The sequence below is a fragment of the Nakamurella sp. UYEF19 genome (assembly GCF_040546275.1).
In the GTDB taxonomy this organism is placed as follows: Bacteria; Actinomycetota; Actinomycetes; order Mycobacteriales; family Nakamurellaceae; genus Nakamurella.
Genome location: NZ_JBEPNO010000003.1, coordinates 115,343 through 230,685, shown reverse-complemented (window position 1 = coordinate 230,685; position 115,343 = coordinate 115,343). Strand labels below are relative to the sequence as shown.

The following is a 115,343-nucleotide window of genomic DNA, read 5'->3' as shown; positions in this document are numbered from 1 at the left end:
GCGGGTGCTGCGCCCTCGGTTGGTTCGGTGCCGGCCGCTGGTCCCTCGGGGGCTGCAGATCCTGCGCAGTCGGTAGGTTCGGCATCGTCGGTGGAGCACGGTCAGGAGCCGGGTCCGCTGCGGAAAGCTGGTGCACACCAACAGGCGTCGTATGTCGAGCAGAGCCCGATCGGCACTCTGGACCCGCCCCAGTACTTCCAGCCGCCGCAGTACTTCCAGCCGCCGCAGTACGCGCCGAATCCGCAGTTCACCAAACCTCAGTTCGAGAAGGCGCCTGTGCCGCAATACGGCCAGCAGGGTCGGCAACCGATGCCGCCACAGCACATGCCGATTGGGTCCGACCTCCCGCTCCTGCTCGGCCCTACCGGGATCGCCCCCATCGGGGATCTGGTCACCTGCCCCGAGTGTGGGGAGATGGCCACCGTGGACGCGGCGCGACGGAAGTCCGAGGACTTCTGCCGGCACTGTGACTTCCCGCTGTTCTGGGCCCGCACCACGGTGATCCTGCCCTCCGGTGAGGAAACGGGTGCGTCGCTCCGCCGGCTTCCCGGTACCGTCGGCCGGGCCGCCACCGCAGCTCTGATGTGCCCGCACTGCGGGGAGCCCAACTCCCCGGTGGCGCAGAACTGCGTCCGCTGTCTACTGTCCCTGCATCCGGAGCCGGAGATGATTCCCGAGCCGGTCTACCTCCCGCCCGAGCCGGAGCCCATGCCGGTCGCGATCGGCCGCGAGTACCCGCTCTGGTGGATCATCCTCGTGACCGCCTGCATTCTGGTCATCGGCCTGCTCGTCGTCTGGGGCTTTGCCAACTGACCGTCGTGGTCGTGGTCCTGCTCGTGGTTGGTCAAGTTCGTGGTCGGTCATGCGCTGCCGCGCTGATCAACTTCGCCCGCTGCCGCGCTGATCAACTTCGCCCGCTGCCGCGCTTGTCAACTTCGCCCGCTGCCGCGCTTATCAACTTCGCAGGCGCTCATCAACTTGCCGATTTTGGGAATGGTGAGACAGAAGTAGACGACTTCGTACGCGCCGTCACAGATGATCAGCGCAATTAACCGGCAATTGCGTCGCAGAGTCTTTGTCGGCCACCGCCGGATTCCCGCGGAAAAGGGGAACTGTCGGTGCCCGGGTATAACGTCTTGTTCATGAAGGACACCGCATTCCCCGACACCCAGCAGACCCAGGACCTGCTGCACCTCGCGCTGCGGGTCGTCGGGCAACTGCGGGAAACGCAGTGGTGGCGAATCCAACACGCCGACATGCTCACCCTCGGCAAGCAACTACAGCAACTGGCCAACGAGGTCTACACCGCCAACGTCCACCTCGCCGGCGAACTGGACAGCGAGAACATCGCCACCAAATACGGGTGCACCTGCACCGCGGCGCTGCTGCGGCAAAAGTTCAACATCTCCCCCGCCGAAGCCTACGGCCGGGTCAACGCCGCCCGGCAGGTCCTCCCCCGCGAGACCGACACCGGCGCCGTCCTACCACCGGCAATGCCCGCCCTGGCGGCCGCGATGGCCGCCGGCACCCTCACTGGCGAACACATCAAACTGATCACCGCCACCATGACCAAACTCCCCACCCTGCTGCCGGTCCAGGACCTGGAATTCTGGGAGGACTTCCTCGTCGACCACGCCACCCGGCTGGACCCCAACCCCTTCGAGAAGGTCTGCCGCAGCGTCCTGGACAAAGCCGACCCCGACGGGGACCTGGACGAGGAAACCGCCGCCGCCAAGATGGAATTCAGCTTCGGACGCCGCAACCTGCGCACCGGGTTGACCCCGATCAAAGGGCAACTGGACGACTACAGCGTCGAAGTGGTCAAAAAAGCCATCGACGGACTGTCCGCACCCCACCCCAGCGCCCCCACCCCCGGTAGCACCACCACCCCCACCACCGGCAGCGGCAGCACCGGCGGCAGCGGCACCAGCAGCGGCGAGACCGACAGCACCGACAGCACGGACAGCACCGCCAGCACGGACAGCACGGACAGCACGGACAGCACGGACAGTGAGAACTGCGCTGCGACGGATCCTTCCGCCCGCGTCGACGTCGAGGACGATGCCGACGTCGAGGACGACCACGATCATGCCGACGGGTTCACGCGCGACAGCGGCAACGCCGACAGCGACGCGGACCCGATCGTCCCGAACACCGACACCGACACCGACACCGAGACCGACGGAGGTTCGGGTACCGACGGGGGTTCGGGTACCGACGGGGGTTCGGGTGCCGAGGCTTCCGGTGCCAGCGACGCCCACCCCGCCGGAACCGGAACCGGAACCGGAACCGGTCCCGGTGGCGGTCCCGGTGGTAAACCCGGCGCCCGGACCCACTGCGGGACGAAGGTGCGGGACCCGCGGTCGCCGGCGAACCGCCGCGCCCACGCCCTCATCGCGGCGCTCCGCGGGTTCCTGGACGCGGGCCTGGGACCGACCCAGGGCGGCGAACGGCCCCACATCACGATGGTGATGAACTGGGACGTCGTGAAAGGCGCGCTGACCTCCGCCGGGTACGACTCCGGCGGGGCGATCACCGCCGCCCAAGCCCGAAAGTTCCTGTGCGACGCGCAGATCATCCCGGCCATCCTGGACAGCAAAAGTGAAGTGCTGGACATCGGGCGGGAACGCCGCACCTTCCCACTCGCCATACGCCGCGCCATCACCTTGCGCGATCTCGGATGCATCTGGCCCGGATGTGACAGACCACCCGGCTGGTGCGACTGCCACCACGTTGATTGGTGGCACCGAGACGGCGGCAACACCAGCTACAAAGGCGGTGTTCTGTTCTGCCCCTGTCATCACACCGAAATTCACAAAGGCGAGTGGGTGGTGCAGATGGGCGAGGACGGAATACCGGAGCTGATTCCGCCGAAATGGATGGACTCGGAGCAAAAACCCCTCCGCAACAACATGCACCGACCAATGGGAGTCTGAGAATGGAGGGTACTTCACGAGCCACGAGCCACGAGCCACGAGCCACGAGCCACGAGCCACGAGCCACGAGCCACGACGTACGGTCAGAGTTCGCCGACTACAACCCCCGGATATGCGTCCTCCAAATGGACGACGGTGGCCGTCGGGGCGGAATCGCCGTCCTCGGCCTCCCACTTCTGGTGGAGGCTCAGGCTGAAAGCCTGAGCCAGATCGAAGGTTTCGAACGGACCAACCGCGCGGGGAGCTGCGAACGCATGCTCCTGGCTCTCACCGATGATGACGACGACGAACATGGGACATCCTTCCTGGTGGCTTCTACGCTGCGGACCTCAGTGGATCATCTCTCAAGGCATCGTCCGACCGCTGCAGGCCAAATGAGCTAGTCGCGCGAATTGCCAGGCCGTCTGGTCACCGGGCTCCGGAACCACGCTGTTCGAAACTGCGGAACCACGCTATCCGACACTCTGGACCCGGCCGCGGGCGATTGACCTACCATCGGGTGCATGCCCCCCACCCGTCCTGTTGTTGAACTCCTCGCCGGGTACCGGCCGGTCGACGCCGCAGAGAAGGCCGACGTGGACCGCATACTGGAGGTGGCGGATGGGGCGGAAGATCCTTGGTCCCAATCGATCCCACTGCATCTCACGGCGTCGGCGGTGGTCGTGCACCCACCGACCGGACGGGTCCTACTGCGGTGGCATGCGCGTCAGCAGGCCTGGTTGCAGATCGGTGGTCATGGCGATCCGGGGGAGTCCTCGCCGATGGAGATCGCGCTGCGGGAGGGCTTGGAGGAAACAGGCCTGCCGGACCTCGCACCGTGGCCGAGCTCGGAGCTGGTGCATGCCGTGATCGTCGGCGTGGTCGCCAAGGGGGACAGCCCAGCGCACGAGCATGCAGACCTCCGGTTCGTGCTGTCGACCGACCTTCCCGACACCGTGCGGCCCGAGAAGCCGGACGCATTACTGCGCTGGCTGACGGTCGACGAGGCGATGGGTGCCACCAGCGAGGCGAACCTGCAGGAAACCCTGCGCAGGGTAGGCGATCTCATCGCCCGCTGACCGTCCTGGCGTGGCTGTGTCGCCGGATGGGGTAGTTGGTTGCTGCCTGCGGTGATGGATGGAGGCGGTAGAGCCGTACTGGGGGGCCGCTACGCCGCGCGCAGATGCTTCTCGAAGCACAGCGAGAACGGCATGGTCTCGAGGTAGGGCTCGTAGATCGGAATGGGCGTGTACCCCAGGCCCGCGTAGAGCGCGACGGCGTCGGGTTGACGATCGCCGGTCTGCAGGATCAGCCGGGAGACGTCGGCAGCAAGAGCGATCGTCTCGAGTTCGAGCATCAAGGCTCGGCCTATGCCCCGACCGCGGCAATCAGGATCGACGATGACCCGCTTGACCTCCCAGTCGCCCCGCAACTCGCGCAGGGCCGCATGAGCGATTGCCTGGCCACCATCCAGCACCAGCACGGTGGCCCGGATGTCCGCCGGATCCACCCGGAGGGCGTCTCGACGCCGCTGGGTGAGCTCGGCCGGTTCCGGGTCGTCGTCGGGCCTTTCGTACCGGGCGAAGATCTCGGTGTCCATCCGGCGCCGCAACTCGACCGCGCGCGGATCAGCCCAGTCCACCAGGACGAAGCGGTGCTCCCGGCCCGAGGTCTCCGGATGTTGCGTCACTGCTGAGCTCCCGTACGTGAACAGCCTGTGGCCCTTGATGATCGATCTTGAAACCGTCACGCTACTACGCACCGGCTCGCGATCGGCCGGCGTCGGCGACCGCGTCGGGTTGAAGTCGACCGCGTTTGATTGTGCGCGAGAACCCGGTGCGGACCGTCAGTTCAGGTCATCGGGACGGTGACGGTGTTGGCACCGGCCACCAAGACCTTGTTCGCAGTGCCGCTGTAGTTCTTCGGGGTGGCCGGCGCGGTGTCGGTCCAGGTCGCGGTCAACGTACGGGCAGTCGCGATGACCGGCACGTCCTGGATCAGACTCTTCCCGTTGAGGTCGGTGTCGGGTGCAGTGATCCCGGCGACGTTGATGGTGACAGCAGCTCCGGGGGTCGCGACGGCAGGACTGCCGTGGGTCACGGTGACCGTCACCATGGCCGCGATGTACGGCAGGGTCACCGGTACGGACAGCCCGGCCGAAGGGGTGAACGTCTGTGCGGTGCTGGCGCCGAAGGGTCCGGTCGGTGGGGTGGCCTTGATCGAGTAGAGGCACACGGAGCACTGACCCAGAATCACCGCCGGGGAAGTGGCAGGGGCAGCTGGAGCTACACCCGGTGCCGTCTTGCTGTACACCTGGGTGCCGTCACGGGTGATGGTTACCACGACATCGCTGGCAGCAGTGCTGGTCCGTCCGGTGACGGTCGCCAGCGACACCTGCGGGGTCACCGTGAAGGCCGTGAAGGCGACCGCGTTGTCCCGGGCGGGATCCGTGGCGATAGGGGCCGCCTGCACGTTGACCGTCTGTGTCGGCGCGGAGAGGTTGACCGTCGTCGAGGAGAGCGAGAACACCCACCCGGAGCCAGGAGCCAGGCAGAGGCTCGCCTGGCCATTGCTGTCGAGCACGGCCGTTGGGCTCGAGGTGCCCTTGGTGGCCGTGACGGTCAGGCCGTTCGCGCCGGCACCGACGCCGTCGACGAGCATCGAGACCGCCACCGGTACCTTCGCCGGGGCCAGTGCGACGGTCGGCGCGGCCGGGTTGGACGTCGCATTGCCGGCCGACGGGTTCGCGACGGTGAAGGTGGTCGAGGTAGCCGTCCACATGGTCGGTTCGACTGTCGGTTTGAACGAGTAGGACCCCTGCGGTAGGTAGACGGCAGCCGTCGCGGTTGCCGTCGACGTGCCGACAACCACCTGTGCCGCAATCGTTTTGGTGGTGTTGGCCACGGTATCGGTCAGCACCAGGGCCAGCGTGGCCGGCGCGCTGGCGGGTGCGGTCAGACAGGTGGGCATGTTCGGATCGATGATGTCGGTGTCCCAGGTGACGGTCAGGGTGGTCAGGGCCTGCTGGACCGCCAGCGCAGCCGCCACCACGGGCGGCGACGCGCTGACCGGCCCCTGCGGGACGACTACGGTCTGCCCGGTGAAGTTGCCCTGGTACGGCGAGTTCTTCTCACCGGTGATCGCCGCGGTCCAGGTACCGGTAGGCATCTGGGGCACGTTGACCGTGAACGGTCCGGTGGCCGGCAGCGTGAGAACCACTGCGGCATCGGTGAATCCGGTCACCGCTGTCCCGGTGCGGGTGAGTGTCACGGTCGCCCCGCTCAGATCCGCAGCGGTGCCGCCGGCGGCAGAGGTCACCGTGACGTCGACTGATCTGGTCGCCCGCGCCGTCAGGCTGAAACCGGCCAGTGCCGGCGGTGATTTGTTCAGGCCGGAGTCCTCCGTCACGGACGACGGGTACGTCGCGAAGGTGTAGCCCGGGAACTCTGCGACGACCGTGTAGACGCCGTCCGGCACGTTCGTGAAGGTGTAGAGACCGGAGGAATTCGGCTGGACCGACAGCGGGTCACCTTTGAGGTCGTTCTGGATGGCCGTGATGTCCTGAGCGGCCCGCATCGTCACGGTGATCCCGGTGTTCGGGGTGTTGCCGAGGAAGACCGTCCCGCTCTGGGTGCTGGCCCTCTGGTCCAGCGGGATGTAGACGTACTGGAGCGGCGTACCCGCCGCGATCTGCGTCTGCTGGCTGTACGTCCGGTACGCGGACGTCGGTGAGGACACCGTGATCGTGTAGACACCCGGTGGCACGGAGGGGAAGTCCACGTACTTGACGGTGGTGCCGCTGGACACGGTGCCGGTGGCCGTGGTCTCGCTGCACGCGTAGGTCTCCGGGGTGACGCCGGTGGCCGACGTCCGGACGATGGTGCAGTTGAACGTTGCAGGGCCGGCGATGCTGACCTTCACGGCCGGGAGCGACTCGACGTCGTTCAGGGTGAGATGGACCTGCAGTTCGACCGGCTTGACGGTCAGCTGGACCTGCAGCACCCCGCTGGCCAGGGTGAGGCCGCCGGTCGGATTCGCCATGGCGAAGTTGGCGGTGGCGTCGATGTCGATGGTGCCGACCTTGTTCGTGTATCCGGTCTGCGTCGCCGTGACCCGCCACGTGCCGGCCGTGAGCCCGTCGTTCGTGGTGTCACCGGTCAGGCTCAGGTCGCCGTTGATCGACGTGCTGCCGGCGAAGCTGGGACCGGACGGCGAACCACCGACCAACTTGACGACGGTGACGGTGGTCGACGGCAGGACCGAGCTGGTCCCGGCGCTCAGGCCAACCGTGTGGACGGTGATGGTGCCCAGCGGCGAGAGGAGGACCGTGCAGACGGTGGTCCCGCCGGGCAGGACGCTGAAGCCGGTCTTCGTGACCGTGCCGTTGGTGCAGCTGGACGTCGACAGGGTGGACTTGGTGAAGGTGTCGTTGGCAAACCCGGCAGCGTGCACGTTGAGCGTGTAGTCACCGAGCGGGGACTGGCCGGGGAAGGAGACGGTGTTCGAGGTGGCGGCAGCGCTGACCGTACTACCGGTGATCAGGGTGCCGGTGAGATTGAACAGACCCCCGTTGACGGGTGCGGCCCCGGATGTGCTGACCAGATTTACCTGCAACGTGCTGGTCCTGGTCAGCAGGAGGGTGGGGGGCGCACAGGTCGTCGTCGAACACGTGAAGGCCGCCGTGGTCGGCAGGTAGTTGCTGTTGCTGACCGAGATCTGGTACGTGCCATAGGAAACCAGTCCAGGGGGTGCACCGCCGGCCTCCTGCCAGAGGATCGTGCCGTTGGTCGGATCATCCGTCGAGGCGGCCACCGTCGCAGTGACGGCATTCACCCCGGCCGGTGACGTCACCGACACCACCGTCCCCAGCAGCGATCCGCCGGCGGGATTGGTGGTGACGATGCCGGTGAAGGTGGGCTGCTGGGTGAGAAGCAGTGTGGGACCGCAGGTTCGGTCTCCGGCGTTGCAGGTTAAGAGGCCGCTGGTTGCGCTGCCGTAGCCGGGGAGGGTGACGCGGATGCGGTAGTCGCCCGGCTGGGTGATCCCGGGGAACGGCAGTGCGCTGTCGGCCCAGCTGAAGTTCGCCGTCAGGCTGGCAGGCGTCCCGTCCGGGATCAAAGAGATCGTCAGCGTCGAGGATCCCGGAGCCTGGTTGACCAGGGTGAGCGTTGCCTTCGTCCAGTCGATCGCCGCTCCGTTCGGCGGCGGCACCGTGACCGATACCGAGCCGGTCCCGTGTGGATCCATGAGCAGCGCGACAGTGCCGATGTTGCAACCGGTCCCATCGGTCGCGCAGGTGAACTGCACCGCCTTGGGGGCATACCCGGCCTTGGTGAAGGTGAGGCTGTACGAGCCGGCCACGATGACGCCGGCGGGCTGGCTCGGGTCGGCCCAGTTGATCTGGCCGGTGGTCGGGTCGACAGTGACGCTGACGGGGCTCGTGTTCGGATTGGGCTGGGCGTTCACCGCGACATTGACCCCGCTGGTGGTGTCGGCCGCCCCGGTGATCGTCGAAGTGGCGATGACGGTGCCGGAGAACACCGGCAGCAGCCCGAGCTCGATCGCAGGGGGCGCGCAAGCGGACCCGGCCACGCACGAGAACGACCGTTCACTGATGTAGGTTGCGTACCCCGGCATCGACACGGTGATGGTGTAGTTGCCCGGGACTGTCAAACCTGGATAGGGAAGCCCGGGATCGGACCAGATCAGGCTTGTGAGGAGTCCGGTCGACGTGGTGTCGACCTTGACCGTCGAGGTGGTGCCGCCGGGAACATCGCTGGCCACCGTGACGATGGCCTTGTTCCAGTTGACCGTCGTGGTCCCGGGCAGGAAGCCGGCCACCGAGACGGTGCCGCCGCCGAGCGGGAACTCCAGGAGATTCACGCTGCCCGGACCGCAGGTACCACTGGAACAGGCGAACGTCGTACTAATGGAGGCGTACCCGGATTTGGCGAACACCACGGTGTAGCTGCCACTGGCAACGATCCCGGCCGGCTGGGCCGGATCGTTCCAGCTCAGCGTGCCGTCGGCCGCGATGTCCACGGTGATGCCGGAGCCCGGCGCCGACGGGATCGGCTGTGCTGTCACCGTTGCCGTGACCCCGGCGATTCCGCTGGTGTCGGCCGCGACGGTCGGAGTGGTCGTGACAGTTCCGGCGAAGACCGCCAGCCGAGCTAGGTTTCCGGCAGTCGGCGCGCAGACATCACCTACGGCGCAGGCGACTGGGGGACTGGTGGCGCTCCCGTAGCCGGGCACGGCAACCGTCAAGGCATAGGTGCCAGGTTGGATCACCCCTGCCAGATTTGCCGGCAGACCGGTGTCGACCCAGACGAAGTGGCCGATCTTGGGATCGTTGCCATCCCTTTCCACCGTCACCTTGAGGCCGGCGGTACCGGGTGGCGCCTTGGTGAGCGTGACGACAGCTGAGGGCCAGATGTCCGCACCACCAGGGAGCAACTCGGTGACCTTCACAGTGCCGGCTCCCGTCGGGAACATGGTGAGGGTGGCCGGGGCGCCGTTGTTGAATGCACACGTCAAGGACCCGGTGGGACACGCAAAGGGCACCGTGACAGGTTGATACCCGGTCTTGGCGAACGTGAGCGAGTAGTTCCCGAAGGAGATGACGCCTGCTGGTTGATTTGGGTCCTGCCAGGTCAGTGACGAGGTCAGGCCGGCCGTGTCGGCAATCCCAACGGCGACAGGCGTACCAGGCGGAGCGGGCTGCGGACTAACCGAAATGGTGACGCCGGCCAATGTCTCCCCGCTGATGGCTGGAGCTGGGACCAGCTTGATCGTCCCGCTGAAGCGAGGCAGCGGGACAAGGGTCGCGTCGAAGGCTGTGCAGCCGTTGAAATAGGTTGCACTGCAGGTGATCGCGACCTGCAGTGGGACATAACCCCGCAGTGAGACGGTAAATCGGTAGGGCGCACCGGCGGCCGTCGGCTGGGCGAGACCGCCCGCCAGTCCGGACGATTGCGCGCCCAGCAGGGTCGCGTCCCGGAAGATGACGCCGCCGTCCGCCGCCACCTTGACCGAGATGGAACCGGCGGCCGACGGCGCCGCATTGACCGTGATGTCGGCGTCGACCAGGGCGACCCCGGGCGGCAGCGACGGCGCCACGATGGAGCCGCTGATGGTCGGCAGCTGGGACATCGTCCACGCCGCGGCGGCGGCGGCCCTGGTGCCGAACCGGCAGTTCCGGCCGAGATCGCACCAGAGAGTGGCGTAGCCCGAGGCCATTCCGGCGCCGTTCGCGGCGGTGGCCGCCGCGCTGGAGAAACCGAGTTTGGTGGCACTGAGCGTGTAGAGGCCCGGCACTGCCTTGCCCGCGACGAGCAGGGAGTCGCTGAAGGAAAGGGTGCCGTCGGCATCGGCTTTGACCGTGATGTTGCCCGCCCCGGCCGGCTTACGGGTCACCACGATACTGGTGTTGGATGCATCGAGGGCGACTCCCGCAGGGGCCTTGAGATCGAGGCTCAGGTTTGGGAAGTCGGACGGCTGCGCCAGCAGCGAGATCGGCGGGATGACGCTGACCTGGCCGGTGAACCCGATGAGAACCCCGCTGGCGGAGTAGTTCTGGGTACTCGGGTTGTGGGTGACCGGGTCGTCGTTGGCGGCGACGCTGACCCCGATCGGCAGGGCGACGAGGGACGCGGCGCTCCCGTCGGTGTTCCGCATGACGGAGGCGGACTTCCCGGTGATCGCCACCGGACAGTCACTGGACTTCAGTGGGTACTGATTTTTCCAGCCGACGGGAACGATGGCATAGCAACCGTTCGCGTCCGTCGGAACCGTGACGGAACCCGACACCGGCGTCCGACCCGAGAAGCCGACCACCCCGGACACCTGGACGGGGGTGTTGGCGACGTCGCGGACCTCGCCGTCGACCGAGACGGTGACGTGCCCGACGACGGCGCCGATCGGCCCGGTGAGCACCTCGGTGATCGCCACCGTCTGGTTGAGGCCGATCGAACCCGTTGCCACAGAGGCGGTCCCGGGCACAGTGGTGGTGCCTGTCGTCAAGCCGGTCGGGATGTCGCCGCTGGCCCGCGCCGAGTAGGAGCCGAGCAGATTGGTGATCGTCAGGATGCCGTCGTTGGCGGTGGAATCGCCGGCGAGCGGCGAGCCGCGGCCGATCCCGCCGGCGTCGACCATGCCGACGACCGCGCCCTTGGCCGCCCCGAGGGCCAGGCTGGACAGGTTCGGCGCCAGCACTGTGACGGTGGCGCGGCCGAGTCGGTCGAGCGCGGTGTCGAACCGGTAGTCACCGCCCAGTTCCAGTTGCACCGCAAGCGGTGTCGTCGCCAGGTACTCACGGTCGGTAGGCAGCACCACGACCTGGTAGCCGCCGTGCAGCAGCCCGCGGATCTCGTAGGTTCCACCGAGACCGGTGACCGAGCACCTGGCCGTCGGTGACGCGGTGGCGACGCACGTGGTCGGGGTCGTCCGGGTGCAGGCCGTCGGCACCGCGGTCCCGGCCGGCACCGATACGACGCAGCTCGGCGTCACCGGGGTGCCGGCGTGCGAGGTGATGGTTCCCGAGATCAGGCCCAGCGGTGGCAGACTCACCTGCGGCGCAGGCGTCACCTGTCCCTGGGAGACCTGGATCTGCACCGTCGTCGGTTCGTAGCCCGGTGCGGACAGGGTCACGGCGTAGAGGCCGGCGACCAGCCCGGTGTCCTGCTTGCTGTCCAGGCTGGGCAGCGTGTAGTCCTCGGCGGGACCGGCGACCGAGGTGATGGTCCTGGTCGACACGCTGCGTCCGGACTTGTCGCGCACCGGCACGGGGACCGAGGCGGTCACCTCGCACACCGCATTGGCGATGGCCGCGCGGTCACAGGTCAGCGGACCCTGGGTGCGGGAATCGACGGCCCTGCCCTTGATCCGGGCGGTGGCCGGGAGTTCGGTGTCCGGCGCCCCGATCAGGTGCAGATTGGCGATGGCCGTTCCGGCCGCCGTCACGACCACGGTGGCCGAGGAGGCGACACGTCCGTACTGGGAGCCCTGCAGCACATAGGTTCCCGGTGGCACACCGGTGAAGCGGTAGGCGCCGGCCGGGACGGAGGTCGTCATGGTCTTGTACGACGCGGCCGATCCGGTCAGGATGAGACCGGCGCCGATCAGGCCACCCTCGGCGCCGTCCCCGACGACGGTTCCACTGACGGTTCCGTCCGCCCTGGTGAGCGAGACATTCACAGTAGCAAGAGAACTGCCCGCCGCGAGCGAGACCTGTTGGGTCTGCGCGGCATAGCCGCTACCGCTGACGGTCACGGTGTAGTCACCGGGGACCGGCAGGTCCGGGAGCGAGAAGGTGCCCACCGGACCGGATGTCACGGTGGTGGCGGTCCGGCTCGCCTTCACGCCCTGACTGGTGCCGGTGGCCGTGACGGTCACCCCGCCGATGCCGCCGAGATGGCCGAGTTCGTCGACCCCGCTGACGGTGCCGCCGATCGCCGCCACCCCCGGGGTCAGCGCGAGGTCGGCCTTGCCCGTGCCGCCGGCGGCCAGGGTGACCAATTTCGAGGATGCGCCGTACCCGGGGGAGCTGACCGTGACCAGGTAGGTGCCCGGGGTGGACAGACCTTTGACGGTCCAGATCCCGGTCTTGGACGACGAGCTGGTCTGCAGCGAGACGGTGCCGTCGGTGATGGTCACCGAGGCGGCGCCGACCTTGCCGCCGACGGCCGAGCTGGTGACCTTGCCCGACATCGACCCGTTACCGGGGACCAGCGCCACCTTCAGCGGGGTCGCGCCGACCAGGGTGGCCGCGTTCACCATGAAACGCTGGGTGGCGAATCCGGCCTTGGCCATCGTCAGGAGGTAGTAGCCGGGCGCACTGATGCCGGAGAACGAGAAGCTGCCGTCGGCCGCTGATGTCGTGGTCCGGATCCCGGTGTCGGTCGCTGCGGTGGCGATCCGCACCGCGTCCGCCGGGACCTTGCCCAGTGCCGTCGACACGGAGCGGAGGGCGGTGGCGGTACTCGGATCGGTGACCCCTGCCGCCGGTGCCGCACCCGCTGCCGCGGCCTCGACCAGGCTGGTTGGCTCGAGGGTGACCTGCACGCCCTTGGGGGTGATGCCGGTGATGGTGCCCGACAACCTGCCGGCCGCGGCATCGCCGGCACCACCGGCCCCGCCGGCACCACCGGCCCCGCCGGCTCCGCCTGCACCACCGGCCCCGCCTGCCCCGCCGCTCCCACCCGCAGCCGCGCTGCCGGTTCCGCCGGCACCCGAGCTCGGAGCCCCGGAGGACCCACCACCGGACGGAGCGCCACCGGACGAAGCAGCCCCCGAGGCCGCGGCGCCGCCCGACGGGGACGATGCCGCGGTGGCCGGCGCGTCGTTCTTGCCCGCGAAGTAGTTCGAGAGCTTCGGGATGCCGACCACGGCGGCGCCGGCCCACAGTGCGATCACCAGCACCGCGATCAGCAACCCGGTGATCCGCCCGCCGATCATCGGCTTGGATCTCAGCGTGCCCTCGGCGAACTCCGGTGCGCCCTGACCGCGCGCGGCGACGACGAACGTGTGGGTGTTCGGGTGGCCGATGAGCCGGGGGTGGGTGACCCGCACCCGACCCGGTACCGTCACCGTGCGCCCGGCCGGGACGACGATCATGGTGGAGCTCAACGACAGGGCCGCCCCCCGGGCCGCCGAACCGGACAGCCGCAGTTCACGGTCGACGTGACCGGGGTTGGTGATCTGCACCTTGACCCGCCGCGAGAACGCGGCCACCGGCGTCTGGGGCGACACCGTCATGGTGATCGGATCGCGGCCGTCCACTGCCAGGGTCGACTCGGCGACCCCCATCACCGGGCTGCCCTTGCCACTGACCGGGCTGGCTTCTGCGGCCACCACGAACGGGTACTGGGCGCCGAGGGTGCCGCGTTCGGGAACCAGCGACAACGTGATCCGGGTGGTCTCGCCCGGTTCGATCGGTCCGACCGGCAACGGCGGTGGCACCCAGCGTCCGTCCAGGCCCAGCACGGTGACGCGTAGGTGCGCCGGCTCGAGACCGCGGTGCGTCACGAACACCTCGAACGTCGCCGAATCACCTGCGCCGCAACGGATCAACGGTGCAAGTTCGACCAGCGGGCTGACGTCGCCGGCGGCTGGGCCGACCGGCGGGCGCGATGGCGGGAAGTCGGTCATGGTGTGCTCGCCGTCGCAGGTGGGATGCCGGTGGCAGGTGCGACTGCCGGGCTCGAGGTGGAGGAGGACGTGGTGGATCCGCCCGCCGGCGCCACCCCGGGGACCGTGGAGGTCGTCGAAGGAGTCGTCGAAGCAGTCGTCGGAGTGGTGGCCGTCGTGGTGACCGGGGTGATGGGTGTGGTGGCGACGGGGGTGCTCGACGTCGTAGGAGTGCTGGACGGGATCGTGGTCGTCGCCGGTGTGGTCGTCGCCGGTGTGGTCGCCGGGATCTCGCCGATCAGCAGATCCAGCACGGCGGCCTGACTGGCGGCCAGCACCAGGGTGGCCGAGCCGAGTGCGCCGGCGGTGGTGCTGCGCACCTCCACCACGTAGGCCTGCGGTGCGTCGACGTCGGGGAAGGAGTAGGCCCCGTTCACGTCGGTGCTGGTCGAGCGGTAGATCGTGGCCGGGTAGCGGGACGCCTGGTAGAGGTCGACCTCGAGCCCGAATACCGAGGTTCCGCTACGGCTGGTGATCACCCCGGTGATCGCGGCGGGCGGGATCATCACCGGGTCGTAGTGGAGGACCTGCCCGGCGGTGACGGTGACGATGACGGTCGTCGGGCTGGTGCCCGGTCGGTTCGCCGACAGCGTGTAGGTACCGGGGCTGATCCCGGTGATCTCGTAGCGACCCAACGAGTTCGACGGCAGGGAGGCGCTGCTGACGGAGTAGGTGTTGGTGCCGGAGGACAGGGTGATGACGGCTTCGCCGACTTTCTGGGTGCTACCGCTCGCCGCTCGTTGGGTGACGGTGCCGGTGATGAGCGCGGAGGCCGACGTCATCCCGACGGCGATGCCGCCACCGGTGGTGCCGGCGCCGCCGGACAGCGTTCCGTTGGCGTCGAGCGACACCGCCACGGTCTGCGACTGCAGATCGGACCGGGAGAACGTGACGGTGTAGGCCCCTGGGACCGGAAGGCCCGCCACGTTCCACGCGCCGACGCTGCCGGTGGACTGGGTCACCGTGGTCACGGTGGTGGCGCCGGTCGTGACGGTGACGGTGACGCCGGGGGCCGGCGTGCCAGCCGGCAGCAGGGTCACCGAGCCGGTCAGCGACCCCGACGACTTGGCCATCGCGAGCTGCACGCCGACCAGTTTCTGCCCGGCGGACAGGGTGAGGGTCGAGCTCTGGGTGGTGAAGTTGTCCTTCGTGACGGTCACCGTGTACGTGCCGGGGGTGACCAACCCCCGCAACGTGAAGGTGCCGACCGCGCCCTCGGTGAGCGACACGGTCTTGACCACCGTGGTGCCCGTGGTGGCGGTGACGATGGCCCCGGGGAGCGGGCCGTCCGGGCCGGTCACGGTGCCGGAGATGAGACCGTCGCCGGTGCGCAGCCGCAACTGCACGCCGGCCCGGTCCTCGCCACCGGCCAGGTCGATGCGTTGGGTGGCGGTCGCGAACCCTGGTTTGGAGACGGTCAGGTCGTAGACGGCCGGTGACGGCAGATCCGCGACCGAGAAGGTCCCGTCGGACCCGATCGGCAGCGTCTGCACGACGGCGCCGCCATTGGCCGAGTCTGCGGGGGCTGCCGAGGTCACAGCAGCTGCGGACGTCGGGGCGGCCGACGTCGGCGGTGCGGTTCTCGGTGCGGTGAGCGCGGGTACGACTCCGGGTGTGGTGACCGGTGCCGGGGTGGGCGGCGCACCACCGCGCGGCAGGTCGGACGCGGGCACCGACACGGTCAGCACAGCCGCGGCGACGTCGTCGCCCAGCACGCTGCCCGACACCGTGGCCGGCAACCCGCCGAGGGTGATCGCCAGGTTGGAGAGCTTCTGGCCGGTCTGCAGTTCGATGGGTTTGGCGTCGGCGCCGGTGAGCGCTCCGGGGTACCAGATCTCGGCGAAGCCGGCGCCACGGAAGCGGAGTTTGTAGGTGCCCTGCGGCAGCGAGGGGATGGTCCAGGCGCCCTTGTCGTTGGTGGCCGTGCTGGTCAGCGGTGACGCCAGCGCAGCGGCATCGAACAGCTCCACCGCCACCCCCGCGGCCGGCGATCCGTCGGTCAGCAGTTTGACCGTCCCGCCGAGAGTCGAGGAGCCGGAGGAGGAATCGGCCTGACGGGCCGCCGCGACCTGGATGGCCAGGTCCCGGTCGGCGGCCGAGACCCCGACCAGGCGGGACAGAGCGATCGTGATGACGACGGCGAAGACGCTGACCGCCAGCAGCAGGCTGAGCAACGAGATCGCCCCGCGGGCGATCCGGGCCTTCTGCAGCATCGAACCGGTCGCCAGTGGCTCGATCTTGGGGACCGCCGGAGCGACCGCCCCCGGCCTGACCCTCGTTCGGCGCGGGACGGTGGGCGGGTCGAGCAGGTCGGCGGGCCCGACCACGTCGACAGGTTCGTCCGGCGCGGTGCCGAGAGTGAAGGTGCGAACGACGGGGGTGCCGAACCAGCGGCGTCTGGCCTTGGTCCGCAGGTCGGTGATCGCGTGTTCGCCGGGTGCCAGGGTGATCACCTCCGGCACGAAGGTGAACTCGATCTTCTCCTCCGGGTCGAGGCCGACCGGGCGGGTGGTGAGCACGGTGTTGCCGGTGTTCTCCAGCACCAGCCCGAACCGGCCGGTGCTGCCACAGATCACCGTCATCGGGCTGAGGGCGAACTTGAGAGCCTGTCGCGCCGGTACCCGCACGTCGATCTCGGAGACCGAGATGGCCTGTGGCGGAGTGAGTTCTCGAACCTGGACGGCGATCCGGCGATCACCGGCGCCGACGCCCTTGGGGATGGTGACCACGGCGCGGACGGTCTCGGTGGTGTCCGGGAACAACGAGAGGTTCTCGGTCTCCAGCCGGACCCAACCCGGATCGGCGCCGAGCACCCGTAGGTGGTAGCCACCGATCAGGTCACCGGTGTTGGTGACCGTGATCGAGATGCTGAACGGGGTGTCCTGTTCGAGATCGATGCGCTTCGGAGTGACGTCGACCCTCACCTGCTCACCCGCTCTCGGAAAGCGGGAAGTTCTGCGTGACAACGCCTCCGGCGGAAATCGTGACCAGGGCGGTCCGGCTCACCCCGGTCGGGGAGGTGGCGGTGATGGTGTACATCCCGGCCGGCAGCTGGTCGATGACGTAGCCGCCGCTCGGCACCGTGCCGGAGGCTGCGGTCGAGGTGACCGGCCAGGTCCGCTTGCCGTCCGTCGCGGTGACGGCCGCGCCCGGCAGCGGGACTCCGCCGGGACCGGTGACCTGCCCGCTGATCCGGCCGAGCGCACCGCTCATCACCACTCGCAGCGGCGCCACCGGGGCAGTGCCGGTGAGGTTGACCGGCACAGTTGCCTGCGCGTAGCCGGGCACCGTGAAGCTCAAGGTGTACGCGCCGGGGGAGGGGAGACCGTCGAGGGTGAAACTCCCGATGGCACCGTCGGTCAGTGTGGTGGTGGTGGGTGGGTCCGCCGCGCCGCCGACGGTCACCACCGCGCCGCCGATGCCCTTGCCGGTGGCGTCCACCAGCAACCCGCTGACCTGGCCGGTGCCCTTGGTCAGCACCACCTTCAGGGCGTTGTCCGCCTTGCCGGGGCCGAGGTCGACGACGACCGTGGCTTGCCCGAAACCCGGACCGGTGACGGTGATGACGTAGGTGGCAGGAGTCGGCAGCTGCCCGAGGACGAAGCGGCCGACCTGACCGGTGGTGGGCGTTCCGGTGGTGACAGCCGTGCCGTTGACGGTGGTGCTCACGGTGATGCCACCGAGCGGGTTGGCACCGTCGGTGACGGTGCCGATGATCTGGCCGAGGCCCGACGACAGGAGCACCGACGGCTCGAAACGCTTTGCGCCACCGTTGACGTCGGTCTGCAGCGTGGTCGGCTGGTAGCCGGTTGCGGTGAAAGTCAACTGGTAGCTGGCGGGCGCCGGCAGGTTGGGGATCGTGTAGGCGCCGGTCGCCGTGGTCTTGACCGTGGCGACGGTCTTCCCCTGCGACTTGCCGCCCAGCGGGCGGACGGTGACGGTGGCGACGACCTTGTCGAGGGTGTCGCCGGGGTCGATCGAGCCGGTGACGGTAGCCGGTTTGCCGATGATCACCGCGTCGGCAGCGGTGGTGACGGCCCCGCTGGCCACGGTGACGGGTGCTGCGCCGGCCGGGGCTGCAGCCGCCGGGTGATAGACGGTGGTGAAGCCGACCGCCGAGAACCGCAGCTTGTAGGCGCCGGGGAAGAGCCCGGCCACCTGGTAGGTCCCGTCCGCCTGGGTGGCGGCCGAACTGACCACCACCGTGCTGCCGTCGGCCCTGGTGCGCAGCGCCTCGACCAGGATCCGGCCGACCGGAGCGCCGTCCGTCGCGGCCGTCACCGTTCCCGAGACGGTGCCGCCGAGGCCGGCCGGCATGGCGCCCGTCTTCGGCAGCGCTCCGGCCGGTGGCTCGCCGCCGGACGCGCCTGCCGCACTGCCGGACGCGCCTGCCGAGCCCGCCGCGCTGCCGCCCGCGCCTGCCGCGCTGGCGCCCGCGCCTGCCGCCGAACCGCCCGCCGCGCCTCCGGTTCCGCTGCTGCCGCTGGTCCCCGCGGCGCCCGGGCTGCCGGAAGCACCGGGGGTACCGACTGTGCCGGAAGGGCCGGCAGCGCCGGGGTTCCGCCCGTTGCTGGCCGCCTCCGACACCGCCACCTGCGTCCCGGCCGGTGGCAGCGCGGTGGCGAAGTACGACGCGGGCGCGGACTTCGTCATCGGGTCGCCGGCGAAGACCTGGCCGAGGCCGAAGAGGAAGACAGCGGCCCACAGCGCGATGATCGAGAGCAGGATGACGGCGGTCAGCATGCCCCGGGTGAACCACGGCCGCTGCCGCAGGGTGATCGGCGCGGTCGCCGTCAGCGGCTCCTCGCCGGCTTCGGGCAGATCCGCATCCGGGTCGTCGGGGTCGGTGATCGGCGTCCCGGCGGGGTTGCGGAACGGATCGGTACCCGGTCGTGGGGCAGGCAGCAGCGCCGTGCCCGGACCGATCGACGCGAGCGCGGTCGGCACGAGTTTCGGCACCGGTGTACTGCCCACCGGTCGGGCCAGCCCGGTCAGGGTGATCTGCCGGTCGGTGTCGGTCCCCAGGATCAGCCGGGGGCCGCGGACGGTGACCACCACGTCGCCGGCCTGGCCCGCCGGCACCGTCAGGCGGCTCGGCAGCAGGACGACTGACATCGCCTTCTCCGGATCGTTCGAGGCCAGGGCCACGTCGAGCGCCACGTTGCCGCGATTGGAGACGGTGAGGATGAACCTGGCCGAGCGGTGCGCCCTGATCACCTGCGGGCTGCACGCCATGGTGACGGCGGGAGCGCGCGGGACGACCAGATCGACGTCGACGTACGCGGCCTCGGTGTCGGGCTGCCGGGACAGCACCTCGACCGTCATCGGATGTCGCCCGGCCGGGAAGGTCGCCGGGAGGGCGAGGGTGAGCGTCAACTGCCCGGACGAATCGGGGAACAGCGGAAGGACGGGCGGCCGACTGCTGACGTGCTGCTCGGGCAGTCCGAGGACCCGCGCGGTGACGCCGTCGATGACATCACCGGTGTTGATGACGTCAACGGTGATGTCGGCCCGCTGGCCAGGGGCCAGATCGAGCAGGTCGGTGTCGGCTCGCACGCGCACGCGGTCAGCTCCTCCCGAAGGGAGACATGCTCGCGGCCCGTGCGGGTGCTGCGTAGGGGGCCAGCAGGCGTTCGACCCGTGCGACGCTCGTTGCCGTATCCACGAACGGCAACGCATCGCTGGCCGTGGTGACCACCAGCTCGAAGGAAGGCTTGATGGTGCCGCCGACCGTCGACCAGACGTCCTTGGCCCGGTTGTTGTCGTGCGGTGCGACGGCGATCTGGATGCCGGCGGTCATGTCGGCGGGCAGATGCTCCGGAGGAAGCACCTGGGTGAGCAGGAACGTGGTCATCACGTCGCCGATCAGTTGGTGCTCGTCGCGCACCGAACCGGCCCAGGCGGAGACCAGGTAGTGCAACTGCAGCATCGGGATGGGGCCGCGGCGCTGCCGGCGGCCGTTGACCTCCTGCTCCACCGCCGGACGTGGCGGTTGCGGCGACCGGCCGATGCCGAACAGGAACATGTTGACGGTAATTCGGTTCAACTGGGCGGACCACGTCCCAGAAGGAGAATCGAACGACACGTCACCCAGTGCGGTCGGCAACGGAAGCGCTTGCCGCACGAGCGCTTCAAGACCGGTGTCGATCGTCGGGATGATCATTTTTCAGCGTGCTCCAGGGGCACCCGCCGAGGGCGCAAGGAGTGGTGGGGACAAAGGATTACCTGCTCGCGCAGGACAGATCAGCACTCAACGTCATCGGTCAACGTCATCGGTCATCGGGCTCGGTCGTCGGTCTTGACACACGACCCACGCGTCACACAGGACCCGTCGGCTCGTCCAGATTGCCGGGTCCGACCGTTTCCGTCCAGCGGGGAGGAAGCACTCTCCGAGAGTGCACGTCGTGCAGATTGCTGCGGAGAGTGAGCAACTGGTGCACAGAAAATCTCTGCGGGACCGAATGAGTGGCTCCGGGGACATTGCTACAGGGCGAACAGATGAAAGGGGGGCGCGATTCGACTCAGCGATCGGAGTGAATCGGACATGCGCCACTAAAGAGTGGAAATTCTCACGGAAGGTAAAGGTCCGGATACGACGGGTTCTCAGGACGACCAGGGTCCTGATCCGAGCTGTGCCGGTGAACCGCCGACCGGCTGTGCAACGCTACGCGCCGGGCGGGTCGAACAGTCGTCGCGGGCAGCAGGCAGTCGAAGGACAGCGGGACAGTCGTCGCGGACAGCGGGCATTGGTGGCAGGCAGTGGTAGCAGATGGTGCGAGGAGGAACACGGTGGTCAGCATGATCGGCCGGCAACTGGGCGACGTCCGCGCCGCCGTCGAGCAGGCTGTGCAGCGCCGCGGCGGGGCGCAGTCCGCCGGCTGGACGGCGGTCGTCGCCGTGCTCCGCCGGGACCATCCGGACCTGGATGACGAGTCTTTCGTCGAAGACCAAGACCACTTAGCGCCGGTGGGAGGCGACGCAGCGCCGGTGGGAGGCGACGCAGCGCCGGACGGCGATCCGGCCGTCGAGGCAGGGACGGCCGGGCCCGATGCCTTGGAGCGGATCGCCGCAGTCTTCCGGCTCACCCCCGCCGAAGCCGATCTGCTGCTGGCCGCCGCCGCGCCGGACCTCGATCCGAACTTCGCCCTGGCCTACGGGCAGTTGCTCGGCGGTTCCGGGCCGCAACCGGCGTCGGTCGCGCTGCTGCTGGAGCTGGCCGGGATTCCGTTGCTCTCCGGAGCCGGGCGCGCCCTGCTGGGTCGGACGGCGCCATTGCTCCGGTGGGGGCTGCTCCAGGTGGCACCGGGTCCGCTGAATCTCGCCCGGGCGGTGACCGTCGGCGAGGACGTCGTCGGCACGCTGGTCGGACACCCCGTGCCCGAGCCGATCTCCCAGGCGATGGAGATCGGTTCCGCCGACATCGACCACCTGCCGCCCAGTGAATCCGCCTGTCAGCTGGCCCAGGCGCTGCGGGCCGGCACCTCGCTCTGCTGGGTCGAGGATCCGGCGGGGGCGGCCGGCCTGGCCACCGCCGTGTCGGCGTTCGAGCAGGCGGACATCGCCTGCGCCGTCTTCGACCTCGCGCTCCGGCCGAGTGGGGTCACCCTGCTCGACGCGGCGCTGCACGTCGTCCGGCGGGCGGGCCTGCTGGCCAGTGCGCTCGTGCTGCGCAGTGCGGAGGTGCTGGTCGGTGACGACCACGCGATCGAGGTGATCTCGCTGCTCTCACGTTCGCCGGTGCCAGTGGTGCTGATCGGGCGCTGCCGGTGGAATCCGGCGTTCCGACCCGAACTGCCGGTGGTGATCAGGGCGGCGCCGCTGGCTCCGGAGGAGCGGATTACGCTGTGGCGCAGGCACTTCACGGCCGAGCAGGTGTCGGGTGATGTGCTCGCGCCGTATCGACTCACGCCGGAGCAGATCGGGGCGGCCGGCCGTCACGTCGCGGCCCAGGCTGCCCTGATGCGCCGTTCTCCCGACGGTCAACTGGTCGCCGAAACCGTCCGGCTGCTGGGCGGGGCGGGGCGGATCCGGCCCGGTTTCGCGGCCACCAGAACGAGTTTCGCGGACCTCCAGCTGCCGGCGGAAACCCATGCGTCGTTACGCCGGCTGGGCGACTGGGTGCGGCTCCGGGACAGCGTGATCTCCCGCGGGCAGGTGCACGGCACCGGCGGCAAGGGCAGCGGGATCGCCGCGCTCTTCACCGGTGGACCGGGCACCGGCAAGACCCTGGCCGCCCACGTCATCGCCGATACCGCGGGGCTGGATCTGATGCAGGTCGACCTGTCGGGGGTGATCGACAAATACATCGGCGAGACCGAGAAGAACCTGGAGAAGATCTTCGCCGAGGCGGAGAACCTGAATGTGGTGCTGTTCTTCGACGAGGCCGATGCGCTCTTCGGCAGTCGCAGCGAGGTCAAGGATGCCAAGGACCGGTACGCGAACCAGGAGGTCTCCTACCTGCTGCAGCGGATGGAGCACTTCAACGGGATCACCGTGCTCGCAACGAATCTGCGGGGGAACCTGGATGCTGCCTTTGCCCGCCGCATGCATTTCATCATCCATTTTCCCGATCCCGATCAGCCCACCCGAAAGTTGCTGCTGGAGCAGCTGCTCGGTCGGGTCGGCGAATTGGACGCCGCTGATCCGATCGATCTCGATCATCTGGCGGCGACGATCGAACTGGCCGGCGGCGACCTGCGCAACATCGTGCTGGCCGCCGCCTATGACGCGGCCATCGACGGGACGGGGGTCGGAGCGCGGCATCTGCGCGCCGCTGCCCTGAGAGAGTTTGCCAAGCTCGGCAGACGGGCACCTGTCGGCTTGCTCTGACCCCGCAGACTTTGCCTTTTGTCCGATTGGTTGCAGACAGTACGGATTTGACTCACCCATGCGGGTCAATGTGTCCCCCCACTGGTCGACGCGATGTGATCAGGCCCGGGGATACGATCAGGCCCTCCAATCAGATGACCGGCTTGGCTCGGGGAATGGGTGCGGTGCGTCTTGACCATGCTGTCGGACCGGACCAGAAAAGCTGCACGGCGCCAGGATGTCTTCGCCGAAGCCGTTGCCTCCGATCAGTCGATGTTGCCGGCGGTCGAACCGTCGGCGCCGTTGGCATCGCCGGCGGTCCGCCCGGTCAGTGGTGCGCTGCGGGAGCCGAATCCCCTGCGGCGCAGCCGTTCCGTGCCAGAGACGCCAAGGCCTGGCCCTTCTGCTCCGGAGACCCTGCGGCTTAGCCGTTCTGCTACCGCCGATCCGTTGGGCGGCAGTGACGTCGATCCTGGCATCGCCGACGCGCTGCGTCGCCGCGCGGGCGGCGGCCAGCAGCTGCCCACCACCCTGTCCGGCAGTCTGGGCGAACATTTCGAGCAGGACTTCTCCTCGGTGCGGGTGCACCAGGACGCCGAGGCCGGGAACATCGCCGGCGCGCTCGCCTCCCACGCTTTCACCCATGGCAACGATCTCTACTTCGCCCCCGGGAAATTCAAGCCCGACGCTCCGGACGGGCAACGCCTGATCGCCCACGAGCTCGGCCATGTGGTCGCCCAGCGCACCGGTGCCGACACCGGGTCCGGCGGTGGCCTGACGGTCGGCCGGGCCCAGGATCCGGCCGAGGCCGCCGCCGACCGCGCCGCCGACGGAGCCATGTCGGCGCTGCGCCGCAAGGCTTCCGGTGGTGAAACCCACCAGCACGGACAATGCCGCTGCCCACCGGCCGAGAGTGCTCTGCGTCGTTCGGCCGCGCCTGGTTCGGTAGTGCGTGGTTCGGCAGTGCGTGGTTCGGCAGTCCGTCGTTCGGTGGTTCGCCGCGAGGGTGACACCGCGGTGGCAGAGAAGGGCAATACTTTCGAAAAGGGCTCCGGCGCATTTGCCGGGAGCAAGAAGGAATCCGAGGACGGCGTCAACAAGAGCACGTCCAAGGCCGTCGCCGGCGCCTGGGGCGAGGCGTCCGCCGAACATGACTCGTTCAACGGCAAGGTGGCCAAGAAGGGCAAGGCCGAGGCGTCCGGGATGGCCGGCGCCGAGGCCTACCTCACGTTGATCAAGACAGCGACGCCGGAGGAGCTGTCGGTAGCCTTCGAATCCTGCGCCAGGGCCGGTGTTTTCGGCAAGGCCGAGGCAGTGGGGGAGATCTCGCGCGGCCCGCTCAAGGCCGGCGGAGAAGCCTCCGCCGAAGGTGGCATCGGGGCGTCCGCCGGAGCGAGTGGATCGGCCACGATCGACCGCAGTGGCAAGATCCCCAAGCTGGAAGCGGCTTTCGCCGCCTTCGCCCAGGCCGGTGTTGACTTCAAGGTCGCAGCTTCGGGTTTCGTCGGGATCGGGCCGGCGCAGATCATGGCCGCCGTGGAGGCCGCCGGGTTCGCCGGGGTCAGGGCCAGCGCCGAGGGTTCGGTGTCGATGAACGCCAAGGACGGGCTCACCGTCAAGGGCAAGGCCGAGGCGATGGCCGGCGCAGAGGTCTCCGGCAAGGCCTCCGTCACGGCGAAGCTGGGCAACCAGGAGGTGACCGCAGCCCTCGCGGGCGAGGCATTCGCGGGAGCGAAAGCCTCGGCCGAGGGCAAGGTATCGATCAGCCTGACCGGGATCGAGGTCAGCGGCAAGGCCGAGGCGTTCGCCGGGGTCTCCGCCGAGGCGTCCGGCTCCTTGGAGTGGACCAGCAAGGGCCGCACCATCTTCGCCGCGACCGGCACGGTCACCGTCGATGCGGGGATCGGCGGGAAGGCCGAGGGAACCTTCGTCTTCAAGAACGGCAAGCTGTCGATCAGCTTCGGCGCCAAGGCGGTTTTCGGGGTCGGCTTCGGGGCCGAGCTCGCCGCCGAACTGGACTTCGTCGCCCTGGGTGGGGCGATCTACGGCGAGGTCAACGACGCCATCAACCGGAGCAGTGTCTCGATCGGCGATTCCGCCGGCAAGATCGACCGGCAACCGGTCGTCGACCAGCTCGTGGCCATCGGGCTCGTCAAACGTGGGTACGAGGCCTACATCGCGGACTTCCGCGGGTACGCGGGCAAGAAGATGAGTGACGGCAAGAACGGCATCAAGAAGGAGCGCGTGCAGGAGATCCTCGACTTCCGCCGTGGACAGGTCGGCATGGACCTCGTCTACGGCGAGACCGACCAGGGCATCACGAAGGCCGCGGTCGAGGCCTTCGGGCCGTTGCTGAAATCGATTGTCATCAAGGGCGGCAAGATCGAGTCCTTCACGCCCGCAGCGTTCACCGAGGTCGCCGGCATCCGGAAGAAGAACACCCAGGACACCACACTGGCGGCGTTCCGGACGGCGCTGTCCACCGAGGTCGGGAAAGTCCGGACGGCGGGTGCGAACATGCCGGATCCGGAGATGATGAAGAAGGTCATCGGGAAGCACTACGGCAAGGTCAGCGCGGCCAGGACGCCGGACGAGGCCGATACCGAGATGGCAACCATCGTCGAGGATGTGTATGCCGGGCTGATCTCCGGGTTCACCATGAAGGCCGGGGTACCCGGGTCGTTCCGGTTCGACGCAAAGGCGATCGGTGACAAGGACAAGGCGGCCGCGGCAGGCAAGGTCGAGGGCCCGATCAAGGCGACGCTGGCCGAGATCACCGCCCTCTGCGCGGCTTACGCTGCAAAGAAGGCAGAGTCGGGCAAGAACGGCATCAAGGGTGAGGTCATCAACTCCAAGATGGCCGGCCAGGTGAAGAAGCTCAATACCGGCCTCGATGCGCCCGCCCAGAAGGAGATGGACGCCAGGATCGCACAGGCGATCAAGGACGGACTCGGCGGCGCGGCGAAATCGTTGACGGTCGACGGTGGCACCATCACGGTGCTCGACGCCGCCGACGCCAACGCGATCAAGAAGGGCAACGCCGACGACAAGCTGGCGGCCGTGCGACAGACCGCCTACGCCGCGGCAACCGAGCAGTTCGTCGAGTACGCGGCCAAGAAGGCGCGGAAGGGCGACAACGGCGTCAAGCCCGACAAGGTGCAGGCCATCGTCACGACGGCCTACAAGAAGGTCGGTACCGACCCGGCAGCGATGGCCGAGGCCGACGCGAAGCTGGCCGAGGAAGCCAAGAAGGCGTTCGGGGACATCATCAATCACCTCACCATCACCGGCGGGCAGGTGGTGATGGTGGTCTCGCAGACGAAGACCAAGACCGTGAAGGACAAGGTCACGTCCGACAGTGCAAGGGTCGGCGCCGATTTCGGCGAGGAGGACGGCAACAAGCGGCGGTACAACGTGCGAAATGCGCTGCACGAGAAGCTCACCACCTACTTCACCAGGATCAGGGCCAACCCCCGCGGCGTGCCGACCATCGGCGAGGTGCAGCAGATCGTCACTGCCGGCATCTCGAAGTTCCGCAGCGAGATGACCTTCGACGACGCGAAAGCCGAGCTGCAACGGGCGATCTCGGAAGCCTCGGACGGCTACTACCGGGTCAACCGGGTGGACGACTCCGGGACCCTCTACGGCGCCTCGGCCGACATGTCGGCGCTGCTTGCTCTTCGTGGCAAGGACGGCGAGGCGAAGAAGGACGAGGTCGTCCTCAAGGCGCTGGCCTCGCCGCTGGCCTCGCTCGCGAAGACCTTCTACAAGAAGCGGCCGACGCTCACCACGCTGCAGGCCGTCGTCGACAAGGCCGCCAAGGGCTGGGGCGCCGGGGCCGACACCGCGACACCGGTCGACGAACTGATCAGCAAGGCGATCACCCTTGCCTTCGATGACAAGATCAAGGAAGTCGTGGTGACCGGCGGCAGGGTCGTGGTGCTGAAGATCGCGAGCTGATGGTGCCTGTCGTTCCAGTCCTGTCCGGGGTCCGGCCGTCCGGCGGATTTTCGGTGCTGTTGAGAACATGGTGCTGTTGAGAAAGGTGCTGCCGCTCCCGTGGACGTTCCCACCCTGATCCATTTCTACAGTCCGGCGACCGGTGTCTCGCTGGAACTGCCGCCCGGGTTCGAGAACGGATTCTCCGACGAGCGCAGCGCGCAATACGAATGGCGTGACGACGAGGACGAGGAGGTCCTCGCCCGGCTGGTCGTACTGGTCTTCGCAGCCACCGACGCCGACGCCGGGGAGGCCGCCGTCCGCACCGTGGTGGAAGCCTTCGCGGATGCCGACGGCGACCTGATCGAGGAGCGCGTCGTCCGGATCGACGACTGCCCGACGGCCACCGTGGTCGTGCACCTGCCCTACGGCGTCAAGGGGTCGACCCCGATCACCGGACCGGGCAGCGCAGACGTGCTGGTGCACTTCACCGCCGCCGCTTTCGACGGGGCCATTCGCACGATCAGCGGGTTCGCGCCGTGGGTCGAGCGGGACAGGTGGACTGCGATCTACGACGAGGCGGTAGGGTCATGTCGGTTCCTGTGAGTGCCGGGTCGCCGGGCTCGGGCGCACTCAGTGGTGGCCAGGTGGGTTCGGGTAGCCGCCCGGCGGGGATGAACAGCATGGCCCGGTTGGACCTTGGCATCTCGCTGTTGGTGCCGGACGGTTGGAACATCGACGGTGACGAGAGCCGCATCCGATTGTTCGGCCCGCCAGAGGACGGGCGCCGCCCCACATTCACCCTGCTGCAGGGGGAGCCCGAGGCCGACGGCGAGCAGTGGTTCACCGGGTTCCGCGAGGCTGCCGTCGAGCGGATCGCCGCCACAGCAATGAGTTTCGAGCGGTTGTCGGTCGATCGGTTCGTGCTGTCCAGCTTCGTTGATGTGACCGCGCTGCACTACCGCCGTGACGAGGGCGGTGCACCGGTCAGTCAGCTGCAGGCCTACCTGTGGGCGAGCAGTTCCCGCATGCTGGTCGCCGACGCCGCCACCGCGCGCACCCACGAGGCTCGCGATCTCCCGATCTTCGACGCCATCCTCGCCTCGGTCCGCCTGCTGCCACTCTGACCTGCCGCGCTCCAACTTGCCTGTCACCAAGGGCTGGTGGCCGACCGGTATGACGCAGGCTGCACCGGGAGCCGGCCGGTATGACCCAGGCTGCACTGGTATGCCCACCCGCCGTCATACCGGTGACGTCTGGGTCATACCGGTGGCGACGCGGCGTGGGTTGGGTCATACCGCTCAGCCCGGCCCACCCCACCCCTCAGCCCGGCTAAAACCAAGCCTGGTAGTCGGAGCCCCAGGCTCAGGGGCGTTCGCGGTCGGCCAGGAAGGCCTCGAACTGAGCGCCGAGCTCGTCCGCGGTGGGCAACGGCGCGGATTCCGCCAGCAGACCTCGGCCGGTGGCCGAGACGAAGGCGTCGTACTGCTGCTCCAGGGCCTGCACCATCTCGGCGATCTCGGTGTTCTCGGAAAGTTGGTTGGCCAGCTGGACCTGAACAGCCGCGGCGGCGGCGTCGAGTCCAGAGGTTGGGAGCAACAGGCCGGTCGCGTCGGCGGTGGCCTGGATCAGCGTGCGGGCCGTCTCCGGGTAGTCCGAGCGGGCGACGTAGTGGGGGACGTGGGCGGCGAACCCGATCGCGTCCCGGCCGGCCTGGCCGAAGCGGTACTCCAGCAGCCCGCTGGCATGCCCCGGGACCTGCACGGTGCCGATCCAGTCCTGCGGGCCGTCGATCAGCTCGGGGCGGGTGGCGTGGGTCGACATGCCCGTCGGGCGGGTGTGCGGGACGCCCATCGGGATCGCCATCAGTCCGACCGTCAGGCGGACCGCGAAACGGTCGGCGATCTGGCCGACGGCGGCGGAGAATCGCTCCCACTGCACGTCGGGCTCGGGTCCGGTCAGGAGCAGGAAGGTGGCGCCGCCCTCGTCGACCATCGCGCGGATGACCAGCTGCGGGGCGTCGTAGTCGATGAAGGCGTTGCGGGCGAACGTCAGGGTGGGGCGGCGGGCGCGGTAGTCGATCAGCTGGTCGACGTCGAACGTCGCGATGACGGTGCCCTCGAGCTTCTCCAACAGCTGGGCGACGGCCAGGCTGACGCCGGAGCCGGCGTCGACGTACCCGTCGAGAGCGTGCACCAGCACCGGGCTGGCCAGATCCTCGATCTGGGGGACTTCGAGGTGCAACTCGTAGAGCTCACCCGGTTCGCCGGCCATGTGGTGGCCCTCCTGAACGTCTCGTCATGCAGCCCCTCGAATGCGGGCGTGCCTCTCCATTGTGCGTCGTCGGCGCACGTCATGAATGCCAACGGCCGGTTTGGTGGCCGCATTCCCGCGGTTGGGTCCGGGACGTCGGAACGATCAGCGGCACCGCCGATCTGGACCGAGCAGCACGCAGCCCTCTGGGCCAGTAGCAGGGCCGACGCGTCAGGAGGTGAGAGCCGTTGCGGTGTATTCGTTCTCCCGCACCAGAAGGGCGTCCACCTGCTCGACGACCACGGCCTCGATCTTCCCTCCGAACAACGGGATCGGCACGCTGGCCTGCCCGTCGACGGTGAAGGTCGAGCCGGCACCGGAGGCGACCAGCGCCATGGTGCCCTTCAGCGAGGCCGGTGCGCCCTTGATCACGACGGTGAAGTCGGCCTGGTAGCCCTCGCCGTCGGTTCGCCAGTTCTCGGTCCGCTCGGTGACCGGGTCGCCCGAGATCATCGATGCGACCATCGACGGGAGGGCGGAGGACGGGATCGACTGCCGGATGACGACGGTCGCGGTCTCCGCCTGCTTCTCCAGGCTGACCACCGAGGGGTCGGTGCCGCCGGTCGCTTCGAGCCGCGCATCCAGGAAGGCCCGGTCGGTGAAGAGCGAGAAGACGGCAGCCGGCGCGGCGGTGAATTCATGGGTGACGGACAAAGAGGTGGGCAAGGCACTCGCTCCAGAGGTGTGCGGGGACGGTCGTCGAGCTCTGAACAACAACCCTAGGCCAGCCGGCCCGCCGGCCATCGCCTGTGTCTCCTCCAGTACCCAACGCAGACGCGTCGTACCCGGTGGCAGTGCCCAGTGTGGACCCGTCGTACCCAGCGCCGACCCGCAGCAGCCAGCCGGTGCCGGGCGGACCCGGCCCGAACCGGTGCGCCACCGCCTACCCTTGGCCGGTGCCCCGTCCCGTGCTGCTCTCCGACCTGACCACCCTGCACCTGGGCGGCCCGGCTCCGGACCTGGTCACGGTCACCTCCGCCGGTGAACTCGCCGCCGCGATGCAGGACCACCAGCGGGAACAGGTGCTCGTCCTGGGCGGCGGGTCGAACCTGGTGATCGCCGACGCCGGCGTCAGCGGCCCGGTGGTGCGGATCAGGATCCCCGGCATCACGATCGCCGCAGATCGGCCCGACGGCTCGGTCGACGTGACGATCGGCGCCGGTGAGGACTGGGACGGCGTCGTCGCGCAACTGGTCGACGAGGGCCTGACCGGCCTGGCCACGCTGTCCGGGATCCCCGGCAGCTCGGGTGCCACGCCGGTGCAGAACGTCGGGGCCTATGGATCCGAGATCGCCGACACCTTGTTGCAGGTCACTCTTTTCGACCGGACGACGGGTGAGATCCGGGTCGTCCCCGCCGAGGATCTGCATCTGGGCTACCGCAGCTCCGACCTCCGGGGGACCGAGCGTGCCGTCATCACCGACATCACCCTGCGTCTGCACCGGCGACCGACGCCGATCCGCTACGCCGAGCTGGCCAGGACTCTCGACGTGCACCCTGGGGACACCGCCCCCGAACCCGTCATCCGGCAGACCGTCCTTGCGCTTCGCCGCAGCAAGGGCATGGTGATCGACGCCGGGGTCGACGATCCGGACACCCGCAGCGCCGGCTCCTTCTTCACCAACCCGATCCTGGACGACGCCGAAGCGCAGCGGGCCGATTCGGCGATCCGTGGGTGGCTCGGTCCCGACGTGACCTATCCGCGCTACCAGGCGGGTGAGGGCGAGACCAAGTTGTCGGCGGCCTGGCTCATCGAGCGGGCCGGATTCGGCAAGGGCTTCGACGGACCGGGCGGACGGGTCGGCGTCTCGAGCAAGCACACCCTGGCGTTGATCAACCGCAACGGCACCAGCGCCGACCTGATGGCCCTGGCACGGCAGATCCGCGACGGTGTCCGCGAGGCGTTCGGGGTGCAACTCCGCCCGGAACCGGTCCTCCTCGGCATCAGCCTGGACGACTGATGGCATGCGGACCGGCCGACTGAGGCAGCCCGGCCAGCCGACTGACGGCACGGCCCACGACCGGCCAGGATGCTACGAATCACATCTCCTACCAGTCGGTCAGACAGGGACTTCACCGCCAACCCTTACCGTTAGGGGATCGACCCGTCACGGTTGACGGTGGGCCGCGCGCGATTGTCGCCGGTGAGAGCGAAGTGGAGATCAAGGTGCGCATTCGTCCTGTCCGGCTGTTCAGCCGGCGTACGTCGGGCGTGGTCGCTGCGGTGGCCGTGCTCGGGCTGCTGGCCTCGGCCTGCTCGTCCGGCACCGAGATCGTCACGGTCACGGTCACGCCCGGTCAGGAGGCTCCGGCCTCCCAGGTGGTCGCGCCGGACCTCTCCTCAGGGGGCGCCACTCCCTCGGCCCCGCCAACCACGGCGGCCACGGCGGCCACCACCAAGGCTGCGACACTGCCGGCCAACACCGTGCGCGTCACCGCGAAGCCGGCCTTCGGCACCAAGAACGTGCCGCCGAACAACCCGTTGACCGTCACCGTCTTCGCGGCGAAGTTGGCCCAGATGACGCTCACCGGTGACGACGGGACCCAGATCACCGGGGCGATCTCGGCGGACAAGGGCACCTGGACCAACACCGAGCGACTCGACTACGACACCACCTACACCTATTCCGGCGTAGCCATGGACAACGGCAACAAGCCGACGAAGATCTCCGGCAAGATCTCGACGGTCAAGCCGGCCTCGACCGAGAAGGCCTACATCCAGATTCCCGACGGTGGCACCGTCGGCGTCGGGGCGCCGATCATCATCACGTTCGCCGGCGTGGTGAAGAACCGTGCCGCGGCGGAGAAGGCCCTGAAGGTGACCACCTCCGCTGGCGCTGCACTGCAGGGCAACTGGGGATGGCTGCAGGATGAAGACATCCTGGGCAAGGGAGTGGTCCAGTCGCAGGTGCACTGGCGACCGACGGTGAGCCCGGTCAGCGGCACCACGCCGTACTGGCCGGCGTTCACCAAGGTCCACGTCGAGGCCGACCTCAAGGGCGTCGACTACGGCAACGGCCAGTGGGGCCGTGAGGACTTCCAGTCCGACTTCACCATCGGCCGCTCGCAGATCGTCATCGCCGACGCGTCGACCTTCCACCTCGTGGTGACCGTCGACGACAAGGTGACCAAGAACTACCCGGTGTCCTACGGCAAGGAATCGGTGCCCGGTCGCGGAACTCTCAACGGCATTCACATCGTCACCGAGAAGCATCTGACCTTCGCCATGTGCAACCCGCAGTTCAACTACTGCAATGCACTCGAGAAGTGGGCCGTCCGGATCAACAACAACGGTGAGTTCATCCACGAGAACCTCAAGGCAGCAGCGGCTTTCGGTATCGCCAACGTCTCGCACGGCTGCATCAACATGGGGGCGCAGGCTGCCGAGGACTACTACAACTCGGCGATCTACGGCGACCCCGTCGTCCTGTCCAACACCGGTGGTCCCCAGATGAGCGAGAAGGATGCGGTCTACGACTGGATCTACTCACCTGACGAGTGGAAGGCCCTGTCCGCGCTGTAGCGCAGGCAGAGCGCCGGGCCGGCGTCGACCGGAGAGCACAATCGTCAACGTGACCACCCGTTCTTCAGACCGTCCCGCGCTGCGGCGGCTGGCGGCGATCTCGCTGCACACCTCGCCGTTGGCCCAACCAGGGACCGGTGACGCCGGTGGGATGAACGTCTACGTCGCGCAGACCGCAGTGCGACTGGCGCGGCGCGGAATCGAGGTCGAGATCTTCACCAGGGCCACCTCCTCTGATCACCCGCCGGCTCAGGAAATGGCCCCCGGCGTGCTGGTGCGACACGTGGTGGCCGGCCCGTTCGAGGGGCTGGACAAGGACGAACTCCCCGGCCAGCTGTGCTCGTTCGCCAACGGGGTGATGCGGGCCGAGGCCCGTCAGGAGCCGGGCTACTACGATTTGCTGCACTCGCACTACTGGCTGTCCGGCCAGGTCGGGTACCTGGCGAAGGATCGCTGGGGCGTCCCGCTGGTCCACTCGGCGCACACCCTGGCCAAGGTCAAGAATGCGGCGATGGCCGAGTCCGACGCGCCGGAGCCACGCGGCCGGCTGATCGGCGAGGAGCAGGTGGTCGCCGAGGCGGACCGGCTCATCGCCAACACCGAGACCGAGGCGCAGCAGCTGATCGATCTCTACGACGCCGCCCGGGACAAGATCGACGTGGTGCCGCCAGGGGTCGACACCGACGTCTTCCGGCCGGGGTCCAAGGCTGCGGCCCGTGCCGCGCTCCGGGTCGACCCGGACGAGCTGGTGCTGGCTTTCGCCGGCCGGATCCAGCCGCTGAAGGCGCCGGACGTCCTGCTCCGCGCGGTCGCCGTGCTGCGGGAACGGTTTCCGGAACGAAAGTTCCGGGTACTCATCGTCGGCGGTGCTTCCGGGACCGGACGGATCGCGCCGCACCGGCTCGCCGAGCTGGCCGCGGAACTGCGACTGGACACGGTGGTGGACTTCTTGGAACCGATGGCGCCCTCCGCGCTGTGCCAGGTCTTCCAGGCTGCCGATCTGGTCGCCGTGCCGAGTTACAACGAGTCGTTCGGACTGGTCGCGCTCGAGGCGCAGGCTTCCGGGACGCCGGTGGTGGCGGCTGCCGTCGGCGGGCTGAAGGTCGCCGTCGACGACGGTGTGAGCGGGCTGCTGGTCCCCGGACACGACCCGGTCCGGTGGGCCGGACGGCTGGCCGAGATCTTGATGGACCCCGCGCGGCAGGCCGACCTGGCCGCTCGCGCCTCGGGCCAGGCGGCCCGGTTCTCCTGGGACAGAACGGTGGACGGTTTGCTGGAATCGTATGAGCGGGCGCTCTTCTCGGCCGCGGCGGTGCGGGTGTGACGGCCCCGTCGGTCCGGGCGAGCCAGATCGCCGATGCGCTCACCGAACTCGGCGTCGATTTCACCGCCGAGCCTGATGACGCCTTCCTGCTCACCCTGCCCGGCGAGCGTCGTCATCGGACTTTGCTCTGGTTGTTGGTCGGTTCGCACGAGCTCTCGATCGAGTCGTTCGTGTGCCGGGCTCCCGACGAGAACCGGGAGGACGTCTACCGTTTCCTGCTGCAGCGCAACTCCCGGCTGCGCACGGTCGCCTATTCGCTGGACGGCGACGGCGACATCCACCTGGTCGGCCGGATCGGCCTGGACACGCTCGGCGATCACCCCGCGGAGGAGCTCAACACCGTCCTCGGCGTGGTGCTCAGCACGTCCGACGAGGACTTCAACCAGATCCTGGAACGCGGGTTCACCAGCGCCATCCGCCGTGAGTGGGCCTGGCGCACGTCGCGCGGGCACTCCTTGCAGAACCTGCAGGCCTTCCGGCACCTGATCGACCCTACCTGATGCGATTCCGTTGTCGTCCAACGACTTTCCCGTCGTACTGATCGCCTACCTGCTCTTCGCGGCCGGGTACGCCGGATTCCAGTGGACCGTGCAGGTGCTGGTCTACCGGCAGTTCGCCCTGGTACCGCCGGACGCCTTCCCGGCCTACGAACGCGCGCATCAGCGGCGGGTGAGCCTGGTGGTCGGCCCGCTGTTCGCCGGGCTGGTGCTGAGCACCGGTGGTCTGCTGCTGTTCAAACCGACCGGGATCCCGTGGTGGGAGCCGATCGCCGGTGGCGTGCTGGTGGCGCTGATCCTCGTCGTGACCGCGCTTCTCGCGGTCCCGCTGCACGGCCGACTTTCGGCCGGCTTCGACGAAGCGGCGTTCCGGTCGTTGCTCCGCGTCGATCTGGTCAGGGCGGTGGCCGCCTCGCTGAACGTCGTGGTGGCGGTTCTCCTCCTGTGGTGAATCGAGGGCCGTGGTGACTTTCGAGGGTGGTCGTGACTTTGGAGGGCGTGGTGACTTTCGAGGGTGATGTGACCCTGGTGCTCACCAGCCCCAGGAGCCGGGGATGCCCTTGAACGGTCCGACCACGTCGTCGGTGATCCAGCCCGCGTAGAAGCCGCCTTCCTGCGCACGAACCACCTCGCCGTCGACCTCGCACGTCAGGACGTTCGGGTCGAACGCGAGGTGGCCGGTGATGTCCCGAAAGGCCTTGGTGGGACGTTCGTAGCTCCAGGCGGCGGCCTCGAGCGGTCCGCTGCCGGCCAGGACGTCCCAATAGGTGGCAGCGCCCTTCCACTCGCAGGTGGTGGAGGGATGGCGGGAGAGCCGGAGCAGGTCCGGCCTGACGGACGCCAGCGGCAGGTACCAGGTCGGCGGATGGCTGGTCTCCAGCACCCGGAACGCCTCGCCGGTCCGCGCCAGGACCACGTCGCCGACCCGCACCACCACCGTCTTCCTCGACTGCTCGAGCCGCGGCGGTCGGGGGTACTCCCAGACCGACTCCTGGCCGGGCCCTGGGGTTTGCGGGACGACGCCTCTCGGCAGTGATGACCTCATGACGTCCATCGTGCGCTCTCGCGGCCCGGTCCACATGCTTGCCGACCACCGCCGATCGAAGGTGTGCGATGTGTTGGCACACCGGTCCGTATCCCAGCTGTGGCCCAACCGTGACCGACGGACGTGCAGCCCCGATGGCCGAAACCCCCGTCTACCTCCCGAGAAACCGTTCTGCAGGGAACTGGTTCGACCAACAGGGGAGACGACATGCTTCGCAAGGATTCCAAGTCCTGGAATGCCATCAGCACGGCCCTGGCCCGGAGGCGGGGGAGACGGGTGAAGCTGGCCGCTGGAGCAGCGGCGGCCGGTCTGCTGCTCGCTTTCGCGGTCGGGTGCACTTCCGGTTCCACGACCGCAGCCGCGGCCAGTTCGGTGTCGTCCGCGGCCGGTGTTCCGGCGGCCGGTTTCGCCGACGCCGCCGGTGGATCCGGCGCACCGTCCGCTGCTGCGTCCGCCGCACCGGCGCCCAGCCAGGCCGGCAGCGGGAAGTCGTCCTCGGCCGACGGAAAGCTCCCCGACGTGGGTGCCGGCGTGGAGGCAGCCGACCGTCAGGTGATCAGAACCGCCAACCTGACGCTGAACGTGACCGTCAAATCGGCCAACCAGGGGGCCGCGGAGGACCAGCTGCTGCTGCAGAAGGCCGTCGACGACGCGGCGATCAAGGTGCGGTCCATCCCGATCGGTGCGGGCTACGTCTCGGCGGCACAGGGCAAGGGCACCACCCAGTCGATCACCCTCCGGGTGCCCGCCGGTGGATACACCACCGCGATGGACGTGATCACCGGCATCGCCCCGGTCACGAGTCGGCAGGAGTCCACCGAGGACGTCACGTCGCAGATGATCGACATCAGCAGCCGGATGCAGACGATGAAGGCCAGCGTCGACCGGGTGCGGACGCTGCTGTCCAAGGCGGACAAGATCGGAGACGTCATCGCGATCGAGTCGGAGCTCAGTGCCCGTGAGGCTGATCTGGAGTCCCTGCAGCGTCAGCAGGCGGGGTTGGTCGGTCAGACCTCGCTGTCCACCATCACGGTGGTGCTGATCGGTTCGATCACCGGGGTCAAGGAGGCGCTGATCCCGCCGCCGGCGGTCGCGCGATCCGGGTTCCTGGGCGGGCTGGCCAACGGCTGGGATGCAGTGCGCAAGGTGGTGCACGCCGGCCTGACCGTCGTCGGCGTCCTGATCCCGTTCCTGCCCGTCGTCGCGGTGGTGATCCTCGGGGTGCTGATCTGGCGTCGCCGCGTCCGCCGCCCGGTCGCGACCCCGGCTGCTGTCGCCGGTGACCCGCGGCCGCTGGACTGACCGCTGTGGGCCGGGCGCTGTGCGCCTGCGGGGTGGCGCTTGCGACGCGTCGGGCCGGCGGCCTGCGAGGCCGGCTCGCCGGGGCTTGTCAGCTCAGCGGCGGCTGGACGCGGGACTGGCGGAGGGCGTGCCGCAGGATCTCCACGGCCGTGTCGTCCGGGACCCCCTGCGCCGTCACGAGGGTGGCGAGAACCTCGGCTGCCAGGGAGATCTCCGGACCGACGACGGCGGCGGGGCGGCCGGTGACGACGGTGCCGACCCGGCGCCCGGTGCTCACCAGACCGGCCGACTCCAATTCGGCATAGGCCCGGCCGACGGTGTTCACCGCGATGTCGAGTTCGGCGGCCAATCCGCGCACCGTCGGCAGCCGGTCCCCGGTCCGCAGTGAGCCGGCACCGATGTGACCGGCGATCTGCGCCCGCAGCTGCTCGTAGACCGGGGTCGCCGCTGTCACGTCGACCGCGAGCCGGACCGTCATCGGACCTGGTCCGTCACGCGTCGGTGGGAACGCGGCCGGGCAGCAGTGCGCGGCGCAGGGTGCGCTCGTTCGGGCCGACGATGTAGAGGACCAGAATGGCGAGACCGCAACCGATGCTCACGACGGTCAAGAAGTCCATCAGCGCCTGGGCCAAGCCCCCGGGAGCGACGTTGAAGTTCGCGAGATCGTTGGCATTGAGGGCGTCGCGCACCCCGCTGGTCAACGACGCGGTCATAGCGAGAAACCCTGCCGTCACCAGGCGAAACACCCGCTGCGCTGCGACGCGGCGGAGTGCCTGATCGGTCGACGGATCGATCCCGGCCAGCACCGGGCGCCGTAGCACCTGCCGGACGGCAAAAGCGGCGATCACCAGCATGACCAAGAGCGAGGCAAGGGCCACCAGGATGGCCCCAGCCGTGGGAGCAGCATCGCTGAAGGTCTGGGTGACTGAGTCGCCGGCGCCGTAGGACGTGCAGATCACACCGACCGGAGCCGGGCAGGCAGTTGCCGGATTGGTGCTCCTGTTCGCGGCGGGTCCGACGAACAGGGCAAAGATCACGGCCACGGTGATGCACACCCCGGCCGCCGCCGATCCGTACCGGTAACGGGCCAGCACCGTCTCCCGCAGGGTGGGACGCCCGAGCATGGCGACGCGGACAGCCCCCGACTGCCGCGGCCAGCGCGTCTCCGACAGCATCTGCAGTGCCAGCGCGACGATTCCCATGATGCCGACGATCGTCGCGGAAGCTCCGGTCCGGTCCTGCACCGGACGCGACAGCAACCACGCGACGACGATTCCCGCCAGCAGCATCGACCGGCCGGTGGCCAACGAAAAGGCTTGCACCGCTTGAGTTGACGGCGCCGGCCGGGAGAAGGCCTTGCGCACGGACCGCGCGATCATCAACACGAGCAGAGCCGCCAGGATCGCGAGCACCACGGTCCACGTGCCGGTCGCCACGCCGTTCGTGTTCATCTCGTCCCCTGATTTGCGTGCCGTTCTTTGTCGCAATGACTAGAATCATTAAGACATAGGGGCGGCGACCCGCGCAAGGCCTCCCGCCCGGTTTCCGGTGCTCCGCACGACTGCGGCAGACTGCTGGGCATGACTTCGACTCTGATCCTCCTTCGTCACGGCGAGAGCACCTGGAATGCCACGAACCAGTTCACCGGGTGGGTGGACGTGCCGCTGTCCGAGAAGGGCACCGGCGAGGCCCGTCGTGGTGGCGAGCTGCTGAAGAGCGTCGGTCTGCTGCCGGACGTGGTGCACACCTCCCTGCTGCGCCGGGCGATCATGACGGCCAACCTGGCGCTGGACGCTGCCGATCGGCACTGGGTGCCCGTACGCCGCACGTGGCGCCTGAACGAGCGTCACTACGGCGACCTCCAGGGCAAGGACAAGAAGCAGACGCTGCAGACCTACGGCGAGGAGCAGTTCATGCTGTGGCGTCGCTCGTACGACGTGCCGCCGCCTCCGATCAGCGACGACAACGAGTACTCCCAAGCCGGCGACCCGCGTTACGCGAACCTGGGTGATGACGCCCCGAAGACCGAATGCCTCGCCGACGTCGTGGTGCGTCTGGAGCCGTACCTGCGCGGACCGATCGCCGACGACCTCGCCGACGGCAAGGTGGTGCTGGTGGTGGCTCACGGCAACTCGCTGCGCGCGGTGGTCAAGCTGCTCGACGGCATCAGCAACGAGGACATCGCGGCGGTCAACATCCCGACCGGCGTCCCGCTGCGCTACGACCTGGACGCGAACCTCGAGCCGCTGACGGTCGGTGGCACCTACCTGGACCCCGACGCCGCTGCCGCTGCCATCACCGCCGTCGCCAACCAGGGCCGCTGACCCTCGCTCGTCTGCTGCCTACCCGCGCACCGTTCCCCGCGCACCGTTCCCGCGCACCGTTCCCGCGCACCGTTCCCGCGCACCGTTCCCGCGCATACAGAAGTGCCCGGCGCATATGGAAGTTGCCAATTTCGTGGTGATTTCGGGGAATTCGGCTCTTCCTGTATGCGCGGCTCCCGCTCCGGCTCCGGCGGAGCCGCTGCGAACTGGCCCCGCGAAATGACCTCGCGCGTCATGAACTCCCGGTGAACGGCGCGGGTGTCGCAGACGTCGAATCGAACAACCCATGTCGCCCGTGGCGTTCGAACGCCGGTCGGGGGCCGCGCTAGCACTTACCATTCGTCATGTGTCGTGGATCGGGTATCTGGCGGCCGCCATCGGCGGTGGGCTGATCGCATCGCTGGTCGCCGTGGCCGTGCTACATCGCCGCCCGCGCTCCTACGAACCTGTTGCCCAGGACACCGCGTTGCTCGCCGAGTTCGCCTTCACCGTGTCGACGACCGGCTACGCTGTGCTCGACAAAGAGGGTCATCTCCTGGTCTTCAACCCGCGTGCGGCCGAACTCGGCGTGGTCAGGGCCGGCCTGCTCGACCACCGGATCGCCGACGCCGTCGGGCGCGCCCGGGTGGCCGGTGAACCCATCGACGTCGAACTCGGCGCTGTCGAACCGGCCGCCGACCTCGTCGGGCCGCGCCGTAATCCGGCGTCCGTGCAGGCCGTCGTCCGGTCCACCGTCGAGGGCTACGTCGTCGTCTCCGCCGCCGACGAGACCGAGGCGCTGCGCCTCGAGGCGGTCCGCCGGGACTTCGTCGCCAACGTCTCGCACGAGCTGAAGACGCCGGTCGCGGCGATCGGACTGCTGGCCGAGGCGGTGCTCGACGGGTTCGACGAGCCGGAGCACGTCGAGAAGTACGCGGAGAAACTGCTCCGCGAGTCCGTCCGTCTCGGCGCACTGGTCAACGAACTCATCACACTGTCTCGTCTGCAGGGCGCCGATCCGCTGCCGGAACTCGCCGTGCTCGAGATCGACGCGGTGGTGGCAGAGGCCCACGCCAGGTCGGCGATCGTCGCCGAGAGTTCGGGGATGACGATCACCTTGGACGCGCCGTCCGGACTGCTGGTCAAAGGCGACCGCCCCATGCTGGTCACCGCGCTGGTCAACCTGCTGGCCAACGCGGTGCACTACTCGCCGCCGGGCAGCACGGTCTCGATCAGCCGCCGGATCCACGGTCAGTTCGTCGACATCGCAGTGACGGACCGGGGTATCGGCATCGCGCCCGAGCACCAGAGCCGGGTCTTCGAGCGCTTCTTCCGTATCGATCCGGCGCGATCCCGCGCGACCGGTGGTACCGGCCTCGGACTGGCGATCGTCAAACACGTCGCCGCCAACCACGGCGGGTCCGCGGTGCTGTGGTCCAAACCTGGCACCGGATCCACCTTCACCATGCGACTCCCGCAGTTCCTCCCGGAACCGGCGACCTCGGAGCAGCGCACCGGTGTTCCGCCGACCAACGGCGTCCTCCCGGGCACCGAGATCGCCACGACCGACAACACCCCGATCGGCTCCGCGCTGACCGGGCACAAAGGAGCACCGTGACCAGGGTTCTGATCGTCGAGGACGAGGAATCGATGGCCGATCCGCTGGCCTTCCTCCTGCGCAAGGAGGGGTTCACCACCAGCATCGCGGCCACCGGACCGGAAGCGCTGGTGGAGTTCGACCGGTCGGGCGCCGACATCGTGCTGCTGGACCTGATGCTCCCCGGCATGAGCGGCACCGAGGTCTGCAAGGCCCTGCGGGCAAGGGCGGCCGTCCCGGTCATCATGGTGACGGCCCGCGACTCGGAGATCGACAAGGTCGTCGGGTTGGAACTCGGTGCCGACGACTACATCACCAAGCCCTACTCGACCCGTGAGCTGATCGCCCGGATCCGCGCCGTGCTCCGGCGCGGTGTCGAGCCGGAGGACGGGGTGGAGTCGACATTGGCCGCCGGCCCGGTCCGGATGGACATCGAGCGCCACGTCGTCTCGGTCCACGGCGCGGAGGTGTCGCTGCCGCTCAAGGAGTTCGACCTGCTCGAATACCTGATGCGCAACACCGGCCGGGTGCTCACCAGAGGGCAACTGATCGATCGGGTCTGGGGTGCCGACTACGTCGGTGACACCAAGACTCTCGACGTCCACGTGAAGCGGTTGCGCTCCAAGATCGAGCCCGACCCGGCCGCGCCCCGTTACCTGATCACCGTCCGTGGGTTGGGTTACAAGCTGGAGACCTGAGCGGGCCGGTAGCGTGGGGTGGTGAGCTCAGCACCGTCGCACGACGAGGGAAGGGGACGGTCGCCGATCCTGGTGGGACTGTCGACGGCCGCCGTGTTCCCCGAGCCCACCGCGGCGGCGTTCGAGATGGCAGCGGAGACCGGGTACGACGGCATCGAAGTGATGGTCCAGACGGACCTGACCAGCCAGACTCCGGACGCGTTGGCACGGCTCATCGATCTCCACCAGATCCCGGTGCTGTCGGTGCATTCACCCTGCCTGCTGATCACCGCCGCGGTCTGGTCGTCCGACCCGGTCGTGAAGCTGGCCCGGTCCATCGACATGGCCGAGAAGATCGGCGCTCCCACCGTAGTGGTGCATCCGCCGTTCGTCTGGCAGCGTCATGCGGCCGCCAATTTCACCGATTCGGTTGCCGAACTCCAGCTCCGGACGGACGTCGTGATTGCCGTGGAGAACATGTTCCCCGTCAGGTTGGCCGGCCGGACGGTGAACAGCTTCCGTCCGCACTGGGACCCGGTCTCGGCCGGGCACCAGCACTTCACCCTGGATCTGTCGCACACCGCAACGTCCGGTTCGGATGCGCTGGACATGTTGCAGCGCATGGGGTCCCGGATGTCCCACCTCCATCTGGCGGACGGGTCCGGGTCGGCCAAGGACGAACACCTTGTCCCGGGTCGCGGTACCCAGCCCTGCGCCGAGGTGCTGCGGATTCTCGCGAACGAGGAGCTCGACGGAGAACGGTTCTCGGGTGCGGTGGTGCTGGAGATCTCCACCAGGGCGGCCAAGCCGGATCAGCGGAGAGTCGACGTCGCCGAGGCACTCGCCTTCGCGCGGGAGCACCTGGCCGTTGCCGATGCTGCCTCATGACGACCGCTCATGACGACCACTCATGACGACCCGCGGGTGACGGACCGCCCATGACGGACCGCTCTTGACGACCGCTCATGACGACGGCACATGACGGACCCGCGGGCTGCGTTCCTGGCGCTGCGGCCGGGCACCAGGGTGGTGGTGCGGTACCGGGTTGCGGGCCTCGATGAGGACCCGCCTGGCAGCCGGCCGACCGTGACCGATGCGCTGGGCGTGCTACTCGGGTTTGCCGACGGCTGTTGCGAGATCCGCACCCGCGGTGGCGTTGTCACCGTGCCGCTGGCCGGGATCGTCGCGGCCAAACAAGTCCCGCCGCCCCCGGCTCGTCGGCCTCGCGACGTCGGAGCCCAAGCGCCGGGGCCAGCCGGAGGGTCGGGACCAGCCGAAGAGTCGGAACCAGACCCAGCCGACTGACGGGGGAGGGCTCGTCAGGTCAGGACGATCGACCGGGTGAGGTTGCGCGGGCTGTCCGGGTCGAGACCACGGTGGAGCGCAAGCGTGATGGCCAAGCGTTGGATGTGCACCAGCGTTGCCAACGGATCCCCGGGGCTCACCTGCAGGGAGGCTCCGGTGGCGGTGATCTGGTCGGCCAGGCCCGGCGGCGGTGTGCCGATCGACCAGACCAGCGTGTGCGGCTCCGCGAGCGAGATCGGTCCGTGACGGTAGTCGTAGGCGGGGTAGGACTCCGCCCAGGCCAGCGCGGCCTCGCGCATCTTGAGCGCGGCCTCGTTGGCCAGGCCGACCGCCGGGCCGGTGCCCAGGAAGGTGAACTGGACCTTGTCCTGCCAGCCGGCGGGAAGGTCGGCGGTCAGCGCGGTCTCCGCTTCGGCGATCACGCCGTCGAGGTTCTCGCCGAGTCCGGCCCGGAGCAGGGCCAGCACGGTGGTGGCGAAACGGGTCTGCACCACCGACTTCTCGTCGGCGAAGGGCAGAAGGATCGTGTGCGATGCAGCGGTGGCCCCCGGAGACTGCGGATCACCGACGATGCCGAGGCTCTTCTGGTCCGCCGGGAGGGCGGCGAGCAGGTCGAGGACCTCGGTGGTGGTACCGGATCTGGTGATCGCGACGATCAGGTCGTAACGCCGCCCGGCTGGGAACTCGGACGCCGCAAAGGCATCGGTGAGGCCGAGGCCCGCTTCCTCGCGGATGGCCGCGTACGCCTGGGCGACGAACCAGCTGGTGCCGCAGCCCACGACCGCGATCCGCATGCCGTCGGCCGGCAGGAATGTGGCGCTCTCGGCGGCGACTTCTACTGCGCGCCGCCACATCTGCGGCTGGGTGTCGATCTCGGCCAGTACGTGGGCAGCCGGCTGCGCGGCTGAGGTAGTCGTCATGCTGGTGGTGGATCCTTTGTTCGGGAGTTGTCGGAGAAAAGTGCTACTTCACAGCGCCGGCGGTCAATCCGCCGATCAGCCGCTTCTCGATGAAGGCGAACAGCACGACGACCGGCACGATCGCGACGATGGAGACGCCGAAGACGTATTGCCATTCAGCGGTGTAGAGCCCGAAGAATCGAGGGAGCGAGACGGTCAGCGGCTGCTTGGAGTTGGTGGTCATGATGACCGAGGCGGCCGCGTACTCGTTCCACGACGAGACGAAGACGAAGATGATGGCAGTGACGATGCCTGGCCAGACCAGTGGCAGCGACACCTTGAACAGCACCTGGAGTTTCGACGCACCGTCCAGGACGGCGGCCTCGTCCACCTCCTTCGGTACGGAGGCGAAGAAGGCCTGCATGATCCACACCGCGAAGGCCAGGTTGAAGGCGCCGTTGACCAGGATCATCGCGAACCAGGTGTCGTTCAGTCCGAGCTGCAGGAATTCCCGGAAGAGCCCCACCGCAAGGACTGTCGGCTGCAACATCTGCGTGATGAGCACCAGGAACATGAACGCGAGCTTGCCGGGGAACTTGAAGCGCGCCAGGTAGTACGCGGCGGGGGTGGCCGTCACGAGCACCAGCAAGGTCGCGAAGACCGAGATGACGATGGTCGACACCAGACCGGAGAACGGGTCGACGTCCGAGGACCACATCGTGACGTAGTTCTTGAACAGGAAATTGCTGCCGAAATAGACCGGCGGGATCTTGGTGATCTCCGGTTGCGACTTGAGCGAACCGAAGAACATGATCAGGTACGGCACGACGAAGACGACGACTATCAGGACCGAGCCGATGATCATGCCGATCCGGTTCGGCGGCTTGTTGACGCCGGTGCTGCGCACCTTCTTCGACTTCGGGGCGACGGTGGCCGGGGGCGGCGCGATGGTGGTGGTCAACTCACTGCTCCTTCGTGGGCTTCACGACGACGAGGTAGATCGCGATGATCACCAGGCAGACCAGGAAATTCACCACGGACAGCGCCGACGCGACGCCCGGGCCGAGATTGGTCTTGTACTTGAAGATCAGCGTGGTGGTGATGTCCGCCTTGTACCCCGGGAGCGGGCCGGTGAGCACTTTGAGGATCGGCAGCGAGTTGAAGACGTTGATGATGTTGATCAGCACCGCGACGGCCAGGGCCGGGCGGAGGATGGGCAGCACGATCCGGAAATAGCGGGCCGTCGAACCGGCGCCGTCGACGTGGGCGGCCTCGATGACGTCGCCCGGGACGGCCTGCAGGCCGGCCAAGATCGTGTAGGTGGTGAACGGGAGCGAGACGAAGACGGCCACCAGCATCGCGACGATGAACGCCGGGACGGGCTGCTGGGTGAAGCCGTAAGGGGCGTTCAGGATCCCGATGTCGACCAGGAACTTGTTGATGATCCCGTAGTCGATGTTGAGGCCGTACTGGAAGATCGAGGTGGTCATGATCACCGAGGCGGCCCACGGGATGATGACGGCCAGCCTGACGATCTTCCGGCCGCCGAACGCCTTGTTGAGGAATTGCGCGAGGCCGAGGGAGATGACGACGGTGAAGGACACGACGCCGATCACCCAGATGAAGGTGTTCAGGAAGATGTGGGCGATGTCGACGCCGGGAAAGGTGAGCGCCAGCTTGAAGTTCGACCAACCGGCCGCGCCGCTGTCGAAGCCGATCTTGTTCACCTTGCGGAACGACGTGTAGATCATGTATCCGGCCGGGTAGAGCACCACGCCGATGATCAGGATCAGGGACGGGCCGAGCCAGGGCAGCGCCGACAACATCTGGCGCCCCCGGCCGGGAGCCTTGGACGGTTTGATGGGGCCCGCCGGCGCTCGGTTGGTCGGTGGCGTCACCGTCGTGGTCATGGCTGGCCTTTCGAACGGGGCCACGTGGGCCGATTGAATCTGGATCTGTGTGGGACAGAAATCGACGAGTTCATCCGCGCGGGGCTACTTGATCTGCGCGGCCCGTGTGGCCCGGCTCACCGTGCTGCCGCGGGAGCAGGAGCGCTCCCGCGGCAGCAGGTGAGATCAGGGGGTGGATCAGCCGGTGGCGTCGACCTGGGCCTGGATGGCGTCCAGGGTGGTCTTGCCGTCGGAGGTGGCGATCCCGCCGCCGTTTGCCTGCAGGGCGTCCTGCAGAGCCGACCACTTCGGGTTGCCCTGGGGCAGGTAGCGAACGGTCGGCAGGGCGTCGTAGAAGGGCTTGTTCGCCGGGGTGGCGGCCTGCTGCAGGGCGATCGCGCCGGTGGTCACCGGGAGCAGACCGGTTGCTGCCGACCACTTGTTGTAGACGTCCGGGAGGTAGAAGTAGTCCAGGAACGTCTTGGTGGCGGCCTTACGAGTGGCGTCCTTGTTGTTGAAGGCCAGGATGAAGTCGGTGACGCCAAGCGCAACCGGCGTGGCACCGTCCTTCGACGGCACCGGCGCAAGAGCCCACTTGATGTTCGGGAACTTCTTGGTCATGTCGGCGACGAGACCCGGCTGGGTGACGTACATCCCGAGCTTGCCCTGGTTGAACAGGTCGGCGACGTCCTGACGGTTGGACGAGCCGGGGTTCGGCTGGGTGGCCTTGGCGTCGATGAAGGTCTTCATCTCGTCGAACGCCGCGATGTTCGCGTCGGAGTTCGCCTTGATGTTGGTGCCGGACAGCCAGTCACCCTTGTTGCCCCAGATCCAGAGGCTGGACTCGACCTGAGCCTCTTCCTTGCCCATCGGCATGCCGTATCCGGAGACGCCGTTGCCGAGAGCGGCGATCTTCTTGCTGTCCGCCAGCAACTCGTCCCACGTCTTGGGGGCAGCGCTGATCCCGGCCTGCTTGAAGAGGTCGGTGTTGTACAGCATGATGCGCGCCGAGGCGATGTCCGGTGCGGCCCACTGGGTTCCGTCGCTGCCCTTGCCGTTGCCGGCCAGGCTCGGGACGATGGTGGAGAAGGTGGCCGGCGACATGACGTCAGTGATCGGGTACAGCAGACCGGCCTTCGCCGAATCGGCGAAGTTGTTGTCGTTCAGGATGTCCGGGGTGTCGTTGCCCTGGATGCGGGTCTGCACCACGTCGGTGAACCCGGTCCAGGACGCGATCTGCAGCTTCACGGTGACGCCCGGGTAGAGCGCGTTGTAACCCTTGATGATCGCCTCCCAGTCGGACTTGGACGAGTCCGTGTAGGCGGGGGCCAGGATGCTGATGGTGGCCTTGAGGCTGGCGTCTCCGGCGGGAGTGCTGCCCGGAGCCGAGGAGACGGCCGGAGCCGACGACGACGCGGGCCCTGCCGAACTGGACGCAGACGATGCAGCCGACGACGACGCGACCGACGACGACCCGACCGACGAGGCCGGGGATGACGCGGACGGGGATGACGCGGACGGTGTCGAGGATCCTGGCGACGTTGCCGTCGTGGAACTCGAACCACAGGCCGCGAGGGCCAAGCTGCCGACCAATGTGACGGCGGCCAACTTGATGGACTTCTTCACGAGCACCTCCATGCTCTTCGACGCCCAGAACTTGCGTGGTTCCGGTCGAACTGCCTGTTTGAATCGATGGTCTGAATGGATGCAGAAGACTGATCGTAACGTGGTTGAAACACGCAATTTCAATCACGTCGTTGCAGCATGTTGCATAGCAGCGCGTCCGTCAAGACCCCTTCGGTCCGTTGTGACCGAAGTGTTGTCATCCTGACGGGTGGCGCGCCATCCGGCGGTTGGGCCTGATGGTGGAACCCCACCACGAGGGCGTGACCGTACAGCGAGCATGTCACCACTTCGGGGCGTCGGCAGGGCGGCTCGTGGGGTCGAACGACAGGACCCGCCCCGTACCATGCTCGGGTGAGCTTGCATCTGTACGACACGGCGACCCGCGCCGTGCGGCCGTTCGAGCCGCTGCGACCGGGCGTGGTGTCGCTGTACAACTGCGGCGCGACCGTGCAGTGGTATCCGCACATCGGCCACCTGCGTGGCGCGGGCGTCGTCTACGACGTCCTCCGGCGCTGGCTGGCGCACTCCGGGTACGAGGTCGTGCACGTCCGGAACGTCACCGACATCGACGACAAGATCTTGTCCAAGGCCGCCGGGGCCGGTCGCGACTGGTGGGAGTGGGCGACCACGCACGAGCGCGCCTTCTCGGATGCCTACGACACCCTCGGCTGCCTGCGGCCGTCGATAGAACCGCGTGCCACCGGCCACATCCCGCAGATCATCGGGATGATCGCGGAGCTGATCGAAGCCGGCAAGGCGTACGCCGCGGCCGGTGATGTCTACTTCGCGGTGCGCTCCGACTCCAACTACGGCTTCCTGTCCGGTCAGCGACTGGATGAGGTGCAGCAGGGCGAGAGCGAGGGCGCCGGGAAGGCTGATTTCGCCGACTTCACCATGTGGAAGGCCGCCAAGCCGGGCGAACCGTTCTGGGACTCCCCGTGGGGTCCCGGGCGCCCTGGCTGGCACATCGAGTGCTCGGCGATGGCCCGCAACTACCTCGGAGACGCCTTCGACATCCACGGCGGTGGTCTGGATCTGATCTTCCCGCACCACGAGAACGAGGCTGCGCAATCGCACGGTGTCGGCGACCCGTTCGCCCGGTTCTGGATGCATTCGCACTGGGTGACCATGGCCGGCGAGAAGATGTCCAAGTCGCTCGGCAACGTGCTCTCGCTGCCAGCGATCACCGAGCACACGCGGGCCATCGCACTGCGGTACTACCTCCTCAGCGTGCACTACCGGTCGTCGATCGAGTACTCCCGCGAGGCACTCGACGATGCGGCCAAGGCCTTCGAGCGCATCGAGGGGTTTCTGCAGCGGGTGGCCGATCGGGTCGGTCCGGTCGGCACTGCCGACCTGCCGCAGGCCTTCACCGATGCGATGGACGACGACCTCGGGGTGCCCAGAGCACTGGCCGTGGTGCACGACCGCGTCAGGGTGGGCAATGCCGCCCTCGCCGGCGGCGATCACCCGGCCGCGGCAGCAGAGGCAGCTGTCATCCGGAGCATGCTCGCGGTGCTCGGTGTCGATCCGTTCGTGGCGCCCTGGCTCGACGCCGGGAGCGATGATGCACTGCACGCGGCCACCGACCGTTTGATCGCCCGACTCCTCGCCGACCGGACCGCCGCGCGGGCAGCCAAGGACTTCGCCGCCGCGGATTCCATCCGGAACACCCTGGCGCAGGCCGGTTTTGCCATCGAGGACACGGTCGACGGCCCCGTCTGGTCGGTCAACACCCCGTCCTAGTGCCGACCGGCCCGACCGGGGTCGGTGTGCGCGCAGGCAACACCAAGCAGTTCGACAGAAGAAGAGAGGTGACGCCGACATGGCCGGGAACTCCCAGCGCCGCGGGGCGGTCCGCAAGTCAGGGACGAAGAAGGGGGCCGTCGTCGGCTCCGGAGGCCAGTCCCGCCGTGCGATCAAGCCCAAGGGGCCGACGCCGCCGGCGTCCGAGCGCACCGGGCATCCGGCTGCTCGCCGGGCCGCCGCAGCGGCCCGCCGCGAGGCGACCCCGCAGGGCCGCCCCCAGCGCAAGGACCGCGGTGACCTGCCGGAGACGGTGGTCGGCCGCAACCCGGTCGTCGAAGCGTTGCGCGCTGGTGTCCCCGCAATGGCTCTCTATGTGGCTCAGGGCATCTCGGTCGACGAGCGGACCGCAGAGGCGGTCGCGCTGGTCGGCAACAAAGGCATCTCGCTGCTGGAGATCTCCCGTCAGGAGATGGACCGCCTGACGGGCAACGCCATCCACCAGGGCCTTGCCCTGCAGGTGCCGCCGTACGACTACGCCCACCCTGACGACCTCCTGGCCAGGGCCAAGGACTCGGGGCGGCCGCCGCTGATCGTCGCCGTCGACGGGGTCACCGACCCTCGCAACCTGGGCGCCATCGTCCGGTCCGCGGCCGCATTCGGTGCGCACGGCGTGCTGATCCCGGAGCGGCGCTCCGCAGGGATGACGGCCTCGGCCTGGCGGACCTCGGCCGGCACCGCGGCGAGGATCAGGGTGGCCCGGTGCACGAACCTCGTACGGGCGCTCAAGGAGTATGCGGCAGCCGGATTGATGATCGCCGGGCTCGACGCGGACGGCACCGTCGACACCGATGACTTCGATCTGGCCACCGGACCGTTGGTGCTGGTCATCGGGTCGGAGGGTCGTGGGCTCGCCCGTCTGACCCGGACGGTCTGCGACGTCACCGTCTCCATCCCGATGGCCAGGACGGTGGAGTCGCTGAATGCTTCGGTGGCGACCGGTGTTGTTCTCGCCGAGGTCGCCCGCCGCCGCCGGAATCTCTGACCTGCGCCGTTCTCCTGGGCTCCGAATGACGTGGCCTGGCGGTGTTCTGCGGGCCGAGAGTGCCGGATTCGCAGTCTTGGTCGGCGGAGTGGTCGCGAATCGGCGACAATGTGCGGATGGGTACGCCATAGTCGGGGGGCAAACCCGCACGTACCGGCCAGTAGCGCGGGAGCGCCGCCGGGCACCCTGGGAAATTGGCGCTCCCCCAGCTGTCCGGCACGGGCTGTTCCGTGCCGCTGCGTCGATCTCAGAGCCTCGTCAGGTGTTGAGCTCGGCTGCCCACTGTCCCGGGCTGTGTGTGCAGGCCCCGCTGTTCCCGGCCTGACCGGAACCCCGGCCGAAGCGACGACGAGTCCTGAGCGCTGGGCACCGCGACAACGCGTCCTAGGCGGTGAGTGCAGCGACGACCCGGTCCAGCGTGGCCTGGTCGGTGTTGCGCCGCAACACGGCGGCCGCGCCGCCCAATTCGCGCACGTGGTCGAGCAGTGTGCGGATGGCGGACTCCGGCGCATCGCTGATGCCCGGCGGGATGTCACGGCGGGCATTGCGCTGCGCCGGCGTCTCGCCGGTGAGCTGCTGCAGAGCGTCGGGCAGCGCGACCTGGGTGAGCAGGTAATCGGTGACGATCGCCTCGTGGTCGGTGCCGATCAGGTCGAGCAGCAACGCGATCGCGGTGCCCGTCCGGTCCTTGCCGGCTGCGCAATGAACCAGGACCGGTCGGCCTTGGCCGACCGCGTGCATGGTCTCGGCCAGCCGCATTCCGGCCATGTCGACGATGGCCTGGTAGAACTCGGCCAGGATCCGGTGCCCCTCGGGGATCGAGTCCGACTCGAGCCGGATGCGCCGGGTCGGCGCCTCCCCGTCGCCGGACGGCAGGATCTGATCGGCCAGCGGAACCCTGACCACTTGCACCCCCTCGGATTCCGCCGACGTCCAGTCGGGTGCTACCTGCTCGTGGGGCTCCCGCAGGTCGATGATCGTGGCGATCCCGGCATCCCGCACCACGGCGAGATCGGTGGCGTCCAGGTGATACGGCTGCGCCGATCGGAAGAGACGCCCGGGCCGCAACGGCCCACGCGGTGACGTCTCGGCCACATCCCGGAAGTTCAGCAGCGCCATCGTCTCCCCGTTTCGTTCACGTTCGATCGTGCCGGTGGTCCACCCGTCGGCCTGTCCGATTCGCTGCTCGTCCAGCAGGTCCAGTAGACCGTGCCGCGCCGGACGAAGGTCCACCGGGTACTACTCGTCCATCCACCGGAAGCCGGCCGGGCGCAGCAGGCCCTCACCAGAGGTGATCGCCGCCACTGCCGCGCTCAGCTCACCGGTGACGGCCAGGGTGAGGATGGCGCGATCGTCGTAGCGCACTCCGAGCACGCGGACCCCGCGGGCCCGCAGCTCGGACTCCACGCGCCCGGCCACTGCGTGGTCGACGGCGAGCTCGGCCAGCTCGCTCCTTCTTCGGCGGACCGTGACCGCCATGTCGACCGCGTTCGCCACCGCGCCGGAATAGGCGCGGATCAGGCCGCCGGTCCCGAGCAGGGTTCCGCCGAAGTACCGGCTGACGACGGCAGCGACGTTGACCAGGCCAGCAGATTCGATGCGTTGGGCCGGAGAACCATTTCTCGACGACGATTGTCCGGGCGGACCGGCCTGAAGGGCCTGAAGCATCGGCATTCCGGCCGTGCCCGACGGTTCACCGTCGTCACCCGATCTGGCCACCACCGAGCCGGTTCCCAGGTCCTCGTCGAACGCGACGAAGGCCCAGCAGTGGTGCCGGGCGTCCGGGAGGAGCCGTCGCTGCTCCTCGACCAGGCCCTTCGCGTCGGTCTCGCTGTCCATCCGTCGCAGGACCGTCAGGAACCGCGACTTCTTGACGTCGACCTCGTGCCGGACGTCCCGGCCCGCGGCGATCGTCAGGAAGTCCATGCTCTGCATCCTGCCCGGTCGGCAAGTTGGTGCGAGACGGGTTTCCGAGCGCGGCGACCATGGTTTAGAATATGAGAACGATTATCAAGAGCATTGACAGTAGGAGATCCAGAAGATGACACGCACTCTCGCCAGGATCGGATTCGGGGCCATGGTCGCCTCCTCCGTGGTGCTGGCTTCCTGCAGTTCGACGTCGACGGGAGGTGCGGCGAGCGGCCAGATCGCGGTCGTGGCCTCCACCGACGTGTGGGGCAACATCGCCTCGGCGATCGGCGGCAGCAAGGTGCAGGTGACGTCGATCGTCTCCGATCCGTCCGCCGATCCGCATTCCTACGAGGCCGACGTGCAGAACCAGCTGGCCATCTCCAAGGCCACCGTCATCATCGAGAACGGCGGTGGCTACGACGATTTCGTCGGCAAGATGGTGAGCTCGGCCGGCTCGAAGGCGACGATCATCAACGCCGTGGACATTTCCGGCTACGCAGCGACGCAGGGCGACTCGCTCAACGAACACGTCTGGTACGACTTCCCGACGGTCGACAAGGTGGTCGACAAGATCCGGACCACCCTGACCGGTGCGGACCCGGCCGGTGCCGCGACGTTCGATGCCAACGCCAAGACTTTCACTGCCACGGTTGCGGTGCTGCGGCAGAAGGAGGCGGCCATCAAGACCAAGAGCGCGGGGGTCGGGGTGGCCATCACGGAGCCGGTGCCGCTCTACATGCTCGACGCCGCGGGTCTGACGAACAAGACCCCGCCGGAGTTCAGCGAGGCCATCGAGGGCGAGACGGACGCCCCGGCGACCGTCGTGGCAAAGACGCTGGCGCTCTTCACCGGGAAGCAGGTCAAGGCCCTCGTCTACAACGAGCAGACCACCGGGCCGCAGACCGAGCAGGTGCTGGCCGCGGCCAAGGCCAACGGGATCGCCATCGTCCCCGTCACCGAGACGCTGCCGGGCGGCACCGACTACCTGGGTTGGATGGGTGCAAATCTCGACGCCATCGCCAAAGCCGTGGCGTGATGCCCCCGATCCGGAACGCTCCCGACCCGGTTCGACATGATGGACCGGTGAGCGACGACACCGGACCTGAGGGCAGCCAGGCGCCCGACCCGTCAGCGGCCCGGCCGTCTCCCGTCGTCGAGTTGTCCTCGGCTTCTCTCGGGTACGGGGCGCGGTCGCTGTGGACGGACTTGGACCTGCGCATCGAGGCCGGGCAGTTCGTGGCCGTGCTCGGGGCCAACGGTGCCGGCAAGACCAGCCTGCTGCGCGTCCTGCTGGGGGAACAGGCTCTGACGTCCGGGTCGGCACGGATCGCCGGAGCGCCGGTGCGTCGGGGCAGCGATAAGGTCGGCTATGTCCCGCAGCGGGTCGGCATCGACTCCGGAACCATGGTCAAGGCCAGGGATGTCGTCCGGATGGGGCTGGACGGTCACAAGTGGGGCCTGCCGCTGCTGTTCGGCGAGAAGCGGCGGGCGGTGCGCCGCACCGTCGACGAGATGCTGGCTGCGGTCGGCGCAACAGCCTTCGCGGACGCGCCGGTGTCCATGCTGTCCGGCGGTGAGCTGCAGCGGATCCGCATCGCCGAGGCGCTGGCCTGCGATCCGGACCTGCTGATCTGCGACGAGCCGCTGGCCGCCCTCGACCTGCGACACCAGCAGGAGGTCGCCGCACTCATCGACCAGCGGCGTCGGGAACACGACACGGCGGTCATCTTCGTCACGCACGAGATCAATCCGATCCTGCAGTACGTCGACCAGGTGCTCTACCTGGCCGGCGGACGGTTCCGCCTCGGGCCGCCGTCCGAGGTGATGACCTCGGCTGCGCTGTCCGCCCTCTACGACGCGCCCGTCGACGTCATCTCGGCACACGGGCGGCTGGTGGTCGTCGCGGCCACCGACATGACGGCGGGTCTCCACCAGTCGCTGGACGACCATGGCGCGCACGGTCATCACGGGCACTCCACCGAGGGCCAGCTGCACGGTCGTCACGATCACGGCCCGCACGACCCGGCGGATCGTTCGGGGTGGGGCCGGTGAATGGCTTCTGGGAACGCCTGTTCAACTTCCAGAACTACAGCGAACTATTGGCCCTGGTATCGAACTCGATCGTGGCCGGCGCGCTGCTCGGCGTGATCGGCGGCCTGATCGGCGTCTTCGTCATGCTGCGCGATCTCACCTTCGCCGTGCACGGGATCAGCGAGCTGTCGTTCGCCGGTGCGTCGCTGGCCCTGCTTCTCGGGCTGAACGTGGTGGCCGGATCGGTGGCCGGTTCATTGATCGCCGCGGTGATCTTCGGCCTGCTCGGGGTCCGCGCGCGGGAGCGTTCGTCCGTCATCGCGGTGCTGATGCCATTTGGTCTCGGGCTCGGCGTGCTCTTCGTGTCGTTGTACCGAGGCCGCTCCGCCAACAAGTTCGGGGCCCTGCTCGGCCAGGTCGTCGCGGTCGACAACCCTCAGCTGGTCTGGCTGTCCGTCATCACGGTGATCGTGCTTGCCGCGCTGGCGATCATATGGCGCCCCTTGATGTTCGCCACCGTGGATCCCGAGATCGCAGCCGCCCGAGGTGTTCCCGTACGAGCGCTGTCGCCGATCTTCATGATCGTGCTGGGTCTCGCGGTCGCCGTATCGGTGCAGATCGTCGGGGCACTGCTCGTCCTCGCGCTCCTGGTGACGCCGGCCGCGGCCGCCATGCGGGTGACGGCCTCCAGCGTCTGGGTGCCGGTGCTGTCCACCATCTTCGCGGTGATCGCGGTGGTCGGCGGCATCATGCTCGCCGTCGGTGGGACGCTGCCCATTTCGCCGTACGTCACGACGATCTCGTTCACGATCTACTGCATCTGCCGGGTGGTGGGGGCCCGTCGGACCAAGCGCGGCTGGGCCCGGCGACCGTCCGAATCGCCAACGGTGACGGCCGGTGCCTGACGCTTCTGGAGATCGAGGTGCCTTCGGACTGCCGGCGGTCCAGCTCGGCGATCACCGTTTCGAGGTCGGCATCCGCTGGACATGGTCTGCAGCGCAGCGGAATCGAGTTCGGTACTGGACAGTTGGGACGTTCCACCCGGTGGCGGCTCGGCCGTTCGTAGCTGCGCCCTGATCCGCGAGACCTGCGCGTCGACCTGGTGCACGGCGTAGCTCTGCCGGAACTGGGCGACGCGATTGAACTGCGGGGGCTTGTCCTCGAGCATGCCGCCGAGGGTGGTGGCCAGCGGTTCGCCCGATTGCCGACGGCGCCTTCACAGCATTCCCATAGGGCGTACGGCATAGTCGCGGTCACGGGGAAGGGGTGCACATGGCCGTCATCGAGATCGTCGGAGCGCACAAGACGTACCGGCGGTGGCGCAAGCCACCCGAACGTGCGGTTCAGGGACTGGACCTGACGGTCGAGGCCGGCGGCGTGTTCGGATTTCTCGGACCGAACGGTTCGGGCAAGACGACGACGATCCGGCTGCTTCTGGGCCTGGTCCGGCCGGATTCCGGGAGCCTGCACATGCTGGGCCGATCGGTGCCCGCGGAACTCCCGCTGGTGATGGGCCGGGTCGGCGCGCTGGTCGAGACACCCTTGTTCTTCCCCAACTTCACCGGGCGGGTGAACCTCGCGCTGCTCGCCAGGGCCTCGAACATCCCGAAGGCCCGGATCGACGAGATGCTCGAACTGGTCGACCTGCAGGGCCGGGCCGACGACCGCGTCAAGGGCTACTCGTTGGGCATGAAGCAGCGGCTCGGCATCGCCGCCGCCCTGCTGAAGAACCCCGAACTGCTGATCCTGGACGAGCCGGGCAACGGTCTGGACGCCGCCGGGATCCGCGAGGTCCGTCAGCTGATCAAGCATCTCGGCACCATCGGAGTGACGGTCCTGCTCTCCTCGCACCAGCTCGGTGAGGTGCAGCAGGTGTGTGACCGGGTCGCCATCATGTCCCACGGCCGGGTCATCGCGTCCGGGTCGGTGTCCGATTTGCTGGCGACCGGCACGACCGGCGACGTGAGAGTCCGGCTGGGTGATACATCAATGGGTGCAACGGTTCTGCGGAGCGCCGGATTCACCGTGACGGCACTCGAGGGGGATGACGACGGTTGGCGGGTTGGCGGCGTCGGTGATCCCGCCCTGGTCACGAAGGCGCTGAGCGAGGCCGGCCTGTACCTACGTGAACTCAGCCCGATCGCTGCCGATCTGGAGAGCGTGTTCCTGGATCTGACCGCCGACGGTGCGGACGGGACCGCCGGGGAGACGGAAACGACTGCGCGGTCGGTCGTCGAGCAGAATCCGGTCGGCCGATGACGGCCACGCTGGCGCACCGGGGTGACCGGACGTCCGTGCCGACGTTCGGCCGACTGCTCGTCGTGGAGTTTCTGCGGCTGGGCCGTCGCAGGTTCACCAAGGTCCTGTTCGCGTTGAGCATCATCGGCTACCTGCTGGCGGTCGGCTTCCTGTGGCAGTCCCATTCCAAGGTGACCGCAGGTGATCTCGCCCAGGCCACCGCTCAGCGAAACCAGCAGATCGTGGAGATCAGGCAGGGGGTGGCCGACTGCCTGAAGGTTGCGGGCAATACCGAGCAGCAGTGCGGGACCGTGCCGACCGAGCAGGAATTCCCGATCGATCAATTCGTGTCGGCCAATCCGTTCCAGCCGCGTGACGTGCAGCCGTACGCCATGGCGGTCGGCGCGGCCGTTTCACTGGCCGGGTTCATGCTGGCCGCGACCTTCATCGGTGCCGAGTGGTCCAGCAAGAACATCGTGGCCTGGCTGTTCTACGAGCCGCGTCGGTTACGGCTGATGTGGGCCAAGCTACTTGCCCTGTCAGGCGTTGTGCTGGTGCTATCGGTCATCGCGCAGGTCCTCTGGAACGTCACCGCTCGGCTGCTGCTGAGCTCCCGGGGCGTGCCGGTGTCAACCCTCGGCGCGGATGCCGCCCAGTTCTGGCCCGATGTCGTCCACGTGCAGATCAGAGCGGCGCTCGTCGTCGTGCCGGTGATGCTGCTGGGATTCGGCCTGGCGAATCTGATCAAGAACACCGCTGCCGCACTGGGTGTCGCGTTCGTCTACCTCGCGGTGGTCGAGAGCGTACTGCGCGCGATCAGCCCGTCGCTGCAGCCCTATCAGTTCACGACCAGCCTGCTGGCCTGGGTGAACAAGGGCGGCCTGACCGTCTACGGCGACCTGGTCTACGACCAGAAGAACGGCTACGTCCAGCCGCTGGAGATCCACGTCTCGAACCTGCACGGCGGGATCACCATGATGGCCTACGCGCTGGTGGTGCTGGCCGTCTCGATCGCCTGGTTCCGGCGACGCGACATCGCCTGAAACTTCGCGCACTGCACCACTTCTGGCACCCGACGATGATGTGCCACGCCCAGGTGCCGACATTGGCGCGAGGTGTGCCGTCGGTGCTACGGACGCGGCTGCACGACACGGATCATCGAGGTGGCGGCACGGGATAGCGTGCGACCTCGAGTTTGTCGTATCCCCGGTACCGGCCCGCCGACCGACGGAGTTCCACCCGCTCGACCTGGTCGGCCATCAACAGACGTCGACCGCTTCTCCGATGAGCGTGATCAGCGCACCGACCGAGCCCTCGTCGTAGCCGCGTTCGCCGATGGGCGGACTGTTGAAGAGAGGATTCCTGATCAGATTCCGATCAGAGGTGTCAAGGATCGGGTGCGGTACGGCGTCGACCTCCACGACCGAGTAGCCGCGTCGAAGTCGGCCCGCCCGCGGCAGTGTGATTTCCCCTCCCATCCTGGACGACTCTGGTCATCCACCCCACGGCCGAGATGCGCTTGCCGAAAGCACCTTGCCAAGCACCTTGCCGAAAGCACAACGGGCGGCCCGGGAATCCCGGACCGCCCGTTGCTGTGGTGCTGGTAGCGCTGGAGTTACTTGCCGAAGCTCACCGAGTCGGCCGGTACGGCCGCGGAGGTGGCAAGGCGCAGCCCGGTTGACTTGTCGAACACGTGGATGTGCGTCGGGTCGGTGACCGACGCGCGGATGACGGCACCGACCGTCGGGTGCGTGCGGGCCTCGGCACGGATGATGAAGCGATCCCCGTCCTCGGCGGCACCGTGGACGAACGACTCCGCACCCAGCTCCTCGACCACGGAGACGGTGATCGCCATGCCGTGATCGGACAGCGTCAGGTTCTCCGGACGAACACCCAGCACGACGTTCGAGATGCCCTTGCTGGATGCCTCGGCGAGCTGGTCGCGAGTCAGCGGAACGATGACGTCGCCGAACTTGACGCCCTCGCTGGTCAGCGTGGAGTCGATCAGGTTCATGGCCGGGGAGCCGATGAACCCGGCGACGAAGACGTTCTTCGGGCGGTCGTACAGCTCGCGCGGGGTGTCGCACTGCTGCAGCACGCCACCGGGGGCGAGGACGGCGACGCGGTGTCCCATCGTCATGGCCTCGACCTGGTCGTGGGTGACGTAGACGGTGGTGGTGCCGAGGCGGGCCTGCAGACCGGCGATGTTGGCGCGGGTCTCCACGCGGAGCTTGGCGTCGAGGTTCGACAGCGGCTCGTCCATCAGGAAGACGGAGGGCTCGCGGACGATGGCGCGACCCATGGCGACGCGCTGGCGCTGGCCACCGGAGAGGGCCTTCGGCTTGCGGTCGAGGTACTTCTCCAGATCGAGCAGGCCGGCGGCCTCGCGGACCTTGGAGGCGATCTCGGTCTTGTTGACGCCGCGGAGCTTGAGCGCGAAACCCATGTTCTCGGCGACCGTCATATGCGGGTAAAGGGCGTAGGACTGGAAGACCATTGCGATGTCGCGGTTCTTCGGGGGGACGTTCGTGACGTCGCGGCCGCCGATGAGGATGCGACCTTCGTTGATGTCCTCGAGGCCGGCCAGCATGCGGAGGGCGGTGGACTTGCCGGACCCGGACGGGCCGACCAGTACCAGGAACTCGCCATCGGTGATGTCCAGGTTGAGCTTGTCGACCGCGCGTACGGGCGGGCTGCCCGGGTAGATGCGGGACGCTTCGTCGTACTTGACGTCTGCCATGAATACTTCCTTCTTCCGATCGGCCCGGCGCTCGCGGGCGGTCCGTGGGTAGTGGTGCGGGTGTTGCATCCGGTGGTGCGGGTGCTGCCGAGATGGGTCGGACCATGCCGACCCGAGGTGCTGCGGATCACGTTAGCGTGTGGATCGACGGCTGGAAAGGCACCTCGGTAAGCGCTTTCCAAGATGAGTCAGATTCACTCCTTCGGTCTAGTTCTCGAATCGCGCGCGAGCGCCCGGACACGTTCTGGTGATGAATCGGACATTGCAGGCGCCCAATCCGCGGCCCGGCAGGTTCGGGGATGCCCGTCTTACGGCTAACGTGCTTGCATGGAACGCCCCTTGCGAACAAGGCCGCCGGCGACGCTGGCTTCGCTCGCGGCTGAGTTGGGCATCTCCAGGACGACGGTGTCCAATGCCTACAATCGGCCGGACCAGCTCTCCCCGCAGTTGCGGACCAGGGTGATGGATGCGGCCCGGCGTCTCGGGTATCCGGGCCCCGACCCGGTGGCAAGATCCCTGCGCACCCGCAAGGCCGGCGCCATCGGTTTGCTGCTCACCGAGCAGCTGTCGTACGCCTTCCGCGATCCGGCGGCCGTGGCCTTCCTGGAGGGCCTGACGCTCGAGTGCGACCACGCCAGGGTCGGTCTACTGCTGGTGCCCGCCAGCCCGGATTCTGACGACACCCTCGCGGTGTCCAGTGCGGCCGTCGACGGCTTCATCGCCTATTCGATGCCGGATGACGACCCGCACCTTGCCGCTGTGCTGGCCCGCCCGGTGCCGGCGGTGATCTGCGACCAGCCCGCGGTCAACGGGGCCGACCTGGTCGGCATCGACGACCGCGCGGCGGCCCGTGGGATTGCCGATCACCTGGTCGCCCTCGGTCATCGGCGGGTGGGTGTGGTCTGCATGCGTCTTGGGCGCGCAAATCGTGACGGGGCCGTGGATCTCGCCCGCCAGCAGGCCGCGCACTACCACGTGCAGCGCAACCGTCTGGCCGGACTCCGCGACGGATTCATGGCAGCCGGTATCGCGTGGGACCGGGTGCCGGTGGTCGAGCGGTTCGAGCACTCGTTGGCTTCGGGGGCGACGGGGGCGTCGCAGGTGCTGGCCCTCGACCCGGGTATCACCGCCCTCATCGCCACGTCGGACGTGCTCGCGCTTGGCGCGATGGAAGAGCTGGCGAAGCGGCGTCAGCGGGTGCCCGATGATGTGTCGGTGACCGGGTTCGACGGAATCAGGTCGGCGGTCGAAATCGGGATGACGACGGTCGTCCAGCCGGTGGGGGAGAAGGGTCGGCAGGCAGGTCGGATGCTGCTCGACCCGGCCCGCAGTACCCGCGGCCGCCGCGTCGTTCTCCCGACGACGTTCCTTCCCGGCAGCACCTCCGCCCCGCCCCGCCTCTGACCCCCTGGTCGACGTCCCGCAGCGCCCCGTGCGCACCCCGCCACCCGTGCCCCGCTCGCACCCCGTACCCCGCTCGCACCCGTGCCCCGCTCGCACCCGTGCCCCGCTCGCACCCGTGCCCCGCGCATACAGAACTGCCCGGCGCATACCGATGTGCCCGAAATTAGCCCATTCTGATTGAATTCGGTCACTTTCATATGCGCAGCAAAAGCCCTGCGCTGCCAGGCGAACCGGACCGCTACGGGGCTTCCGCCGAAGGGGTGAGGCGGGACGTCCCGCATCGCGCATACCGAAATGCTCGAAATCGGCCTATTTGGGCCGAATCCGGTAGATTCCGTATGCGCCGGGCCGTTCTGTATGCGCCGAAGCACGGGAACCCCACCAGGTCAGACGCCGGAGGCGGTCCGGGAGAGTCGGGTACTGGCGCGCCTTCTCGCCGCATCGAGTACGTGCAGCAGGTCGGCGACGCGGGCCGGGTCGGCGATCCGGACGTCGGCGGCGGTGGTGCCGCTGCCCACCTTCACGCCAACGTCGGGCGAGCTCAAGGACAGGAACGCATTCTCGTCGGTGATGTCGTCGCCGATGAACATCGTTGCGGTGCAGTGGTTCTCACGTGCCAAGGCCTGCAGTGCCCGACCCTTGTCGGTGGCCACGACGGTCAGCTCAAGCACCATCTTGCCGCGCAGCAGATGCACGCCCGGCCAGGTCGCCGGATCCTGTTCGATGGCGGTGGTCACCGCTCGTGCGTCCTCGGCGTGGGCACCACGCAGGTGCACTGCGATACCAGTGGGTTTCGGCTCGAGTTTGACGCCCTTGTACTCACTGGTGATGCCCTGCAACGCACGTCGCAGTCTGGCCAGCCTGGTCGCGGCGGCGGGAGGCAGCTCGCTGCGGCCGGTGTGCTCTGGATTCTGCGACCCATCGGTGGAGACACTGGCCACCTCGGCACCGTGACTGCCGATCAGGAGGAGGGAGTCGGTGTCGCCCAACAACAGTCGCAGGTCGGCCAACGATCGCCCGGAGATCACCGCGACGATCGTTCCCGGGATGGTGGCGAGCGAGCGAAGTGCCTCGACCGCTTCCGGCAGCGCGCGGGCGGTCGCCGGATCGTCGACGATCGGCGCGAGTGTTCCATCGAAGTCGGTTCCGACGAGCAGGCGCTCGGTCTCGGAGATCTCGCTGAGAGCTTCGAGAACATCGATGGGCAAACGGCTCCGAGCGTCGGCGACGTGGTCGCGGGTGCCTTCGAGGGAGGACAGGAACGCCGCGGCCCAGCGGTCGACGTCATGGGTGAGGACCTGACGGCGCAACGACCGCATCTGCCGGCGGGCGGCCACCGACGTCATGGTCAGCGCAGCCCGCAGACCGTCCTTCACGCCGTCGGTGTCGTAGGGGTTCACCTGCAACGCGGCACGCAGTTCCCTCGCGGCGCCGGTGAACTCGCTCAGCAGCAGGGTTCCGCCGCCGTCCACCCGGCAGGCCACGTACTCCTTGGCCACCAGGTTCATGCCGTCGCGTAGTGGCGTCACCGTCATCACGTCGGCGGCCACGTAGAACGCGGCGAGTTCTTCGCGGGGGAGCGACTGGTGCAGGTAGTGGACGGCGGGCCGGCCGATCTTGCCGTAGTCCCCGTTGAGCGACCCGACCTGACGCTCGATGCCCTCGCGCATCTTGATGTAGGACTCCAGTCGCTCGCGGCTCGGCGTGGCGATCTGGATCATCACGGCATCGTCGACGGATGGGTCCTTCTCGGCGAGCAGCTCACGGAAGGCCCGCAGCCGGACGTCGATACCCTTCGTGTAGTCGAGACGGTCGACCCCCAGGATGATCTTGCTGGGATTTCCCAGGTCCGCGCGCAGCTTCCGCGCCGCCTCGTGCACCTCGGGAGTGGCGGCGAGGGCGGACTGGGCGGCCGAGTCGATGGAGATCGGGAATGCCCCGGCCTTGATGGTGCGACCGTCGTAGTGCAGGAGTCCACCGCTGGTGGGGACGTCCAGCAGGGACTTCGCCAGCCGGACGAAGTTTCGCGTCCCCCCGGGGAGCTGGAATCCGATGAGGTCTGCGCCGAGCAGGCCGGTGAGGATCTGCCGCCGCCACGGCAGTCGGTTGAACAGCTCCGCGGGCGGAAATGGGATGTGCAGGAAGAATCCGATCCGGACGTCCGGGCGCAGGCGGCGCAGCATCTGCGGGACGAGTTGCAGCTGGTAGTCGTGGATCCAGACGGTGGCATTCGGCGCCGCCACCTCGGCGGCACGCTGGGCAAAACGTTCATTGACCAGCCGATACGCGTCCCACCACGGACGGTGGAACTCCGACGGTGCGACCGCGTCGTGGTAGAGCGGCCATAGTGTGGCGTTCGAGAAGCCCTCGTAGTAGTCGTCCACCTCGGACTCGGTGAGTGCGATCGGCTGCAGGGTCAGGCCGTCGGTGGTGGTGGGCTCGAGTTCCACTCCGGGACTGCCGGGCCATCCGATCCAGGCGCCCTCCCGCCGGGAGAGGATGGGCGCGAGTGCGGTGACCAGCCCGCCGGGCGCCTGACGGGCCTTGGTGGTGCCGTCGGGCTGCTGCTCGAGGTCGAATGGCAGCCGGTTGGCCAGTACCACCATCGAGGCCTGACCGAGGTCCGGCGCGGACGTGGCGATCGGCAACTCGGCAGGAGAAGAATCGGCGGAAGAAGGAGAGGAAGGGGAGGCCGACGGCGTCCGACCCTCGATGGAGTTCTCGGGCGACTTCGATTCCGTGAGGCTCACGTCACCACCTTACGGGCGGTAATCGGCTCGTCGGCCCAGTGTTGCGCAGTCGACAGGGTTGCTGCACAACGGATCAGCTACCCGCCCGAAGCCAGGGAGTCCTCTCGCGTCGGTTTCCCGTGACGAGTCTGACCGCAGGCGCACGACGGGTCAGTGACCGAACGGGTCAGTGACCGAATGGGTCGGCGTCACGTCCGGGCAGCCAGGATCGTCCGGGCACCCCCCAGCCGTTGGCCTTGACCATCTTCTTGGCTGCCCGGGCGTTCCGGCCCACGAGGCGGTCGAGGTAGAGGTAGCCGTCGAGATGATCCGTCTCGTGCTGGAGGCAGCGCGCGAAGAATCCGGTGCCCTCCACCTCGACCTTCTCGCCCTTCACGTCCACCCCGGTCACCTTTGCCCATTCGGCGCGGCCGGTCGGGAAGTTCTCGCCCGGGACGGAGAGGCAGCCCTCGTAGTCGTCGTCCGGGTCGGGCATCGTCTCGGGCACCCCCGACGTCTCGATGGTCGGATTGACCACGTACCCCTTGCGCCTGGTGCCGTCTTCGTCCGGGCAGTCGTAGATGAAGACCCGCCGGTCGTCGCCGATCTGGTTGGCGGCCAGGCCGGCACCGTTGGCCGCGGCGTTGGTCTCGAAGAGGTCGTCGACGAACTCGGCGAGTTCGTCGTCGAACTTCGTCACGGGCACGGTCGGCCGATGCAGGACAGGTTCACCGCAGATCACGATGGGATGGATGGTCACCGATCAATATTAGGGGTGTGTCCGGGAGCCGAGGTCGGAGGCAACTTACATGGGTGAGGCTGCCCTTTGCTGATCTGGCCCAGTCCTTCCGTTCGGCGACGATCGCCGACCATCGGGGAGCAGATTCCGCATGTCGGTGGCCTTCTGGAGCGACGACCTCGCTTCTGCGAAGCGCAGGAGCGGGTGTAGCGTTTCTTCTTAGATAGGTCAGCCTTACCAAACACACCCACTCACTGATCATCGTCTCAGACAGACGCAGGACAGTACGTTCGAGAAATCTCGGAGGTTGCAAATGCTGGCGACGTTTGTCATCGGTCTCCGGGAGGGCCTCGAGGCGGCCTTGATCGTCGGGATCATCGCGGCGTTCCTCCGCCAGAGCGGTCGGTCGGACGCGCTGCGCAAGATGTGGGTCGGTGTCGCGGTCGCCGTGGTGCTCTGCCTCGCCGTCGGTCTGATCCTGCAGAGCGTCAACTCGAACCTCCCGCAGCGCCAGCAGGAGATGCTCGAATGCTTGGTCGCGGCGATCGCGGTGGTGATGGTCTCCTACATGGTGCTGTGGATGCGCACGCACTCGCGCAGTCTCGAGGCCGACCTGCACGAGGCCGCCGGCGGCGCCCTGGCCAGCGGATCCGCGACCGCCCTGGTGGTGATGGCCTTCCTGGCCGTGTTCCGCGAGGGGTTCGAGACCGCGGTCTTCCTGCTGGCCGCGTTCCAGTCTGCGGTCTCGCCCGCACAGGCCGTCGTCGGAGCGGTGCTCGGCGTCGTCATCGCGGTCGGCCTCGGATACCTGATCTACCGCGGCGGCGTGAAGCTGAACCTGTCCCGGTTCTTCCGCATGACCGGTGTCGTCCTCGTGCTGGTGGCGGCCGGACTGGTGATGAGCACCCTGCGCGCGGCCTACGAGGCCGGCTGGCTGACCATCGGTCAGCAGCAGGCGGTCTCGCTCTCGTTGAGCGCCCGCCTGGGCACCGTGCAGGAATCGCTGCTGACCGGCGTGCTCGGCATCCGCTCGTCGATGCCGGTGATCGAGGTGATCGCCTACCTGCTGTATCTGGTCCCGATGCTGGCCGTCGTGCTGTGGCCGGCGAGGAAGGCCCTCACCGGTCTGCGGCTCGGCCGGATTCTGGCCGGCGCCGCCGCCCTCGCCATCGTCGTCGCTGCCGCACTGGTCGTGCTGGCGCCGTCCCCGACGAACACCGCAGCTGCCTCGCTTGCGGTCACCTCCACGACGTCGGCCACCGACCTGGCCACGGGTGACGCCCTCCCTGCGGCCAACTCGAACGGCACCGTCGCCGCTGGATTCGACGCCTCGCACGACACCCTGACGCTGTCCGACGACGGCGACGGTGCCGTTCCGGTCGGCCGCGCGACCCTGCAGCTGGCGGGATCGGTTTCCCTGCCGGGCTTGTCGGCCGCGAAGTACATCGGCACCCCGGTGAGCGTCCCGGTCGACGCCTCCGCCGGCGGATTGCCGGCCACCCTCACTCTCAAGCAGGTGGCTGCGCTGGGTGATGGTCGACTTCCGATCGGGATGTCGGTCGACGGCAGCTCGTCGGGAAGCGTGGAGGTGTCCTACACCGACGCCTGGACGCCAACGGCGACGGTCGACCCGAACTCCGGGACGGTGCTCGGTCTGGACGTCACCGTCGTCCGGTCCATCACCCTCACCAGCGCCGCCGGCGGCACCTATCCGGGTGGGGAGGTCGCGACGATCGAGACGGTGACGACCGATGCGGCCGTCACCAACCAGCTCGCCGTAGCGATCGACATCGCCGACAGCCGCGCAGATCACGAGCTGCTGGGTGAGGTGATCCCTGGCCTGCTCGGCGTTTTCGCAATGATTCTACTGGGATTTGGTCTGCCGCATCTCCTTCGCCGCCGTCCGGACCGGGTGTCCGATCACGTGCCGGCCCCCGATGGTCGACCCGCAGGTGCGGAGGGTATGGACGCAGAACCTGCCGACCGGCGTGAGCAGCTGGCTCCGACTGCGGCCAACGGCAGCGGAACCTGAACGCCCTCAACACTTGTCGGATCAACCCGACACGAACGCCGGTAGCACTACCGAAGCACCACACTTCTGCCCCTGTGACAGACCAGCCCATTCCAGTAGGAGCCACTTGATGTTCTTCTTGCGACGCGATCGACCCGGCCGCACGGCCGCCGCCACCTCGGTGCTGGCCGCCGGTGCCCTGTTGCTCTCCGCGTGCGGGTCCGGCTCCACCTCGGCAGCCTCCACGGGGGCCGGGTCGGCCGCTGCCGGCTCCGCGGTCGTCGGCCCGTCGGCGAGTGCGAACTCCGGGACCGAGTCCTCTGGTGCTGTCGCCACGAGTCCGGCCTCCAGTGCGGTCGCGAGTGGACCGACCACGGTGTCGATCAGCATCACCGACGCCAAGGGGTGCGTCGCGACGCCGGACACCGTCCCGGCCGGAGCGGTGACCTTCGACGTCGAGAACCTGGACGCCACCGGCATCACCGAGCTGGAGCTGATCTCCGCGCAGCGGATCGTCGGCGAGCGGGAGAACCTGACCCCCGGCTTTTCGAGCACGTTCACCGTCAAGGTCGATGGCGGGTCCTACCAGATCTACTGCCCGGGCGGGGCGACCGAGAAGATCCCGTTCACCGTCACCGGCAAGGCTGCCGCGACGAACGCCGGCAGTTCGCTCGCCACTTTGCTGCAGCAGGCCGCCGTCGACTACGGCACCTACGTGGACAACCAGATCGAGTTCCTCATCCCGCCGGTCGAGGAACTGGTCGACGCGATCAAGGCCGACAACCTCCGGGCCGCGCAGGAGGCCTACGCCAAGGCCTGCCCGTTCTACGAGCGCATCGAGCCCGTCGCGGAGTCCTTCCCTGACCTCGACTCCGCCATCGACCTCCGTATCGGCGACGTCGAGGCCGGCACCGAGTGGACCGGGTTCCACCCCATCGAGAAGGCCCTGTTCGTCACCAGGTCGACGAAGGGTCTGAGCGCTCTGGGCGACAAGCTGCTGGTCGACGTCGAAGACCTGCAGACGAAGGCGAAGGCACTCTCGGCGGCCACCGTGGCGGACAACGGCAAGGGCTACCAGCCGTTCGAGATCGCCAATGGCGCTTCGGGTCTGCTCGACGAGGTCCTGAAGTCCAAGATCACCGGCGAGGAAGAGGCGTACTCGCGCATCGACCTGCTCGACTTCCAGGCCAACGTCGAGGGTTCGCTGCAGGCGTTCGCCACCCTGCAGCCGGCGCTGGACGACATCGACCCGACCCTGGTCCCGACCATCTCGGCCAAGTTCGACGCCTTGTCGACCGCGCTCGACGCCTACCGTGACAGCAAGGCCCTCGGCGGCTGGACGCCCTACCCGGACCTGACGGCGGCGGACAAGAAGAAGCTGACCGACGCCCTGCTCGCGGTGCAGGAACCGATGTCGGCCATCTCGGCGAAGATCACCAAGTAAGTTCCAGCGAGTAAGAGGAATCATGGCTCAGGGCAACACCGCACAGCCGCACCCCGGCGCACAGGCATCCGCTGATGCTGGATCGTCCGGCTCGGCCCTACCGGTCGGGGCGGAAGCTGCGCAGCAGCGGCAGCCAGGACCGAGCCGGCGCAGGTTCTTCGGGACCGCGGCGGCCTCGGCGGCGGTGGCCCTGGTCGCGGGCGGCGGTGTCGGCTACGGCATCAGGGCCGGCCGCGACGACTCGAAGACGATCGCCGCAACGACCAGGAGCCCAACGGCAGCAACGAGGGTGGGCGCCTCGGCAGCGCCGGCTGGTGGCGCGACCACCGACCGTTCGATGCTGGAGGTGCCGTTCTACGGGGCCCGTCAGGCCGGGGTGACCACCGCTGCCCAGGAGCGGCTGATGTTCGCCTCCCTGGACATGACCAGCGCCGATCCCCAGGACCTGCAGTTCCTGCTCGGCCGGTGGGCGGCGCTCGCGGCCCGGTTCACCTCGGGTGAGTCGGTCAGCTCGTCACCCGACAAGCAGGCCCAGCCGCCGTTCGACTCCGGCGAGGCCCTTGACTCGGGGCCCTACTCGCTGAGCATCACGGTCGGTCTCGGCGCCTCGTTGTTCGACAGGCGTTTCGGAATCGCCGACAAGATGCCGGCCGCGCTGGAACCACTGGGGACCATCCCGGGGGACGCCGTCATGCAACCCGAACTGACCGGCGGGGACCTCTGCATCCAGGCCTGCGCGGACGACCCGCAGGTGGTGTTCCACGCCATCCGCAACATGGTGAGAGCGGCCCGGGGCACCGCGGTGCTGCGCTGGTCGCAGCTCGGGTTCGGGCGGGCCTCTGCGACCGGCGCCGGCCAGACCACCCCGCGCAACCTGATGGGTTTCAAGGATGGCACCAACAACATCCACGCAGATGACGTCGGCGCCACCAAGGACTACGTCTGGGTCGGCGACGAGACCGACCAGCCGTGGATGAAGAACGGGTCGTACCTGGTGGCCAGGAAGATCCGGATGGAGATCGAGTCCTGGGACACCGACGAACTCTCGGACCAGGAGAAGATCTTCGGCCGCACGAAGGTGAACGGTGATCCGTTGACCGGCGGCACCGAGTTCACCCCGATCGACTTCGAGAAGAGCTCGGCCGGCGGCACCCCGGTGATCGACAAGCTCTCCCACGTCCGGTTGGCCTCGCCACATGGGAACGGCGGTGTGCGACTGCTCCGCCGCGGCTACAACTACACGGACGGCCAGGATCCGAACACCGGCAAGCTTGCGGCCGGACTTTTCTTCATGGCCTACCAGCGCAATCCGCACACCCAGTTCAAGGTGCTGCAGTCAAGACTGGGTTCCGCTGACCTGCTCAACGAATACATCGCCCACATCGGCGGCGGCATCTGGGCCTGTCCCCCCGGAGTGGCCGCGGCCGGCGACTGGTTCGGCAAGGCGATCTTCGCCTGATCATCGGTGGTTGGTCGCATTCGGTCCGCAACGTTCGATTTCCGGCGATGGGCCGGACGTGCCCGGAAGCATATCTTGTGCAAGGCGAAAGACGCAGGGCTCACACACAGTAGTGAGATGCGCAATTCCGCTGCTCCGAAAGGGTGTTGTTCGATCTCCCATGTGCTTAGATCAGGAGTCGCCGTTTACAGGCGGCCACCCCGACGGCGGGTGAGCGACCAGCATCGGAGAATTCGGATGAGCCAGGCCGTCGACTCTTGGTCGAAGGAGATGTTCGCGGCCGCAGTGTGCCGGCTCCTCCGCGACTCCCGACGGGCCCAGAAGCTCACCCAGGCCCAGGTCGCGGCCCGCACCGGTGGACTGATCTCCAAGGCTGCCCTGGCCAACTACGAGACCGGCCATCGGTCCCTCCGGGTCGACGTGCTGTGGGTCATCGCCAAGGCGCTCGGCGAGAACATCGGCAACCTGGTGGCGAATGCCGAACGAGGCATCGGCCACCGGCAGGACGCTGACGGCGGCAGTCCGATCACCATCGACATCGAGGAGATGCGGGAGAACGGCGACGAACGCCTCAGCTCGGTCCGTCGGTGGATCGAACTGCAGCAGACCGCCCGTCAATCATCCGGTGGCGTGATGACGCTCGACACCGGCGCCATCGCCGCTCTCTCTTCGCTGATGGGTGTGACGCCCCCTGAATGCCGGACGATCCTCATGACCGTGGCCGGCCGTTTCGACACCAACGGGACGGCGGACCGACCGGTCGCCATGGTTCCCGCCCAAGTCAGCCGCACCCCGGAGCGCACGGGCCATTCGTCGGAACCGACACCCGTCTGACGAACCGTCGTCGGCGACTAGGCTTTGCTTCGGCCGGTTCACCACCGTCCACTGCCGCCGTGGCGCAATTGGTAGCGCACCGCACTTGTAATGCGGGGGTTAGGGGTTCAAGTCCCCTCGGCGGCTCGAATTCGATCGCAGGTCAGGTCTGACCGCCGCGCCCCCGAGCTAGCCGGCGACGGGCGTGTGGGGCCTCGTCCGGAGGCCGCGCACGAGGTCGGCCATCTGCCGGGTGTCCAGGTCGGGCAGATAGGCCCGTCCGATGGCCACCGAGATCGCCAGCAGGTCGGACGGGCTGGCGTACATCAGGTACACCGGACGGAACTCCGGGTGGAACTTGGCCTTGAACGCCAGCAGCGAGCGAAAGCCGTAGGTCGGTTCCAGCAGCCGCGACATCAGATCCAGCGTGCGGTCCAGCATGGTGCGCGGCCCGGTCTGCGGCGTGCGGCGGGCCAGCGGTGCGACCGACATGCTCAACACCTCGTAGCCCTCGTCGGCGAAGATCACCGCGCTCTCGGCGATGAGGAACTCCATGACGGGGCGGAAGCCGTCCGGCCGGCGCCGCATCAGGTCGAGGGTCCAGCCGACGACCTCGCCGTCGCGGTGGATGGGCAGCCAGGTGGTGACGCCCTGCACGACGCCGGCGGCGTCGACGGCCAGGTGGGTGCGCATCTCCGGATCCCTGGCATGCGCGAGAGTGCCGAGGGTGAAGCCCATCTCGGGCATCGGCTTGCGCAGCACCCACTCCCTCGAGATCTCCTCGATCTGTTCGACCAGTGCCGGGGACAGGTCGGACAGCCGACCGCCGGTCACCGTGATGCCTTCGCGGGCGGCCCGGTTGCGGGCGGTCCGGACGTCCTGCCAGCTCTTGCCGACGAAGTTGAGGTCGGCCAGGTCGACCATTGTGTCCTCGCCGATCTGGGTGGACCGCCAGCCCGGAGCGGAGTCGCGCAGAGCGGGCGTTGCGGCGAACCAGCAGGGCGTCCAGCCGGCGTACTGGCAGAACTGCCGGAAGCCGGAAGATGCCTCCGGGAAGGAACTCTCGGGCCCGACCGGGTCGCCGATGGCGATGGCGACGGTGCCGACGACGCAGTAGCTGATCGCGACCTGTCCGTCCTTGGTGGTCCAGGTGCTGAACGCCGGCCACGTGCGCATCCACCCGATGGAACCGCCGCCGTGATGGCGCAGCAACTGGCCGAGGGTGTCCCGCGGACCGCACTCGGGACCGCGATCGGCCTTGAGGAACGGCACCAGCAGCCAGATCAGGACGAGGGCCCAGAGGACGGCGGCTGCATTCAGCACCATTCGGCTGGTCGGGTCGGTGACCCGCAGCGGGCCGGAGGTGAAGGTGAGGCGCGACATGGCCTGTCGGACGATGTCGAAGGAATCCGGTGCGGGCTGCAGCGCGTTTCGCTGGCTCCAGACGAGGGCCACGGACATGCACGCGAAGACGGACAACGCCAGCACCACGCGACGGATGCTCTTCGCCGCAAAGCCTTCCGGGGTCCGCCAGCTCCAGGCGTTTCGGTAGACGACCAGGAGGGCCAGGACGACGACGCAGCAGAGGGCGTCGGTGGTGCGCACCATCCCGCGGCTGTTGAGCACCGTGTTGAGCAGGACGGCGGTGGTGCCGAAGCCGGCGATCCACCAGGCGGCAGCACGGCCACGACGGAGACCGTCTGCCACCAGCAGCGCGACGACGAGTTCGAGGACGACGACCGGCAGGTTGTGCATCGGGGTGTGGCTGGGCTGGCCGGACCCGAAGATGCCACCCATCCCGGGGTAGATCGACTCGACCAGGTTGGCCACCGCGACGGTGGCGATCACCAGCGCGACACCGGAACGGATGTTGACCGGCGCGATGTGCGGCATCCGCAGGGTGAGGTGGCGGCGTCCGGCGATCCGCGGCCCGACGCCGAGGCCGGTGAGGAACGCGATCAGGTGCTCGACGTCCCACAGCAGCCCCGACTTCATCACCAGGACGGACAGGTAGGTCAGGGCGACCAGCCGTGAACGCCGGGCCATGGCCGGGTGCATCAGGGCGGTGGCCGCGCCGAGCACGCCGATCGCGCCGGCGGACAGGCCCAGGTCGACCTGGGTCGCGGCCTGCGCGGCCCACGGCCAGGCCCCATCGGCCAACGGCAACAGGAGCACCGCGGTCAGCATGGTGCCGGCCAGTTGGGCGCCGATGAAGACGGCGGCGGCCCGCAGCGACCCCACCTTGCGTTCGTAGCGGGACAGCCCGCACGCCAGCAGCAGCCCGACCACCGGGTAGAACTCGGGGCGGGGGAGCACCATGGCGCCGGCGCCGAAGGTCCACCAGTGCCGCAGAGCGATCTGCGGGGTGCCGTAGGACAACGACTGGAGCAGGTCGGAGTCCGGAGCGGCCGGGTGCCACAAGGTCCGCGTGGCGATGCCCATGCCGATCATGAGTGCGATCATCGCGGCGGTGAAGGGCACGGCCCGGACGGTCAGCAGCACGGCCTTCGACGTGTTCGTCATCGCGGTCGCCAAGCCAGCACGGAGGAACGGTCGCGGGGCTGCGACGGGGGGTTGAACGCTCTGCTGGGATGACACGATTGCTCCTGATTCGGTAGGCCATTGGTGGTGGCCCGGGTAGGCGCGTTCCCCACCGCTGTGGGAAATGAATGAACGTGTGCCCGGTGTTTCGTCCGACTGCAAGAGGCACCCACGCCGCCTTCTGATGCGTGAATTCTCATCCATGGTTCCCGGCATTCGGGTGAAACAGGACAAAGTTCGCTCTCTAGGGCGGTCGTTCCGACGACCTCACCGAACGTGAGGGAATTCAGTCGAATGGATCACTCTCTGGGAACGGCCTGCGCCCGCTCCGGGCTGGCCGGCGCCGGCTCCGAGATCGGCGGGCGACAGCGGACAGCAGGCCGGGCGCACCGCAGGCTGGGCTACCGGGGTCTGGCACAGTGATCTGATGCAGCCGAGCGGTTCCGCCGAGTTCGGGATCCTCGGGCCGCTGGAGGTCCGAGTGGGGGCGGCTCGCCCGGTGATCGCGGGTTCGCGACTGCGTCGGCTGCTGGTCCGGCTGGCGGTCGACGCCGGAGCCACCGTTCCGCTCGGCGAGCTGCTCGACGCCGTCTGGCCGGGTGGGTCCAAGCCCGAAGGCGTGGCCAATGCCACGCAGTCGCTGGTCTCGCGGCTCCGCCGGGCGCTCGGAGATCCTGGGTTGCTGCAGCAGTCGTCCGGCGGGTACCGACTGGCCGTCGACCCCGGTCAGGTCGACGCCCACCGGTTCGGCCGGCTGGCCGCCCGGGGTCGCGAAGAGTTGCGCAGTGGGGAGACGCAGGACGCGCTGACCACCATCGAGTCAGCGCTCGCCCTGTGGAGGGGTTCGGCGTTGGCCGATGCCGACGATGCGAGCTACGCCGACCCGGTGGTGGCCCGGCTCAACGAACAACGCGTGCAGGCCAACGGCGACCTCTTCGACGCCCACATCCGGCTGGGGCGTAGCGCCGACGTGGTGGCCCGGCTGGAGGAGCTGGCCAGCGCGGATCCGCTGCAGGAGGCCTTCACCGGACAGTTGATGACGGCGCTGGCAGCGGCCGGCCGCTCGGCCGAGGCGCTCGCCGCCTACGAGAGGCTGAGGCTGCGGCTGGCGGAGGAACTCGGCGTCGATCCCGACGTTCGGCTCCAGGAGCAGCATCTGGCTCTGTTGCGGGGCGAACTGGGCGCGTCCGGCGTGGGCATTGACGATCGCGGGCCGGCATCGAACCGTCCGGCGGTCCCTGATCCGGTCGGTCTGCCGACCAACATCCGGGTGGCGTTGACCAGCTTCATCGGTCGGGAGGCCGAACTGCAGCGGATCTGCGGGTTGCTCGCCTCCGGACGGCTGACGACCATCATCGGCCCGGGCGGTGCGGGTAAGACCCGACTCGCCGCCCAGGCCGCGGCGGCCTGGATCCGCGGGCCGTCCCCGGTCCCGGATGTCGGTGTCGGTGTCGGTGCACCAGCTTCCTTGGCCCGCGCCGCCGGCGGAGCAAACCGTCTTGCTGCCGGCGGGATCTCGATGGTCGAGCTGGCCCCGATCACGCAGGCGTCGGCCATCCCGCTCGCCATGCTGTCCGCTCTCGGTCTTCGTGAGCCCAAGCTGCTGGATCGGACCATCGAGCGCGCCGCTCGCGATTCGATCGACCGCCTGCTGGAATCCCTGGAAGGCGCGACGGTCCTGCTGATCATGGACAACTGCGAGCACCTCATCGGACCGGTGGCAGATCTGCTGGACATGCTGCTCGCGCGGTGTCCCGGGGTCCGCGTGCTCGCCACCAGCCGCGAACCGCTGGGAATCGTCGGCGAGTCGATCTGCGTCATCCCGCCACTCGGCCTCCCCCCGGTCGGCGCGACCGCCTCTGTTGCCATCGAGTACCCGGCCGTCCAACTGCTCGCCGAACGGGCCTCCGCGGTGAGTGCCGGCTTTCGCGTCGACGAAGGCACGGTCGTCGACGTCGTCGAGGTCGTTCGCCGGCTCGACGGTCTGCCGCTGGCCATCGAGCTGGCGGCCGCTCGCCTCCGGGTCCTCCCGGTGTCGGAGATCGCGCTCCGCCTCGGCGATCGGTTCAGGTTGCTGAGCGGTGGCAACCGCACCGCGATGCCGCGACACCGCACGCTACGGGCCGTCGTCGAGTGGAGCTGGGATCTGCTGACGTCGCCCGAACGGCTTCTTGCGGAACGATTGTCGGTGTTCCCGGCCGGGGCCACCGAGGACGCGGCGGGCGACGTCTGTTCGGATGATGCGCTTCTGCGCGAAGATGTCCCGGCCCTGCTGCTCTCGCTCGTCGACAAGTCGCTGCTCCAGGTGATGTCGGACTCTCCGTTGCGTTTCCGGATGCTCGAGACCATCCGGGAGTACGGCATCGAGCGCCTGGCCGAGCGCGGCGAGGCGCTGGCGGCCCGGACCGCGCACGCGATCTTTTTCGCGGATCTTGCGACCCGGATCGAGCCGACGCTGCGGACGCGAGATCAGTTGGCGGCCATGGCAATCCTCGATGCCGAGCAGGACAACCTGGTGGCCGCGCTTCGATTTCTGGGTGACTCCGGTGATCTGGACCGATCGATCCTCCTCGGCCTCTCGCTCGTCTGGCACTGGAACTCGACGGGCAGCCACATCGAGATCATCACGTGGATGGATTTCCTGCTGACCCTCGACGGCGGCACGGGACATCGCTGGTCGCTGTACCTCAGGGCGGCCCGCGCGATGTCGATGATTTCGTCCTTCTCGGCCGACGATCCCGGCCGCGGAGCGGACGGTCAGACCGAATTTGCCCTGTTGGCCGCCGAACTGGCGGATGCGCCGGTGCCACCGTGGCCGGCCCTGGTCATCCTCGGGCCGATCCTCGCCTTCTTCGGTGGCGACGAGAAGCTGGCGCTGCGGCTCGCCGAGGGACCTCTCGCGTCCGAGGACCCGTGGATCAGAGCCGCCATCCGCACCATGCGGGCGAGTTCCGCTGAGAACAGGGGCGACCTCGTCGAGATGCGCGACGACGTCGAGGAGGCACTGGCGGATTTCGAGAGCATCGGCGAACGGTGGGGCCTGTCGACGACCCTGAATTCCCGGGCCTGGATCCGCACCCTGGACGGTGATCTGCCGGGCGCCATCTCCGACTACGAAAGAGCCCTTGTCCATCTGCAGGCGCTCGGCGGGCACGACGACGACCTGATCGTCCACCTGCGGCTGGGTGGATTGCGGCTGCGGACCGGTGAGATCGACGCGGCGAGGAGGAGTCTCCGGGCCGCTCGCGGTGTCGGTACGGGTGGTGTTTTCGATGCGTTGCGCCAGATCCTCACCGACCTGTCCGAGATCGGGATCCGGGTGGTCGAGGGTGATCTCGCCGGCGCCACGATGATCTCCGAGGTACTGCGACAGCAGGTTCAGGGCGGCGGCTACGTACCGAGCATGCGCGGCCACATCGAGGCGCTGGTGCACTCGTGTACCGCTTCGGTGGCCCTGCTCCGCGGTGAGATCGACTCTGCACTGGTAGATCTCGCAATTGCCTATCCGGCGTCGCAGGCGTCGAAGGACATGCCGATCGTAGCGGTGATGGGCGTGGTCGTCAGCCAGCTCGCCGCCACCAGGGGGAAGTGGCGTGACGCCGCCGTCATGCTGGGGGCAAGTGCGCGGCTGCGCGGTGGTGACGACTTCACCGACGTGGTGATCACCCGCCTGGTCGCCGAGTGCCGGGTGGCGATCGGCCCGGAGTTCGACGATGCCTATCTGGAGGGGAAGTTGCTGGCCCTCGAAGCTGCCATCGTCGTCCTGGATCCGGCGCCCTACAGCTGACTTTCGTCAGCCGCCGGGGCGGTGGCTTTCGTCAGCCGCAGGGCGCCAGACCCCTTCAGGCGCGGCGGCGGTAGCCACGGAGGGCGAGTGGCACGAAGACCGCCAGTAGCACACCCATCCAGCCGAACGTCCACAGCAGGTCCTTGGTCACCGGGCCGCCGACCAGCAGCCCGCGGACGGTGGACACCAGGTGCGAGAGCGGGTTGATCTCGACGAATGCCTGCAGCCACCCCGGCATCGTCGCGGGGTTCACGTAGGTGTTGGAGCCGAAACTCAACGGCAGGACGAGCAGGAACATGATGCCCTGCACCGAACCGGCGGTCCGGGCGATCATTCCGACCCAGACCGAGATCCAGCAGAAGCAGAGGGCGAAGGCGATGGCAAGGGCGATGGCGGCGATGGCGGCGACGACGTTGGTCTCGATCCGGAAGCCCATGAGGTAGCCGAATCCCAGGGTGATCACGCACAGGATCAGGTATCGCACGAAGTCGGCGACCACCGCGCCGACCAGCGGAGCCGAGCGGGCGATCGGCAGCGAGCGGAACCGGTCGAACACACCCTTCTCGATGTCGGCGTTCAGGTTCTGCCCGATGGCCACCCCCGCCATGGCGATCGACTGGGCCAACAGCCCCGGCAGCAGGAACTGCAGGTACTGGCCGGTGGATCCGCCCGCGATCGCGCCGCCGAAGATGTAGGTGAACAGGGCCAGGAAGATCACCGGCTGGACGGTGACGTCGATCAGGGCCTCCGGGGTGCGCAGCGTCTTGGTCAGACTGCGTTTGGCCAGGGCCAGGACGTGTCGGACAAAATTGTGCCCCGATGTCTGGTCGGTGCCGGAAGTCGTTGCCTTGTAGGTTGTCTCGGTCACGGACTTGACCATGGACGTTGTCATGCTGCGGTCTCCTCTGCGGAAGTTGCCTTGCCGGTGAGCGTCATGAAGACCTCGTCCAGGCTCGGGAGGTGGAGCGATAGTTCGGTGACGGAGATGCCGGCGGCACCCAGCTGGGACACGACGGCCGGCAGCGACTCTTCGCCGGGCACCGGCACGCTGAGCCGATTGCGCCCGGAGACAACGGGTGTCGCGCCGCCGACGCGGGCCAGGATGCTGTTGACCTCGTCGAGGCGGGTGATGTCCGTCGGCTGCACCTCGATCCGCTGCCCCCCGATCACCCGCTTCAGCCCGTCGGGGGTGTCGTGGGCGATCACCTTGCCGCGATCGATGACGCTGATCTCGTCGGCGAGGGCGTCGGCCTCCTCGAGGTACTGGGTGGTCAGCAGGACGGTGGAGCCGTCGGTGACCAACCGGCGCACCACTTCCCACATTTCCTCGCGCTTGGCGGGGTCGAGGCCGGTGGTCGGCTCGTCCAGGAAGATGACGCTGGGTCGGCCGACGAGGCTGGCGGCCAGGTCGAGGCGCCGCCGCATCCCGCCGGAGAAGGTCTTGGCGGTGCGTCCGGCCGCATCGGAGAGGTCGAACCATTCCAGCAGCTCCGCCGCCCTGGCCCTGGCGTCCCGGGTGGTCAGATTCAGCAGTTGGCCGATCAGCACCAGATTCTGGGTACCGGTCAGGTCCTCGTCGACCGACGCGTACTGGCCCGTCAGCCCGATGGTCTGACGGACCTTGTGGGCGTCCTTCACGACGTCGTACCCGGCGATCGTCGCGCGTCCGGAGTCAGCGCGGAGCAGGGTGGCAAGCACCCTGACCGCAGTGGTCTTCCCGGCACCGTTGGGCCCGAGCACCCCGAGGACGGTGCCGGCCTTCGCGCTCAGATTCACACCGGCAAGCGCCTGCGTCTTGCCGAATCTCTTGGTGAGGCCCTCGGCCTCGATGATGTTGGTCATGCCAATTCTCCCTTGTCATGCTCCTACGGGAACCGGGCTCGTTCCCGGCGACTGGAGACCATGATTCGGGGATGTGCTGACGCGCCACGCACAACGGGCTGACACCGGATTGCTACTCGGTGTCAGCCCGTCTGGTCGTGCCGTTCGTGGTGCCCGGCGCTGCTGGGTGCCCGGGGTTGCTGGGTGCCCGGCGCTACTGGGCGCCCGAGGTTGCTGGGGTTGCTACCTGGTCGACGAAGCGGCCGGGGTGGCGAAGACGGTGGTGGTCGGTGCGTGCTTCGGGTCCACGGGGATCGAGGCGCCCGGCTTGGCGCTCACGGTGATCGTGCCGCCGTTCGGGTCCGGGGCGGACCCGGCCCCGCCGGGAGCCGGTGCGGTCGAGATGGTGAGGGTGGGGCGGGGAGCCTTCGGGTCCGGTTTTTCCACCGCGCCCGGCGCCACGGACTTGGTGACGACCACGCCGGCGGGGGGCGACACGGGCGACGTGCTCGGGGCAGAGGCTCCCGCACTCCCGCTGGTCAGGACGAGGACGAGTCCGGCCCCGGCCACCAACGAAGCGGCACTGGCCGCGATCTTCTGTCGCTTGCTGATCATCGTGATGTCTCCTAGGTCGTGGCGCCTTGTCGTAGCGCCTTGTCGCGGTTGCCGTGGCGATCGCCTGGTGCGTCTCGCTGCTGATGACACGCGTCCCGACGGGCTTCTGTTGCACCGCAGCTGCTATCCGCCCTGGCTGACGCTGCGCGTCGATGGTGTTGCGGAGGTGGAGACCGTCGATGCCGGGACGGTCGACGCTGGGGTGGTCAGGGGCGGGTTCACCGGCACCGGCGTTGACCGGACCGTGGTGGTCGGCGTCAGCCGGGTCGGGGTGGGAGTCGACTGCTCGGCGCTGGTGCTGACCTGGCTGCTCCGGCCCGGGCCGGGGCCGGCCGGAGGCGTGCTGGGGTTCGTCTGGCGGCCGACGAGGCTGACCACCACGATGACGACAGCGACGCAGGCCGCCACCACCGCGGGGCCGAGGATCGGTGACCGGTGGCGATGGTTCCGCAGCCCGCGGTCGCGGATGTCGGACATGGTGAGGCTGGACTCGACCCGCGCTGCACGCCGGTCGAGCATCTCCCGCAAACGTTCCTCGTCGTGGGTCATGGCTGTCCGTGTTCGATGGTCGGGGGTTCGATGGTCGGGGGTTCGGCTGTCGTGGGATCGGTCCTGCGTGCCTGCTGGTCGTCGCTGCCGACCCTGATGCGTGGCGCGTATTCGGTACGCAGGGCAGCGAGGCCCCGGCTGACGTGGGCCCGGACCGTGCCTTCGCGGCATCCCAGCACCGCAGCGATCTCGGGATCGGTGAGGTCCTGGTAGTACCGCATGATCACGGCCGCCCGCGGCCGGCTGGGGAGGGCCTGCAATCGTTGCCACAACTCGTCATCCGGGCGGTCGTACCAGGGGTCGAAGGACGAGTCGGGCAGATCGGTACCGGCACCGGTCGGGTGGATGTTCCGCGTGTTCCAGCGGCGGCGCCAGGACAGATGCTCGTTCGTCACGGCGCGGCGCGCGTAGGCCAGGATGTTCCCCTCGCCCGCCTGCACCTGATCCCACCGCAGATAGAGGCGGACCAGAACCTCCTGGACGATGTCCTCGCCCTGCGAGACCGAACCCGTCAGCAGAGCTGCGTAGCGCACCAGCCCGCGCTGCTCGAGACCGAAGAAGTCCTCGAAGGATCCTGCGCGCGTCATGCCGGTGGATCCTCCTGCCTCGGGTCGGTGGTCGGCCTGTGCTGTCCACGCGGTGGCCCGCCGTGTCGACACGGCGCTACCACCACTTCCACGCCGCCGGTGGCCCGGTTGTTGCATTCTTCCGGCAGCAAGCTCCGGGAATACCGTCCGGAAGGGGTACGTCAGCAAGGTAGGCAGTATCGCGGCAGCTCAGGCGCCGTCGAGGAAGTACCCCACCACGTCGGCGACCAGGGGTGTCGCACCGGCCGATCCGTTGTAGAGCTGGATCTTCCCGTCGACTCCGAGCGGCATGATGACGAGATCGGCGATGGTCCCGGCGGCGACGAAACCGAGAATTGACGTGCGGGGCCGCACGGAACCGGTCGGATGGGCAGTCAGATAGCCGTCGGCCGCCGGCGTGACGGCGGTGATGTTGACCATCACCGAGGAGGCGCCGGTCAGTGGAACACCCGCAACGCCGCCGACCTGGACCGAGATCTCGCCACTGGGCGGAACCGCCGCCGTTGCTCCCCGCGGGATCCTGGTGTCCAGCACACGGGTCGGGCCGATCGGCCGGAACGCCCCGGTCACGGTCGGCATGCCGGCCACGATGTAGCCGAAGAGATCGACCACGAACTGCGTGCGCCCGGCGGATCCGTTGTAGAGGTGGACCTTTCCGTCGGTACCCACCGGCACGAACACCACATTCGCCACGGTCTGTCCCGACACGAAGTTGAGAGTGGACGCCGTCGGTCGGGCGTCGCCGTAGACGGTGAGGTAGCCGGCCGCCTCCGGTGTGACCGCGGTGACGGTGAGCGCCACGGCCGCGACCTTCCCGGCGGGCAGCCCGCCACGGCCTGCGACCTGGAGTGCGATCGTGTCCCTGGCATCGACCGCGGCGTCGGTGCGGGTGCTCAGCAGGCGGGTGTCCAGCAGGCGGGTGGGCGCGAGCAGGCGCAGCGTGCCTGCGGTCGCGGCGGGACCGGCGTGGTAGTACCCGGCGACGTCGACGATCATCTGGGCTGTGCCCGCGGAGCCGTTGTACAGCAGGATCTTTCCGTCCGGGCCAACCGGGAGGACCATCAGGCCGGAGATGGTCCGCCCGCGGGGATGGTTGAGATTCGACGTTCCGGGACGAGCTGCACCAGAGGCAAACCCGGTGACGTAGCCGGTCCCGGTGGGCGCGGTGATCGTGACGTCAACGGCGACTGCGGACACACCATCGTTCGGCACGCCACCCCGCCCGCTGACCCGCACCGACAACGTGCCGCCGGCAGCCACAGGTCCACCCGTTGCACGGGTGTCGATCAATCGGGCCGGAAACATCGGGGTGAGGGTCCCCGCGGACGGCGCCGTGGGTGGCGGGCGGGCGAGCAGATGGGTCCGCACCGCGGTGCCAAGTGGCGCGCGGGGAGTCCCGTTGTCATTGGTGAGCAGCGCCAGGGGCTCCTCCGGCACCACCCACCACGCCCAGGCGAGGTAGCCGACGTCGTGGTTGTCGGCCCAGGTCATGTAGGTGTTGAGGTAGTCGGCCGTCCCGTCCTCCTCCCCGAACTCTCCGGTGACAACGGGGACAACCGCTGCCACCGGAGCGATCTCGGTGTTCTAGCAGGCGACATCGTCACAACGTTGACCGCGGTAGTTGTGGAACGAGGCCACCAGTTGGTCGTCGTTCGGACGGGAGGTGAGCCACTACCGCAGATCGTTGGAGTAGTCGAGTCCGCCCACCAGGATCGGAGCCGGCGCGCCGGCAGCGCGGATGGCCGACACGATCTGGGTCATTCCCGCGACCGTGTACGCCCGGCCGGAAAGCGTTGCCGTGTAGTCGTCCTCGATCGGAGCCTGGCATCCGCCGGACTTCCAGCACGACCAGGTCAGCAGGAATGTCGGGTTGTTGTCGTCGTACCGCGAGTACGGCTCGTTGAACGCATCGAACATCACGGAGCGGTTCGACTCGAAGGCCGCGGCCACCGACGACCAGAAGGTGACCGACCCGGCATCCGTCATGGCGCGCTGGCCCGACACCTGGGGGCCGCCGGTGGTCGACGAATGCAGGTCGAGGATCACCACCAGTCCGGCGGCGTTCAGCGCGGTCACGAAAGCGCCGACGGCGGCGCGGTATCCGGCGGCGGTACGGATGGTCGACCCTTCCGGGGCCGGTGAACCGTGGGTGCCCAACCAGCAGTCCTGGTTCAGCGGGACCCGCACGGTGTTCGCGTGCCAGGCCGCGATGGCCGCGGGTGCGGGGGTGGTGTCCCGCGAATAGCCCCATCCCTGCGCGCAGGCGTACTCGAAGCTCGGCCAGTTCACCCCGCGGGGCACGAAGATCGCGCCGGATCGGCTGTCCAGCAGATGGTTTCCCGACACCACCACGGTCGGCGCGGTCGACGCGACGGATGCGACAGGTCCGGTGGACGAGGCCGACGAGGCCGGCGCGGCTTGTGCGGCGGGCGCGGCTTGTGCGGCGGGTGCGGCCGGTGCGGCTTGGTTGGCGAGTGGCAGCGCCCGGGCCACCGCACCCGGCAGGATGGCCGATGAGCACACCAGGAGCACCACGACTGCGAGGAATGTGCGCCGCGGGTAGGTGACATGCACCGACTGATTCTCCGCGCCGACGACTGATCCGGGAATCCCCGGTACGAGCGGCCCGCGGTGCAGACGGACCAATGGCGGTCGCACCGAGGGTGAGATCGGCCCGACGCCTCCGGAGCCATGCGAGCACGCCCGTTTAGGCCCGATCGAGCCCGATACGATGAGATCTATGCCTGTTGTTGCCGTCCGGTTGCCTACCGTCGCGACGTGGTCCAGTCTAAACCGGAGAAGAACGGGCACAAGCCCACTCAAACGGGTGGCGTCCCAGCGTCCCAGCGGTCGAAGGACACACGCCATCACGGAGCGCGGCGACAGCGGCATGTACGCGGTCGAGCGCCGTCAGCAGATCCTCGCCGAGGCCCGGCGCGACGGCCGGGTGTCGGTCAACGACCTCTCCGAGTCTCTCCAGGTCGCTCCTGAGACCGTGCGACGCGATCTCGCGGATCTGGAGAAACAGGGCCTGGTGAGCCGCGTCCACGGCGGTGCGCTCCCCACCGACCGGATCGGATTCGAAGGCACGGTCACCAGCCGCACCGAGCGCAATCAGCCGGAGAAGGTGCTGATCGCGGCGCGCGCCCGCCACGAGATCCGTGATGCCGAAGTCATCTTCCTCGACGAGGGCTCCACCGCGATCATGGTCGCCAGGGCACTGGACCCGGAGCGGCCGCTCACCGTCGTGACCGGCTCCATTCCCGTCATCACCGCATTGAGCGCCAATCCCAGGATCTCGGTGATCCTGCTGGGCGGCCCGATGCGGTCCGGGTCGTTGGCCGCTGCGGGAGCGTGGCCCGCCCGGATGCTGTCGGAACTGGTGGTGGACATCGCTTTTCTCGGGACGAACGGGGTCACCGTGGACCGGGGCCTGACGTGCCCGGATCTGGCGGTGGCCGCGGTGAAGCGTGCCGCGGTCGCCACGGCGCGCCGCCGGATACTGCTGGCGGATGCGACCAAGTTCGGACGCGATTCGTTCGCGGTCTTCGCCAAGGTGACCGAGATGGATCTGATCATCACCGAGTCCGCAGCACCCAGGACAACGGTGGAATCCATTCGCAGGCAGGGAGTTCAGGTGGTTCTCACATGATCGTCACCGTGACGCCGGCCCCCGGGCTGGACCGGACGTACACCGCGGCCGAGTTCGTGATCGGGCGGGTCAACCGGGCCGCCACCAGCGTGGTCGAGGCCAGTGGCAAGGGTGTCAACGTCTCCCGGGCCCTCGCGGCCGCCGGAGCGCCGAGTGTGGCGGTGCTGCCGCTCGGCGGTCCCGAAGGTCGGCACCTCGCCGAGCTTCTCGCCCAGGAAGCGGTGCCGTTCCTGGCCGTCCAGACCGACATCGCCACCCGGACGAACACCACGCTCGCGGTGGCCGGAGTGCCGACCACCAAGATGAATGCGCCGTCGCCGGAGCTCCCCGGGCAGGTCTGGATCGACCTTTTGGCGATCGTCGAGGACCTGCTCGGGCAGCACCCCGGCGCCTGGATGCTCTGTTCCGGCTCCGTCCCCGTCGGCGCCGACCATCTGCCTGCCGACCTCATCGAGTTGGCCCGACGGTTCGGCGCGCGCAGCGCGGTCGACTCCTCCGGTGGCGCCCTGGAGGCAGCGCTGGCGGCCAAGCCGGACCTCATCGCCCCCAACCATCTCGAGCTCGCCGATCTGGTGGGGCAGAACGCCAACGCGCTCGACCCGGACGGCCGCGACGCGGGTGGTTCGTCCCTGGTCGATCTGGCCGCCGGGTGGGCAAGAACCGTGTCCGCCCGGATCGACGGAGCGGTCCTGGCGACGCTCGGTGCCAGCGGCGCCGTCTACGCCGACAGCAGTGGGAGCTGGCATGCGATCGCCCCGCCGATCGTCCCGGTCAACACGGTCGGGGCGGGCGACGCCCTGCTCGCCGGATTCCTCTCGGTCGCCGGTTCGACCGAGCCAGGACATCCGGCCGCGCTGGGAGGGGCCCTCGCGACAGCAGTGGCCTGGGGCACCTCGGCGTGCGCGATACCCGGTACCGCAGGCGATGTCGCGGCCGGCGCCGACGTCGGCGCTGTCGTCGTCCGGCGGCTGCAATGACGCCAACCTGATCCGGATCCTGTTTTCCCCCACTCCCTGTCGTCCGTTCAATCCTGAGGAACAACATGCCCGACAACACATCTCCGCTCGACCTGCTCGTGGTGGGGGACGGGTTCATCCCCGTCGACGCCTACCGGGACGCGATCGCCCACCTGCCGTCGGAATCGGCGGCGAGGTTGGCGCTGCGCGGGGTCGCCATGGCCGGTGACAAGTCCGAACACCATGCGGCGCAGGCGATCATGGAGGTCAAGGGCCCCAACCTGGTTGCTCCGTCATCCGAGTTGCTGGCCGCTGTCCCCGGTGCCGCGGTGCTGGGGCTGCACTTCGCGCCCGTTGGCGCCGATGTCATCGAAGCCGGTCAGGACCTGAAGCTGATCTCCGTGGCGCGCGCCGGTCTGGAGAACATCGACATCACCGCGGCGACCGCGCGGGGCATCGGAGTGGTGCCGGCCATGGGTCGCAACGCCGGCGCCGTCGCCGAACTGCAGATCGGTCTGATGCTGTCGGAGACCCGCAACATCTCCCGCGCCGATCAGTCGATCAAGTCCGGCGGCTGGCGCAAGGATTTCCCGGGCAGCCGGGTCGAGATCGCCCACTCCACCGTCGGTATGGTCGGGTTCGGGCACGTTGGCAAGATCTTCTCCCACCGGGTGTCCGGATTCGGCCCGAAGCTGATCGCGTACGACCCGTACGCCTCGGCCGAACTGCTCGCCGAGTCCGGAGTGAGCAAGGTCGACAACCTGATCGACGTCTTCGAGCAGTCCGATTTCATCCTGGTCCTGGCCCGGCTCTCGCCCGAGACCTCCCGCTTCATCGGCAAGGAGCAGTTCGCCGCGATGAAGTCGAGTGCGTACTTCGTCAACGGGGCCCGCTCACGGCTCGTCGACTACGACGCCCTCTACGACGTGCTCGCTGCCGGCAGCATCTCCGGTGCGGCCTTGGACGTCTTCGACGACGAACCACTGCCCGCGGACTCCCGGTGGCGCTCGCTGGACAACGTCACCATGACGACGCATTTCGGTGGGGACACGGCCGGTACGAACATCACCTCGGCGCGGATGGTGGTCGGGGCCGCCGCCGAGTTCGCTGCCACCGGTCGGGCGCTCGAGGCGGTCAACGCGAAGGAACTGGGTTGGGCGTGAAGCACGGCTACCTGGTCGGCGTCGATGCCGGCCACACCGTCATCAAGGCAGCGGTTTTTGACGAGCACGGCACCGAGATCGGTCGCGGGGCCAGGCCGACCGCCACCTTCAGTCTCCATCCCCGTTGGCAGGAAAGGGATATGGAGGTCGTCTGGACGTCCGCGGCCGGTGCGATCGCTGATGCGCTGATCGACGCGGACATCGACGGGTCCCAGGTCGTGAGCATCGGGATCGGCGCCCACGGCGACGGTCTCTACCTGGTGGATGCGCAGTTCCGTCCGGTGCGGGCAGCGATCCTGGCCACCGACACCCGGGCCGCGTCCTACTGCGACCGGTGGAACACCGGGGAGGTCGCCGACCGCCTGATGGCCATCACCGGTCAGGTGCCGGCGCCCTACACGCCGCCGGCCACGCTGTCCTGGCTTCGTGATCACGAACCCGAGGTCTTCGGCCGGGCCGCGCACATGCTTTTCTGCAAGGACTGGCTGCGGCTGCGGTTGACCGGCGAGATCGCCACGGACCCGACGGAGGCGGCCGCCGGACTGTGCGACGTCCGCGCCCGGGAGTGGTCGCCGGAGGCGGCCGAGATTTGCGGCCTCGCCGACGCTTCGCACCTGTTGCCACCGATCCGTGCGAGCGGCGATGTGGCCGGGTACGTCACCAAGGCCGCGGCCGAGGTGACCGGACTGCGGGCCGGTACCCCCGTCATCACCGGTAGCCATGACGTCCACGTGGCGGCGCTGGGGATCGGGGCGCTGACGCCGGCCAGCGTGAGCGCCATCATGGGCACGTTCAACATCAACCAGCTGGTCGGCCACGAGGCGCTGCCGTCGTGGCAGTGGCAGGCGCGGGGCTCGTTGACCGCCGACCGCTTCCTGCTCATGTCGACGTCTCCCGCCGGGGCGACCGCGGTCGACTGGGTCCGGCAGGTGACGGCCCACACGGCCGACACGGTCGGCGGTGCCGTCTCGGCGGCGCTGGCCGACCGGGACGGGGCGACCGTGGCCGACGACGACCCCCTCTTCCTGCCGTTCGTCTACGGCACCATGCTGACCCCGGCGATCCGCGGTGCGTTCACCGGTCTGGGAAGCTGGCACGGCCCGGACGACATGCTCAGGGCCGGACTGGAGGGTGTGGTGTTCACGCATCGGTATCACCTCGAGGCGCTGACGGCGGCCGGGCCGATCGACACCCGCCCGGTGCGACTGGCCGGCGGCGGCACCCGTAGTGCCGAGTGGACCCAGCTGTTCGCCGACGCCACCGGCCTGTCGATCGAGGTGACGGACGCGGTGGAATCGGGAGCGCGAGGAGCCGCCATGCTGGCCGGCGTCGGCGCCGGTGTGTTCTCCGACGTCGACCAGGCTGCTCTCGCTTGCGTGACCGTCGTGCGTGCCCAGCATCCGCGGCCCGAGCGCAAAGCGCTGCTGGACAACCGGTATCACCGCTGGACCGGCATCGCCACCGCCCTCCAATCGGCCTCCGCCTGATGCCCCGCCCGCCGCGCCCCTTTGCGCATGCAGAACTGCCCGCCGCGCCCCTCTGTGCATGCAGAACTGCCCGCCGCGCCCCTCTGCGCATACAGAACTGCGCGGCGCATACGGTTCGGCCAGAATTCGGCCTTCGGGGGCCACATTTGGGCCTTCCTGTATGCGCCGAACCCGGAGGCCGGCCGCCGATGCCGGAGCGCACTTCTTCACGCAACTACCGCACCTCGACCCAGGGAGAACCCGTGAGCTTGTCCGACCCACGACCGTTGCTGGCCGATGCCCGAGCCGGACGGTACGCGATCGGCGCGTTCAACGTGATCCAGATCGAACATGCCGAAGCGATCGTGGCTGGGGCGCAGGCAGCGGCACTCCCGGTGGTGCTGCAGGTCTCGGAGAACACAGCGGCATTCCACCGCGGCCTGGCAGCGATCGGGGCTGCGTGCATCGCGATCGCCACGGCCGCAACGGTTCCGGTGGTCGTCCACCTCGACCATGCCGAGAGCGAGGATCTGGTGCACGAGGCCGTCGCGCTCGGGTTCACCTCGGTCATGTTCGACGGCGCGAAATTGGCCTATCAGGACAATCTGGCCCGCACTGCTGCGGTTGTGGAGCACTGCCACGCTGCCGGGGTGGCAGTCGAGGCCGAACTCGGTGAGGTAGGCGGCAAGGACGGCGCCCACGCCCCGGGCGTCCGCACCGACCCGACCGAGGCCGCTGCCTTCGTCGCAGCGACCGGCGTCGACAGCCTCGCGGTCGCGGTCGGTACCTCGCACGCGATGGCCGATCGGTCGGCACAGGTCGACCTGGATCTGGTGCGCTCGTTGTTCGACGCGGTAGCCGTTCCGCTGGTCCTGCACGGGTCATCGGGCGTCGACGATCCCGGTCTGGTGACCGCGGTCAGGGCTGGGATGACGAAGGTCAACATCGCCACCCGCCTGAACCAGGTGATGACAGCGGTCGTCCGGCAGGTCCTGGAGGCGTACCCGAAGGTGACCGATCCGCGGAAATACCTCGGCCCCGGCCGGGATGCCGTTGCCGCTGAGGTCGCGCTGCTGCTGCGTCTTCTGCGCGGGTAGCTGCGCCACTTCCGCTCTGCGGAAGCCCGGGGGCGTAGGCACGGCCACTTCGATCGCAGGTGGCTCCACCTGGCGGCGGCGCTGGTGGCAGGATCGATCCGGGCCGGCAGTGCGGCCGATCCTGTTCGAGGAAGAGGGAACCATGGCCGGCATCACCGCAGCGCGTATCTCCGAGGTCCTGTCCGGGGTCAGGACCGGACTGTTCATCGGCGGCGAGTGGGTGGCCGGAGCGGGGACGCTGGCCGTGGAGGACCCGTCCACCGGCGAGGTGCTGGCCGAGGTGGCCGATGCTTCGCCCGCTCAAGGCTTGCTGGCCCTCGACGCCGCTGTTGCCGCGCAGAAAGATTGGGCTGCAACTGATCCCCGCGTGCGCGGTGAGATTCTGCGCAAGGCCTTCGAGCTACTCACGCAGCGTGCGGAGGATTTCGCTCTGCTGATGACGCTCGAGATGGGCAAGCCCCTGCCCGAGGCGCGCGGCGAGGTGACCTATGGTGCCGAGTTCTTCCGGTGGTTCTCCGAGGAGGCGGTCCGGATTGCCGGGCGCTACGCCACCGCCCCGTCCGGAGGCACCAGGCTCCTGACGATGAAGCAGCCGGTCGGTCCGGTGTTCGCGATCACGCCGTGGAACTTCCCGCTCGCCATGGGCACCCGCAAGATCGGCCCAGCGCTCGCAGCCGGTTGCACCATCGTCGTCAAGCCAGCGGAGCTCACTCCGCTCACAACCCTCGCCCTGGTCGATCTGCTCACCGAGGCCGGTCTACCGGCCGGCGTCGTCAACGTGGTGACCACCTCGAAGGCTGCCGCCCTGTCCGAGCCGATCATCCGCGACCCGCGGTTGCGCAAGATCACCTTCACCGGTTCGACGCCGGTCGGACGCACGCTGATCGAGCAGTCGGCCCAGCAGGTGCTCAAGGTCAGCATGGAACTCGGCGGCAACGCGCCGTTCGTCGTCTTCGAGGACGCGAACCTGGACCGTGCCGTCGACGGCGCGATACTGGCGAAGATGCGCAACATCGGCGAGGCCTGCACGGCGGCCAACCGCTTCATCGTGCACGAGTCGGTCGCGCAGGAATTCGGTGCCCGGTTGGCGCAGAGAATGGGTGACATGGTCGTCGGGCGTGGGATCGAGGACGATGTCCAGGTCGGGCCGTTGATCAATGCTGCTGCGGTGCAGAAGGTCTCGAGTCTGGTGGCAGATGCCGTCGACCACGGGGCAAAGGTGCTGACCGGTGGCAGGACCGTCGGGGACCGCGGGTACTTCTACGCACCAACCGTCCTGACCGAAGTACCGAGGACGGCGGGGATGTTCAGCCAGGAGATCTTCGGCCCGGTCGCACCGATCACCACCTTCGCCACCGACGCCGAGGGGATCGAACTGGCCAACGACACCGAATTCGGTTTGGTGGCCTACGCTTTCACCGAGAGCCTGACGCGCGCGCTGACGGTCGCCGAACGGCTGGAAACCGGCATGGTCGGCATCAACCAGGGCATCGTCTCCAACCCGGCTGCGCCCTTCGGCGGCGTCAAGGCGTCGGGCATCGGCCGCGAGGGCGGACTCGAAGGCATCGAGGAATACCTGGAGACCAAGTACGTGGGGATCGCCCTGTAGCCCCTGAACACCGCCCCAGCGTCCTGCAAAGTGCTCGCTATAGCGAGCACTTTGCAGGACGCAAGCGGCCGCTGCGCTGTCAAAGGCAGATGGTCGGGTCGATGTTGTCGGCAATGCGCGTCATGATCGCGTGGAGGCTGCTCCGCTCCCGCGGGGAGAGTATGCCGAATACGTGCGAGCGCACGGTCTCGACCAGGCCCGGCACCGCCAGTGAGAAGACCCGCAGTCCCTCCGGCGTGATCACGGTGTTCAAGCCGCGCCGGTCGGTCGGATGCGGTTCCCTGGTGACCAGGCCACGGGCGACCAGCTGATTGACCTGGTAGTTGAGGCGCGTCTTCGGTGAGATCAGTAGGGCAGCGAGGGCTCCCATTCGCAGGCGGTGTTCGGGGGTGGCCGCGAGCCGCGACAGGATCTCGAATTCAGGATGGCTCAGGCCTGCCGACTCCCTGAGTTGCTGCTCGATCACGCGCTCCAGGAGCTGGCTCCCGCGCTGATAGGTGATCCACACCTGACCCTCAGTTCCGGAGATCCACTCGGCCTCGTCCATGTGGCCGAGCTTACACACTTGTACAGTACTGAACCATCGGTGTAGCTTGTTGTTCAGTACTGAACGACTACCCGTCCAGGTGCGGACATCAGGTCCCACCACCGAGAGAGAACGAAAGCTGGAAACCGATGAGCACTGCAGCTGTCGCCGGTACCGCCGTCGAGGCGATCCCGACCGGGAAGTATCGCCTCGACGCGGAATCCTCCGCCGTCGAGTTCGCCACCTTGCGCAAGGACGGCGCCGGTTGGGTCGCCGTCGGTACCCTGACCGTGGCCGGTGTGGCTGCGCCGTTGGAGCTCACCGTCACCAAGATTCGTTTGGCCGGAGGCACTCTCACCGTGACCGCCACCGGATCCGTCGATCGTTACGCTCACGGCGTCGTCAAGAGCAGGGGCATGGCCGGACGTCGTCTGGGCCTCACCGTCTCCGCCACGTTCGACAAGGTCGCGGCATGACCACGCAACGGCAGTTCGGGCGACGTTCGGTGATCCTCGGTGGTGCCGGAGCGCTCGCCGCTGCGGCAACGGCGATACCCGGAAACGCCTTTGCTTCCGAGACCGCCCGGAGGGTCGAGACCGCAGCGACACCAACGGGTATCGCTGCGCCGACGTCGGCGGCGACCGAACAGGCAGAGCTCGCGTCGCTCTACCAGGCCGCGCTGGCCGAAGGCGGCAAGCTCACCGTGTATGCGGGAGGCGACACCCCGACGCAGCAGGACCAGGCGAAGTTCGGCTTCCTCGCGCAGTTCCCCGAGATGAAGCTGAACATGGTCGTCGACCTCAGCAAGGTGCACGATGCCCGGATCGACGCACAGCTCTCCAGCGGCAAGGTCGTCGCCGACGTCGTCGAACTCCAGACCCTGGACGACTTCCCGCGCTGGAAGCGTGAGGGCGTCCTCCTGAAGTACCGGCCGCTGGCCTACGACAAGGTACGTCCGCAGTTCAAGGACCGCGACGGCTACTACACCGGCGTGGTGGTGCTGGCCTTCGCGAACGTCACGTCTACTGCGTTGGGCAGGGCGGCCCCGGTCGAGGCATCGGACTTCCTGAAGCCGGAGTTCAAGAACAAGCTCCTCTTCACCTACCCGAATGACGACGATGCTGTGCTGTTCTTCTTCCACCAACTGGTCGAGAAGTACGGCTGGGGTTACATTTCGAAGCTGATGGCGCAGAATCCGACCTTCGTTCGAGGGACCGCAGCGTCGGCGGCCGCAGTCTACGGCGGCGTCTCCGAGGCGACGTTCGCGACGTTCTCCGGGTTGCAGGCCGCTCCGACCGATCCGGCCAGGTTCACCCTGCCGGTGCACAGCCCCTTCGTCTCGTGGGCGCAGACGGCGGCAATCCTGAAGAAGTCGCCGCACCCGGCTGCCGCCAAGCTGTACATCAGCTGGCTGCTCTCCACTCCGGTGCAAGGCGGTGGCGCCACCTGGAGCCCGCGGGCCGACATCCCGGTTCCGCCAGGATACCGGTCGATCTTCGCCTACCCCAACACAAACCCGACCGCGCTGGGCCGGTTCCTCTGCGACCGCGGCGCTCTCGATCGCTTCAAGGCCCGGATCCAGCTCTACGTCGGTGATGTCACCGGCCCGAGCCCGACGGGAGTCCTCGGCTTCTATCCGGGCACCTTCTAGAACCGGCCCGCGCGCAACGTCGCCGACCGGCAACGGTGCCCGCCCGCAACGTCCTGCAGAGTGATCGCTATAGCGAGCACTCTGCAGGACGCAAGGGGCGGTCAGGCATACCGGCCGGCGCGGCGGAGGGCACGGAGCTCGACGGGTAGTTGTTGCACCCCAGCGAGTTCCGCCGCCAGGGTCGCACCCATCCGTCGGCTGAAGGCCGCGGGCTCGGCGCCGGCGTGCTCGAACTCCGGCACGATCCGATCGACGGTACCGCGCAGCAACAGGTCGGCCGCCCTGACATGTTGCTGCGCCGCCATTTCCGCGGCAAAACTCACGTCGCCACCATGCATGATCGCGCTGGCGCCCTCCGGCGGCAGGGGCGAGAGCCAGGCGTGCCGGGCGGCGATCACCCGGTCGGCCGGCAGCAGCGCCAACGCAGCGCCACCTGATCCCTGTCCGAGCAGCACGCAGACGGTCGGAGCCCCCAGCACCACCAGATCCTCGAGGCAGCGGGCGATCTCACCCGCCAGTCCACCCTCCTCCGCCTCCTTCGACAGCGCGGCGCCGGGCGTGTCGATGACAGTCACCAACGGCAGGTTGAGCTCGGCGGCCAACCGCATCCCGCGGCGGGCAACGCGGAGTGCGGCCGGACCCAACAGGGTGTCCCCGGACTGCTTCGTCCGGTCCTGACCGAGCAGGACGCACGAGACCTCCGAGAATCTGGCCAGTACCAGCCGGAGGCCAGACTGCTGCTCGCCCTGTCCGGTGCCCGACAGAGCGACCACATCCGTCGCGGCGAAGCGGAGGAGCTCACGCACTCCGGGCCGGTCCGGCCGGCGGGTGAACTCGATCGACTCCCATGCCGAGCAGTCTGCCTGTGGGGCAGGCGCTTCGATTCCGACGACGATCGTCGGGCTGCCGGGCATCAGCACGTTGAGCGCCCGCGAGGCGATCTCACCGAGCCGCTCTGGCGCCAGGACCGCATCGACGATGCCGTGGGTCAACAGGTTCTCGCTGGTCTGCACCCCACTGGGAAACGGTGATCCGTACAGAGCCTGGTACACCTTCGGCCCGAGAAAGCCGATCAGCGCGCCGGGTTCGCCCACGGACACGTGCCCGAGCGATCCCCAGGACGCGAACACCCCGCCGGTGGTCGGGTGACGGAGGTACACCAGATACGGGAGGCCGGCAGCCTTGTGGACGGCGATGGCCTCGGTGATGCGCACCATCCGGACGAACGCCGGGGTGCCTTCCTGCATGCGGGTCCCACCGGAGGCCGTCGCGGCCAGCAGTGGCAAGCCCTCGTTGGTGGCGCGCCGGATCGCAGCCTCCAGGCGGTCGGCTGCGGCCACCCCGATCGAACCGCCCAGAAACCCGAACTCCCCGGCGAGCAGGGCGACCCGTCGTCCCATGATGGTGCCGGCTCCGGTGAGGACCGACTCGTCGGTGCCGGCCTTCGCCGCTGCCGCCCGCAGTTCCTCCAGGTAGCGAGGGTCGAGGCCGCCAGGTCTGACGACCGGAACATCCCAGCTGGCGAACGACCCGGCGTCCAGCACGATGTCGATCAAGTCGGCTGCGCCCAACCGCCGAACCGTGGAGGGTGTGCTCATCGGGCTCACGCTATGCGACGGCGCGGGAATCGGTTCCGGTCGCCCACTGTTCATCCTGTTGTGATCCCATCGTGTGGGCACCGTGAGCGTTGCACGGACACCGAATCGCTGAACAAGGAGCTTGACCCGATGAGCGAATTGCTGGACCTTCCCCTCACCACCCTCGACGGTGGGTCGACCACCTTCGGCGCCCTGACCGGTGGCCGAGCCGCGCTCGTGGTGAACGTCGCGAGCCGGTGCGGGCTGACCCCGCAGTACACCAAGCTCGAGGCCCTGCACGAGGAGTTCTCCGCCCGTGGTTTCACCGTGATCGGATTCCCCAGCAACCAGTTCAACGGGCAGGAGCCCGGTACCGCGGCGGAGATCGCCGAGTTCTGCTCGGCCACCTACGGTGTCACCTTCCCGATGTCGGACAAGGTCGACGTCAACGGGGACGGCCGAGATCCGATCTACGTCGAACTGACGCAGAAGGCGGACACGTCGGGCGCCGCCGGCGACGTGCAGTGGAACTTCGAGAAATTTTTGGTCGCAGCGGACGGGTCCGTCGTCGGGCGCTACCGTCCCGCGACCGAGCCGGACGCTGCCGAGATCCGTGTGGACATCGAAAGCCTGCTCGGCTGACCGGCTCTCAGCCGCCGTACTTCATGGCGGCTGCCTCCCAGGCGGCATCGGCCTCAGGATCGTCGTCGTTGGGAACGACCTCGCCGTCGGCGTCGAATTCTTCGTCGTCCGGGTTCATCAGGCCGTTGCCCATCAGGTCCGGGTCCAGCAGCGCCTGCTCGTCCGGCCGGAAGCGCAGCACGTTGTCGATGTAGGACCTCACGGCGACCTCGATCGACACCTCGTGGCCGGCCGCCTCGGACAGGAACCACCGGTGCTCGAGCACTTCGTGGAAAATCTCGGCCGGCTCCAACTTGGCGGCGAGGTCCGCCGGGATCGCTTCCATGACGGGTTCGAAGACGTCGCTGACCCAGTGCCGGGCCACGGTGTCCTCGTCGACCTCGCTCTCGGGCATCACCGCCTGCGACCGGTAGGTGTCGAGGTCGTTCAGCACCCGCCGGGCCTGGTTCTCCTGCATGTCGAGCCCGGTCAGGTTGAACATCCGTCGCCGGTGGTGCCCGGCTTCGACGACCTGCGTCTGCACGAGAACGTGTGGGTCGCCATCCTTCTCGTTGATCTGGATCTGTGCGACGTCGTAGCCCAGCTTGTTCAACCGACGGAGGCGCTGCTCGATCCGCCACCACTCGTCGTCACCCATCGTCTGCGGCTGCGTCAGTTCGGCCCAGAGCTGCTCGTACTTCTCGATCACCGAGACGGCGGTGGCGAGGGGATCGACCTGGTCGGACAGCAACCCGGACATCTGCAGATCGAGCAGTTCACCGGCCAGGTTGGTCTCGGCGATGTCCAGATCCTGCTGCCGCTGACCGTCGGACAGGCTGGGCCGCATCTCACCCGTCTCGGCGTCCACGAGGTATGCGGCGAGAGCGCCGGCGTCGCGACGGAACAACGTGTTGGAGAGCGAGCAATCCTTCCAGGCGAATCCGACCAGGTGCAGGCGGACGAGCAGTTCGGCCAGCGCGTCCAGCAGTTTGGGTTCGAGATCGACGTCGAGGCGCCGCGAGAACAGTGCCCGGTAGGGCAGCGAGAACCGCAGGTGTTTGGTGACCAGAGCCGCGTCGAGCGGTTCGCCGTCCGGCGTGGTGCGGTTGGCGACGACACCGACGGCCTGCACCACCGGGATCCCGGCCTTGGCAAGATCGCGCAGCAGTTCGTACTCGTGCTCGGCCAGCCCCTGGCTGATCTCCTTGATGGCGTAGACGATCCCGCCCATCCGGACGAACCGTACGACGTGCCGGGAGATGCCGCGGGGGAGGCTGACCAGTTTCTCCTTCGGCCAGTCCTCCAGTGGGGTCGACCACGGCAGGGTCAACAGGTCGGTCGGGTCTGGCCCGGTCGCGAATTGCATACGCACGGGGCAAGCGTGGCACAGCGAACGAACGGCTGCTGCCAGGCGGGCGGGATTGCCGGCCCTGGTGCGGGGTCAGCACTGAGATGGGTCCCCGGGAACCCGGTGCCGGCACGGAGACAGCGGGGCCGGACGACGTCGAGGATCAGGTGGACCAGGGCGGTCCTTCAGGTCGCCGCCGGACCGCACACCAGGAGAGCAGAGGGAGAACGATGGCCGAGAAGAGCGCGTTGGACTCGATCGAGGATGCCGAGGGCATCATCAGCGGTGCGATCGGAGCCGTGGAGAAGGTGATCACCACGTTGAACGGGAGCAGGTCTGCGGTGTGTTCAGTGCGCGGGATGCGGCCTGGAGCATCGGCACCGGAACCGAAGGCACCGTGACCTCCAGCTACCAGCGGGCCGGCTACGACACGGTGTCGTTGACCTTCGGTTGGAAGGTTCCGTTCGCTGGATCCAATGGCACCTGGGACTCGCGAACCGCGGCGCAGCCGCGTCTGGCGGTGATCGAGCAGACGGGCAACGGCAATGAGAAGGCCGAGATGACATACTCCATCATCGATCTCGGTGTGGATCTCGATGGGGCCATCCGCGGGCGGTGGGAGCAGCTCGGTGGCGCGGCGAGGGTGCTCGGTTGGCCGACGACCAGCGAGGCCGACATCCCCCGGGTGCCGGCGGGCCGCTTCAACAACTTCGAGCACGGTGCGCTCCACTTCGTCGACGGTGTCGTCCACGAGATGCACGGCGAGATCCTCCGGTCGTTCGTCAATTCCGGCCTGGCGACCAACTGGGCACTGGTGACCGACGAAACGCCGTTGCCCGACGGACAGGGGCGCTGCAACCACTTCCAGGACTGGAGCAGCACCAGCCCGGTTCCCGGCACCGATGCGTCGATCTACTGACACCCGGCCACCGGAGCGCACCCGATCTCCGGCAGCATCCGCAAGGACTATCTCGATCAGGGCGCTGAGGCGGGTGCCTCCGGCTATCCGTTGCCCATCCCGTCCGGAGCCCCCTGTGGATCACCCAGCAGCTCCAGGGTGGATCACTCAGCAGTTCCAGGGTGGATCACCCAGCAGTTCCAGGGTGGATCACCCAGCAGTTCCAGGGTGATGAGCTGACCGCTCCGGCGTCGGTGGTGGTCGTCGAACCCTGGGCCCCGATCAACGTGTGAGGAAGGTGGCCGGCCGCACCATGGTGCGGTTGATCGCCGACAGCGAACCTGCGCCGGTCGCGGCCATGGCTTGTCGCAGTTCGACGGTGAGACCGGCAAGCACGTCCCGGACACCGTCCGTGCCGGTCGTTGCGAGCCCCCAGAGCACCGGACGGCCGACACCGACCGCGCTCGCGCCAAGCGCCAGTGCCCGCAGAAGATCCACACCGGAACGGATCCCGCCGTCCACGACGACGGGAACGCGGCCACCGACGGCGTCGACGACGTCGCCGAGGGCCTCTGCAGTCGGCACCACCCCGGCTACCTGCCGTCGACCGTGGTTGGACACGATGACGCCGGCCGCACCGGCCTCCACCGCCGCGACGGCGTCCTCCGGGTGCAGCACGCCCTTCACCCACACCGGCAGTCCGGTGCTCTCGATCAGGCCGGATACGTGGTCCGGCCGGAGATTGGCATCGATGCCGGCCGACATCTGCGCCCAGGTGAGGCCGGGAAAATTGCCCGGCAGGGCCGGCAGCCCGACCCGCGTGTTCTGCCGGAACGGCGCCTCGGCCAGGCCCCCCGACAGGTCGACCGTGAGCACCAGTGCACGGGCGCCGGCCGCTACGGCTCGCGCGATGTAGTCGTCGCTCACCAGGCGGTCCCGCATCAGATAGACCTGTGCCCACCATGGCCCGTCGGCGGCGGCGCCGAACTCGGTCACCTCCACTCTGGCCGAACTGGAATAGATCATCAGGGCACCGGCGGCCGCCGCGCCGTTCAGGGTGGCGACCTCGCCGTCGGGATGGGCGAGTCCGTGGGCGGCGGTCGGCGCGACCAGTACCGGCGTCGAGAACGTCGCCCCAGCAATGGTCAACGTGGTGTCCACCTCGGTCAGGCCCTGCATCACCCTCGGCACGATGCCGATGCGCTGCCACGCCTCGTGGTCCGTCTGGGACTCGGGACGACCGTCGGCGACGCCCTCGTAGTAGTCCCAGGAGAGGGGGTCCAGGGCGCTCCGCGCTGCCGTCCTGATGGGGTCGAAATCCATGGGTGGATACTGACGGCTGGCCGGGACCGCCCGGACACCGGGGTGCGGGATGGCAATGCCTCGAACGCTCGAGAATCGAGATGTGGAGACGTGGCAGGAGCTTTCGTGGTGGATCGGTTGCAGGTCACGGTCGCGCGCAGTGCGCAGGAGGCCGGCCGGCTCGCGGCTCTGGAGATCGCTGACCACCTGCGCCGGCTGACGCACACCGTCGAGACCGTGCGGGTGGTCTTCGCGGCCGCGCCTTCCCAGTCGGCGATGCTGGCCGTGCTTGTCGATGCACCCGGCATCGACTGGTCCAGGGTGCAGGCCCACCAGATGGACGAGTACCTGGGGCTGTCTGTCGACGCCCCCCAATGCTTCGGAAATTGGTTGCGGCGCAGCCTCTTCGATCTTCTCCCGTTGACGTTCCACCCACTGGTGAGCGCCGACGGGTACCTGGATCCGGCACCGGTGGATCTGGTGTGCCTCGGGATCGGGGAGAACGGTCACCTGGCCTTCAACGATCCGCCGACGGCCCGGTTCGACGATGACAAGGATCTGCGCGTGGTGGATCTCGACCTCACCAGCCGGGTCCAGCAGGTGAACGACGGATTGTTCGCGGCGGTCCAGGACGTCCCCACCCAGGCACTGACCCTGACGATCCCGCGGCTGATGCGGAGCCACCGAGTCGTCGGGGTCGCCTGTGGACCGAGGAAAACCGTTGCGGTACAGCGCACATTGACCGGACCGGTCGATGCCTCGTGCCCGGCCACCGCCCTGCGTCTGCACGAGAATGCCTCGCTCTACACCGATCTCGCCGCCTACCCCGCATGACTTGATGCCGGCTGACGTGATGACCGTGCAGGGAAGATCGACCCGCACCGGGGCGCCGATGACGGTGATGGTGAAGGACGGCACCGTCGAGTCGGTCGATCACGGTGCCGGCGATGCAGCCCCCGACATCTGGCTGGCCCCTGGGTTTGTCGACCTCCAGGTCAACGGCTACGGCGGGTTCGACTTCAACCGTGGGGAGGCAGAGCAGGTGTCGCGGGCGGTGTCGGCACTGGTCGGGCGGGGGACGACAGCCGTGGTGCCGACCGTCATCACCGGGTCTGCGGGCGAGATGCAGGACCGGCTGGCGGCCGTCATACGGGCGGTACGGATCGACCCGCCCACCGCCGCCGCCGTCCCGGCGTTGCACATCGAAGGCCCGTTCCTCTCCCCGGTCGATGGTGCCCGCGGTGCCCACGACATCGACCACATTCGCCCGCCTGATATCGATGAACTGATTGCTTGGCAACGGATCTGCGCCCCACTTCCGCTTCTGGTGACGATCGCTCCCGAATGGCCCGGTGCGCCCGACTTCATCCGCCAGGCGGTCGCTCTGGGTGTCACCATCTCATTGGGGCACAGTGTCGCGGACCCTGGACAGATCGCTGCCGCGATCGGAGGCGGTGCGAGCCTCTCGACCCATCTCGGCAATGGCGCTCCGCTGATGCTGCCCCGTCATCCGAACCTGATCTGGGCGCAGCTCGCGGCACCGGAGCTGACCGCCGGTTTGATCGCCGACGGATTCCACCTCGACGGGGACACGCTCCGCGCGATGATCCGGGCCAAGGGACGCTCCGGGTCGTTCCTGGTCAGCGACGCGGTGGCGCTGGCCGGTCAGCCACCCGGGCTCTACCGGACCCCGGTCGGCGGCGAGGTGGAACTGGATCCGGAGGGCCGCCTGCGGGTGGCGGGTCAGCAGTACCTGGCCGGAGCTGCAGTCGATCTCGCCGCTGGCGTAGCCAGACTTCCGGGTCTCACCGGACTCTCGCTCCGTCGGGCCGTGACGATGGCGACCGCGGTACCGGGCCGGATTCTCGCCCTCGCCGCAGCGGCGGGTCGTGGCCGGCAGCCGAAGATCGGCAGGCCCGTCGATCTCGTGCGTTTCCGTTGGGCGCCTGGCGACACGGACCTGCAGATCCTGGACGTACTCGTCCCGGTCAGCTAGCGGCCTGGACCAACGCCTCGAACAGACGCATGTCGGTACCTGTCTCCGGATGCCATTGCACCGCAAGCACAAACCGTTCGCCGGGGGCCTCCATGGACTCCGGGATCCCGTCGGAGGCCCTGGCGCCGAAGGAGAATCCGGGCGCCGCCGCGACGGACTGGTGGTGGTGGCACGGCACGGTCAGGTTCTCCCCGAGAATGCCCGCCAGTCGGGAGTCGGCCACGGTGGTGACGTCGACCGGGCCGTAGAGCCCGGGACCGAGGGAGTGCTTGTCGTCGCCGATCAGGTCGGGGACGTGCTGATCCAGCCGCCCCCCTGCCCGCGACGCCATCAACTGCATGCCTCGGCAGATACCGAGCACCGGCCGGCCGAGGTCGTCGGCGGCGTCCAGCAGGGCATATTCCGAGACGTCCCGGTCGTCGCGCCAGCCGGCGGTGTGCTCACCGGGGTTCTCGCCGTAGCGGGCTGGATTGACGTCAGCGCCGCCGGCGATGACGAGCCCGTCGAGCCGGCCGACGAGCTTCGATGCGTCGTCCCCGGGGCCGAGCGGCGGCAGCACTACCGGGGTGCCACCACCGGCCCGGACCGCGTCGACGTACCGGGCCGGCAGCAAAACGGCAGGTACAGAGGTCCACTGCCCCCAGCTGGCCGGCTCGCGGTACATGCTGATGCCGATGATCGGACCCGTCATGGCCGAACTCCTCGTGAAGTAGAGCGTTGCGTCCTGCAAAGTGCTCGCTATAGCGAGCACACTGCAGGACGCTACCGGTCAGTCCAGCGGGGTGACGTAGGCGCCGGAGATGCCGCCGTCGACCAGGAACTGCGACGCGGTGATGAAGCTGGACTCGTCGGAGGCCAGGAACAGCACGGCGTTGGCGATCTCGTCCGGTTCGCCGAACCGGCCCATCGGGATGTGCACGAGTCGCCGCGCTGCCCGCTCCGGGTCCTTGGCGAACAGCTCCTGCAGCATCGGTGTGTTGACCGGCCCGGGGCACAACGCGTTGACCCGAATGCCCTTGCGGGCGAACTGGACTCCGAGCTCGCGGCTCATCGAGAGCACCCCGCCCTTGGAGGCGGTGTAGGAGATCTGGCTCGTCGCGGCTCCGAGCACGGCGACGAACGATGCGGTGTTGATGATCGAGCCCTTGCCCTGCTCGATCATGTACGGCAGGGCCGCCTTGCAGCAGAGGTACACGCTGGTCAGGTTGACCTCCTGGACCTTGCGCCAGGCAGCGAGGTCGGTGGTCAGGATGGAATCGTCCTCCGGCGGCGAGATACCGGCGTTGTTGAAGGCGACGTCGACGCTGCCGTAGGTGTTCTTGGCGAGCGCGAAGAGGGCGTCGACATTGTCGGGATCGGTGACGTCGGTGCGCAGGTAGCTGCCGTCGAGTTCGTCGGCGATGCTTGGCCCGCGGACGTCGTCGATGTCACCGATGACGACCTTCGCGCCCTCGGCCGAGAACTTCCTGGCAGTGGCCAGACCGAGCCCGGAGCAACCTCCGGTGATGACGGCGACCTTGCCGGCGAGACGACCAGACATGAGTGGTGACCTTTCTTGGATAAGTGACGCAAGGAGACTGCAACGTCCTGCACAGCGATCGCTATAGCGAGCGCGTTGCAGGACGCAACGGGGGGTCAGGTGGCAATGAAGACGTTCTTGACCTCGGAGAAGGCGGCCGGTGCGTCCGGGCCGAGCTCGCGGCCCAGGCCGGACTGCTTGTAGCCGCCGAACGGGGTCCAGTAGCGGACCGAGGAGTGGGAGTTGACCGAGAGATTGCCCGCCTCCACACCACGGGCGACCCGGAGCGCACGGCCCACGTCCGAGGTGAAAAGGGATCCGGACAAACCGAAGTCGCTGTCGTTGGCCATCCAGATGGCCTCGGCCTCGTCGTCGAAGGGCAGCACGGCGACCACCGGGCCGAACACCTCCTCACGCCAGATCCGGTCCGACGCCGACGCCGGGATCACCACGGTGGGCGGGTACCAGAAGCCCTGCTGCAGTTCGGATCCGACGGGAACGCTGCCGGTGAAGGCGATGTCGGTGCCCTCCACGTAGGCCGCGACCGAGGCCAGCTGTCCGGCGGTGATGAGCGGACCCATCTCGGCGTCCGGATCGGAAGGCTGCCGGACGCGGAAGCCTTTGACAGCCGGCTCCAGGAGTCCGAGGAATCTCTCGTATACGCTGCGCTGCACCAGGATCCGGGACCGCGCGCAGCAGTCCTGGCCGGCGTTGTCGAACACTGCGCCGGGTGCTGCTGCGGCGGCCACTTCCAGATCAGCATCTTCGAAGATGATGTTCGCGCTCTTCCCGCCGAGCTCCAAGGTCACCGCCTTGACCTGATCTGCCGCTCCCCGCATGACGCCCTTGCCGACGTCGGTCGAACCGGTGAAGCAGACCTTGCGGACCAGCGGGTGGGTGACGAACCGCTCGCCGACCACGGATCCCTTGCCAGGTACGACGGTGAAGACCCCCTCGGGCAGACCGGCTTCCAGGGCCAGTTCGGCCAGCCGGATCGCCGTCAGGGGAGTGACTTCGGCGGGTTTGAGCACCACGGTGTTGCCGGCGGCCAGAGCTGGCCCGAACCCCCAGCCGGCGATCGGCATCGGGAAGTTCCACGGCACGATGATGCCGACGACGCCCAGTGGTTCGAGGAAGGTGATGTCCACACCGCCGGCCACCGGGATCTGCCGGCCGAACATCCGCTCGGGCGCGGCCGAGTAGTAGTTCAGGACGTCGCGGACGTTGCCGGCCTCCCAGGTGGCATTGCCGATCGTGTGACCGGAGTTCCGCACCTCCAACTCGGCAAGCTCGACCAGGTGCTCGTCGACCACCGACGCGAACCGGCGGAGCAGCCGGGCCCGATCGCCGGGCGAGACGGCCCGCCAGGCAGGGAAGGCCGCGTGCGCCCGTTCGATGGCGCGGTCGGTCTCCTCGATCGAGGCGCGAGGCAGGGTGGTCAGTTCCGCAGCCGTCGTCGGGTCGATCAGGGTGGTGGTGCCACCCTCGCCCGTCAGGATCCCGCGGTAGTCCAAGCTCGACACTGTCTTCTCAGAACCTTTCGAATCCGCGACGCAGTTCCCAGTCGGTGATGGCCGATTCGAAAGCGGTCAACTCGGTGTCCGCAGCGTGCACGTAATGGTCCACCACGGCGTCGCCGAATGCCGCACGGGCCACCGTGGAGGCATCGAACAGGTCCCGAGCGGCGCGGAGGTTGGTCGGCACGGTCGGCTTCCCGGACGTGTAGGCGTTGCCCACCATGGCGTCCTCGAGCGGGAGCTCGTTCTCCACCCCGTACATCCCGCCCGCCATCATCGCCGCGATCGCCAGGTAGGGGTTGACATCCCCACCGGGGAGCCGGTTCTCGAGTCGCGCCGAGTTGCCGTGGCCGACCAGGCGGATGGAGCAGGTCCGGTTGTCCTGACCCCAGGCGACGGTGGTCGGCGCGAACGAGCCCTCGGCGAACCGCTTGTAGGAGTTGATGTTCGGCGCGTAGAGCAGGGTGAATTCCCGCATGGTGGCCAGGATCCCGGCGATGAAGTGGTCGTAGAGCGGCGTCCGCTCGTTCTCGGCGGAGTCCCAGAAGACGAGTCCGCCGTCCAGAGCGCGCAGGGACAGGTGGATGTGGCAGGAGTTGCCCTCCCGCTGGTTGAACTTCGCCATGAAAGTGAGCGACCGCCCGTGTTGTTCGGCGATCTCCTTGGCGGTGTTCTTGTAGACCGCGTGGTTGTCCGCAGAGGTCAGTACCTCCTCGAAGCGGAAGGCGATCTCGTGCTGACCGAGGTTGCACTCACCCTTGGCCGACTCGACCGTCAGCCCGGCGGCGTACATGGTGTTCCGGATGTCTCGGAGCAACGGCTCGATGCGGGTGGTGCCCAGGATCGAGTAGTCGATGTTGTACTGGTTCGCCGGTGTCAGGTTCTTGTAGTCGGCGTCCCAGGCCTCCTCGTAGGTGTCGTTGAAGACGATGAACTCGAGTTCGGTGCCGGCGAACGCGGTGAAGCCGGCGGCCGCGGCACGGGCCTGCTGGGCCTTCAGGATCGATCGGGGCGACTGCGCCACCAGTTCGCCGTCCAGCCAGGTCAGGTCGGCCTGGACCATCACCGAACCCGGCAGATGGGGCAGCAGCCGGATGGTGTCGAGGTCGAGGGCGAAGACCATGTCTCCGTAGCCCTTCTCCCATGACGACATCTCGTACCCCGCCACGGTATTCATGTCGACGTCGACCGAGAGCAGGTAGTTGCAGCCCTCGGTGCCGTGATCGAGTACCTCGTCCACGAAGTACGGTGCGTGCAGCCGCTTGCCCTGCAGCCGGCCCTGCATGTCGGTGAAGGCAACGACCACCGTGTCGATCTCGTCGCCGGCGATCAGCTCCTTCAGCGTCCCGACGCTCAACAATCGCGGATTCCTGGGGTGCTCGCTCATGTGTGACGCCCTTCGTGGGGCCGAGAATCCCGGCAGGCTGGACCGCTGGTGGCCCGGGCAGTTCCGGAACGCCGCTGGACAGCCTACAAAAGGCGCAGGTGTCCGTCACGGGCCAGGGTGGACAACTCAGGTCGGTAGATCCCGTGCCCTGTCGGCGTTACTGCGCCGGGCCGCTGCCGGCAGCGGCTGACGCGTCTCGGAATGTGGCGAGGCCCTCCAACGGAGCTGGCCGTCATCATGGCCGCAGGGTATCAGGAGGCTGCCTGTCGGTTCCTCCACTCAGTCCCGTTGAACATCGCCGACCGGTCGCTGACGGTCGAACGGTCAGCGTGATTCATCGCCCCACTGCCCCAGGAGGAATCATGACCACCACGCTCGAATCCACCCCCACCGCATCAACCCACGTTGCGTCGTCCAGCACGTCCGGACTGTCGGCTGACGTCGCGTCGATCGCTGCGGGTCTGCGCATGCATCGCTCGCTGATGGCGATGTCGAAGCGAGACCCCGAGACATACGCCGCATTGATGGAGATCACCAACAGCCGTGCAGTTTTTCCGTTGCTGGATCGACTGGACGATGACAAAGCATTGCGGGTCGAAGCCACTCGTGATCCGGTCGGCTTCTTCGACGCTCATGGCATCGATGTCCCCCCGGGCGTCCGCCTCGTTTTCACTGCCGACGAGGTCAGGAACGCGCCGGGCAGGACAGCCAAGGCGACCAAGGGCGATCAGCGCAAGTGGTTCGTCGGCGTACAGGATTCGGGCGGCCTGAGCTGGGGCTACGAAGGTGGCCCCGCCGGACGCGGACTCGTCTGCGGTCGCTGACCTCGAGGACGGCGACAGCCGGGTGCCGGGAGGGGAAGAATCCTCCTGCACCCGGCGGTGTCGGATCAGGTGAAGACCTGGTCAGACCTTCGTCAGATCGGTCGTGCCGATCTGGTTGATCGGGCCGGTGAACCACTTCTTGACCGACACGTGCCAGAAGATCCAGAGCAGGATCAGCACCCCACCGACGAGAAGTGGGGTGTAGTTCACGAACTTCCAGGCGAAACTGGGATCCCACGGCATACCACCGGGAGAAGTCGGAAACAGGGCGATGATCGAGGTGACAACGATCTCGATCAGGGCGATCGGGGCCAGGTACCTGTAGTGCCGCCCCAGGTTCCAGCTCCCGACCTTGAACGAATCCCCAGCCCGCCAGCGATAGTAGATCGGGATGGCGAAGGCGAGGTAGAGCCCGACGACCCCGATGCTGACCACGGCAAAGAAGGCGACCGGGACCGGTGCACCGTTGATGTCGACCGGAACGAGGGCCGGAAGGGTGATGATGGCGGCGACGACGGCGGACACGATGACGCCCTTGGCCGGCACCTTCTTGCTGGAGAGCGAGGACCACTGCCTTGCCGCGGGGACGGCGCGGTCGCGACTGAACGCGAAGAGCATCCGGGAGCAGCTCGTCAGGCAGGCCACGGCGCAGAAGAACTGGCCGGCAGTAGAGATGAGGAGAACCGTCCCACCCCACCCGGCCGACATCGCCTGGGCGAAGATCGACTGGACAGCTCCGCCCGCCGCAGAGACCTTGTCGGAATCCTGGACCGCAAACAGGAAGGCCAACAACAGGATCCAGCCGCCGATCGCCGAATAGAAGATCGATCGCCAGATGCCCTTTGCGGCTGCGCCGGCTGCGCTCTTGGTCTCCTCCGACAGGTGTGCGGAGGCGTCATATCCGGTGATTGTGTACTGAGTCAGGATCGCCGAGATGGGCAGCACGAAGAACAACCACGCGATGCCATGAGTACTGCCCGAGAAAATTCCGCTGTTGTTGATGACCTTGCCGAAGACATCACCAATGCTGGCGTGGTGCTTGGGTACGATGACCAAGATCAGGACCACTGCTGCCGCACCTGCGACGTGCCACCAGACAGAGATGTTGTTCAGGACCGCCAACAGGTGGCTGGAGAAGATGTTGATGACCACCGCGATGACGAGAATGGCGACAAAATAGAGAAAGATCCGCCCAAGCTGACCCGATGTATAGCTGGAGTCGGTGCCATCCGCGCTCGTCGTGAAGAATCCGATGGTCGAGTCCAGGAAGGTGGCGCACCCGTAGGCGACCGAGGCGACGATGGCGATCAATCCGATCAGGTTCAACCAACCCGTGTAGTAGCCGGCTCGGACTCCGCCCAGTTTGCTTGCCCACCAGTAGATCCCGCCTGACGTCGGGTATGCCGACACCAACTCGGACATGCAGACGCCGATGATCAGGATGAAGGCCGAGACGATCGGCCAGCCCCAGGCGATGGCCGCCGGCCCGCCGTTGTTCCAGCCGAGTCCGAAGGAGGTGAAGCAGCCCGCCAGGATCGATATGATCGAGAACGAGATCGCGAAATTGGAGAAGCCGGACCAGGAACGGTTCAGCTCCTGGGTGTAGCCGAGTTCCGCGAGATGTTTCTCGTCGTCACTCAGTTCGGGGGTGGCAGTCACAGCTTGTTCTCCTTCGGGACGGTGGGTGCAGACAAACGGGATCGGTCGGCCGGGGAGCAGTGAGCCGCGGCAAGCAGTTCGGCGAAATCGGGTGAGTCGAACGTGATGACGGCACGACGGTACTTCTCCATCGCCCACTCCCAGAAGTCGAAGTCGAGTTCGCTGACGGCGTGCTGGATGACGCCCCAGAGGGTCCATCCGTACTGCGAGACCAGCGCTTGGAGACGACATCTGGCGATCAGGGACTCGTCGTGACCGCCGAAGTAGGCGTCGACGAGCAGATCGAGGTGTTCGTCAGGCAGGTTGGACTCGCTCCAGATGTTGCCCAATTCGAAGCTCGGATCGTTGTTGCCGGAGTATTCGTAGTCGATCAGCGCAACGGTGCCTTGGTTCTCGATGAAGTTGGCCGCCAGCAGGTCGTTGTGGCACGGCACACGGGCGGAACGGTCCATGGAGAGCACCCTACGGAGCCGTGTCCAGTGCGCCGTGAATTCGAGATAGCGATCAGGTAACCGAAACTTGCGATCGAGGGCGGTTCGCAGGTAGCGGTCGGCGATCTCGAACATGTCGAAATCGGAGACGAACGGCGCTCCGGCGTGCAGCCGGTGGCAGGCCGCCGCGATCGCGCGCAGCGTTTCAGGTTCTTCCAGGTCGGCCGGCTGGAGCGTGCGGCCGGGCAGCCACTCGATCAGCAGCACGCCGGCCTCGGGGACGAAATCGACGACCTGGGGTGCGACCCCGGATGCCGCGGCCGCCAGCGAGTTCCGATACTCCGCATGTCGGTCGATGGCGAGCAGGTCGGCGCCGGGGCGGGACAGGCGAGCGACGAAGGTGCCCCGGCCCGTCGAGATCTTGAAGTTGGAATTGGTCAGCCCGCCCGGCAGGGTTTCGACGACCCGGTCGGTATCCCGCAAGGCCGGGACCATGTCGAGGCGCAGGTCGACAGCGAGCGCGAAAACGTCCGGGGAGGGAGCGATCACGACCCGAACACCTCCGTCAGATCTCCTGCACCCGGTCATCGCGAGCGAGGTCGTGGACGACGACGCCTGGCGATGGCGCGATGGTAGGGCAGTGGGGCCCGTACGGTCTAGACCGGGACGGTTCGGCCGCACTAGCGTGAGGTCCGTCGAGGTCCGACATTCCATCCGACATTCAGGGAGAGGCACCGCGTAGTGGCAGAGAATGTCGTGACGCAGGAGAAGGCGCTTCCCGCCCGGGCCCGGACTGTGATCATCGGCGGTGGCGTGGGTGGAGCGAGCATCGCCTACCACCTGGCGGAGCTGGGTGAGCGGGATGTCGTCCTGCTGGACCGCGGCGAGCTGACGAGTGGGTCCACCTTCCATTCCGCCGGCTTGGTCGGTCAGCTGCGGTCGGATCCGACGCTGACCCGGATGAACATGTACTCCGTCGAGCTCTACCGCACGCTGCAGCAGTCGGAATCGCCGCCCAGCTGGGTCGAGAGTGGCAGCATCCGGCTTGCCTCGAGCCCGGAACGGCTGGAAGAACTGCGCAGACAACTGGCCTGGGCCAGAGTGTTCGGACTGCCGATGGAGGAAATCAGCGCCACCGACGCCGAAGACCTCTTCCCGCTGATGACCACCGACGGTGTGCTGGGCGGGGTCTACCTACCGTCGGACGGTCAGATCGATCCGTCCCAGCTGTGCTACTCCCTCGCCGCCGGCGCCCGGAGGGGCGGTGTCACGATCGCCCAGCACACGCGGGTGCTGGGCATCGCCGTCGAACGCGGCCGAGTGGCTGGGGTGCGGACGGACCGCGGGGACATCGAGTGCGAGATCGTCGTCAACTGCGGCGGGATCTACGCGGCGGAGATCGGGCGCCTGGCCGGGATCCGGATCCCGGTCGTGCCGATGTCCCACCAATATGTGGTGACCGAACCGTTGGCCGGCAAACTGCTGACGCCGGAGAAGCCGTTGCCCAGCCTCCGCGACCCCGATTTGCTCGTCTACTACCGGCAGGAGGGACGGGGACTGCTGATGGGCGGCTACGAACGCCATGCCCTGCCGTTCACAGCCGACGCGAACCACTATGACGCCGTGCCAGCGGATTTCAACGCGAAACTCCTACCCGACGACTGGGATCGGTTCGGCGAGATCGCGGAGAATTCCGCGGTCCGCGTACCGGCCATGGCTGACGCGCGGATCCGGCGTCTGATCAACGGTCCGGAGGCCTTCACCCCGGACAACGAGTTCTGCCTCGGCCAGACCGAGGTGGACGGATTCTTCGTATCCGCCGGATTCTGCGCCCACGGGATTGCCGGAGCCGGGGGCGTCGGCCGCTTGATGGCGCAGTGGATCGTGGATGGTGAGCCGGCCATGGAGGTCGCGCACATGGACATCAACCGGTTCGGACACCAGTACTCCTCGCCGTCGTTCACCCTGAAGCGTGTGCTGGAGAACTACCAGACCTACTACGACATCAGATATCCCGGTGACGAACGGTCGGCGGGACGTCCGTTGCGACGTTCGCCCGTCTACGCCTGGCACCAGCGTCAGGGTGCGGCCTTCGGTGAGAAGAGCGGCTGGGAGCGGGTGAACTTCTACCGCCCCAACGAGGCGGCGGGTGACGCCGGTGTGCGCCCGCAAGGCTGGGCGGGGCAGAATTTCTCGCCGGCCGTGGCGGCCGAGCATCGTGCGGCCCGGGAGTCGGTGGCGATGTTCGACGAGTCGTCCTTCGCAAAGTTGCACATCGCCGGGCCGGGGGCCGTGTCGTTCATGGAGTGGGTCTGCGACAACCGGGTCGCTCGTGGTCCCGGCCGGGTCACCTACACGCAACTGCTCAACACCCGCGGCGGCATCGAAGCCGACGTCACCGTCACCCAGGTGGACGCCGAGTCGTTCTGGTTGATCACCGGCACCGCGTTCGGTCCCCGGGATGGAGCCTGGTTGCGCCGGCAGGCACGTGCCGGTGATTTCGACGTCCGCATCACCGATATCACCGGTCAATACTCCTGTTTCGCGGTGTGGGGGCCGCGGTCACGAGAGTTGTTGACCGCCTTGACCCCGGTGGATCTGGGCCGGACGGCGTTTCCCTTCATGACCAGCCGCGAGTTGCCGGTCGGCGACATCCCGGTGAGGGCCCAGCGCGTCACGTTCGTCGGCGAGTTGGGCTGGGAGCTCTACGCGCCCGTCGAGTACGGAGCGGCCCTGTGGGAGCTGTTGTGGGAGGCCGGCGCCGCATTCGACCTGGTGGCCGGTGGCTACCGGGCAATCGAGAGCCTACGGCTCGAAAAGGCCTACCGCGTCTGGGGTTCGGACGTCACCAGCGAAACCGACCCGCTCAGTGCGGGCCTCGGATTCTGCGTCGCCTGGGACAAGGAATTTCTCGGCCGTGCCGCCCTTCTCACGCGGCGCGATGCCGGGCTCACTCGAAAGCTGTGCTGCCTCACGCTGGACGACCCCTCGATGGTGGTACTCGGCGGTGAACCCGTCCGGATCGAGGGTGAGTTGGTCGGACGGGTGACGTCGGGCGGGTACGGCTACACGGTGGGTAGATCCATTGCCTTCGCCTACCTGCCGGTGGCGCTCGCCGATCCGGGGCGATCGCTCGAGATCGATCTCTTCGGAGAATGGTCGCCCGGCCGCGTGGCCGATGACGTGCTCTACGACCCGTCAGGTGCGCGAATCCGTTCCTGAGCAACGAGTTTTGTCGGCGCTCGACCCATCGTGCACGCGTCAAAATCATGAACGGTCAAAAGGGAGGCGGGTCGTCCGGCGGTGTCGGTGCAGTCGGGCCTGACGCATCGAAGTCCGTCGGATGCGACTCCAGCGGACGTGGTTCGACGAACCGGTACGGCGGTTTGGTCCGGCTGCGGCCGAGGGGGCTGGTCCACGTCTTGGAGCGGTCCGGGTTGATGGTCAACGTCCACCCACCGCCGTCCTTGGAGCGATGATCGTGTTCGCATAGCGGCGAGAGATTAGGCTCCGCCGTCGGTCCGCCCCGCGAAAACGCTACTGCGTGGTCGATGTGACATCGCCAACCCGGCTGGGCGCAGCCGAAACCGCCGCACTCCTGGTCCCGGGAGATGACGTATCGCTTCAGACTGTCCGGAGGCTCGTACCGGGTGGTTCCGTAGTCCAGAAGCGTGCCGGAGAGCGGGTCGTAGACGATGCGCGTCCACACCCCTCGGGCCGCAATTCGCAGTCCCTGACCCGGTGAGATCGGACCGTACCCGACCAGTTCGCAGACGCCCGAAGATTCGGAACCCATTGATGCATTGGTTGTCTCGCCTGCTCGAGTACCTGGATCTTCGGTCTCGCAATTGCCTGAAGCGCCGGAACTCTGCTCGCGAGCCGCAGCCGCAGCCCGACCGGCACCGAACAGCAGGTCGCTGGGTACCAGCACGCCGACGTGCGGCTTCCGCCCGTGCTGGGTGGGCAGCAATGTCGTGCCGAAACCGCCGTGATCCAGTACCCCGTAGAAGATGTCGACGAAGACATCCACGCGCCGCTGACCGAGGGTTCGCTCGTCGCCGGGGCTCTTGGCAGCATCGGCGAGTCCGGTCAGCGCTTCCCACGCTGCGGCGATGTCCTCGATGGGGGCATGGATCTTCATCCAGCCCATACCGTCCACATCGCCCCACTTGCTGATCGTCCGCTGGACGCGGGCTTTTCGATGCCGAACGTCAGCACCTTCGGGATCGAGTCGGATCACCTCCCGACAGACCTGTCGCCGCACTGATTCTCGTGACCGGCCGGCGACGGTCGGCAGCACGATCTTCTCGATCCGGGCCAGCATCGTGACGTCCGTGACAACGGCCGTCGCACCTACCATCACGGCAGCGACCTCCTCGTCGATACGTCCGCTCCGCAATGCGGCGAGAGTGGCCGGCAGGCGGGTCGTGAGCGAGAAGGCAGTGGCAAGCAGTGATCCGGCAGTCGACTCGGTGACTCCCAGAGCCATCGCGACCTCGCTGCCGATGAACTCCTGCTGTGCCGGGTATTCGAGGGCCAGTTCCGCCGCGTCGGTATACTGCTCGCCCTGCAGTGCGTTGATCAGTCTCGACCGGGCCGCCATCGAATCGAGGCGCGTCTGTGCGCGAGCGCTCGCCACGCCTTCCGGGTCGCACTCCAGCAGCGGCTCGTCCATCGAACCGGGGCGTTCTTCGAGCAGTGCAAGCAGTTCGGAGCCCGGATCGGTCTCGGACAGGTGGGCGATGCGTCCGCGTCAATAGCCCTGATCGACGATCGACTCGTACCGCCAGACATCGGCCTCGTCGCCGAACCCACCATGACGACGGGCCGCCGCGAGATCGATCGGAGCCGGATCGACGTCGAAGCAACGCGAGCGCACTTCCTCCGAGCGTGTCGGCTGACCCGGCAGCACGATGCGCCCGGGACAGGCAGGGGTCAGGATGGTCCGTCCACCGGGTCGGCGCTTTGCCCGACCGACGCGTGCTGGACGGTCCGGACGGACAACGGCAGTCCGGGCCCGCTCCCGGACGGACCTACCGTCACCCGGCAGCAGAATCCGGACGGGGACACCAGCGGGCAGGCCAACGCGGTGCAGTAGCGCAACCCGCTCCCCGAATGCCACCATCCGCGTGATCATCTTCTTATTCTACCGTTCGAGTAGTACATTTGTCCAGTGTTTTAGCTGGGTGGCCGGCATGCGCTCTGGGCACGATAGTCGTTGATGTGCAGGCCTTTCGAGGTGTCGAGGGCGGACCACGGCTGCGCTCCGATCCAAGAATGCACCATCTCGACCCCGAACGCATCGAGAGGTGTATCGGCTGTCCGTACGTCCGTCGGGCCAGTGGTGTGAGGCCGCCCACGCCGCGGCAACGGCTTCCGTCCGTGTTCGTCCTGTTCGATAGTGCCGAGACCCGACGTCCAGGTATGCGTCACCACCCTGGTGGTGAGAAGACCTGTGTTGCAACGACATGCTGTAGCCACACATCACTGCGGCAACACCGAACGACTGAATTGAAGAGATCGCAACAGAATGCTCGATGAAAACCTCGACCCCATACGACACGATGAGCACGGCTTCACCAGCAAGCGCTTCGCGGACAAGTCCGCCAACAAGATCAGTGCGGCGAAGGCTGCTACCGGGTTGCCGGCAGCGGTCGAATCCGTGCCGAGCAGATCGCCGACCCGTCGGCGGCCTCGACTCGAACTGAGCCTGACCCAGATCCTGGGCAGCGCCGGCGCCGCCGTCACTGCCGCGTTCCTCGGCTCCCGCCTCGGCGTGGCCGGCACCCTGATCGGTGCTGCGCTGGCCTCGATCATCTCCGTGGTCGGCGGCGCGATCTATACCAGCTCGATCAAGGCGACCAGGCGTCGGATGGCGCAGGTCATCGTCGCTGTCCGCAACCCGGACGAGGATGCAGACACCGGCGCGGTCGCCAGGATGGCGCCGGCTCCTCCGCTGCTGACCCCCTCGCCTTTGACGGCGCCGCGGCACCACCCTTCGAACCGCACGATCCGTCGGAACGTCGATCGCGCCCCGGATCGACCGGGTCGCCCTGTCCTGCGTGGCATCGCGGTCGGGGCGGTGCTGAGCGCCGCAGTGTTTGCTGGCGCAGTCGTTGTCGTCACCGGATACGAGACGGTGAGCGGAACAGCCCTGTCCGGCGGTCAGGCCGGCGGATTGACGATCCTCGGTGGAACGAACCTCGACTCGGGATCTTCGGACTCGCGCATCTCGAACAAGTCCGACAGCACCAACTCCGTCAGCACGGGCGGAAAAGGCCCGACCACGACAGGCGGTTCCGAGCCCGCCACCACAGCCGCCGTCACGCCAGGGGCCGGCACCTCGACCTCGAAAGTGGCGGTCTCGGCCCCCACCTCAACCGCCGGTTCGACCACGGCATCGAACACGACGAGCGGATCGGTCTCGACGGCTCCGACCACCTCGCCGGTGACAAGTTCGCCGGTAGTCAGCCACCCGGCAACACCCACGGCCTCCACGGCACCGACCACCGATCCCACGGCACCGACCGCCGAGCCGGCTGCACCGACCGCCGACCCGGCTGCACCGACCGCCGCCCCGGCTGCGCCGACCGCCGCCCCGGCTGCGCCGACCACGAAGGCCGTCGAACCGACGTCGGCTGCCGGTTCGACGTCGCTGGGCGCGGCTGACCCCACCGTCACCGACGGGGCTGCTTCGTCGACAGGGAGCACGACGGGCCCGGGCTCCACGCAGACCACAACGCTCGTCGGACCGCGGGGAGCTGGAACCCCGCGGTAGTGCCATCCCTGCCGTGCGGACAGCTGGCCATCGGGCGACGGCAGTCCAAGTTGCTGCATCAGGCAAGCCGTGTCGCCGCGTCAGGCAAATCCGTCACCACACTAGGAAGCCTGACGATCGGGCCGGTTTCGCCACCTGCGTCATGATCGTCCGGGCCGGTCGTCAAGTCGGCGGCACGTGCTCGCACCTCAGGCCGAACCGGTCCGTCAGGACCGGGATCAGCCAGTGTGGGTCTACTGAGGCTGCTGGTGCCTCTGTGGCTGCTGTGACTTGAAGTGTGATCACTCGTGAGCTGACACGCCGGATGCGCTGGACCGGGGAACGCCGGGCGTGCCACCATAGGGCGGCAAATGACAACCGTGTGATTCCGGCCTGGCCGGTCGGTAACTGGAGGAACGATGGACAGCGCTGCCGCCCGACCCACCGGGAGTGAAGGCGACGCGGCCCACGGTTCGGCCTCCGGGCTGGGCGAGGCCCAAGGCCTGTCCCGGCGCGACCGTGACATCCTTGCCTTCGAGCGCCAGTGGTGGCAGTACGCCGGCCTGAAGGAACAGGCGATCAAGGAGATGTTCGATCTCTCCCCGACGCGCTACTACCAGGTCCTCAACAACGTCATCGACAACCCGGCGGCGTTGGCCGACGATCCGTTGCTGGTCCGCCGGCTCCGACGGCTGCGCTCGACCCGTCAGAAGACCCGCTCCGCCCGACGCCTCGGTTTCGACGCCTGAGCTCCACCGTCGCCTGACGCACTCGCCGCGCCGCCATCGCCGCCGCGCATACAGATGTACCCATTTTCGTTCCCTCACAGGGCTTTTCGTGCACATCTGTATGCGCAGGGCACTTCTGTATGCGCAACAGGGGCGAGCGGTGGCGGGGCGCGGTCAGGGGCGGCGGCGGCGGCCCTGAACGCGGCCACGCACCTGGTTCAACGCTCCGCGGCGACGTGCCGCGGGAAGGGGTGTGCCGTCAGGTCCGCGACCGGCGACGCGCCGACGCCGGGGCATCCGCACCGCCAGCCTGACGCTCCGGGTCGACGACCGCGAGAGGCGCTGCTTGGACGTGTCCATCCACAGCTCGGGGTGGCGCTTGAGGTACTGGAACTTCCAGCCCGCGTAGGGCAGGTGCAGCAGGTAGACGCCGAGCCCCATGGCCAGGATGATCTGCGGCTCGTAGAACTCCAGCGCGACGGCCAGGACGAGCAGGGCCAGCAACGGCACGATCAGACTCGGCGGGACCCGCACCGACTTCAGCGCGATCGTGGGCAGCCTTGACACCGCAAGTCCGGCGATCAGGACCAGCCACGCGGCCACCACCGGGCGGGTGCTCCAGAAACCGTCGTGGAAGCGGATCTGGAGCAGGAGCGGAACCGTCGCCAGCAATCCACCGGCCGGTGCCGGAATACCCGTGAAGAAGCCCTTCGCGTAGGGCTTGGGTTCGTCATCGTCCAGCAGCGAGTTGAACCGGGCCAGACGCAGGGCCATGCAGACGGCGAAGAGCAGGCAGAACGCCCACCCGTAGCCAACGGTCGAATTGCCACCTGCCACCGGGAGCACTTCGGCTCCACGAAACTTCCAGACGTAGACGACCAACGCCGGTGCGACCCCGAAGGACACCAGGTCCGACAACGAGTCCAACTCGGCGCCGATCCGGCTGGTGGAGTTGAGGAGTCGGGCGGCCGGGCCGTCGAGGGAATCCAGGATCGAGGCGATACCGATGGCCGCGATCGCAGCGAAGAACTGGCCGTTGAGCGCGAACGCCACACTGCTCAGGCCGGAGCACAGTGCCATGACGGTGATGGCGTTGGGCAGGAATCTGACCCCGGGAACAGTGGCCATCAGGAACTCCCCGGTGGGAGTCGCGCGAGCACCGTCTCACCGCCGATCGTCCTTTGCCCGAGCAGGATGTCGACGGTCGAACCCGCCGGCAGATACGTGTCGACCCTGGATCCGAAGCGGATCAGGCCGTAGGTGGCGCCGGCCAGGACCGGCGCGCCGACGCCGAGGTCGC

General features: G+C 68.1%; 92 protein-coding genes, 1 tRNA gene and 1 pseudogene (2 of these 94 running past the window's edge). 51 read left to right on the top strand and 43 right to left on the bottom strand.

Features of this window, described 5'->3' with window-relative positions; genetic code table 11:
• Positions 1–813, top strand: the 3' portion of a protein-coding gene (locus tag ABIB25_RS07170; protein WP_354527740.1) for a hypothetical protein. Its footprint begins 387 nt before the window's first position; only the last 813 of its 1,200 coding nucleotides appear in the window; its start codon lies beyond the left edge, outside the window; it ends in the stop codon at positions 811–813.
• A 329-nt stretch (positions 814–1,142) separates the two neighbouring features.
• Positions 1,143–2,936 (top strand): HNH endonuclease signature motif containing protein, encoded by a 1,794-nt coding sequence (locus tag ABIB25_RS07165; RefSeq protein WP_354527739.1) that lies wholly within the window; start codon positions 1,143–1,145, stop codon positions 2,934–2,936.
• An 83-nt stretch (positions 2,937–3,019) separates the two neighbouring features.
• On the opposite strand, the gene ABIB25_RS07160 is transcribed toward ABIB25_RS07165, so the two are convergent.
• Complete coding sequence (locus tag ABIB25_RS07160) at positions 3,020–3,229, bottom strand: hypothetical protein (RefSeq protein WP_354527738.1); 210 nt, start codon at positions 3,227–3,229, stop codon at positions 3,020–3,022.
• A 210-nt stretch (positions 3,230–3,439) separates the two neighbouring features.
• Between ABIB25_RS07160 and ABIB25_RS07155 the strand changes: the two genes are divergently transcribed.
• The gene (locus tag ABIB25_RS07155) at positions 3,440–3,994 is read left to right on the top strand and encodes an NUDIX hydrolase (protein WP_354527737.1); all 555 of its coding nucleotides are present in this window, start codon (positions 3,440–3,442) and stop codon (positions 3,992–3,994) included.
• Positions 3,995–4,083: 89 nt separating this feature from the next.
• Here the strand turns inward: ABIB25_RS07155 and ABIB25_RS07150 are convergent, their stop codons facing one another.
• The 5 genes from ABIB25_RS07150 to ABIB25_RS07130 all read right to left on the bottom strand — a co-directional run bounded on the left by ABIB25_RS07150 (position 4,084) and on the right by ABIB25_RS07130 (position 20,265).
• The gene (locus ABIB25_RS07150) at positions 4,084–4,605 is read right to left on the bottom strand and encodes a GNAT family N-acetyltransferase (protein WP_354527736.1); all 522 of its coding nucleotides are present in this window, start codon (positions 4,603–4,605) and stop codon (positions 4,084–4,086) included.
• 161 nt (positions 4,606–4,766) lie between these two features.
• The gene (locus tag ABIB25_RS07145; RefSeq protein WP_354527735.1) at positions 4,767–14,063 is read right to left on the bottom strand and encodes a carboxypeptidase regulatory-like domain-containing protein; all 9,297 of its coding nucleotides are present in this window, start codon (positions 14,061–14,063) and stop codon (positions 4,767–4,769) included.
• On the bottom strand, positions 14,060–17,026 hold the full coding sequence (locus ABIB25_RS07140; protein ID WP_354527734.1) for a carboxypeptidase regulatory-like domain-containing protein: 2,967 nt from the start codon (positions 17,024–17,026) through the stop codon (positions 14,060–14,062). The genes ABIB25_RS07145 and ABIB25_RS07140 overlap by 4 nt, the downstream gene beginning before the upstream one ends.
• 4 nt (positions 17,027–17,030) lie before the next feature.
• A complete protein-coding gene (locus ABIB25_RS07135; RefSeq protein WP_354527733.1) occupies positions 17,031–19,664 on the bottom strand; it encodes a carboxypeptidase regulatory-like domain-containing protein in 2,634 nt (877 codons plus the stop codon).
• A 4-nt stretch (positions 19,665–19,668) separates the two neighbouring features.
• A complete protein-coding gene (locus tag ABIB25_RS07130) occupies positions 19,669–20,265 on the bottom strand; it encodes a Pvc16 family protein (protein ID WP_354527732.1) in 597 nt (198 codons plus the stop codon).
• Positions 20,266–20,900: 635 nt separating this feature from the next.
• Here ABIB25_RS07130 and ABIB25_RS07125 point away from each other — a divergent pair.
• The 4 genes from ABIB25_RS07125 (at position 20,901) to ABIB25_RS07110 (ending at position 27,976) form a co-directional block, all read left to right on the top strand.
• Positions 20,901–22,931, top strand: coding sequence for an ATP-binding protein (locus ABIB25_RS07125; protein ID WP_354527975.1), 2,031 nt, complete (start codon positions 20,901–20,903; stop codon positions 22,929–22,931).
• A gap of 177 nt (positions 22,932–23,108) precedes the next feature.
• Complete coding sequence (locus ABIB25_RS07120) at positions 23,109–26,870, top strand: eCIS core domain-containing protein (protein ID WP_354527974.1); 3,762 nt, start codon at positions 23,109–23,111, stop codon at positions 26,868–26,870.
• A gap of 99 nt (positions 26,871–26,969) precedes the next feature.
• Positions 26,970–27,455: a hypothetical protein gene (locus ABIB25_RS07115; protein WP_354527731.1), complete on the top strand. Its 486-nt coding sequence runs from the start codon at positions 26,970–26,972 to the stop codon at positions 27,453–27,455.
• On the top strand, positions 27,440–27,976 hold the full coding sequence (locus ABIB25_RS07110; protein WP_354527730.1) for a hypothetical protein: 537 nt from the start codon (positions 27,440–27,442) through the stop codon (positions 27,974–27,976). Before ABIB25_RS07115 ends, ABIB25_RS07110 begins: the two co-directional genes overlap by 16 nt.
• Positions 27,977–28,214: 238 nt before the next feature.
• Here the strand turns inward: ABIB25_RS07110 and ABIB25_RS07105 are convergent, their stop codons facing one another.
• Positions 28,215–29,123, bottom strand: a complete 909-nt coding sequence (locus ABIB25_RS07105; RefSeq protein ID WP_354527729.1) for a PAC2 family protein — start codon at positions 29,121–29,123, stop codon at positions 28,215–28,217.
• 210 nt (positions 29,124–29,333) lie between these two features.
• Entirely contained in the window at positions 29,334–29,828 is a 495-nt protein-coding gene (locus ABIB25_RS07100; protein ID WP_354527728.1) for a DUF2505 domain-containing protein, read from the bottom strand.
• A gap of 230 nt (positions 29,829–30,058) precedes the next feature.
• Here ABIB25_RS07100 and ABIB25_RS07095 point away from each other — a divergent pair, with 230 nt between their 5' ends.
• The 5 genes from ABIB25_RS07095 (at position 30,059) to ABIB25_RS07075 (ending at position 34,957) form a co-directional block, all read left to right on the top strand.
• Complete coding sequence (locus tag ABIB25_RS07095) at positions 30,059–31,123, top strand: UDP-N-acetylmuramate dehydrogenase (protein ID WP_354527727.1); 1,065 nt, start codon at positions 30,059–30,061, stop codon at positions 31,121–31,123.
• A gap of 206 nt (positions 31,124–31,329) precedes the next feature.
• Complete coding sequence (locus tag ABIB25_RS07090; protein ID WP_354527726.1) at positions 31,330–32,685, top strand: L,D-transpeptidase; 1,356 nt, start codon at positions 31,330–31,332, stop codon at positions 32,683–32,685.
• Positions 32,686–32,725: 40 nt separating this feature from the next.
• Positions 32,726–34,009 carry a D-inositol-3-phosphate glycosyltransferase gene (gene mshA, locus ABIB25_RS07085; RefSeq protein ID WP_502919766.1) on the top strand — a complete coding sequence of 428 codons (1,284 nt, stop codon included), beginning with the start codon at positions 32,726–32,728 and terminating at the stop codon, positions 34,007–34,009.
• Positions 34,006–34,509 carry a type III secretion system chaperone family protein gene (locus ABIB25_RS07080; RefSeq protein WP_354527724.1) on the top strand — a complete coding sequence of 168 codons (504 nt, stop codon included), beginning with the start codon at positions 34,006–34,008 and terminating at the stop codon, positions 34,507–34,509. Before mshA ends, ABIB25_RS07080 begins: the two co-directional genes overlap by 4 nt.
• Positions 34,510–34,519: 10 nt before the next feature.
• Entirely contained in the window at positions 34,520–34,957 is a 438-nt protein-coding gene (locus tag ABIB25_RS07075; RefSeq protein WP_354527723.1) for a DUF1772 domain-containing protein, read from the top strand.
• A gap of 81 nt (positions 34,958–35,038) precedes the next feature.
• Here the strand turns inward: ABIB25_RS07075 and ABIB25_RS07070 are convergent, their stop codons facing one another.
• The gene (locus ABIB25_RS07070; RefSeq protein WP_354527722.1) at positions 35,039–35,551 is read right to left on the bottom strand and encodes a DUF427 domain-containing protein; all 513 of its coding nucleotides are present in this window, start codon (positions 35,549–35,551) and stop codon (positions 35,039–35,041) included.
• A gap of 207 nt (positions 35,552–35,758) precedes the next feature.
• On the opposite strand from ABIB25_RS07070, the gene ABIB25_RS07065 reads away from it, so the two are divergent.
• Entirely contained in the window at positions 35,759–36,853 is a 1,095-nt protein-coding gene (locus ABIB25_RS07065) for a DUF4349 domain-containing protein (protein WP_354527721.1), read from the top strand.
• 88 nt (positions 36,854–36,941) lie between these two features.
• Here the strand turns inward: ABIB25_RS07065 and ABIB25_RS07060 are convergent, their stop codons facing one another.
• A complete protein-coding gene (locus tag ABIB25_RS07060; RefSeq protein WP_354527720.1) occupies positions 36,942–37,331 on the bottom strand; it encodes a GntR family transcriptional regulator in 390 nt (129 codons plus the stop codon).
• A 13-nt stretch (positions 37,332–37,344) separates the two neighbouring features.
• On the bottom strand, positions 37,345–38,304 hold the full coding sequence (locus ABIB25_RS07055) for a hypothetical protein (RefSeq protein WP_354527719.1): 960 nt from the start codon (positions 38,302–38,304) through the stop codon (positions 37,345–37,347).
• Between the two features lie 129 nt (positions 38,305–38,433).
• On the opposite strand from ABIB25_RS07055, the gene ABIB25_RS07050 reads away from it, so the two are divergent.
• The 5 genes from ABIB25_RS07050 (at position 38,434) to ABIB25_RS07030 (ending at position 42,735) form a co-directional block, all read left to right on the top strand.
• Positions 38,434–39,177: a phosphoglyceromutase gene (locus ABIB25_RS07050; protein WP_354527718.1), complete on the top strand. Its 744-nt coding sequence runs from the start codon at positions 38,434–38,436 to the stop codon at positions 39,175–39,177.
• Positions 39,178–39,523: 346 nt separating this feature from the next.
• Complete coding sequence (locus ABIB25_RS07045; RefSeq protein ID WP_354527717.1) at positions 39,524–40,774, top strand: sensor histidine kinase; 1,251 nt, start codon at positions 39,524–39,526, stop codon at positions 40,772–40,774.
• Positions 40,771–41,451, top strand: a complete 681-nt coding sequence (locus ABIB25_RS07040) for a response regulator transcription factor (RefSeq protein WP_354527716.1) — start codon at positions 40,771–40,773, stop codon at positions 41,449–41,451. Before ABIB25_RS07045 ends, ABIB25_RS07040 begins: the two co-directional genes overlap by 4 nt.
• Before the next feature lie 21 nt (positions 41,452–41,472).
• Positions 41,473–42,318, top strand: a complete 846-nt coding sequence (locus ABIB25_RS07035) for a sugar phosphate isomerase/epimerase family protein (RefSeq protein WP_354527715.1) — start codon at positions 41,473–41,475, stop codon at positions 42,316–42,318.
• Positions 42,319–42,408: 90 nt separating this feature from the next.
• The gene (locus tag ABIB25_RS07030) at positions 42,409–42,735 is read left to right on the top strand and encodes a putative acetyltransferase (RefSeq protein WP_354527714.1); all 327 of its coding nucleotides are present in this window, start codon (positions 42,409–42,411) and stop codon (positions 42,733–42,735) included.
• A gap of 14 nt (positions 42,736–42,749) precedes the next feature.
• Here ABIB25_RS07030 and ABIB25_RS07025 read toward each other — a convergent pair whose 3' ends face one another.
• The 4 genes from ABIB25_RS07025 to ABIB25_RS07010 all read right to left on the bottom strand — a co-directional run bounded on the left by ABIB25_RS07025 (position 42,750) and on the right by ABIB25_RS07010 (position 47,149).
• The gene (locus tag ABIB25_RS07025; RefSeq protein WP_354527713.1) at positions 42,750–43,655 is read right to left on the bottom strand and encodes an SIS domain-containing protein; all 906 of its coding nucleotides are present in this window, start codon (positions 43,653–43,655) and stop codon (positions 42,750–42,752) included.
• Positions 43,656–43,698: 43 nt separating this feature from the next.
• A complete protein-coding gene (locus ABIB25_RS07020) occupies positions 43,699–44,595 on the bottom strand; it encodes a carbohydrate ABC transporter permease (RefSeq protein ID WP_502919759.1) in 897 nt (298 codons plus the stop codon).
• Position 44,596: 1 nt separating this feature from the next.
• The gene (locus ABIB25_RS07015) at positions 44,597–45,544 is read right to left on the bottom strand and encodes a carbohydrate ABC transporter permease (protein ID WP_354527712.1); all 948 of its coding nucleotides are present in this window, start codon (positions 45,542–45,544) and stop codon (positions 44,597–44,599) included.
• Between the two features lie 177 nt (positions 45,545–45,721).
• Positions 45,722–47,149 carry an extracellular solute-binding protein gene (locus ABIB25_RS07010; protein WP_354527711.1) on the bottom strand — a complete coding sequence of 476 codons (1,428 nt, stop codon included), beginning with the start codon at positions 47,147–47,149 and terminating at the stop codon, positions 45,722–45,724.
• Between the two features lie 351 nt (positions 47,150–47,500).
• Between ABIB25_RS07010 and cysS the strand changes: the two genes are divergently transcribed.
• Entirely contained in the window at positions 47,501–48,895 is a 1,395-nt protein-coding gene (cysS, locus tag ABIB25_RS07005) for a cysteine--tRNA ligase (protein WP_354527710.1), read from the top strand.
• 79 nt (positions 48,896–48,974) lie between these two features.
• The gene (gene rlmB / locus ABIB25_RS07000) at positions 48,975–49,940 is read left to right on the top strand and encodes a 23S rRNA (guanosine(2251)-2'-O)-methyltransferase RlmB (protein ID WP_354527709.1); all 966 of its coding nucleotides are present in this window, start codon (positions 48,975–48,977) and stop codon (positions 49,938–49,940) included.
• 384 nt (positions 49,941–50,324) lie between these two features.
• Here rlmB and ABIB25_RS06995 read toward each other — a convergent pair whose 3' ends face one another.
• Positions 50,325–51,173 (bottom strand): tyrosine-protein phosphatase, encoded by an 849-nt coding sequence (locus tag ABIB25_RS06995; protein ID WP_354527708.1) that lies wholly within the window; start codon positions 51,171–51,173, stop codon positions 50,325–50,327.
• Between the two features lie 6 nt (positions 51,174–51,179).
• On the bottom strand, positions 51,180–51,866 hold the full coding sequence (locus ABIB25_RS06990; RefSeq protein ID WP_354527707.1) for an IMPACT family protein: 687 nt from the start codon (positions 51,864–51,866) through the stop codon (positions 51,180–51,182).
• 115 nt (positions 51,867–51,981) lie between these two features.
• Here ABIB25_RS06990 and ABIB25_RS06985 point away from each other — a divergent pair, with 115 nt between their 5' ends.
• From ABIB25_RS06985 to ABIB25_RS06965, 5 genes are all read left to right on the top strand, one after another.
• Positions 51,982–52,887: a metal ABC transporter solute-binding protein, Zn/Mn family gene (locus ABIB25_RS06985; protein ID WP_354527706.1), complete on the top strand. Its 906-nt coding sequence runs from the start codon at positions 51,982–51,984 to the stop codon at positions 52,885–52,887.
• Between the two features lie 47 nt (positions 52,888–52,934).
• Positions 52,935–53,903: a metal ABC transporter ATP-binding protein gene (locus tag ABIB25_RS06980; protein WP_354527705.1), complete on the top strand. Its 969-nt coding sequence runs from the start codon at positions 52,935–52,937 to the stop codon at positions 53,901–53,903.
• On the top strand, positions 53,900–54,787 hold the full coding sequence (locus ABIB25_RS06975) for a metal ABC transporter permease (RefSeq protein ID WP_502919758.1): 888 nt from the start codon (positions 53,900–53,902) through the stop codon (positions 54,785–54,787). Before ABIB25_RS06980 ends, ABIB25_RS06975 begins: the two co-directional genes overlap by 4 nt.
• A 367-nt stretch (positions 54,788–55,154) precedes the next feature.
• On the top strand, positions 55,155–56,141 hold the full coding sequence (locus ABIB25_RS06970; RefSeq protein ID WP_354527703.1) for an ABC transporter ATP-binding protein: 987 nt from the start codon (positions 55,155–55,157) through the stop codon (positions 56,139–56,141).
• Positions 56,138–57,163: an ABC-2 transporter permease family protein gene (locus tag ABIB25_RS06965; RefSeq protein ID WP_354527702.1), complete on the top strand. Its 1,026-nt coding sequence runs from the start codon at positions 56,138–56,140 to the stop codon at positions 57,161–57,163. Before ABIB25_RS06970 ends, ABIB25_RS06965 begins: the two co-directional genes overlap by 4 nt.
• A gap of 216 nt (positions 57,164–57,379) precedes the next feature.
• Here the strand turns inward: ABIB25_RS06965 and ABIB25_RS06960 are convergent, their stop codons facing one another.
• Positions 57,380–57,598, bottom strand: coding sequence for a hypothetical protein (locus ABIB25_RS06960; protein WP_354527701.1), 219 nt, complete (start codon positions 57,596–57,598; stop codon positions 57,380–57,382).
• 137 nt (positions 57,599–57,735) lie between these two features.
• Entirely contained in the window at positions 57,736–58,860 is a 1,125-nt protein-coding gene (locus ABIB25_RS06955; protein WP_354527700.1) for an ABC transporter ATP-binding protein, read from the bottom strand.
• Positions 58,861–59,187: 327 nt separating this feature from the next.
• Between ABIB25_RS06955 and ABIB25_RS06950 the strand changes: the two genes are divergently transcribed.
• A complete protein-coding gene (locus ABIB25_RS06950; protein ID WP_354527699.1) occupies positions 59,188–60,264 on the top strand; it encodes a LacI family DNA-binding transcriptional regulator in 1,077 nt (358 codons plus the stop codon).
• A 386-nt stretch (positions 60,265–60,650) separates the two neighbouring features.
• On the opposite strand, the gene ABIB25_RS06945 is transcribed toward ABIB25_RS06950, so the two are convergent.
• Positions 60,651–62,870, bottom strand: coding sequence for a bifunctional alpha,alpha-trehalose-phosphate synthase (UDP-forming)/trehalose-phosphatase (locus tag ABIB25_RS06945; protein ID WP_354527972.1), 2,220 nt, complete (start codon positions 62,868–62,870; stop codon positions 60,651–60,653).
• A gap of 310 nt (positions 62,871–63,180) precedes the next feature.
• Positions 63,181–63,753 (bottom strand): peptide deformylase, encoded by a 573-nt coding sequence (locus ABIB25_RS06940; RefSeq protein WP_354527698.1) that lies wholly within the window; start codon positions 63,751–63,753, stop codon positions 63,181–63,183.
• Between the two features lie 292 nt (positions 63,754–64,045).
• Here ABIB25_RS06940 and efeU point away from each other — a divergent pair, with 292 nt between their 5' ends.
• From efeU to ABIB25_RS06915, 5 genes are all read left to right on the top strand, one after another.
• Positions 64,046–65,764, top strand: a complete 1,719-nt coding sequence (efeU, locus tag ABIB25_RS06935) for an iron uptake transporter permease EfeU (RefSeq protein ID WP_354527697.1) — start codon at positions 64,046–64,048, stop codon at positions 65,762–65,764.
• 109 nt (positions 65,765–65,873) lie between these two features.
• Positions 65,874–67,187, top strand: coding sequence for an iron uptake system protein EfeO (efeO, locus tag ABIB25_RS06930; protein ID WP_354527696.1), 1,314 nt, complete (start codon positions 65,874–65,876; stop codon positions 67,185–67,187).
• A gap of 22 nt (positions 67,188–67,209) precedes the next feature.
• Positions 67,210–68,646, top strand: coding sequence for an iron uptake transporter deferrochelatase/peroxidase subunit (efeB, locus tag ABIB25_RS06925; RefSeq protein ID WP_354527695.1), 1,437 nt, complete (start codon positions 67,210–67,212; stop codon positions 68,644–68,646).
• A 237-nt stretch (positions 68,647–68,883) separates the two neighbouring features.
• Complete coding sequence (locus tag ABIB25_RS06920) at positions 68,884–69,480, top strand: helix-turn-helix domain-containing protein (RefSeq protein ID WP_354527694.1); 597 nt, start codon at positions 68,884–68,886, stop codon at positions 69,478–69,480.
• Positions 69,481–69,533: 53 nt separating this feature from the next.
• Positions 69,534–69,606 (top strand) — tRNA-Thr (locus ABIB25_RS06915).
• Between the two features lie 42 nt (positions 69,607–69,648).
• Here ABIB25_RS06915 and ABIB25_RS06910 read toward each other — a convergent pair.
• On the bottom strand, positions 69,649–71,982 hold the full coding sequence (locus ABIB25_RS06910) for a bifunctional lysylphosphatidylglycerol flippase/synthetase MprF (RefSeq protein ID WP_354527693.1): 2,334 nt from the start codon (positions 71,980–71,982) through the stop codon (positions 69,649–69,651).
• A 312-nt stretch (positions 71,983–72,294) separates the two neighbouring features.
• On the opposite strand from ABIB25_RS06910, the gene ABIB25_RS06905 reads away from it, so the two are divergent.
• The gene (locus tag ABIB25_RS06905; RefSeq protein ID WP_354527692.1) at positions 72,295–72,423 is read left to right on the top strand and encodes a hypothetical protein; all 129 of its coding nucleotides are present in this window, start codon (positions 72,295–72,297) and stop codon (positions 72,421–72,423) included.
• 4 nt (positions 72,424–72,427) lie between these two features.
• Positions 72,428–75,787, top strand: a complete 3,360-nt coding sequence (locus tag ABIB25_RS06900) for an AfsR/SARP family transcriptional regulator (protein WP_354527691.1) — start codon at positions 72,428–72,430, stop codon at positions 75,785–75,787.
• 55 nt (positions 75,788–75,842) lie between these two features.
• Here the strand turns inward: ABIB25_RS06900 and ABIB25_RS06895 are convergent, their stop codons facing one another.
• The 7 genes from ABIB25_RS06895 to ABIB25_RS06865 all read right to left on the bottom strand — a co-directional run bounded on the left by ABIB25_RS06895 (position 75,843) and on the right by ABIB25_RS06865 (position 81,933).
• A complete protein-coding gene (locus ABIB25_RS06895) occupies positions 75,843–76,679 on the bottom strand; it encodes an ABC transporter permease (protein WP_354527690.1) in 837 nt (278 codons plus the stop codon).
• Positions 76,676–77,629 carry an ATP-binding cassette domain-containing protein gene (locus ABIB25_RS06890; protein WP_354527689.1) on the bottom strand — a complete coding sequence of 318 codons (954 nt, stop codon included), beginning with the start codon at positions 77,627–77,629 and terminating at the stop codon, positions 76,676–76,678. The genes ABIB25_RS06895 and ABIB25_RS06890 overlap by 4 nt, the downstream gene beginning before the upstream one ends.
• 222 nt (positions 77,630–77,851) lie before the next feature.
• A complete protein-coding gene (locus ABIB25_RS06885; protein ID WP_354527688.1) occupies positions 77,852–78,223 on the bottom strand; it encodes a hypothetical protein in 372 nt (123 codons plus the stop codon).
• 123 nt (positions 78,224–78,346) lie between these two features.
• A complete protein-coding gene (locus ABIB25_RS06880) occupies positions 78,347–78,772 on the bottom strand; it encodes a hypothetical protein (protein ID WP_354527687.1) in 426 nt (141 codons plus the stop codon).
• The gene (locus ABIB25_RS06875; protein ID WP_354527686.1) at positions 78,769–79,359 is read right to left on the bottom strand and encodes a SigE family RNA polymerase sigma factor; all 591 of its coding nucleotides are present in this window, start codon (positions 79,357–79,359) and stop codon (positions 78,769–78,771) included. Before ABIB25_RS06875 ends, ABIB25_RS06880 begins: the two co-directional genes overlap by 4 nt.
• Positions 79,360–79,548: 189 nt before the next feature.
• Positions 79,549–80,925, bottom strand: coding sequence for a hypothetical protein (locus ABIB25_RS06870; RefSeq protein ID WP_354527685.1), 1,377 nt, complete (start codon positions 80,923–80,925; stop codon positions 79,549–79,551).
• A 105-nt stretch (positions 80,926–81,030) separates the two neighbouring features.
• The gene (locus ABIB25_RS06865; RefSeq protein WP_354527684.1) at positions 81,031–81,933 is read right to left on the bottom strand and encodes a cellulase family glycosylhydrolase; all 903 of its coding nucleotides are present in this window, start codon (positions 81,931–81,933) and stop codon (positions 81,031–81,033) included.
• A gap of 253 nt (positions 81,934–82,186) precedes the next feature.
• Here ABIB25_RS06865 and ABIB25_RS06860 point away from each other — a divergent pair, with 253 nt between their 5' ends.
• The 6 genes from ABIB25_RS06860 (at position 82,187) to ABIB25_RS06835 (ending at position 89,302) form a co-directional block, all read left to right on the top strand.
• Positions 82,187–83,011, top strand: a complete 825-nt coding sequence (locus ABIB25_RS06860; protein ID WP_354527683.1) for a DeoR/GlpR family DNA-binding transcription regulator — start codon at positions 82,187–82,189, stop codon at positions 83,009–83,011.
• Complete coding sequence (locus ABIB25_RS06855; protein ID WP_354527682.1) at positions 83,008–83,988, top strand: 1-phosphofructokinase family hexose kinase; 981 nt, start codon at positions 83,008–83,010, stop codon at positions 83,986–83,988. Before ABIB25_RS06860 ends, ABIB25_RS06855 begins: the two co-directional genes overlap by 4 nt.
• 65 nt (positions 83,989–84,053) lie before the next feature.
• On the top strand, positions 84,054–85,130 hold the full coding sequence (locus tag ABIB25_RS06850; RefSeq protein WP_354527681.1) for an NAD(P)-dependent oxidoreductase: 1,077 nt from the start codon (positions 84,054–84,056) through the stop codon (positions 85,128–85,130).
• Positions 85,127–86,617: an FGGY-family carbohydrate kinase gene (locus ABIB25_RS06845; protein WP_354527971.1), complete on the top strand. Its 1,491-nt coding sequence runs from the start codon at positions 85,127–85,129 to the stop codon at positions 86,615–86,617. Before ABIB25_RS06850 ends, ABIB25_RS06845 begins: the two co-directional genes overlap by 4 nt.
• 242 nt (positions 86,618–86,859) lie before the next feature.
• Positions 86,860–87,693 (top strand): class II fructose-bisphosphate aldolase, encoded by an 834-nt coding sequence (locus ABIB25_RS06840; protein ID WP_354527680.1) that lies wholly within the window; start codon positions 86,860–86,862, stop codon positions 87,691–87,693.
• A gap of 142 nt (positions 87,694–87,835) precedes the next feature.
• Positions 87,836–89,302, top strand: coding sequence for an NAD-dependent succinate-semialdehyde dehydrogenase (locus ABIB25_RS06835; protein WP_354527679.1), 1,467 nt, complete (start codon positions 87,836–87,838; stop codon positions 89,300–89,302).
• 79 nt (positions 89,303–89,381) lie between these two features.
• Here the strand turns inward: ABIB25_RS06835 and ABIB25_RS06830 are convergent, their stop codons facing one another.
• The gene (locus ABIB25_RS06830) at positions 89,382–89,849 is read right to left on the bottom strand and encodes a MarR family winged helix-turn-helix transcriptional regulator (protein WP_354527678.1); all 468 of its coding nucleotides are present in this window, start codon (positions 89,847–89,849) and stop codon (positions 89,382–89,384) included.
• Between the two features lie 128 nt (positions 89,850–89,977).
• Here ABIB25_RS06830 and ABIB25_RS06825 point away from each other — a divergent pair, with 128 nt between their 5' ends.
• Complete coding sequence (locus tag ABIB25_RS06825) at positions 89,978–90,304, top strand: hypothetical protein (protein WP_354527677.1); 327 nt, start codon at positions 89,978–89,980, stop codon at positions 90,302–90,304.
• Positions 90,301–91,479 carry an ABC transporter substrate-binding protein gene (locus ABIB25_RS06820; RefSeq protein WP_354527676.1) on the top strand — a complete coding sequence of 393 codons (1,179 nt, stop codon included), beginning with the start codon at positions 90,301–90,303 and terminating at the stop codon, positions 91,477–91,479. The genes ABIB25_RS06825 and ABIB25_RS06820 overlap by 4 nt, the downstream gene beginning before the upstream one ends.
• Before the next feature lie 101 nt (positions 91,480–91,580).
• Here ABIB25_RS06820 and ABIB25_RS06815 read toward each other — a convergent pair whose 3' ends face one another.
• Entirely contained in the window at positions 91,581–93,077 is a 1,497-nt protein-coding gene (locus tag ABIB25_RS06815) for a carboxyl transferase domain-containing protein (protein ID WP_354527675.1), read from the bottom strand.
• Positions 93,078–93,206: 129 nt separating this feature from the next.
• Between ABIB25_RS06815 and ABIB25_RS06810 the strand changes: the two genes are divergently transcribed.
• A complete protein-coding gene (locus ABIB25_RS06810; RefSeq protein WP_354527674.1) occupies positions 93,207–93,698 on the top strand; it encodes a glutathione peroxidase in 492 nt (163 codons plus the stop codon).
• 7 nt (positions 93,699–93,705) lie between these two features.
• On the opposite strand, the gene ABIB25_RS06805 is transcribed toward ABIB25_RS06810, so the two are convergent.
• Positions 93,706–95,043: a DUF4032 domain-containing protein gene (locus tag ABIB25_RS06805; protein ID WP_354527970.1), complete on the bottom strand. Its 1,338-nt coding sequence runs from the start codon at positions 95,041–95,043 to the stop codon at positions 93,706–93,708.
• Positions 95,044–95,255: 212 nt separating this feature from the next.
• Between ABIB25_RS06805 and ABIB25_RS06800 the strand changes: the two genes are divergently transcribed.
• From ABIB25_RS06800 to ABIB25_RS06790, 3 genes and pseudogenes are all read left to right on the top strand, one after another.
• Positions 95,256–95,426, top strand: a complete 171-nt coding sequence (locus ABIB25_RS06800; RefSeq protein WP_354527673.1) for a hypothetical protein — start codon at positions 95,256–95,258, stop codon at positions 95,424–95,426.
• Complete coding sequence (locus ABIB25_RS06795; RefSeq protein WP_354527672.1) at positions 95,423–95,944, top strand: LGFP repeat-containing protein; 522 nt, start codon at positions 95,423–95,425, stop codon at positions 95,942–95,944. Before ABIB25_RS06800 ends, ABIB25_RS06795 begins: the two co-directional genes overlap by 4 nt.
• A 9-nt stretch (positions 95,945–95,953) precedes the next feature.
• Positions 95,954–96,010 (top strand): annotated as a pseudogene (locus tag ABIB25_RS06790) (hypothetical protein); the annotation flags it as partial.
• 195 nt (positions 96,011–96,205) lie between these two features.
• On the opposite strand, the gene ABIB25_RS06785 reads toward ABIB25_RS06790, so the two are convergent.
• Positions 96,206–97,246, bottom strand: a complete 1,041-nt coding sequence (locus tag ABIB25_RS06785) for an alpha-hydroxy acid oxidase (protein ID WP_354527671.1) — start codon at positions 97,244–97,246, stop codon at positions 96,206–96,208.
• A gap of 90 nt (positions 97,247–97,336) precedes the next feature.
• Here ABIB25_RS06785 and ABIB25_RS06780 point away from each other — a divergent pair, with 90 nt between their 5' ends.
• Complete coding sequence (locus ABIB25_RS06780; protein ID WP_354527670.1) at positions 97,337–98,059, top strand: 6-phosphogluconolactonase; 723 nt, start codon at positions 97,337–97,339, stop codon at positions 98,057–98,059.
• Positions 98,060–98,063: 4 nt separating this feature from the next.
• A complete protein-coding gene (locus tag ABIB25_RS06775) occupies positions 98,064–99,221 on the top strand; it encodes an N-acetylglucosamine-6-phosphate deacetylase (protein WP_354527669.1) in 1,158 nt (385 codons plus the stop codon).
• Here ABIB25_RS06775 and ABIB25_RS06770 read toward each other — a convergent pair.
• The 4 genes from ABIB25_RS06770 to ABIB25_RS06755 form a co-directional block, all read right to left on the bottom strand.
• Positions 99,214–99,912, bottom strand: coding sequence for a gamma-glutamyl-gamma-aminobutyrate hydrolase family protein (locus tag ABIB25_RS06770; RefSeq protein ID WP_354527668.1), 699 nt, complete (start codon positions 99,910–99,912; stop codon positions 99,214–99,216). The two genes, ABIB25_RS06775 and ABIB25_RS06770, sit on opposite strands and share 8 nt — an antisense overlap.
• A 78-nt stretch (positions 99,913–99,990) precedes the next feature.
• Entirely contained in the window at positions 99,991–100,761 is a 771-nt protein-coding gene (locus tag ABIB25_RS06765) for a 3-oxoacyl-ACP reductase (RefSeq protein ID WP_354527667.1), read from the bottom strand.
• A 95-nt stretch (positions 100,762–100,856) separates the two neighbouring features.
• On the bottom strand, positions 100,857–102,263 hold the full coding sequence (locus tag ABIB25_RS06760) for an aldehyde dehydrogenase family protein (protein ID WP_354527666.1): 1,407 nt from the start codon (positions 102,261–102,263) through the stop codon (positions 100,857–100,859).
• Positions 102,264–102,270: 7 nt separating this feature from the next.
• A complete protein-coding gene (locus ABIB25_RS06755; RefSeq protein WP_354527665.1) occupies positions 102,271–103,644 on the bottom strand; it encodes a glutamine synthetase family protein in 1,374 nt (457 codons plus the stop codon).
• A gap of 362 nt (positions 103,645–104,006) precedes the next feature.
• Here ABIB25_RS06755 and ABIB25_RS06750 point away from each other — a divergent pair, with 362 nt between their 5' ends.
• Positions 104,007–104,468: a hypothetical protein gene (locus tag ABIB25_RS06750; protein WP_354527664.1), complete on the top strand. Its 462-nt coding sequence runs from the start codon at positions 104,007–104,009 to the stop codon at positions 104,466–104,468.
• A gap of 81 nt (positions 104,469–104,549) precedes the next feature.
• On the opposite strand, the gene ABIB25_RS06745 is transcribed toward ABIB25_RS06750, so the two are convergent.
• Together ABIB25_RS06745 and ABIB25_RS06740 are read right to left on the bottom strand one after the other, a co-directional pair.
• Entirely contained in the window at positions 104,550–106,127 is a 1,578-nt protein-coding gene (locus ABIB25_RS06745) for an amino acid permease (protein ID WP_354527663.1), read from the bottom strand.
• Positions 106,124–107,107, bottom strand: a complete 984-nt coding sequence (locus ABIB25_RS06740) for a phosphotransferase (RefSeq protein WP_354527662.1) — start codon at positions 107,105–107,107, stop codon at positions 106,124–106,126. Before ABIB25_RS06740 ends, ABIB25_RS06745 begins: the two co-directional genes overlap by 4 nt.
• 207 nt (positions 107,108–107,314) lie before the next feature.
• Here ABIB25_RS06740 and ABIB25_RS06735 point away from each other — a divergent pair, with 207 nt between their 5' ends.
• Positions 107,315–109,780 (top strand): GcvT family protein, encoded by a 2,466-nt coding sequence (locus tag ABIB25_RS06735; protein ID WP_354527661.1) that lies wholly within the window; start codon positions 107,315–107,317, stop codon positions 109,778–109,780.
• Between the two features lie 55 nt (positions 109,781–109,835).
• Here the strand turns inward: ABIB25_RS06735 and ABIB25_RS06730 are convergent, their stop codons facing one another.
• Together ABIB25_RS06730 and ABIB25_RS06725 are read right to left on the bottom strand one after the other, a co-directional pair.
• Positions 109,836–111,233: an HNH endonuclease gene (locus ABIB25_RS06730; protein WP_354527660.1), complete on the bottom strand. Its 1,398-nt coding sequence runs from the start codon at positions 111,231–111,233 to the stop codon at positions 109,836–109,838.
• Positions 111,234–111,311: 78 nt separating this feature from the next.
• Positions 111,312–111,695: a hypothetical protein gene (locus tag ABIB25_RS06725; protein WP_354527659.1), complete on the bottom strand. Its 384-nt coding sequence runs from the start codon at positions 111,693–111,695 to the stop codon at positions 111,312–111,314.
• A 393-nt stretch (positions 111,696–112,088) separates the two neighbouring features.
• Here ABIB25_RS06725 and ABIB25_RS06720 point away from each other — a divergent pair, with 393 nt between their 5' ends.
• On the top strand, positions 112,089–113,336 hold the full coding sequence (locus tag ABIB25_RS06720; RefSeq protein ID WP_354527658.1) for a hypothetical protein: 1,248 nt from the start codon (positions 112,089–112,091) through the stop codon (positions 113,334–113,336).
• Positions 113,337–113,734: 398 nt separating this feature from the next.
• Entirely contained in the window at positions 113,735–114,064 is a 330-nt protein-coding gene (locus ABIB25_RS06715) for a DUF3263 domain-containing protein (protein WP_354527657.1), read from the top strand.
• 153 nt (positions 114,065–114,217) lie between these two features.
• Here the strand turns inward: ABIB25_RS06715 and ABIB25_RS06710 are convergent, their stop codons facing one another.
• On the bottom strand, positions 114,218–115,171 hold the full coding sequence (locus ABIB25_RS06710; RefSeq protein WP_354527656.1) for a CDP-alcohol phosphatidyltransferase family protein: 954 nt from the start codon (positions 115,169–115,171) through the stop codon (positions 114,218–114,220).
• A protein-coding gene (locus ABIB25_RS06705) for a phosphatidylserine decarboxylase (RefSeq protein ID WP_354527655.1) crosses the window boundary here: on the bottom strand, positions 115,171–115,343 show its 3' portion. 577 nt of this gene lie beyond the right edge of the window; 173 of the gene's 750 nt are visible here — the last part of the coding sequence; its start codon lies off the right edge, out of view; the stop codon is at positions 115,171–115,173. The genes ABIB25_RS06710 and ABIB25_RS06705 overlap by 1 nt, the downstream gene beginning before the upstream one ends.

Excerpts from the sequence above, each read along its gene's own strand:
- ABIB25_RS06785 (WP_354527671.1), bottom strand. The coding sequence starts at position 97,246 with ATGGATTTCGACCCCATCAGGACGGCAGCGCGGAGCGCCCTGGACCCC.
- ABIB25_RS06815 (WP_354527675.1), bottom strand. The coding sequence starts at position 93,077 with ATGAGCACACCCTCCACGGTTCGGCGGTTGGGCGCAGCCGACTTGATC.
- ABIB25_RS06715 (WP_354527657.1), top strand. The coding sequence starts at position 113,735 with ATGGACAGCGCTGCCGCCCGACCCACCGGGAGTGAAGGCGACGCGGCC.
- ABIB25_RS06945 (WP_354527972.1), bottom strand. The coding sequence starts at position 62,870 with ATGGTGGTACTGGCCAACCGGCTGCCATTCGACCTCGAGCAGCAGCCC.
- ABIB25_RS06820 (WP_354527676.1), top strand. The coding sequence starts at position 90,301 with ATGACCACGCAACGGCAGTTCGGGCGACGTTCGGTGATCCTCGGTGGT.
- ABIB25_RS06775 (WP_354527669.1), top strand. The coding sequence starts at position 98,064 with ATGCCGGCTGACGTGATGACCGTGCAGGGAAGATCGACCCGCACCGGG.
- ABIB25_RS07130 (WP_354527732.1), bottom strand. The coding sequence starts at position 20,265 with ATGATCATCCCGACGATCGACACCGGTCTTGAAGCGCTCGTGCGGCAA.
- ABIB25_RS06810 (WP_354527674.1), top strand. The coding sequence starts at position 93,207 with ATGAGCGAATTGCTGGACCTTCCCCTCACCACCCTCGACGGTGGGTCG.
- ABIB25_RS06835 (WP_354527679.1), top strand. The coding sequence starts at position 87,836 with ATGGCCGGCATCACCGCAGCGCGTATCTCCGAGGTCCTGTCCGGGGTC.
- ABIB25_RS06885 (WP_354527688.1), bottom strand. The coding sequence starts at position 78,223 with ATGATCAGCAAGCGACAGAAGATCGCGGCCAGTGCCGCTTCGTTGGTG.
- ABIB25_RS06805 (WP_354527970.1), bottom strand. The coding sequence starts at position 95,043 with ATGCAATTCGCGACCGGGCCAGACCCGACCGACCTGTTGACCCTGCCG.
- ABIB25_RS07070 (WP_354527722.1), bottom strand. The coding sequence starts at position 35,551 with ATGAGGTCATCACTGCCGAGAGGCGTCGTCCCGCAAACCCCAGGGCCC.
- ABIB25_RS06990 (WP_354527707.1), bottom strand. The coding sequence starts at position 51,866 with ATGGACTTCCTGACGATCGCCGCGGGCCGGGACGTCCGGCACGAGGTC.
- ABIB25_RS06955 (WP_354527700.1), bottom strand. The coding sequence starts at position 58,860 with ATGGCAGACGTCAAGTACGACGAAGCGTCCCGCATCTACCCGGGCAGC.
- ABIB25_RS07050 (WP_354527718.1), top strand. The coding sequence starts at position 38,434 with ATGACTTCGACTCTGATCCTCCTTCGTCACGGCGAGAGCACCTGGAAT.
- efeO (WP_354527696.1), top strand. The coding sequence starts at position 65,874 with ATGTTCTTCTTGCGACGCGATCGACCCGGCCGCACGGCCGCCGCCACC.
- ABIB25_RS06765 (WP_354527667.1), bottom strand. The coding sequence starts at position 100,761 with ATGTCTGGTCGTCTCGCCGGCAAGGTCGCCGTCATCACCGGAGGTTGC.
- ABIB25_RS07025 (WP_354527713.1), bottom strand. The coding sequence starts at position 43,655 with ATGACGACTACCTCAGCCGCGCAGCCGGCTGCCCACGTACTGGCCGAG.
- ABIB25_RS06855 (WP_354527682.1), top strand. The coding sequence starts at position 83,008 with ATGATCGTCACCGTGACGCCGGCCCCCGGGCTGGACCGGACGTACACC.
- ABIB25_RS07160 (WP_354527738.1), bottom strand. The coding sequence starts at position 3,229 with ATGTTCGTCGTCGTCATCATCGGTGAGAGCCAGGAGCATGCGTTCGCA.
- efeB (WP_354527695.1), top strand. The coding sequence starts at position 67,210 with ATGGCTCAGGGCAACACCGCACAGCCGCACCCCGGCGCACAGGCATCC.
- ABIB25_RS06850 (WP_354527681.1), top strand. The coding sequence starts at position 84,054 with ATGCCCGACAACACATCTCCGCTCGACCTGCTCGTGGTGGGGGACGGG.
- ABIB25_RS06825 (WP_354527677.1), top strand. The coding sequence starts at position 89,978 with ATGAGCACTGCAGCTGTCGCCGGTACCGCCGTCGAGGCGATCCCGACC.
- ABIB25_RS06800 (WP_354527673.1), top strand. The coding sequence starts at position 95,256 with ATGGCCGAGAAGAGCGCGTTGGACTCGATCGAGGATGCCGAGGGCATC.
- ABIB25_RS06895 (WP_354527690.1), bottom strand. The coding sequence starts at position 76,679 with ATGACAACGTCCATGGTCAAGTCCGTGACCGAGACAACCTACAAGGCA.
- ABIB25_RS06770 (WP_354527668.1), bottom strand. The coding sequence starts at position 99,912 with ATGACGGGTCCGATCATCGGCATCAGCATGTACCGCGAGCCGGCCAGC.
- ABIB25_RS06970 (WP_354527703.1), top strand. The coding sequence starts at position 55,155 with ATGGCCGTCATCGAGATCGTCGGAGCGCACAAGACGTACCGGCGGTGG.
- ABIB25_RS06920 (WP_354527694.1), top strand. The coding sequence starts at position 68,884 with ATGAGCCAGGCCGTCGACTCTTGGTCGAAGGAGATGTTCGCGGCCGCA.
- ABIB25_RS06725 (WP_354527659.1), bottom strand. The coding sequence starts at position 111,695 with ATGATCACGCGGATGGTGGCATTCGGGGAGCGGGTTGCGCTACTGCAC.
- ABIB25_RS07145 (WP_354527735.1), bottom strand. The coding sequence starts at position 14,063 with ATGACCGACTTCCCGCCATCGCGCCCGCCGGTCGGCCCAGCCGCCGGC.
- ABIB25_RS06755 (WP_354527665.1), bottom strand. The coding sequence starts at position 103,644 with ATGAGCGAGCACCCCAGGAATCCGCGATTGTTGAGCGTCGGGACGCTG.
- ABIB25_RS06910 (WP_354527693.1), bottom strand. The coding sequence starts at position 71,982 with ATGACGAACACGTCGAAGGCCGTGCTGCTGACCGTCCGGGCCGTGCCC.
- ABIB25_RS06830 (WP_354527678.1), bottom strand. The coding sequence starts at position 89,849 with ATGGACGAGGCCGAGTGGATCTCCGGAACTGAGGGTCAGGTGTGGATC.
- ABIB25_RS06985 (WP_354527706.1), top strand. The coding sequence starts at position 51,982 with ATGACACGCACTCTCGCCAGGATCGGATTCGGGGCCATGGTCGCCTCC.
- ABIB25_RS07015 (WP_354527712.1), bottom strand. The coding sequence starts at position 45,544 with ATGACCACGACGGTGACGCCACCGACCAACCGAGCGCCGGCGGGCCCC.
- ABIB25_RS06965 (WP_354527702.1), top strand. The coding sequence starts at position 56,138 with ATGACGGCCACGCTGGCGCACCGGGGTGACCGGACGTCCGTGCCGACG.
- ABIB25_RS06710 (WP_354527656.1), bottom strand. The coding sequence starts at position 115,171 with ATGGCCACTGTTCCCGGGGTCAGATTCCTGCCCAACGCCATCACCGTC.
- ABIB25_RS07165 (WP_354527739.1), top strand. The coding sequence starts at position 1,143 with ATGAAGGACACCGCATTCCCCGACACCCAGCAGACCCAGGACCTGCTG.
- ABIB25_RS06890 (WP_354527689.1), bottom strand. The coding sequence starts at position 77,629 with ATGACCAACATCATCGAGGCCGAGGGCCTCACCAAGAGATTCGGCAAG.
- efeU (WP_354527697.1), top strand. The coding sequence starts at position 64,046 with ATGCTGGCGACGTTTGTCATCGGTCTCCGGGAGGGCCTCGAGGCGGCC.
- rlmB (WP_354527709.1), top strand. The coding sequence starts at position 48,975 with ATGGCCGGGAACTCCCAGCGCCGCGGGGCGGTCCGCAAGTCAGGGACG.
- ABIB25_RS06730 (WP_354527660.1), bottom strand. The coding sequence starts at position 111,233 with ATGGACGAGCCGCTGCTGGAGTGCGACCCGGAAGGCGTGGCGAGCGCT.
- ABIB25_RS06880 (WP_354527687.1), bottom strand. The coding sequence starts at position 78,772 with ATGACCCACGACGAGGAACGTTTGCGGGAGATGCTCGACCGGCGTGCA.
- ABIB25_RS07155 (WP_354527737.1), top strand. The coding sequence starts at position 3,440 with ATGCCCCCCACCCGTCCTGTTGTTGAACTCCTCGCCGGGTACCGGCCG.
- ABIB25_RS07125 (WP_354527975.1), top strand. The coding sequence starts at position 20,901 with ATGATCGGCCGGCAACTGGGCGACGTCCGCGCCGCCGTCGAGCAGGCT.
- ABIB25_RS07105 (WP_354527729.1), bottom strand. The coding sequence starts at position 29,123 with ATGGCCGGCGAACCGGGTGAGCTCTACGAGTTGCACCTCGAAGTCCCC.
- ABIB25_RS06750 (WP_354527664.1), top strand. The coding sequence starts at position 104,007 with ATGACCACCACGCTCGAATCCACCCCCACCGCATCAACCCACGTTGCG.
- ABIB25_RS06960 (WP_354527701.1), bottom strand. The coding sequence starts at position 57,598 with ATGGGAGGGGAAATCACACTGCCGCGGGCGGGCCGACTTCGACGCGGC.
- ABIB25_RS07060 (WP_354527720.1), bottom strand. The coding sequence starts at position 37,331 with ATGACGGTCCGGCTCGCGGTCGACGTGACAGCGGCGACCCCGGTCTAC.
- ABIB25_RS06905 (WP_354527692.1), top strand. The coding sequence starts at position 72,295 with ATGGATCACTCTCTGGGAACGGCCTGCGCCCGCTCCGGGCTGGCCGGC.
- ABIB25_RS07030 (WP_354527714.1), top strand. The coding sequence starts at position 42,409 with ATGACGGACCCGCGGGCTGCGTTCCTGGCGCTGCGGCCGGGCACCAGG.
- ABIB25_RS06950 (WP_354527699.1), top strand. The coding sequence starts at position 59,188 with ATGGAACGCCCCTTGCGAACAAGGCCGCCGGCGACGCTGGCTTCGCTC.
- ABIB25_RS07120 (WP_354527974.1), top strand. The coding sequence starts at position 23,109 with ATGCTGTCGGACCGGACCAGAAAAGCTGCACGGCGCCAGGATGTCTTC.
- ABIB25_RS07055 (WP_354527719.1), bottom strand. The coding sequence starts at position 38,304 with ATGAACACGAACGGCGTGGCGACCGGCACGTGGACCGTGGTGCTCGCG.
- ABIB25_RS06720 (WP_354527658.1), top strand. The coding sequence starts at position 112,089 with ATGCTCGATGAAAACCTCGACCCCATACGACACGATGAGCACGGCTTC.
- ABIB25_RS07110 (WP_354527730.1), top strand. The coding sequence starts at position 27,440 with ATGTCGGTTCCTGTGAGTGCCGGGTCGCCGGGCTCGGGCGCACTCAGT.
- ABIB25_RS06900 (WP_354527691.1), top strand. The coding sequence starts at position 72,428 with ATGCAGCCGAGCGGTTCCGCCGAGTTCGGGATCCTCGGGCCGCTGGAG.
- ABIB25_RS07065 (WP_354527721.1), top strand. The coding sequence starts at position 35,759 with ATGCTTCGCAAGGATTCCAAGTCCTGGAATGCCATCAGCACGGCCCTG.
- ABIB25_RS06875 (WP_354527686.1), bottom strand. The coding sequence starts at position 79,359 with ATGACGCGCGCAGGATCCTTCGAGGACTTCTTCGGTCTCGAGCAGCGC.